General features: G+C 66.0%; 108 protein-coding genes and 5 pseudogenes (1 of these 113 only partly in view). 50 read left to right on the top strand and 63 right to left on the bottom strand.

The window, feature by feature from the left end:
• The 6 genes from AC50YA_RS14340 to AC50YA_RS14315 form a co-directional block, all read right to left on the bottom strand.
• Positions 1-222, bottom strand: the beginning of a protein-coding gene (locus tag AC50YA_RS14340; RefSeq protein WP_494982931.1) for a DsbA family protein. Its footprint begins 447 nt before the window's first position; 222 of the gene's 669 nt are visible here — the first part of the coding sequence; it begins with the start codon at positions 220-222; its stop codon lies beyond the left edge, outside the window.
• Between the two features lie 531 nt (positions 223-753).
• On the bottom strand, positions 754-1,521 hold the full coding sequence (locus AC50YA_RS14335) for an amino acid ABC transporter ATP-binding protein (protein WP_494982942.1): 768 nt from the start codon (positions 1,519-1,521) through the stop codon (positions 754-756).
• 17 nt (positions 1,522-1,538) lie between these two features.
• Entirely contained in the window at positions 1,539-2,477 is a 939-nt protein-coding gene (locus AC50YA_RS14330) for an amino acid ABC transporter permease (protein ID WP_494982941.1), read from the bottom strand.
• A gap of 32 nt (positions 2,478-2,509) precedes the next feature.
• Entirely contained in the window at positions 2,510-3,439 is a 930-nt protein-coding gene (locus AC50YA_RS14325) for an ABC transporter substrate-binding protein (RefSeq protein ID WP_494982930.1), read from the bottom strand.
• A gap of 140 nt (positions 3,440-3,579) precedes the next feature.
• The gene (locus AC50YA_RS14320; RefSeq protein ID WP_494982929.1) at positions 3,580-4,311 is read right to left on the bottom strand and encodes an SDR family NAD(P)-dependent oxidoreductase; all 732 of its coding nucleotides are present in this window, start codon (positions 4,309-4,311) and stop codon (positions 3,580-3,582) included.
• Positions 4,308-5,714, bottom strand: a complete 1,407-nt coding sequence (locus tag AC50YA_RS14315; RefSeq protein WP_494982928.1) for a DUF6421 family protein — start codon at positions 5,712-5,714, stop codon at positions 4,308-4,310. The genes AC50YA_RS14320 and AC50YA_RS14315 overlap by 4 nt, the downstream gene beginning before the upstream one ends.
• Positions 5,715-6,015: 301 nt before the next feature.
• Between AC50YA_RS14315 and AC50YA_RS14310 the strand changes: the two are divergent.
• The 8 genes and pseudogenes from AC50YA_RS14310 to AC50YA_RS14275 all read left to right on the top strand — a co-directional run.
• Positions 6,016-6,126 (top strand): annotated as a pseudogene (locus AC50YA_RS14310) (arsenate reductase/protein-tyrosine-phosphatase family protein); the annotation flags it as partial.
• A gap of 240 nt (positions 6,127-6,366) precedes the next feature.
• Positions 6,367-7,596 (top strand): MFS transporter, encoded by a 1,230-nt coding sequence (locus AC50YA_RS14305; RefSeq protein WP_494982927.1) that lies wholly within the window; start codon positions 6,367-6,369, stop codon positions 7,594-7,596.
• A gap of 4 nt (positions 7,597-7,600) precedes the next feature.
• Positions 7,601-7,960 carry an ArsR/SmtB family transcription factor gene (locus AC50YA_RS14300; protein WP_494982926.1) on the top strand — a complete coding sequence of 120 codons (360 nt, stop codon included), beginning with the start codon at positions 7,601-7,603 and terminating at the stop codon, positions 7,958-7,960.
• A gap of 201 nt (positions 7,961-8,161) precedes the next feature.
• Positions 8,162-8,476 carry a heavy-metal-associated domain-containing protein gene (locus tag AC50YA_RS14295; protein WP_494982925.1) on the top strand — a complete coding sequence of 105 codons (315 nt, stop codon included), beginning with the start codon at positions 8,162-8,164 and terminating at the stop codon, positions 8,474-8,476.
• A gap of 70 nt (positions 8,477-8,546) precedes the next feature.
• Positions 8,547-10,115: pseudogene (locus AC50YA_RS14290) on the top strand (HAD-IC family P-type ATPase).
• A 77-nt stretch (positions 10,116-10,192) separates the two neighbouring features.
• On the top strand, positions 10,193-10,654 hold the full coding sequence (locus AC50YA_RS14285; protein ID WP_494982924.1) for a hypothetical protein: 462 nt from the start codon (positions 10,193-10,195) through the stop codon (positions 10,652-10,654).
• Between the two features lie 166 nt (positions 10,655-10,820).
• Entirely contained in the window at positions 10,821-11,441 is a 621-nt protein-coding gene (locus tag AC50YA_RS14280) for a DUF305 domain-containing protein (protein ID WP_494982923.1), read from the top strand.
• A gap of 79 nt (positions 11,442-11,520) precedes the next feature.
• The gene (locus tag AC50YA_RS14275) at positions 11,521-12,405 is read left to right on the top strand and encodes a F510_1955 family glycosylhydrolase (RefSeq protein ID WP_494982922.1); all 885 of its coding nucleotides are present in this window, start codon (positions 11,521-11,523) and stop codon (positions 12,403-12,405) included.
• Between the two features lie 141 nt (positions 12,406-12,546).
• Here AC50YA_RS14275 and AC50YA_RS14270 read toward each other — a convergent pair whose 3' ends face one another.
• Positions 12,547-13,245, bottom strand: a complete 699-nt coding sequence (locus AC50YA_RS14270) for a hypothetical protein (protein ID WP_494982921.1) — start codon at positions 13,243-13,245, stop codon at positions 12,547-12,549.
• A 199-nt stretch (positions 13,246-13,444) separates the two neighbouring features.
• Between AC50YA_RS14270 and AC50YA_RS14265 the strand changes: the two genes are divergently transcribed.
• The 3 genes from AC50YA_RS14265 (at position 13,445) to AC50YA_RS14255 (ending at position 16,903) form a co-directional block, all read left to right on the top strand.
• Complete coding sequence (locus tag AC50YA_RS14265) at positions 13,445-14,086, top strand: arsenate reductase/protein-tyrosine-phosphatase family protein (protein ID WP_494982920.1); 642 nt, start codon at positions 13,445-13,447, stop codon at positions 14,084-14,086.
• A gap of 91 nt (positions 14,087-14,177) precedes the next feature.
• On the top strand, positions 14,178-15,278 hold the full coding sequence (locus tag AC50YA_RS14260; RefSeq protein ID WP_494982919.1) for an LCP family protein: 1,101 nt from the start codon (positions 14,178-14,180) through the stop codon (positions 15,276-15,278).
• A 494-nt stretch (positions 15,279-15,772) separates the two neighbouring features.
• Positions 15,773-16,903: an LCP family protein gene (locus AC50YA_RS14255; RefSeq protein ID WP_494982918.1), complete on the top strand. Its 1,131-nt coding sequence runs from the start codon at positions 15,773-15,775 to the stop codon at positions 16,901-16,903.
• Between the two features lie 67 nt (positions 16,904-16,970).
• Here the strand turns inward: AC50YA_RS14255 and AC50YA_RS14250 are convergent, their stop codons facing one another.
• Entirely contained in the window at positions 16,971-17,387 is a 417-nt protein-coding gene (locus AC50YA_RS14250; protein WP_494982917.1) for a hypothetical protein, read from the bottom strand.
• 169 nt (positions 17,388-17,556) lie between these two features.
• Here AC50YA_RS14250 and AC50YA_RS14245 point away from each other — a divergent pair, with 169 nt between their 5' ends.
• Together AC50YA_RS14245 and AC50YA_RS14240 are read left to right on the top strand one after the other, a co-directional pair.
• Positions 17,557-19,221, top strand: coding sequence for an alkaline phosphatase D family protein (locus AC50YA_RS14245; protein ID WP_494982916.1), 1,665 nt, complete (start codon positions 17,557-17,559; stop codon positions 19,219-19,221).
• Between the two features lie 362 nt (positions 19,222-19,583).
• On the top strand, positions 19,584-21,842 hold the full coding sequence (locus AC50YA_RS14240; RefSeq protein WP_494982915.1) for a S9 family peptidase: 2,259 nt from the start codon (positions 19,584-19,586) through the stop codon (positions 21,840-21,842).
• Positions 21,843-21,854: 12 nt separating this feature from the next.
• Here AC50YA_RS14240 and AC50YA_RS14235 read toward each other — a convergent pair whose 3' ends face one another.
• From AC50YA_RS14235 to AC50YA_RS14220, 4 genes and pseudogenes are all read right to left on the bottom strand, one after another.
• Complete coding sequence (locus AC50YA_RS14235) at positions 21,855-22,322, bottom strand: SRPBCC family protein (RefSeq protein ID WP_494982914.1); 468 nt, start codon at positions 22,320-22,322, stop codon at positions 21,855-21,857.
• 138 nt (positions 22,323-22,460) lie between these two features.
• Positions 22,461-22,652, bottom strand: coding sequence for a RidA family protein (locus AC50YA_RS14230; protein ID WP_494982940.1), 192 nt, complete (start codon positions 22,650-22,652; stop codon positions 22,461-22,463).
• A gap of 11 nt (positions 22,653-22,663) precedes the next feature.
• Positions 22,664-22,852, bottom strand: a complete 189-nt coding sequence (locus AC50YA_RS14225) for a Rid family hydrolase (RefSeq protein WP_494982913.1) — start codon at positions 22,850-22,852, stop codon at positions 22,664-22,666.
• 51 nt (positions 22,853-22,903) lie between these two features.
• Positions 22,904-23,118 (bottom strand): annotated as a pseudogene (locus AC50YA_RS14220) (ectoine/hydroxyectoine ABC transporter ATP-binding protein EhuA); the annotation flags it as partial.
• 2 nt (positions 23,119-23,120) lie between these two features.
• Between AC50YA_RS14220 and AC50YA_RS14215 the strand changes: the two are divergent.
• Positions 23,121-23,774: a PucR family transcriptional regulator gene (locus tag AC50YA_RS14215; protein WP_494982939.1), complete on the top strand. Its 654-nt coding sequence runs from the start codon at positions 23,121-23,123 to the stop codon at positions 23,772-23,774.
• A gap of 26 nt (positions 23,775-23,800) precedes the next feature.
• On the opposite strand, the gene AC50YA_RS14210 is transcribed toward AC50YA_RS14215, so the two are convergent.
• From AC50YA_RS14210 to AC50YA_RS14195, 4 genes are all read right to left on the bottom strand, one after another.
• Entirely contained in the window at positions 23,801-24,382 is a 582-nt protein-coding gene (locus AC50YA_RS14210) for a GNAT family N-acetyltransferase (RefSeq protein WP_494982912.1), read from the bottom strand.
• Positions 24,383-24,502: 120 nt separating this feature from the next.
• Positions 24,503-25,669: an acetate kinase gene (locus AC50YA_RS14205; protein WP_494982911.1), complete on the bottom strand. Its 1,167-nt coding sequence runs from the start codon at positions 25,667-25,669 to the stop codon at positions 24,503-24,505.
• Between the two features lie 62 nt (positions 25,670-25,731).
• Positions 25,732-26,037: a winged helix-turn-helix domain-containing protein gene (locus AC50YA_RS14200; RefSeq protein ID WP_494982910.1), complete on the bottom strand. Its 306-nt coding sequence runs from the start codon at positions 26,035-26,037 to the stop codon at positions 25,732-25,734.
• Positions 26,034-26,477, bottom strand: coding sequence for a hypothetical protein (locus tag AC50YA_RS14195; protein ID WP_494982909.1), 444 nt, complete (start codon positions 26,475-26,477; stop codon positions 26,034-26,036). The genes AC50YA_RS14200 and AC50YA_RS14195 overlap by 4 nt, the downstream gene beginning before the upstream one ends.
• A 153-nt stretch (positions 26,478-26,630) precedes the next feature.
• Here AC50YA_RS14195 and AC50YA_RS14190 point away from each other — a divergent pair, with 153 nt between their 5' ends.
• The 3 genes from AC50YA_RS14190 (at position 26,631) to AC50YA_RS14180 (ending at position 28,317) form a co-directional block, all read left to right on the top strand.
• The gene (locus AC50YA_RS14190) at positions 26,631-27,746 is read left to right on the top strand and encodes a GTP-binding protein (protein ID WP_494982908.1); all 1,116 of its coding nucleotides are present in this window, start codon (positions 26,631-26,633) and stop codon (positions 27,744-27,746) included.
• 67 nt (positions 27,747-27,813) lie between these two features.
• Complete coding sequence (gene ykgO, locus AC50YA_RS14185; protein ID WP_058931424.1) at positions 27,814-27,936, top strand: type B 50S ribosomal protein L36; 123 nt, start codon at positions 27,814-27,816, stop codon at positions 27,934-27,936.
• A gap of 96 nt (positions 27,937-28,032) precedes the next feature.
• Positions 28,033-28,317, top strand: coding sequence for a hypothetical protein (locus AC50YA_RS14180; protein WP_494982907.1), 285 nt, complete (start codon positions 28,033-28,035; stop codon positions 28,315-28,317).
• A gap of 79 nt (positions 28,318-28,396) precedes the next feature.
• Here the strand turns inward: AC50YA_RS14180 and AC50YA_RS14175 are convergent, their stop codons facing one another.
• The 4 genes from AC50YA_RS14175 to pta all read right to left on the bottom strand — a co-directional run bounded on the left by AC50YA_RS14175 (position 28,397) and on the right by pta (position 34,540).
• Entirely contained in the window at positions 28,397-28,648 is a 252-nt protein-coding gene (locus AC50YA_RS14175; protein WP_494982906.1) for a DUF8691 family protein, read from the bottom strand.
• 99 nt (positions 28,649-28,747) lie between these two features.
• Positions 28,748-29,437 (bottom strand): hypothetical protein, encoded by a 690-nt coding sequence (locus tag AC50YA_RS14170; protein WP_494982905.1) that lies wholly within the window; start codon positions 29,435-29,437, stop codon positions 28,748-28,750.
• A 124-nt stretch (positions 29,438-29,561) separates the two neighbouring features.
• Positions 29,562-32,327: a winged helix-turn-helix domain-containing protein gene (locus AC50YA_RS14165; RefSeq protein ID WP_494982904.1), complete on the bottom strand. Its 2,766-nt coding sequence runs from the start codon at positions 32,325-32,327 to the stop codon at positions 29,562-29,564.
• A 134-nt stretch (positions 32,328-32,461) separates the two neighbouring features.
• A complete protein-coding gene (gene pta / locus AC50YA_RS14160; protein WP_494982903.1) occupies positions 32,462-34,540 on the bottom strand; it encodes a phosphate acetyltransferase in 2,079 nt (692 codons plus the stop codon).
• A gap of 237 nt (positions 34,541-34,777) precedes the next feature.
• Here pta and AC50YA_RS14155 point away from each other — a divergent pair, with 237 nt between their 5' ends.
• The 4 genes from AC50YA_RS14155 to AC50YA_RS14140 all read left to right on the top strand — a co-directional run bounded on the left by AC50YA_RS14155 (position 34,778) and on the right by AC50YA_RS14140 (position 39,061).
• Entirely contained in the window at positions 34,778-35,251 is a 474-nt protein-coding gene (locus AC50YA_RS14155; RefSeq protein WP_494982902.1) for a hotdog fold thioesterase, read from the top strand.
• Positions 35,252-35,257: 6 nt separating this feature from the next.
• The gene (paaK, locus tag AC50YA_RS14150) at positions 35,258-36,631 is read left to right on the top strand and encodes a phenylacetate--CoA ligase PaaK (protein WP_494982901.1); all 1,374 of its coding nucleotides are present in this window, start codon (positions 35,258-35,260) and stop codon (positions 36,629-36,631) included.
• A gap of 299 nt (positions 36,632-36,930) precedes the next feature.
• Positions 36,931-38,283: an MFS transporter gene (locus AC50YA_RS14145; RefSeq protein WP_494982900.1), complete on the top strand. Its 1,353-nt coding sequence runs from the start codon at positions 36,931-36,933 to the stop codon at positions 38,281-38,283.
• 172 nt (positions 38,284-38,455) lie between these two features.
• Positions 38,456-39,061 carry a TetR/AcrR family transcriptional regulator gene (locus AC50YA_RS14140; protein WP_160673990.1) on the top strand — a complete coding sequence of 202 codons (606 nt, stop codon included), beginning with the start codon at positions 38,456-38,458 and terminating at the stop codon, positions 39,059-39,061.
• 32 nt (positions 39,062-39,093) lie between these two features.
• Here AC50YA_RS14140 and AC50YA_RS14135 read toward each other — a convergent pair whose 3' ends face one another.
• Both AC50YA_RS14135 and paaZ read right to left on the bottom strand, forming a co-directional pair.
• The gene (locus tag AC50YA_RS14135) at positions 39,094-39,489 is read right to left on the bottom strand and encodes a VOC family protein (RefSeq protein ID WP_494982899.1); all 396 of its coding nucleotides are present in this window, start codon (positions 39,487-39,489) and stop codon (positions 39,094-39,096) included.
• A gap of 164 nt (positions 39,490-39,653) precedes the next feature.
• Complete coding sequence (gene paaZ / locus AC50YA_RS14130) at positions 39,654-41,756, bottom strand: phenylacetic acid degradation bifunctional protein PaaZ (protein WP_494982898.1); 2,103 nt, start codon at positions 41,754-41,756, stop codon at positions 39,654-39,656.
• 270 nt (positions 41,757-42,026) lie between these two features.
• Between paaZ and AC50YA_RS14125 the strand changes: the two genes are divergently transcribed.
• Positions 42,027-42,380, top strand: a complete 354-nt coding sequence (locus AC50YA_RS14125) for a PaaI family thioesterase (RefSeq protein WP_494982938.1) — start codon at positions 42,027-42,029, stop codon at positions 42,378-42,380.
• Between the two features lie 71 nt (positions 42,381-42,451).
• Here the strand turns inward: AC50YA_RS14125 and AC50YA_RS14120 are convergent, their stop codons facing one another.
• Genes AC50YA_RS14120 through AC50YA_RS14110 form a run of 3 tightly spaced genes read right to left on the bottom strand, consistent with a single transcriptional unit; the run spans position 42,452 to position 45,451 of the window.
• Positions 42,452-44,467 (bottom strand): S1 family peptidase, encoded by a 2,016-nt coding sequence (locus AC50YA_RS14120; protein WP_494982897.1) that lies wholly within the window; start codon positions 44,465-44,467, stop codon positions 42,452-42,454.
• Between the two features lie 22 nt (positions 44,468-44,489).
• Positions 44,490-44,738, bottom strand: coding sequence for a hypothetical protein (locus AC50YA_RS14115; RefSeq protein WP_494982896.1), 249 nt, complete (start codon positions 44,736-44,738; stop codon positions 44,490-44,492).
• Positions 44,735-45,451, bottom strand: a complete 717-nt coding sequence (locus AC50YA_RS14110; RefSeq protein WP_494982895.1) for a tyrosine-protein phosphatase — start codon at positions 45,449-45,451, stop codon at positions 44,735-44,737. The genes AC50YA_RS14115 and AC50YA_RS14110 overlap by 4 nt, the downstream gene beginning before the upstream one ends.
• Positions 45,452-45,689: 238 nt before the next feature.
• Between AC50YA_RS14110 and AC50YA_RS14105 the strand changes: the two genes are divergently transcribed.
• Positions 45,690-46,451 carry an SGNH/GDSL hydrolase family protein gene (locus AC50YA_RS14105; RefSeq protein ID WP_494982894.1) on the top strand — a complete coding sequence of 254 codons (762 nt, stop codon included), beginning with the start codon at positions 45,690-45,692 and terminating at the stop codon, positions 46,449-46,451.
• Between the two features lie 89 nt (positions 46,452-46,540).
• Here the strand turns inward: AC50YA_RS14105 and AC50YA_RS14100 are convergent, their stop codons facing one another.
• The 6 genes from AC50YA_RS14100 to AC50YA_RS14075 all read right to left on the bottom strand — a co-directional run bounded on the left by AC50YA_RS14100 (position 46,541) and on the right by AC50YA_RS14075 (position 51,246).
• Complete coding sequence (locus tag AC50YA_RS14100) at positions 46,541-47,149, bottom strand: GNAT family N-acetyltransferase (RefSeq protein WP_494982893.1); 609 nt, start codon at positions 47,147-47,149, stop codon at positions 46,541-46,543.
• A gap of 9 nt (positions 47,150-47,158) precedes the next feature.
• Positions 47,159-48,019, bottom strand: coding sequence for a 3-hydroxyacyl-CoA dehydrogenase family protein (locus AC50YA_RS14095; protein ID WP_494982892.1), 861 nt, complete (start codon positions 48,017-48,019; stop codon positions 47,159-47,161).
• Positions 48,016-48,822: an enoyl-CoA hydratase/isomerase family protein gene (locus tag AC50YA_RS14090; protein WP_494982891.1), complete on the bottom strand. Its 807-nt coding sequence runs from the start codon at positions 48,820-48,822 to the stop codon at positions 48,016-48,018. Before AC50YA_RS14090 ends, AC50YA_RS14095 begins: the two co-directional genes overlap by 4 nt.
• Positions 48,822-50,033 (bottom strand): thiolase family protein, encoded by a 1,212-nt coding sequence (locus AC50YA_RS14085; protein ID WP_494982890.1) that lies wholly within the window; start codon positions 50,031-50,033, stop codon positions 48,822-48,824. The genes AC50YA_RS14090 and AC50YA_RS14085 overlap by 1 nt, the downstream gene beginning before the upstream one ends.
• A 92-nt stretch (positions 50,034-50,125) precedes the next feature.
• Positions 50,126-50,788, bottom strand: a complete 663-nt coding sequence (locus AC50YA_RS14080) for a pentapeptide repeat-containing protein (protein WP_494982889.1) — start codon at positions 50,786-50,788, stop codon at positions 50,126-50,128.
• Positions 50,788-51,246, bottom strand: coding sequence for an SRPBCC family protein (locus AC50YA_RS14075; protein ID WP_494982888.1), 459 nt, complete (start codon positions 51,244-51,246; stop codon positions 50,788-50,790). The genes AC50YA_RS14080 and AC50YA_RS14075 overlap by 1 nt, the downstream gene beginning before the upstream one ends.
• Positions 51,247-51,379: 133 nt before the next feature.
• Here AC50YA_RS14075 and AC50YA_RS14070 point away from each other — a divergent pair, with 133 nt between their 5' ends.
• Together AC50YA_RS14070 and AC50YA_RS14065 are read left to right on the top strand one after the other, a co-directional pair.
• On the top strand, positions 51,380-51,556 hold the full coding sequence (locus AC50YA_RS14070; RefSeq protein WP_494982887.1) for a CsbD family protein: 177 nt from the start codon (positions 51,380-51,382) through the stop codon (positions 51,554-51,556).
• A gap of 110 nt (positions 51,557-51,666) precedes the next feature.
• Positions 51,667-52,410 carry a dienelactone hydrolase family protein gene (locus AC50YA_RS14065; protein WP_494982886.1) on the top strand — a complete coding sequence of 248 codons (744 nt, stop codon included), beginning with the start codon at positions 51,667-51,669 and terminating at the stop codon, positions 52,408-52,410.
• Positions 52,411-52,643: 233 nt separating this feature from the next.
• Here AC50YA_RS14065 and AC50YA_RS14060 read toward each other — a convergent pair whose 3' ends face one another.
• The 5 genes from AC50YA_RS14060 to AC50YA_RS14040 all read right to left on the bottom strand — a co-directional run bounded on the left by AC50YA_RS14060 (position 52,644) and on the right by AC50YA_RS14040 (position 59,388).
• Positions 52,644-54,104 carry an amino acid permease gene (locus tag AC50YA_RS14060; protein WP_494982885.1) on the bottom strand — a complete coding sequence of 487 codons (1,461 nt, stop codon included), beginning with the start codon at positions 54,102-54,104 and terminating at the stop codon, positions 52,644-52,646.
• Between the two features lie 189 nt (positions 54,105-54,293).
• Positions 54,294-54,647 (bottom strand): Rieske (2Fe-2S) protein, encoded by a 354-nt coding sequence (locus tag AC50YA_RS14055; protein ID WP_494982884.1) that lies wholly within the window; start codon positions 54,645-54,647, stop codon positions 54,294-54,296.
• The gene (nirB, locus tag AC50YA_RS14050; RefSeq protein ID WP_494982883.1) at positions 54,644-57,160 is read right to left on the bottom strand and encodes a nitrite reductase large subunit NirB; all 2,517 of its coding nucleotides are present in this window, start codon (positions 57,158-57,160) and stop codon (positions 54,644-54,646) included. The genes AC50YA_RS14055 and nirB overlap by 4 nt, the downstream gene beginning before the upstream one ends.
• The gene (locus AC50YA_RS14045; RefSeq protein ID WP_494982882.1) at positions 57,160-57,507 is read right to left on the bottom strand and encodes a molybdopterin oxidoreductase; all 348 of its coding nucleotides are present in this window, start codon (positions 57,505-57,507) and stop codon (positions 57,160-57,162) included. Before AC50YA_RS14045 ends, nirB begins: the two co-directional genes overlap by 1 nt.
• A gap of 180 nt (positions 57,508-57,687) precedes the next feature.
• On the bottom strand, positions 57,688-59,388 hold the full coding sequence (locus tag AC50YA_RS14040; RefSeq protein WP_494982881.1) for an ABC-F family ATP-binding cassette domain-containing protein: 1,701 nt from the start codon (positions 59,386-59,388) through the stop codon (positions 57,688-57,690).
• Positions 59,389-59,608: 220 nt separating this feature from the next.
• Here AC50YA_RS14040 and AC50YA_RS14035 point away from each other — a divergent pair, with 220 nt between their 5' ends.
• The 10 genes from AC50YA_RS14035 to AC50YA_RS13990 all read left to right on the top strand — a co-directional run bounded on the left by AC50YA_RS14035 (position 59,609) and on the right by AC50YA_RS13990 (position 68,770).
• A complete protein-coding gene (locus AC50YA_RS14035) occupies positions 59,609-60,124 on the top strand; it encodes a histidine kinase (protein WP_494982880.1) in 516 nt (171 codons plus the stop codon).
• On the top strand, positions 60,124-60,987 hold the full coding sequence (locus AC50YA_RS14030) for a DUF4097 family beta strand repeat-containing protein (RefSeq protein WP_494982879.1): 864 nt from the start codon (positions 60,124-60,126) through the stop codon (positions 60,985-60,987). The genes AC50YA_RS14035 and AC50YA_RS14030 overlap by 1 nt, the downstream gene beginning before the upstream one ends.
• A gap of 125 nt (positions 60,988-61,112) precedes the next feature.
• Complete coding sequence (locus AC50YA_RS14025; protein ID WP_494982878.1) at positions 61,113-61,952, top strand: ATP-binding cassette domain-containing protein; 840 nt, start codon at positions 61,113-61,115, stop codon at positions 61,950-61,952.
• Positions 61,949-62,794 (top strand): ABC transporter permease, encoded by an 846-nt coding sequence (locus tag AC50YA_RS14020; protein ID WP_494982877.1) that lies wholly within the window; start codon positions 61,949-61,951, stop codon positions 62,792-62,794. The genes AC50YA_RS14025 and AC50YA_RS14020 overlap by 4 nt, the downstream gene beginning before the upstream one ends.
• Positions 62,795-62,900: 106 nt before the next feature.
• Positions 62,901-64,151, top strand: coding sequence for an Nramp family divalent metal transporter (locus AC50YA_RS14015; protein WP_494982876.1), 1,251 nt, complete (start codon positions 62,901-62,903; stop codon positions 64,149-64,151).
• 132 nt (positions 64,152-64,283) lie between these two features.
• Complete coding sequence (locus AC50YA_RS14010; RefSeq protein WP_494982875.1) at positions 64,284-65,045, top strand: CPBP family intramembrane glutamic endopeptidase; 762 nt, start codon at positions 64,284-64,286, stop codon at positions 65,043-65,045.
• A 66-nt stretch (positions 65,046-65,111) separates the two neighbouring features.
• Positions 65,112-65,564, top strand: coding sequence for a VOC family protein (locus AC50YA_RS14005; RefSeq protein ID WP_494982874.1), 453 nt, complete (start codon positions 65,112-65,114; stop codon positions 65,562-65,564).
• 9 nt (positions 65,565-65,573) lie between these two features.
• Positions 65,574-66,545, top strand: a complete 972-nt coding sequence (locus AC50YA_RS14000) for a 1,4-dihydroxy-2-naphthoyl-CoA synthase (protein WP_494982873.1) — start codon at positions 65,574-65,576, stop codon at positions 66,543-66,545.
• Between the two features lie 60 nt (positions 66,546-66,605).
• Positions 66,606-67,808, top strand: coding sequence for an AMP-binding protein (locus AC50YA_RS13995; RefSeq protein ID WP_494982872.1), 1,203 nt, complete (start codon positions 66,606-66,608; stop codon positions 67,806-67,808).
• Between the two features lie 80 nt (positions 67,809-67,888).
• Positions 67,889-68,770: a 1,4-dihydroxy-2-naphthoate polyprenyltransferase gene (locus AC50YA_RS13990; protein ID WP_494982871.1), complete on the top strand. Its 882-nt coding sequence runs from the start codon at positions 67,889-67,891 to the stop codon at positions 68,768-68,770.
• A gap of 18 nt (positions 68,771-68,788) precedes the next feature.
• On the opposite strand, the gene AC50YA_RS13985 is transcribed toward AC50YA_RS13990, so the two are convergent.
• Complete coding sequence (locus tag AC50YA_RS13985) at positions 68,789-69,160, bottom strand: DUF4229 domain-containing protein (protein WP_494982870.1); 372 nt, start codon at positions 69,158-69,160, stop codon at positions 68,789-68,791.
• Between the two features lie 60 nt (positions 69,161-69,220).
• Here AC50YA_RS13985 and AC50YA_RS13980 point away from each other — a divergent pair, with 60 nt between their 5' ends.
• Positions 69,221-69,703 (top strand): PLD nuclease N-terminal domain-containing protein, encoded by a 483-nt coding sequence (locus AC50YA_RS13980; RefSeq protein WP_494982869.1) that lies wholly within the window; start codon positions 69,221-69,223, stop codon positions 69,701-69,703.
• A 7-nt stretch (positions 69,704-69,710) separates the two neighbouring features.
• Positions 69,711-70,337: a hypothetical protein gene (locus AC50YA_RS13975; RefSeq protein ID WP_494982868.1), complete on the top strand. Its 627-nt coding sequence runs from the start codon at positions 69,711-69,713 to the stop codon at positions 70,335-70,337.
• Between the two features lie 9 nt (positions 70,338-70,346).
• Here AC50YA_RS13975 and AC50YA_RS13970 read toward each other — a convergent pair whose 3' ends face one another.
• The 10 genes from AC50YA_RS13970 to AC50YA_RS13925 form a co-directional block, all read right to left on the bottom strand.
• Positions 70,347-71,840: a dynamin family protein gene (locus AC50YA_RS13970; protein WP_494982867.1), complete on the bottom strand. Its 1,494-nt coding sequence runs from the start codon at positions 71,838-71,840 to the stop codon at positions 70,347-70,349.
• On the bottom strand, positions 71,837-73,777 hold the full coding sequence (locus AC50YA_RS13965) for a dynamin family protein (RefSeq protein WP_494982937.1): 1,941 nt from the start codon (positions 73,775-73,777) through the stop codon (positions 71,837-71,839). Before AC50YA_RS13965 ends, AC50YA_RS13970 begins: the two co-directional genes overlap by 4 nt.
• A 159-nt stretch (positions 73,778-73,936) precedes the next feature.
• Positions 73,937-75,118, bottom strand: coding sequence for an IniB N-terminal domain-containing protein (locus tag AC50YA_RS13960; protein WP_494982866.1), 1,182 nt, complete (start codon positions 75,116-75,118; stop codon positions 73,937-73,939).
• Between the two features lie 164 nt (positions 75,119-75,282).
• Positions 75,283-77,337, bottom strand: a complete 2,055-nt coding sequence (locus tag AC50YA_RS13955) for a LuxR C-terminal-related transcriptional regulator (RefSeq protein ID WP_494982865.1) — start codon at positions 77,335-77,337, stop codon at positions 75,283-75,285.
• A 3-nt stretch (positions 77,338-77,340) separates the two neighbouring features.
• A complete protein-coding gene (locus AC50YA_RS13950; protein ID WP_494982864.1) occupies positions 77,341-79,398 on the bottom strand; it encodes an Hsp70 family protein in 2,058 nt (685 codons plus the stop codon).
• Between the two features lie 154 nt (positions 79,399-79,552).
• Positions 79,553-80,665 (bottom strand): c-type cytochrome biogenesis protein CcsB, encoded by a 1,113-nt coding sequence (ccsB, locus tag AC50YA_RS13945; protein WP_494982863.1) that lies wholly within the window; start codon positions 80,663-80,665, stop codon positions 79,553-79,555.
• Entirely contained in the window at positions 80,665-82,395 is a 1,731-nt protein-coding gene (resB, locus tag AC50YA_RS13940; RefSeq protein ID WP_494982862.1) for a cytochrome c biogenesis protein ResB, read from the bottom strand. Before resB ends, ccsB begins: the two co-directional genes overlap by 1 nt.
• Positions 82,395-83,150 carry a cytochrome c biogenesis CcdA family protein gene (locus AC50YA_RS13935; RefSeq protein WP_494982861.1) on the bottom strand — a complete coding sequence of 252 codons (756 nt, stop codon included), beginning with the start codon at positions 83,148-83,150 and terminating at the stop codon, positions 82,395-82,397. The genes resB and AC50YA_RS13935 overlap by 1 nt, the downstream gene beginning before the upstream one ends.
• 15 nt (positions 83,151-83,165) lie before the next feature.
• Positions 83,166-83,801 (bottom strand): TlpA family protein disulfide reductase, encoded by a 636-nt coding sequence (locus AC50YA_RS13930; RefSeq protein ID WP_494982860.1) that lies wholly within the window; start codon positions 83,799-83,801, stop codon positions 83,166-83,168.
• A 1-nt stretch (position 83,802) separates the two neighbouring features.
• Positions 83,803-84,483, bottom strand: coding sequence for a histidine phosphatase family protein (locus AC50YA_RS13925; protein ID WP_494982859.1), 681 nt, complete (start codon positions 84,481-84,483; stop codon positions 83,803-83,805).
• Between the two features lie 202 nt (positions 84,484-84,685).
• Between AC50YA_RS13925 and AC50YA_RS13920 the strand changes: the two genes are divergently transcribed.
• The 3 genes from AC50YA_RS13920 (at position 84,686) to AC50YA_RS13910 (ending at position 87,096) form a co-directional block, all read left to right on the top strand.
• Positions 84,686-85,234 carry a YceI family protein gene (locus AC50YA_RS13920; RefSeq protein WP_494982858.1) on the top strand — a complete coding sequence of 183 codons (549 nt, stop codon included), beginning with the start codon at positions 84,686-84,688 and terminating at the stop codon, positions 85,232-85,234.
• A 107-nt stretch (positions 85,235-85,341) separates the two neighbouring features.
• Complete coding sequence (locus AC50YA_RS13915) at positions 85,342-86,052, top strand: hypothetical protein (RefSeq protein WP_494982857.1); 711 nt, start codon at positions 85,342-85,344, stop codon at positions 86,050-86,052.
• Between the two features lie 246 nt (positions 86,053-86,298).
• A complete protein-coding gene (locus AC50YA_RS13910; protein WP_494982856.1) occupies positions 86,299-87,096 on the top strand; it encodes a hypothetical protein in 798 nt (265 codons plus the stop codon).
• 58 nt (positions 87,097-87,154) lie between these two features.
• On the opposite strand, the gene AC50YA_RS13905 is transcribed toward AC50YA_RS13910, so the two are convergent.
• Both AC50YA_RS13905 and AC50YA_RS13900 read right to left on the bottom strand, forming a co-directional pair.
• Positions 87,155-87,880, bottom strand: coding sequence for a redox-sensing transcriptional repressor Rex (locus AC50YA_RS13905; protein ID WP_494982855.1), 726 nt, complete (start codon positions 87,878-87,880; stop codon positions 87,155-87,157).
• 90 nt (positions 87,881-87,970) lie between these two features.
• Positions 87,971-88,225 carry a glutaredoxin family protein gene (locus tag AC50YA_RS13900; protein ID WP_494982854.1) on the bottom strand — a complete coding sequence of 85 codons (255 nt, stop codon included), beginning with the start codon at positions 88,223-88,225 and terminating at the stop codon, positions 87,971-87,973.
• 114 nt (positions 88,226-88,339) lie between these two features.
• Between AC50YA_RS13900 and AC50YA_RS13895 the strand changes: the two genes are divergently transcribed.
• Positions 88,340-89,161, top strand: a complete 822-nt coding sequence (locus AC50YA_RS13895; RefSeq protein ID WP_494982853.1) for an HAD family hydrolase — start codon at positions 88,340-88,342, stop codon at positions 89,159-89,161.
• A 131-nt stretch (positions 89,162-89,292) separates the two neighbouring features.
• On the opposite strand, the gene AC50YA_RS13890 is transcribed toward AC50YA_RS13895, so the two are convergent.
• The 8 genes from AC50YA_RS13890 to AC50YA_RS13855 all read right to left on the bottom strand — a co-directional run bounded on the left by AC50YA_RS13890 (position 89,293) and on the right by AC50YA_RS13855 (position 97,651).
• Positions 89,293-89,391 carry a 30S ribosomal protein bS22 gene (locus AC50YA_RS13890; RefSeq protein WP_003792170.1) on the bottom strand — a complete coding sequence of 33 codons (99 nt, stop codon included), beginning with the start codon at positions 89,389-89,391 and terminating at the stop codon, positions 89,293-89,295.
• Positions 89,392-89,548: 157 nt separating this feature from the next.
• Positions 89,549-89,761: a helix-turn-helix domain-containing protein gene (locus AC50YA_RS13885; protein WP_494982852.1), complete on the bottom strand. Its 213-nt coding sequence runs from the start codon at positions 89,759-89,761 to the stop codon at positions 89,549-89,551.
• A gap of 143 nt (positions 89,762-89,904) precedes the next feature.
• Positions 89,905-91,011 (bottom strand): 3-deoxy-7-phosphoheptulonate synthase, encoded by a 1,107-nt coding sequence (locus tag AC50YA_RS13880; protein ID WP_494982851.1) that lies wholly within the window; start codon positions 91,009-91,011, stop codon positions 89,905-89,907.
• A 330-nt stretch (positions 91,012-91,341) separates the two neighbouring features.
• On the bottom strand, positions 91,342-92,343 hold the full coding sequence (locus tag AC50YA_RS13875) for an acetylxylan esterase (protein ID WP_494982850.1): 1,002 nt from the start codon (positions 92,341-92,343) through the stop codon (positions 91,342-91,344).
• 176 nt (positions 92,344-92,519) lie between these two features.
• Positions 92,520-94,013 carry a rhamnulokinase gene (locus AC50YA_RS13870; RefSeq protein ID WP_494982849.1) on the bottom strand — a complete coding sequence of 498 codons (1,494 nt, stop codon included), beginning with the start codon at positions 94,011-94,013 and terminating at the stop codon, positions 92,520-92,522.
• Positions 94,010-96,046, bottom strand: a complete 2,037-nt coding sequence (locus tag AC50YA_RS13865; protein WP_494982848.1) for a bifunctional aldolase/short-chain dehydrogenase — start codon at positions 96,044-96,046, stop codon at positions 94,010-94,012. Before AC50YA_RS13865 ends, AC50YA_RS13870 begins: the two co-directional genes overlap by 4 nt.
• Positions 96,047-96,049: 3 nt before the next feature.
• Positions 96,050-97,216: an L-rhamnose isomerase gene (gene rhaI, locus AC50YA_RS13860; protein WP_494982847.1), complete on the bottom strand. Its 1,167-nt coding sequence runs from the start codon at positions 97,214-97,216 to the stop codon at positions 96,050-96,052.
• 78 nt (positions 97,217-97,294) lie between these two features.
• Positions 97,295-97,651: an L-rhamnose mutarotase gene (locus tag AC50YA_RS13855; RefSeq protein WP_494982846.1), complete on the bottom strand. Its 357-nt coding sequence runs from the start codon at positions 97,649-97,651 to the stop codon at positions 97,295-97,297.
• Positions 97,652-97,801: 150 nt separating this feature from the next.
• Between AC50YA_RS13855 and AC50YA_RS13850 the strand changes: the two genes are divergently transcribed.
• From AC50YA_RS13850 to AC50YA_RS13830, 5 genes are all read left to right on the top strand, one after another.
• Complete coding sequence (locus AC50YA_RS13850) at positions 97,802-98,827, top strand: LacI family DNA-binding transcriptional regulator (RefSeq protein WP_494982845.1); 1,026 nt, start codon at positions 97,802-97,804, stop codon at positions 98,825-98,827.
• A gap of 122 nt (positions 98,828-98,949) precedes the next feature.
• Complete coding sequence (locus AC50YA_RS13845; RefSeq protein ID WP_494982844.1) at positions 98,950-99,414, top strand: iron chaperone; 465 nt, start codon at positions 98,950-98,952, stop codon at positions 99,412-99,414.
• 106 nt (positions 99,415-99,520) lie between these two features.
• Positions 99,521-100,915 (top strand): FAD-binding oxidoreductase, encoded by a 1,395-nt coding sequence (locus AC50YA_RS13840; protein WP_494982843.1) that lies wholly within the window; start codon positions 99,521-99,523, stop codon positions 100,913-100,915.
• Positions 100,916-100,943: 28 nt separating this feature from the next.
• Complete coding sequence (locus AC50YA_RS13835) at positions 100,944-101,108, top strand: hypothetical protein (RefSeq protein ID WP_494982842.1); 165 nt, start codon at positions 100,944-100,946, stop codon at positions 101,106-101,108.
• Positions 101,109-101,243: 135 nt separating this feature from the next.
• Complete coding sequence (locus AC50YA_RS13830; RefSeq protein ID WP_494982841.1) at positions 101,244-102,440, top strand: Gfo/Idh/MocA family protein; 1,197 nt, start codon at positions 101,244-101,246, stop codon at positions 102,438-102,440.
• Between the two features lie 96 nt (positions 102,441-102,536).
• On the opposite strand, the gene AC50YA_RS13825 is transcribed toward AC50YA_RS13830, so the two are convergent.
• From AC50YA_RS13825 to AC50YA_RS13805, 5 genes are read right to left on the bottom strand one after another with little or no spacing between them, the layout of a single operon-like run.
• On the bottom strand, positions 102,537-103,838 hold the full coding sequence (locus AC50YA_RS13825) for an MFS transporter (protein ID WP_494982840.1): 1,302 nt from the start codon (positions 103,836-103,838) through the stop codon (positions 102,537-102,539).
• 42 nt (positions 103,839-103,880) lie between these two features.
• Entirely contained in the window at positions 103,881-104,510 is a 630-nt protein-coding gene (locus tag AC50YA_RS13820; protein ID WP_494982839.1) for a Poxvirus protein I5, read from the bottom strand.
• 11 nt (positions 104,511-104,521) lie between these two features.
• The gene (locus tag AC50YA_RS13815) at positions 104,522-105,439 is read right to left on the bottom strand and encodes a carbohydrate ABC transporter permease (protein WP_494982838.1); all 918 of its coding nucleotides are present in this window, start codon (positions 105,437-105,439) and stop codon (positions 104,522-104,524) included.
• Positions 105,436-106,404, bottom strand: coding sequence for a carbohydrate ABC transporter permease (locus AC50YA_RS13810; RefSeq protein WP_494982837.1), 969 nt, complete (start codon positions 106,402-106,404; stop codon positions 105,436-105,438). The genes AC50YA_RS13815 and AC50YA_RS13810 overlap by 4 nt, the downstream gene beginning before the upstream one ends.
• Positions 106,405-106,432: 28 nt before the next feature.
• Positions 106,433-107,716: an ABC transporter substrate-binding protein gene (locus AC50YA_RS13805; protein ID WP_494982836.1), complete on the bottom strand. Its 1,284-nt coding sequence runs from the start codon at positions 107,714-107,716 to the stop codon at positions 106,433-106,435.
• A 173-nt stretch (positions 107,717-107,889) separates the two neighbouring features.
• On the opposite strand from AC50YA_RS13805, the gene AC50YA_RS13800 reads away from it, so the two are divergent.
• From AC50YA_RS13800 to AC50YA_RS13785, 4 genes and pseudogenes are all read left to right on the top strand, one after another.
• On the top strand, positions 107,890-109,965 hold the full coding sequence (locus AC50YA_RS13800; protein WP_494982835.1) for a beta-galactosidase: 2,076 nt from the start codon (positions 107,890-107,892) through the stop codon (positions 109,963-109,965).
• 86 nt (positions 109,966-110,051) lie between these two features.
• Positions 110,052-111,122, top strand: a pseudogene (locus tag AC50YA_RS13795) (DUF222 domain-containing protein); the annotation flags it as partial.
• 160 nt (positions 111,123-111,282) lie between these two features.
• Positions 111,283-111,594: pseudogene (locus AC50YA_RS13790) on the top strand (HNH endonuclease signature motif containing protein); the annotation flags it as partial.
• 87 nt (positions 111,595-111,681) lie between these two features.
• A complete protein-coding gene (locus AC50YA_RS13785) occupies positions 111,682-111,924 on the top strand; it encodes an HNH endonuclease (protein ID WP_494982834.1) in 243 nt (80 codons plus the stop codon).
• Positions 111,925-112,170: 246 nt separating this feature from the next.
• On the opposite strand, the gene AC50YA_RS13780 is transcribed toward AC50YA_RS13785, so the two are convergent.
• The gene (locus AC50YA_RS13780; RefSeq protein WP_494982833.1) at positions 112,171-112,335 is read right to left on the bottom strand and encodes a hypothetical protein; all 165 of its coding nucleotides are present in this window, start codon (positions 112,333-112,335) and stop codon (positions 112,171-112,173) included.
• Positions 112,336-112,470 lie beyond the last annotated feature (135 nt).

The raw sequence follows: 112,470 nt of genomic DNA, 5'->3' as shown, positions 1-112,470 counted from the left end.
AAAGTCCAGGAACTCAACGAGCTGGGCTTTCTCGGCCGCCGGGGTGGTGAGCCGGTGGCTGTCTTCCCTCACAACCGCGGGATCAGCGGACGCCGGTGGCACGGGCGTAGCGGGTTTGTTCGCGGTAAACACGGCGAACCAGATCAGGCCCCCAGCGACAAGGACCCCCAAAATAGTCCAGATAGCGACGCGGACGTTGCGCGCGACAGTGACGGCACTCATCGGCCAGTGTTCCCCCTCAGATTAGAACCCAGTAGCTCGATCATAGCCAGAGCGCCGCCGCGCCGGCGTCTCTGACCTGCGGCTACTCCGATTCGCTCGACGCATCGCCGGGGCGCTCCACCAGCCGGCGCGCAACCGCAAAGCCTCGCGTCTCAGGCTTCCCCGTGTCCGGGCTGTCGGCACCGGCGTCCGCGCCGTCGTCGGCCATCACCAGCCGTCTTTGTTCCGCGGGTGGACGCGGGTTGCTGCCCAGCCTGCCTCGCGGACCGCGCGGCCGTGATCGACGACCGGCGTTGACATCCCCGACCGAATTCGAACGGTGAACGCGAGATCGGTGACTCCCCGTCGCAGACGACGATGTTCCAGAGGTTCAGGCTAATCCGATCGTTGCCTTCGCACCGTGGAACACGTCACGGGCGACGCCATCCCATACTGTCGAGGCGTGGCTCAAGTGACCCGTCCGTAGACACCAATGCCGGTCCGGGCATGAACCGCTTCGCACATCACGCCCGGACCGCCTGGGTTCAGCCGTCAGAGAACTTTGGAGAGGAACTCCTGGGTGCGGGCCTGCTGCGGGTTGGCGATGACGTCGCGCGGCTTGCCGCTTTCGACGACGATGCCGCCGTCCATGAAGGTCAGGGTGTCTCCGACCTCGCGCGCGAAGCCGATCTCGTGGGTCACCACGATCATAGTCATGCCGGACTTGGCCAGGTCTTTCATCACGTTGAGCACTTCGCCCACGAGTTCCGGGTCCAGGGCCGAGGTCGGCTCGTCGAAGAGCATCAGTTCAGGCTCCATCGCCAATGCACGGGCGATGGCCACGCGCTGCTGCTGGCCGCCGGAGAGCTGCGCGGGATAGTGATTGGCGTGGTTTCCGAGACCCACACGGTCCAGAAGTTCCATTGCGCGTGATCTGGCCTTCACCTTGGATTGCCGCTTGACTTGGGTGGGCGCCTCGATAATGTTCTGTAGCGCCGTACGGTGCGGGAAGAGGTTGAAGCGCTGGAAGACCATGCCGATCTCCCGACGCTGGGCGGCGATCTCTTTGATGGTCAGGTCATGCAGGCGGCCGCGGGTCTCGCGGTAGCCGATCAGTTCTTCGCGGACGTGGATCCGGCCGGCGCTGATGGTTTCCAGCATGTTGATGCAGCGCAGCAACGTGGACTTCCCGGACCCGGACGGGCCGATGAGGACGGCGACCTCGCCCTGCCGGACCGTCATGTCGATCCCGCGGAGCACATGGTGCTCTCCGAAGTACTTGTGGACCCCGTCCATACGGACGAGGGTCTCCTTCGTCATGACGTCGTTGGTGATGGTCACGGTAGCTCATCCTCTTCTTTGGGTGCTTTGGCTGCTTTGGCTGCGGCGACCGCCGGGATCGGCTTGACCGGGGCAGGGACGAGGTTGTCCACGCCCTTTCCGAAGTGGCGCTCAACGTAGTACTGGCCCACCATCAGGATGCTGGTGATCACCAGGTACCAGAGGGCGGCCACGATCAGCAACGGAATGGGCAGGTAGCTGCGGTTGGCGATCCCGTTGGTTGCGAATGTCAGGTCCAGGGTGAATGGCACCGCGAGCACCAGCGAGGTGGTCTTGAGCATCCCGATGGTCTCATTGCCGGTGGGTGGCACGATGACGCGCATGGCTTGGGGCAGAATGATCCGCCACATGATTTTGGATTTGCGCATCCCCAAGGCTTCGGCGGCTTCCATCTGGCCGGAGTCGACGGAATTCAGGCCGGCGCGGAAAATTTCGGCCAGATAGGCCGACTCGTTCAGCCCCAGTCCCAGGATTGCTGCCATGAAGGCGGTGATCACGTCCTGGGTGCTGAAGCTGAACAGTTCCGGTCCGAACGGAATCCCCAGGGCGATCTTGGGATAAAGAACGGAAATGAGGCCCCAGAACACCAGCTGGGTGTAGACCGGCGTGCCGCGGAAGAACCAGACCCAGGTCCAGCTCACGCCGCGGAACAGGGGATTGTCCGACTGGCGCATGAAGGCCAGGAGAATGGCCAGCACGATGGCGATCACCATCGAGAGGACTGTCAGCAGCAGCGTCCAGCCGATGCCCTGGATGACGAGCACGTCCATGAAGTAGGTGCCGACGATGTCCCAGCGGAAATTGGTATTGGTGACCAGGCTTTGGCCCAGCAGCGCGGCGAACAGCAGGATGAGGACGGCGCCGGCCCAGCGGCCGGGATGGCGGACCGGAACGGCGTTGATCAGTTCCGGTTTCCGGTGCGCGGCACCGGTCATGCGGTCGCGGGTATCGGTGGGTGCGAGCGTGCTCAATTGTCTACCGCCGGGTTCAATTCAGACTTCGTGACGGCGCCCGTGGTGTTGCTCCAGGTGTCCAGGATTTTCCCGTAGGTCCCGTCGCTGATGAGTTTGTTCATGACGTTTTTCATGAGCTCGGACAGGGCGGTGTCGCTCTTAGCGACCGCGATACCTTGCGGTGCCGCAGCGTAAACATCGCCCAGGGCCTCCAGCTTGCCGCCGGTCTGGGAGAGGGCATAGCCGATGATGGGGGAATCAGCGGCCATGGCGTCGATGCTGCCGTTCACCAGACGGGTGGTTACATCTGACTGCGTCTTCAAAGTGACGACGTTGACGCTGGGTCTTCCGGCATCCGTGCATGCCTTGGAGCGGGCGGAGACGTCGGGGGCCTCTTGCGTGGTGCCGGTCTGCACCCCCACCGTTTTGCCGCAGATGTCATCGACGCTGAAATTCTTCGGGTTGCCCTTCTGGACGGCCCACAACGTGCCGGCATTGAAGTAGCTGACCATGTTGACGGCCTTCAGACGCTCCGCGTTGATGGTGAAGGAGGAGATTCCCAGATCGTACTTGGCACCGAGAGCGGGCAGGATTCCGGTGAATTCCGACGTCTGGACCCGGACCTTCAGGCCGAGGGTCGCCCCGATGGCCTTGGCGAAATCCACGTTGTAGCCCACCGGGGTCTGGCCATCGGCGCCGCCCAGGGATTCGGCAGGTGCGTAGGATGTGTCGGCACCCACCGTGAGGGTTCCCTTGCTCCTGATGGCCTCAGGGACGCTCGCGGCGAGGGCATCGTCCCTGGCCACAGAGGCGGGATCGAAGCCAGTGGAACCCGGGGCAGCTCCCCCCGAGGTCTGTGATGCATTGGTGCAACCGGTCAGAGAAAGAAGGCCGATGGCGAGACCCGCCAGTGCCTTTGTCCTCTTGGACGGAGAAAACGACATTGTTTACCTCTTGGTTGGTGTGGCCCATGAATGGGATTGTTTTCTATCTGTCGCCTGCACGCAGGTCGGCGTGCGGGCGCGCCTGTACTGGCGCTTGGTCGATCGCCCTGTCTGGTTCCCGGCAGGGATAGGTAGAAAGATCAGACCAGGGGTAGGCGGGAACCGTTGAGTTCGGCAGCGGACCCGCTGAACAGGGCGGCCGAAGCGGCTCCGAGATCCTTCACATGGGTGAATCCCGGGAATTTCCGGTCTGGCTGGGAAGCCTTCATCTTGTCGTCGACGAGGGCCTTGACCACGAACACGACGGCAGCTGACCGCTGCGGTTGCCGGTGGTTCGTGCCGCCGGATTGTGAGCTGCGGAAGCCGTCGGCCACCGCCAGCGTCCAGGCCTCGGAAGCGGCCTTGATCGCTGCGTAGGCGGCACCACCTGCGGACGGATTGGCAGCTGCCTGGGCAGACACGATGGCCAGTCGGCCGGCCGGGGACTTTTCAAGGTCGTCGTAGAAGGCGCGGCTGGTGTTTCGCAGTGTCGTCAGGACGCTGGTGTGCAGAAAGTCCCAGTCGGAGTCCTGCTGCCCCGGTATTCCGTCGCCGCCGCGCCAGCCGCCCACCAGGTGGATCAGGCCATCGAGGGGTCCAAGGTCCCGGCGGACCGAGGACGCCAGTTCCCGGACGGCCGCGGGTTCTGCGAGGTTGCAGGTGTAGCCGGTGACGTTGGGGCAGGACCGCGCGAGGTTTTGCACGCGTTCAGTGTCCAGGTCCACGGCGGCGACGCGGAATCCGGCGGCGCTGAGGGCCGATACGACGGCGGTCCCGGCCTCGCTGGTGGAGCCGGCCACCATGACGGTCCTGGGTCCGTCGGGAGCCATCATGCCGCAGCCTTGCGGCTGTTGCCGCCGTTGGGCTCACCTGTGATTCCGGCCGTGGATTCGATGACGTTTCTCATCTTTTTCTCCAGTGCTTCGTAGAACATTGAAAGTGGGAACTCGTCATCAAGCACCTGGTCGGTCAGGCCCCGAGGTGGGCCGTCAAGGGCCAGCGCCTCGGGCCCCTTGGCCCAGAGGGATGCGGGGTTCGGGGTGACTGTCGCGCTGATGAATTCATAGGCCGCAAGCCAGTGAGCGGTTTTCGGGCGGTCAATTGAACGCCAATACAGCTCCTCGATCCGCTTGCCAAGTTCGATAACTACTTCGGGCGCTTCCGACCAGTCGATAGACAGTTTCGAGTCCGTCCAATGAAGCACCTTGTGCTGGTGCATCCAGGCGAAAAGGAGCTGACCGCCAAGGCCGTCGTAATTACGGACCCGGTTGCCTGTTATCGCGAACCGGAAAATCCGGTCGAAGATGACGGCATACTGGACGAGTTTCGCGTGGTTTCGCACCTCCGACGGCGCGTTCTCATCCCTCTCGATACGGACGGATTCACGGAATGCCGTCAGATCGCACCGCAGTTCTTCCAAGGTGTAGAGAAAGAACGGCATCCTCTGCTTGATCATGAACGGATCAAACGGCAGATCCCCGCGCATGTGCGTCCTGTCATGGATCAGATCCCACATCACGAAGGTTTCCATGGCCAGCTGCGGGTCATCAAGCAGCCGCCGCGCCCCGTCAGGGAGAGTGAGGGACGTGATGTCGCCGGCTGCGGCCACCACCCTCCGGAACCGCTCAGCCTCGCGATCCGCGAAAATACCACCCCAGGTGAACTGCGGGGTTTCACGGACGGCTACGCTCTCGGGAAACAGCACGGCCGAGTTCGTGTCATAGCCCGGTGTGAAGTCGATGAAGCGGATGGGTACGAACAGCTGGTTCGAATACTCTGCACCTTCGAGTTCAGCGATGAACTCCGGCCACACTACTTCGAACAGCACGGCCTCCACGAAACGGTTCGGGCTGCCGTTCTGCGTATACATAGGGAAGACTACGAGATGCGGCAGTCCGTCGATTCGGTGCTGCTGCGGCTGGAATGCTAGCAGAGAGTCCAGGAAGTCCGGGACCTCGAACGAGGAAGCAGCCCATCGCTCGAAGTCAACTTCGAGCCTGGCCAGATACTCCGCATCGTGCGGGAATGAGGGGGCCAAATCCCTGATTGAAGCCGTGATCGTGGCGACCTCGTACAGGGCGCGGTCATGGTCCCCCGGATCAGGTATCGAGCCGTCCTTCACCTGGATCTGCTGCAGTTCTCCGGCGGCCCGTTTCAGCTCGGTCCAGGACGAGCTTGAGGCAAGCAGGGCCCCTATTGAGGACCGGGATACGTTTTGTGCTTTTGTTGCAGTCATTGCTACGGCGTCCTTCCTTCTCTGTGACCCGCGTAACACTAATGAACAGAAAGACACCTTTATCTAAAAACAGGAGGACGGTAAGCAAGTCTTAGTCTAGGTTCGGGAAATAGAGCTGGTGACCAAGCATTTCCTGTGCACCCGTTCGAGGTTGGCCCTGCAGGGCACTGGGGTTTAGCTTTGCTGGGGCCCGAAGGGTGGGGAGGTGCGCGCTCAGCGCAGGACGCCGCAGGCGGCATCGTCAGCAGCCGGGAGGTTCGGGCCAAGTTCCGTGGAATACCCCGCATCTGCCCCGGCACCCGTGAGGACCCTGACGGCCTGCACCGGCAACATTTGCCGCTCCCCCATGGTCGAACGGCTGCTTCAGGCAGGGCTGGACCAGGTGGTGCCCGGCGGGCTTGCGGTGACCACCTTCACCGCGAGTTCGTCCGGATGCTCGACATCCTGGACGACCGAGCGGACGGTCCCGCGAACGTTTCGTTAACGGGCCGACGCCGGCGATCCCCTCAGCGCCACGCCCGCCTGAACGCCCCGTGAACCCAGCGCGCCGTCGTCGCACGTTAACGACGGCGGCTCCTAGACGTCACTCCCCGGCGTTGCGTCTATAATAGGTGCATAGGTACGCACGTATTGTTTCAATTGAAGGGTTGTCGTGATCGAAGTTCTGGCCGTCCGCGCCTACCGGAAGCTCTTCTCAGCCCAGATTGTTGCGTTGCTGGGGACCGGCTTGCTGACCGTGGCCCTCGGACTGCTGGCGTTCGACCTTGCGGGAGGGCAGGCCGGGGCCGTGCTTGGGACGGCACTGACGATCAAGATGCTGGCCTACGTCTTCGTCGCGCCAGTCATGGCGGCACTGGTGGAAAGGCTGCCAAAAAAGCCGGTCCTGGTGGCCGCGGACCTGATCCGTGGAGGAATCGCCCTGCTGCTGCCCACGGTGGATCAGGCCTGGCAAATCTATGTGCTTGTCTTTGTCCTTCAGAGCGCCTCGGCCACGTTCACGCCCGCCTTCCAGTCCCTGATCCCGGTGGTGCTTCCCGACGAACGGCAGTACACGCGGGCCTTGTCACTCTCCCGTCTCGCATATGACCTGGAATCCCTGATCAGCCCGGCCCTGGCCGCAGCACTGCTGGCCGTGCTGTCCTTCCACGAACTTTTCCTCGGCACCGTGGCAGGCTTTGTGTTCTCTGCGGTGTTGGTGGTGACCACGCAGCTGCCCACGGCCACCGCCGTGAAGCAGGAAGGATCACTCTGGCGCCGCACCACCCTCGGTGCTCGGATCTTTGCGAAGACGCCGGAACTACGCGGCCTCCTCGCATTGAATCTGGCCGTGGCGGCCGCTACAGCCCTCGTGCTGGTCAACACCGTGGTCTATGCCCGGGACCTTTTCGCAGGATCCAACGCCGACGTCGCCATCGCCCTGGCCTGTTTCGGCGCCGGTTCGATGGCCGTCGCGCTCAGCGCACCCTGGGCGCTGGACCGGTTGGCCGACCGTTCGTTGATGATGACCGGTGCTGCGCTTCTTGGTCTTGGCCTCGCCGGCACGTTTGTGCTGCTGGCCGCCGCCGGGCCATGGCACATCCTGCTGGGGCTCTGGGTTGTCCTGGGGGCCGGGACCTCGATGATCAGCACCCCTTCGGCCCGGCTGCTGCGCCGCTCCGCAACGGAAAGCACGCGGGCCTACATCTTCACCGCCCAGTTCTCCCTCTCCCATGCGTGCTTCATCATCACGTACCCGGTAGCCGGCTGGATCGGCGCGTCCGCCGGCCAGCCCGCGGCCGCCGCTGTCCTGGCTGCGGTGGCTATGATCAGTACAGTAGCGGCCCTGAAATTCTGGCCGGCTGCCTCCAGGACCGGCGCAGAACCGGCCAGCAGGAAAGGGTGATCCGGTGGAAGAGGCCCAAGGCATCAACACACCGAGCCTTCACCACCCCAGGCTTCCCGATGCCCGCCGGCTGGATGCCGCGACGGCCACGTTCCGGATGCTCTCCGATCCCACCCGCCTACACGTGCTCTGGCTCCTGACACAGGAACCGGCCGACGTCACCACCCTGGTGGAACGCACCGGAGCCTCCCGGACCTCAGTCAGCCAGCACCTGGCCAAGCTCCGCTTCAGCGGCCTCGTCAGCACACAAAAAGTCAGCCGCAGGGTGGTCTACAGCATCGCGGACGGCCACCTTGCCCGGCTTGTCCTGGAAGGCCTGAACCACGCCGACCACACCGTCACCGGGGAGCCCAGCCACAACTGACTGTCCTGGCGGTAAGGGGAGCGCGCGGCCGCCCGCTCCCCCGAAGCTGTGGGCATCGACACATTGCAAAATATACCCCATGGGGGTATTCTTTGGGTGTTGCCAGTGAAGTGGTTTGTCCAGGCCCGTGCAATTCCGGCCCTTACAGCCGTTCATCCCCAGCACCTCATCACACCTCTCTTGCAAAAGAGCAGAACTGATATGAGTGCACCCCAGGTCCGGACCGAACTGCCAATCGTTGCAGCTGAAACTGCAGGGTGCAGTTGCTGCTCCACCCCTTCAGCGAAGCAACTGTCACCCCAGGCAGAAGGTACGGAGTACTCCGTCACCGGCCTGACGTGCGGTCACTGTGTCCAGACCGTTGAAAAGGCAGTCTCCGCGCTCGACGGCGTGACGTCGGCCGCCGTCGCACTCGTCGCCGGCGGGACCTCACGCCTGAGCGTCTCCGGGCCGCACACGGAAACCTCCGTCCGGGACGCCGTCACCGCTGCCGGGTACAGCCTCACCAGCAGGTAGTCCACCTCCCGCCCTGAGGGCAGCCCTGGCGGCTTCCTCAGGGAAGACTTCCCCACACAGGACGGCAACAATGGAAAACCACCACAATCACGACGGCGGCATGGACCACGCCGCGCACCAGGCCCCGCAGCCCGTACCGGGCCAGGCGACGGCGGTGGCAAGTCCGACCGCAGATCACGCAGGTCACGCCCACCAGCAGCATGGTGCTCACGACGACGACCACGCGGTCCACAGCCACGGGCAGCACGCCGGGCACAGTACCGCCATGTTCAAGAACAGGTTCTGGCTCACCCTGGTCCTGTCCGTGCCCGTGGTCTACTTCAGCCCAATGGTCGGCCACCTCCTGGGCTACATGCCGCCGATGTTCCCCGGCTCAACCTGGATCCCGGCCGTGCTGGGAACGGTGATTTTCCTCTACGGGGGCCAGCCGTTCCTCAAGGGCGGCCTGCAGGAACTGAAGACCCGGAGCCCCGGGATGATGCTGCTGATCGCGATGGCCATCACCGTTGCGTTCGCAGCGTCCTGGGTCACCAGCCTTGGCCTGGGTGGATTCGATCTGGACTTCTGGTGGGAACTGGCGCTTCTGGTCGCGATCATGCTGCTGGGCCACTGGATTGAAATGCGGGCCCTCGGTTCCGCGCAGGGCGCCCTGGACGCCCTCGCGGCCCTGCTCCCGGATGAAGCAGACCGCATCACCGACGCTGGCACGGAGACCGTACCCGTCTCCGAACTTCGTGAAGGCGACATCGTCCTGGTCCGCTCCGGCGCCCGTATGCCCGCCGACGGCACCGTCGTCGAAGGCCAGGCCGAGTTCGACGAGTCCATGATCACCGGCGAATCCAAAACCGTGCCCCGCGCTCCAGGAGACAAAGTGGTGGCCGGGACCGTCGCCACGGACAACACCGTGGACGGACGGACGGTCCACGTCGGCGGGCCCGCGCTCCTGCGCGAGCTCGGCGCCGTCGAGCCTGAACCCCTGGCCCGCGCCACCCGGGCCTGGATGGACCGTGGAGCGGCCGTGCTGCACGTGATCGACGGGAACAGTGTCCTGGGCGCCGTCAGCCTCGAAGACGCCGTCCGCCCGGAATCCCGGCAGGCTGTTGCCGCCCTGCAGAACCGGGGCATCAAGGTGGCCATGATCACCGGCGACGCCCGGCAGGTGGCCCAGGCCGTGGCCGAAGAGCTGCACATTGACGAGGTCTTCGCCGAAGTCCTTCCGGCGGACAAGGACAAGTAAGTCGCCGAGCTCCAGGGCCGCGGGCTGAAGGTGGCAATGGTGGGCGACGGCGTCAACGACTCCCCGGCCCTGGCCAGGGCTGAAGTCGGTATCGCGATCGGCGCCGGCACGGACGTGGCGATGGAATCGGCCGGCGTGGTCCTGGCCGGCAATGACCCCCGCGCGGTGCTGTCCATGGTGGACCTGTCCCGTGCCAGTTACCGGAAGATGTGGCAGAACCTCATCTGGGCCACCGGCTACAACGTGTTGTCCGTCCCGTTGGCCGCGGGCGTGCTTGCCTTCGCAGGGGTGGTCCTGTCTCCCGCGGCCGGCGCCGTGCTGATGTCCGTGTCCACCATCGTGGTGGCGCTTAATGCCCAGCTCCTGCGCCGCGTGAAACTCAATCCCGCCCAGGTGCGTTGAACCTGAGAACCACCCGACGCACGCCAACCCGGTACTGTCGGACCAAGAGACCCGCCCACGCGAGCAGGAGGAACGCCGTGGCTGCATCCAGCCCCATCGTGGCCCTCCTCCACCGTGCAGTGCTGCTGACCGGGCTGCTGGCTGTCATCGCCGGGATTTTCGGGATGCACATCATGTCCGGCGCCCACACCATGCCCGCGGCTGTCCCGGCCGGAACGGACATGACCCTGACGCAGATCCAGGCCTCCCATACCGGCCACGGAGGCCACCGGGCAGCCCAATCCCCCGCTTCCGACACTCCGGCGGCAGCGGTCTCCGGGACGGCGTCGACCTGCATGGCCCACGGCGGCTGCCCGACGATGGCCGCCGGGGACGCGGCCTGCGTCCTGTCCCCGGCGAACACTTCCCTATCGGCGCCGCTGCCCGGCAGCACGCCGTTCCCGGCCCCCAACGTGACCGGCGCCGGCCTGGTGGCCACCAGCTATTCCTATCTACCGGGCAGTCCTTCCCCCGGCGACCTCTGTATCAGCCGGACGTAAAACTGCCCTGCGCCGGGTCCTGTCCGGCGCACCCGGCGCACCCTGCGCAGCCACTGACGCTGCCCAGCCACCCCGCATACGCCGGGGCCGGCCACCCGGCCCCACCACCGCACGCATCCGCAACGGCGCCTGACGCCGGCTGATACTTCGAAGGACCCTGATTTTGATGAAAAAGACCCTGACCATTTCCGCCCTCACCATCACTGCGGCGACTGCCCTGGCCGGCTGCTCCACCGGTTCCGCCGGTTCCGACGGAGGCAGCGTGCCGGGCATGAACCACGGCAGCTCCGGAATGTCCTCCAGCTCTGTCCCGGCAGCAGCCGACTTCAACGCAGCCGACGCCATGTTCGCCCAGATGATGATCCCGCACCACGCCCAGGCCGTGGAAATGTCGGACCTGATGCTGAAGAAGGAAGGCATCCCGGTTGCGGTGACCGCCCTGGCCACCAGAATCAAAGCCGCCCAAGGGCCCGAAATCGAGAAAATGACGAGCTGGCTCAAGACCTGGAATCAACCCATCGAAATGCCCTCCGGCATGGCTGGCGGGCACAGCATGTCCGGCATGATGGGCGAGGAGGACATGACCGCCCTCGGTGCGGCCCAGGGCACCGAGGCGTCCAGGCTGTTCCTGACCCAGATGATCGCCCACCACGAAGGCGCCGTCCTGATGGCCAAGACCGAAAGCGCCGACGGAAAGAACCCCGAAGCGGTCCAGCTGGCCAAAGACATCGTGACGGCCCAGGAAACCGAAATCCAGGAAATGAAGGACCTGCTGGCCACCCTGTAGCCAGCACCCCAGGCACCGGCCCGGCCACGGGCCGGTGCCTGACCACCCATACTTTTCGTTCCGCCACCTGGAGATTCCCATGCCCGCGCGCACATTCAACCGTTACCGTCCCGCTTCGGCCGCCGCCGCGGCGACCGCATTTCTGCTCACTGTTGCCGCCTGCACACCCGCTTCGTCGCCGGCCGCGAGCACCGCTGCCCCGACCAACTCCGCGTCCGGCCTGCCCAGCAGCCACATCCACGGCCTCACCGTGAACCGCGAAACGGACCAGGTTCTCCTGGCCACCCACGATGGTCTGTACGACGTCACCGCACAGCCCGCCGCCAAAATCGGCGGCACCACCGACCTGATGGGCTTCACCGCAGGCCCTGGCCAAGGCCTGTTTTACGCCTCGGGCCACCCTGGGCCGGGCTCAGACCTGCCTAACCCACTGGGCCTGATCCAATCCACCGACGGCGGCAAGACCTGGGAGCAGCTCTCCCGCCAGGGCGAATCGGACTTCCACGCACTCACCTCGGCCAAGTCCGGCATCGTGGCCTTTGACGGGACCCTGCGCACGAGCCCTGACGGGAAGACCTGGTCCGTTCAGGCCGCCGGCTTCAGCCCGGCGGCCCTGGCCGCCGACCCGTTCAGTGACACGGTCCTTGCGACCACCCGCGACGGGGTGCAGCGCTCCACCGACGGCGGCAAGACCTGGGCCCTCACCCCGGCCGCCCCGGTGATCCAGTTCGTGACCTTCGCCAGCCCCACCGAAGCCATTGGCGTGGAACCGGACGGTTCCGTACATTATTCGGCTGACGGCGGGGCCACCTGGTCCCGGACGGGGCGGATCGAAGGGGAGGTCCAGGCGATAGCGGCGGTGGAGGGTTCAGGCGCGAATCCTTGGGTCTGGGCCGCCACCTCTGCCGGACTGGTCGTATCCACGGACGGCGGGGCCACCTTCCGCGCCTCGGACGCAGTCTGACCCGGTCACGGGAAGGCAGCAGGAAGGGCCCGTCCGCGGAGTGCGGGCAGGCCCTTCTTCTTGCCGTTCATTGCCATCTTCAAGCCGAGCACGGCACTGGGGTAAGCCTTGCTGGGGCCCGAAGAGCGGGCAAATGCGCGTTCAGTGCAGGACGCCGCAGACGGCGGGGTCAGTGGCCTCTGCCGGGAGGCTCGGGTTAAGCTCACTGGCACCCTCAGGGTCGCTGAAGTTGTAGGTTCCGTTGCCGTCGTAGTCCTGCCCGTGAATCACCAGCACTCCCTCGCCGTCGCGGATGGCGTCAGCGATCTGCTTGGCGGTACCGAGCCCGCCGGCTCCGGGGTAGCCGGTCCCGGCCACATCCGTGAATTCGATGTTGTCCCGACTGTAGTCATAGCTGCCGTCCTGGGAGACGGGGAACCGGGAAACGTCCAGGAAACTGGCGGGCGTGGTGTCACCGGTGGTGTTCAGCGACACCACAACGGGGCCGTAGGCCGGAACACCCTCGACAGTATTCAGCCGTCCGTCACCGTTGCTGTCCAGCGCCAGCGTGGGGCACTCGTTCAGGGCCTGGTTGCCGTAATGGATGTGCTGGGCGTGCGGGGCATCGGGCGTCAACCCGGTGGCGTGGACCTCGATGTGCTGGATCTTCTGGTTGCGGACAACAGCGGTGGCGGTGCCCGAAGCCCCGGAACCATTAAGCTCCGTGAGGGTCGCTCTCAGCGTGACTGTTTTCTCCGCCGACTTTGGGCTCTGAGCCATCACCGGCATGGCACCCAGCGACACAGCAGCCAGCAGTGCGACACCGGCACCACCAAAAACCAACTTTGTATTCCGTTTCACGATTCACTCCTTGGTCAGCGACCACAGGGGAATCCCTGTGGTCAAGTGTGATTCGCACCACAAGGCATTAAGGATGGGTCGTCACACGAAAAGTACGACGGCGCCATCCGGTGCTGGAGCGGCAGAGTACTGCACGTGTTAAGTTGAAAGACACGACGGGCCGCACCGGTCCTGCGCATCGGCTGGAAAGAGAAGTTCCGTGGAATCCCCCGCATCTGCCCCCGCACCCGTGAGGATCCTGACGGTCTGCACCGGCAACATCTGCCGTTCCCCCGTGGCCGAACGGCTGCTGCAGGCCGGGCTGGACCAGGTGATGTCGGGCGGATTCGAGGTCACCAGCGCGGGGACCCGGGCCATGGTGGGCGACCCCATGCAGCCGCTGTCCGGGGACATAGTGCGCACCTTTGGCGGGAACCCTGACGGTTTCGTCTCGCGGCAGCTGACCAGCAAGATCCTGCGCGGCGTGGACCTGGTACTCACCATGACCTCGGGCCACCGCGGCGAAGTGCTCCAGCTGGACGCTTCCCTGCTCAAACGCACTTTCACCATCCGCGAGTTCGCCCGCATGCTCGACGTCCTGGACGAGCGCTCGGGCAGTGCCGCAAACGTTTCGGTGAGGGCCGACGGCGGCAGTCCCCTCAGTGCCAACACCACCTTCTGGCGGGGGCTGCCCGCGCGGGCCGCGTCCGTCCGGCACCTATCGCTGCCGGCGGATTCCTCCGAAAACGACATCATCGACCCCTACCGGCGCAGCCCCGAGATCTACCACCAGATGGAAGACGAACTGGCCCCCGCCATCGTTTCCGTCTTACGGCACGCCCGCCTGAACGTTCCCGCCTAAACCGGCGCGCCGCCGTCGTAGGTTACAGCACGGAAACGACACGCTCCGCGTTGTAGCCGGAACCGGGTCCGAGGGCGGACACTAAATCATGGTGAGCACCCCAAGCGGTCCTGATCCAACCGGCCCGGCCCCTTCCGGCCCCGAGCCTGCTGCGCCTGCCGCGCTGAAACGCCGCCGTGTGATGGCGGCGGTGCTGTCGCTGGTACTGGTGGCCGTCGTCGCCGTGTCCGCCCTGCTGTTCACCCGGCCTGCCGCGGAAGTTGCAGCCCCGGCGCCCATCATCACTGACACCGTCACCCCCACTCCTTCGGAAACGACGCCGCCACCGGCACCGGCCCCTCCCCCGCCGCCCGAACCCATCGCGGAACTCCCGGCGGCTCCCATGAACATCCTGGTGATCGGCAGCGACAGCCGCGCCAACGCCCGGGAGCAGGCGGCCATCACCGCGGCCACGGGCGAATCCCAGGACCACCGTGCCGACACCCTCATGCTGGTCCACATCCCGGCCGATCGCCGCAGCGTGCACGTGGTCTCCCTCATGCGGGACCTGTACGTCAACATCCCCGACTACGGCTACGCCAAGATCAACACCAGCCTGCAGGTGGGCGGCATCCCGCTGGCCACCCGGACGGTGGAGTCCCTGATGGAGACCCACATCGACCACACCGTCATGCTGGACTTCAACGGTTTCAAGACGCTCACTGACGGGCTGGGCGGAATCGACGTGAACGTCACCGTGCCGTTCCAGTCCACCCACGAAACGCAGCACGTCTTCCCGGCGGGGGTGAACCACCTCGACGGCCAGGCGGCGCTGGAATTCGTCCGCGAGCGCTACGCCTTCGTTGACGGCGACTTTCAGCGGGTCCGGAACCAGCAGACGTTCCTGCGCGCCATCCTCGCCCGGCTGACCAGTGGCGGCGCCCTGAACGACGTGACTGCCGTGCGGGCCCTGGTGAATTTCGCGGGAGGTTACCTCACCGTGGACCAGGGGTTCGATCCTGTGGGTGTCGCCATCCTGGCCTACGGCATGCGCGGCATCGACCCCAACGCCGTGGTGTCCCTCACCCTGCCGACGGCCGGCGCGGGCATGGCGCCCGGCGGAGCGTCAGTACTGTTTCCGGACTACGGCGGGATCGCCCAGATGGCGGCTGCCATGCGCGAAGGGCGGCTGCCCGAGTACGCGGGCGGGTAGGTAGTACGGCGCGGGGTAGTACGCCTGGCTCTGAACTCCGGCGTTCGAACTCCTGGCACCAGCGGGCGGGCACTAAGTGAAACGGCCCACGGCTGTGCCGTGGGCCGTTTCACTTGGTGACTTAGCTCCGGGTGGGGTCCGGGCGCAGCGGCGCCGGCCCCGGATCCGGGACGGGCAGCGGGCCGGGAGGTTCCGGCGTCGGGATGGGGCTGGGCCTTTCCGGTCCCGGGTGGCCGGGATGCGTTGGGTCCGGGCTAAAGGGGTCCGGGCCTGGTTCCGGCGGGAACGGCTCCGGTTCGTGTACTGGCGGGATGGTCATGGAACTTCCCCTCTCACGCTGGGCGGGTGCGCCTTTGCCTGATCAGGATACGCCTGCCCCGGCTCCAACGCCTTTGCCGACGGGCCTCCGTTGTGCTTAAACGTGCGGACTATGGTGCGGCTTTTCTGCGGATTCCCCCGATGTGGTGCCGCGACGCCGGTGCTAATTTTCGGAAATGGGCATTACGTCCGCGCATCCGGGCCTTACTTACCAGGGCAATCCAGCACACAGGCGCCACCCGATTCGGGCCGTTCTGCTGGTGCTGCTGGCCTTGGTCCTGCTCATTCCCACGGCGGCGGGCGTCTACTTGTACAACCTGGGCAGGATCTTCGATTCCGAAACCACCACGATCGAAAACGTCTTCCCCGCCGAATCCACCCGCCCGCAGCCGTCCGTGGCCAACGGGGCCGCCGGCGCGGGCGGCACTGTCGGCGGCGTTCCCGGTGCTGGTCCGGCACCGGCCGGTGGAACGCCGTCCGATACGGGACGCTCCTTGAACATCCTGGTGATGGGCAGCGACAGCCGCGGCGCCACCACCGAGGACGCCACTTCCGGCACCGGGTCGAACCAGCGCGCGGACACCCTGATGCTGGTCCACATCCCCGCCGACCGGAGCAAAATCTACTCCATCTCACTGATGCGGGACCTCTGGGTACCCATCCCGGGCCGCGGCCATGCCAAAATCAACGCCGCCCTGGCATTCGGCGGCGTCCCGCTGATGGTGCAGACAGTGGAATCCCTTTTTGGGCAGCGCATCGACCATGTCGCCATGATCGATTTCGAAGGATTTGTGGGGATGACCGACGCCCTCGGCGGGGTGGAAGTCAACATCCCGGCGCCGTTTGTGTCCTACCACGACCAGATCGCCTTCCCCGCGGGCACGAACACCCTCGACGGCGGGCACGCCCTTGAGTTCGTCCGCGAGCGGTACGCGTTCGCCGATGGCGACTACCAGCGCGTGCGCAACCAGCAGGCGTTCATCCGGGCGCTGCTGGCCAAGAACCTCAGCGCCGACACCCTCCTGAATCCGCTCAAAGTGCACAACGTGGTCAGCGCGATAGCCCCGTTCATCAGTGTGGATGCCGGGCTGGACGCCGGAACCCTGGCGGGGCTGGCCGTGGAACTCAAAGACGTCCGGCCCAACGACATGGTGATGTTCACTCTCCCCACCAGTGGTATCGGGACCTCGGCCGACGGGCAGTCGATTGTGCTGACCGATCCGGGAGCCATCGGCGCCATCTCGGCCGCCATGGCCGGGGACACCCTGGGCAACTATGCGGCAGCCAACGGCCTGGCGGGTCCCTAGGCAGGACTTTCTAGGCAGGACTTCCTGGGCAGGGCCTTCTAGACGGGACTTTGTAGGCAGGGACTTTCTATGCGGGGCGGCGCAGGCGGACTGGGCGGGAAGTGGGCGCTGCGGCAGTTTCGTCGGCTTCCCGCATCCGGGGGACGGCAAAGGCCACCACCAGGCGCGCGCCGGCGTCGTCGGTGGACCTGATGGTCAGGCTCCTGGTGCCGGGCGGCACGGACGGGGTGAACACCTGCAGGTTCCGGGAGCCCAGGCGGGCGGAGTCCCGGAAGGTGTAAAGCGTGCCCCAATGGTCTTCGATGGCAATTTCGGGGACCGCTCTGCCCGCAGCGGATTCAACGTGGATGTTGACCACCAGGCACGTGCTCCAGACTTCGACGGAGAGCACCGTGAACTCAGCGCCCCGCGCCAGGTGCAACCCGTACGTGGGCGGCAGGAGCATCTTCCGGAGGGTACCTTTCGGAATCAGGTTTTTCATCATCGCCCCCAAATTACTAAGAGTGCTTACAATTACCCCGCGATTATGACGCCCTGTCAAGATCCCTCTCAGCGTTATGTGGCAACCCACACCAGCACGAGTTAACCCGCGCCACGCCGGGTGTTCATCCGGGGGAAACGGGCCGTGCCTTCGCCTCCTGCAGGGTGGGGTCATGACTGATATCTCACGCCGCACCATCGTCAAGGGTTCCGTCCTCGCAGCAGCGCTGGCGGCCGCGCCCGCCGCCGCGAACGCCAGCAGTTTCCCGGCCGGCCGGACCGGGATCCCACTGGTCCGGAACCGCCTCACCCTGCCCAGCGGCATCGCCACCGGTGACGTCACTTCCGATTCCGCCGTGCTCTGGTCCCGCTCCTCCGCCGCGGGCCGGATGACCGCCACCCTCCGCGCGGTGGAAGCCGGCGGCGAAATCCTGCGCGGCCGCGGAGCCTTCGAACGCACCCTCCGCGGACCCCGGGCCACCCAGGCCTCCGACTTCACGGCCAAAATCCACGCCGGCAACCTGCCATCCAACACCCGCTTCGCACTGGAGATCAGTTTCGAGGACGACGGCGGCGCGGCCGGCGAGACCGTCCGCGGAACCTTCCGCACGGCACCCGACGCCGGGACCTTCAACGGGGAGGGACGCACCGGCGGCGACACCACGCCGTCGTACGCCCAAAGCTTTGTCTGGACCGGCGACACCGCCGGCCAGGGCTGGGGCATCAACGAGGAGATCGGAGGCATGCGCGGCTACCAAGCCATGCACAACACCCGGCCCGACTTCTTCATCCACTCCGGCGACACCGTCTACGCCGACGGCCCCATTGCCGAAATTGTGGTGGAGAAGGACGGGCAGGTGTGGCGCAACCTTGTCACGGAGGAGATCTCCAAGGTGGCCGAAACGCTCACCGAGTTCCGCGGCCGGCACCGCTACAACTCCCTGGACGCCAACATGCGCGCCATGTTCGCCGACGTCCCCGTGATCGCCAACTGGGACGACCACGAAACCACCAACAACTGGTACCCGGGCGAGATCATCGACGACCCCCGCTACACCGTCCGCGACGTCAACACCCTCGCAGCGCGTGGCCGGCAGGCATGGCAGGAGAACATGCCCATCGCTGACAGTTCCGCGCTGTGGCGCCCCGGAACGTTCGACGACGGCGGGCACTACCAGCCGGCCCGCATCTACCGGAAGATCCCCCGCGGTCCGCAGCTGGACGTGTTTTGCCTGGACATGCGCACTTTCAAGTCGCCCAACACGGACGGCAAGGAGGCCCACGCCACCCCCATCCTTGGCCAGGAGCAGGTGGACTGGCTGATCCGCGAGGTTTCCAAGTCCAAGGCGACCTGGAAGGTGATCGCCGCGGACCTGCCCTTGGGCATCATCGTCCCGGACGGTGCCGTGAACCAGGAAAGCCTGGCCAACCGCGACCCCGGTGCGCCGCTGGGCCGCGAGCTCGAAATCGCCGGGGTGCTGAGCGCGTTCAAGCGGAACCGCGTGAAGAACGTGGTGTGGCTGACGGCCGACGTGCACTACTGCGCCGCCCACCACTACTCCCCCGGGCGCGCGGCCTTCACGGACTTCGATCCGTTCTGGGAGTTCGTGGCCGGCCCCATCGCAGCCGGATCCTTCGGGCCCAACCCGATGGACGGGACGTTCGGACCCGAGGTGGTATTCGCCAAGGCCGGACGGTTCCCTGGCGAATCACCGCGCGACGGCGAGAACCAGTTCTTCGGCCACGTCCAGCTGGGCGAGGATGACAGCTTCACCGCCAGCCTGCGGAACGCCAACGGCGCCGTAGTGTTTTCCAGAGTTCTCACCCCCGAACGGTGAGGGATGGCCCCCGGCGATGCCGGGGGCCACCGTATCGGGAGGGTCACCCGCAGACTGCCGATGCGCTATCTGGCGCTGTGGCGTGCCCAAACGGCTAATCGCCCTCTAGAGGCAGATGAAAAAGAGACGCGTCCGGATCCTCCCGGTAATGCTGTTCTAGCACCGGGCGGAGGACGGTTCAAGGGGTTCCCGCGGGTAACTTAGCTGCTTGTCGCCGCCCGCCCCGTTGATCTATCACTTAGAGTCGCTTTGCCGCGGGTTTAGGGACCATAAGTGATAGATCAACGGGGGCGGGAAGGGGCCGCGCTACCCCGGTAGCGAACGGCCACCCCGTTGTCCGCCCGGCTCTATATATTGAAGGCATGACCCAGACTCCGCTGCAGGATTCCGCCAACCCTTCCGCCGCCGCCTCCCCCGCGCCGCCCGCGCCTGCTGCGCCCCCGGTGGCCAAGAAGGTCCCGCACGAGCGGACGCACCACGGCGACACGTTCGTGGATAACTACGAGTGGCTGCGCGAGAAGGAATCCGCCGAGGTGGTTGAGCACCTGAAGGCCGAGAACGCGTATCAGGAGGCGGTCACCGCGCACCAGGAGCCGCTGCGCGGGGCCATCTTCCAGGAAATCAAGGGCCGCACCCAGGAGACAGACTTGTCTGTCCCCAACCGGAAGGACGGCTGGTGGTACTTCAGCCGCTCGGTTGAGGGCAAGGAGTACGGCATCCAGTGCCGCGTCCGCGCCCAGGACACCGGCAACCCCGTGGCCGACTGGACTCCCCCCGCAGTGGAGGCCGGCGTCGAAATCCCCGGCGAGGAAGTTCTGCTGGACGGCAACATTGAAGCCGTAGGCAAGCCGTTCTTCTCGGTGGGCGGCTCGGCCGTCACGGTGGACGGGAACCTTTACGCCTACGCCGTGGACAACGCCGGCGACGAACGTTTCACCCTCCGCATCAAGGACCTCCGCACGGGCGAACTCCTGCCGGACGTCATCGAGAACATCTTCTACGGCGTCAGCTTCTCCCCGGACGGCACCCGCATTTTCTACACCGTGGTGGACGATTCGTGGCGCCCGTACCAGGTCAAGTCCCATGTCCTGGGCACCCCCGTCACCGACGATGAGGTGATTTACCAGGAGGACGACGTCGCCATGTGGCTGGGCTTTGAGCTCTCCTCTGACAGGCGTCACCTCGTGCTGGGCATCGGCTGCTCCGAGTACAGCGAGACCCGCCTGCTGCGTTTCGATGACCCGACGGCGGCGCTCACCACCGTGATTTCGCGGGACGAGCGCGTCCTCTATGAGGCCGAACCGTTCCTGCTCACCGGGCCGGACGGCGAAAAGTCAGAACGCCTCATCATCACGCACAACCGGAACGCCGTGAACTCCATGGTCTCCCTGATCGACCCTGCCGAGCTCACCAGGCCGCTGGCCGGGCAGCACTGGAGCACCGTCGTCGAGCATTCCGACGACGTCCGCGTCAACGGAGCCGGCGTCACCTCCACGCACCTGATCGTTTCAATCCGCAAGGACACCATCGAGCGCGTCCAGGTCATGGGGCTGGCCGGCCTCGGCACCCCCGCGCAGGAAGCCCCGGTGGAGCCCGCGTTCGACGAGGAGCTGTACACGGCCGGCGTCGGCGGTTCGGACTACGAGGCGCCCGTGATCCGGCTGGGCTACACGTCCTACTTCACGCCGTCGCGCGTGTACGACTTTGTGCTGCCCACCCCCGCTTTGCCGCTTGGTGAGCTGCTGCTCCGCAAGGAAAGCCCGGTGCTGGGCGGCTACTCCGCCGGCGACTACGTGGCCACCCGCGAATGGGCCGACGCCGCCGACGGCACGCGGATCCCACTGTCCGTGCTGCGGCACAAGGACGTCCAGCAGGATTCGACGGCGGCGGGCCTGGTCTACGGGTACGGCTCCTACGAGCTGAGCATGGATCCGGGCTTTGGCATCGCGCGGTTGTCGCTGCTGGACCGCGGCGTGGTGTTTGTGATCGCGCACATCCGCGGCGGCGGCGAGCTGGGCCGGCACTGGTACGAGGACGGCAAGAAGCTCACCAAGAAGAACACCTTCACCGACTTCGTGGACGCCACCGACTGGCTGGCCAACTCCGGGTGGGTGGATCCATCCCGGATTGCGGCCCTGGGCGGCTCGGCGGGCGGTCTGCTGATGGGTGCCGTGGCCAACCTGGCTCCGGAAAAATACGCCGCGGTGGTGGCACAGGTGCCGTTTGTGGACGCCCTCACCACCATCCTGGACCCGGAGCTTCCGCTGTCCGCACTGGAATGGGAAGAGTGGGGAAACCCCATCACGGACCCAGAGGTGTACGCCTACATGAAGTCTTATTCGCCGTACGAGAATGTGCATTCAGTTGCGTACCCCAAGGTGGCTGCGGTGACCTCGTTCAACGACACGCGGGTGCTCTACGTGGAGCCGGCCAAGTGGGTCCAGGAGCTGCGGAACAAGACCACCGGCACGGAGCCTGTGGTGATGAAGATCGAGATGGACGGCGGCCACGGCGGCGCGTCCGGCCGGTACGTCCAGTGGCGCGAGCGGGCGTGGGACTACGCGTTCATCGCCGATTCCCTCGGCGCCACGCAGCTCCTTCCGGGGGCCGGGCTGAAGTAGGCACGCCGCGGCTCAGCCGTCATCCCTGCCGTATTCGGGGTGCTCGGCCAGCAGTTCGGCCAGTGTCTCGAGGTTGGCACGGACGGTCCGGGCCTGGGCCTTTTCCACGAACCGGTCGGCGAGTTTGCCGAACACCCCTCCCAGTCCGGACCCGGCGTCGATCCGGTAGTTCAGGCGGGTGCCGTCGCCTTCGGGTGCGAAGGCAGTGGATACCGTGAAGTCCATCTTTCCTTCCACCGACTTGGAAACGAAGCGGCTTGGCGGCTGGAATTCCGTCACTTCCGTGGTCCAGTCGAATTTCCGCCCAACAATCTTGCTGGTTCCTTTGGCCCGCGTGCCCAGCCCAACGGGCCCGGTCCCGATTGTTTCCGCATGCACCACCGAGGAGTCCCAGACCGAAATGTTTTCGCTGTTCGACAAGAAGTTGAACACTTCCTGTGGCGGGCGGGCAATGTAGACAGTTTCTTCCACGACAGGCATCGGGTTCTCCTCAGACACGCCTGTTGCCAGCGCGGCGTGGCCGGCAGCTAAGCACAACGCCAGTGTGGCCCTTGGCCCTCAGGCAGTCAATGGCCTCCGCGGCTGCGCGCCGAACAAATCTGGATGTTTCCCGGGAGGCTAGGGAATGGCTGCGACGACGTCGATCTCGACCAGGAAATCGCCCAGGAAAGAGCCCAGGAAAGAGCCCACGGTTGTTCGTGCCGGGTAGGGGGCCTGAACGAGTTTTTCGTACGTGGCGTTGAAGCCTGCGAAGTCCCGGCCTGGGTGGTGGAGATGAACTGTGGCCTTAACGACGTGGGAGAAGTCCAGTCCGTGGGCGTTCAGGACGGGGACAGGTTTTTCATCGCCTGGACGGTCTGCTCCTCGATGGTGGCGCCGACGGTTTCGTCGGTGACGGGATCGTGGGGTGTCTGGCCAGCGGTGAAGAGGAAACCATTGGCGGCGATGGCTTGGGAATACGGGCCGGCCGGTGCGGGCGCGAGGTCTGTGCTTACTTGCTGTCGGGGCATGGCGTTGTACCTTTCTTGGTGGCCGGTGGTAGCCGGCCTGGGCTTATGGGTCTAGAGGACCTTGGAGAGAAAGGCCTGTGTGCGTTCGTGCTGCGGGGAGCCGAGGACCTGTTCAGGGGCGCCGCTTTCGACGACAACTCCCTGGTCCATAAAGACCACCTGGTCGCTGACCTGCCGGGCGAAGCCGAGCTCGTGTGTGACGACAACCATGGTCATCCGGCCTCGGCCAGGGACTTCATAACATCGAGGACTTGAATCAGTGCGGGAGATCCAACGGCTCCTGCACCTTGTCACAACGGTCTGCAACATCCAGTTCAACACAAGCCACAGTGCCCTCATCGACTCGGTGGTCTACGCCCTCCTGCCTTGCGAAGGAACCGCGCCCAGGGCCGTGCACCGGCGTGTGGTCCAGGAAATCGGCGCCTATGCCCGCACCATCAGCTCCTACCCGCTCATCGCCGCCGTGGGCGGCATCGCGCCCCGGGTGGAGGACCTGCCGGGCTCCAGGTCCGAAGCGCTGCAAACGCTGCAGTACCTGCTCCGCCAGCAAGCGGCAGCACCGCGTTCGGGCGGTGCTCAAACCGCCACCGCCGGGCTGTTCGAGGATTACCGGGTTCCGCTGAATCTCTTGAAGATCGGGGCGTTCATCGCCGAAACCGGACTGTCCGACGTGGACGACATCACCAAGATCCAGGCCCACGACGCCGACCAGCAAACTGACTATCTGGACACCCTGCGGGCCTACCTGGCATCGAACGGAAACATCTCCGCCATGGCCGAGCGCCTCCACGTGCACAACAACACCGTCCGCTACCGGGTTTCACGCCTGGCCAAGGACTTCAGCCTCGATCTGGACGACCCCCAAAAGCGGCTCTGGCTCTGGCTGCGCCTCACCACCATGGACCTCGCACCGCAGGCATGACCAAGGCGCCGTCGAAACGCCAGGGCTCAAATCCGGTGGTTGAGCTTGTCGAAACCAGGCCGGGAGCGCCATTCGTCTTCGAGGATCGCGTAGACCAGCTCGGTGGCCCACTGTCCTTTGTAATGCCATTTGTCCACCAGCCGGGCTTCCAACCGCATGCCCAGCCGTTCGCAGAGAGCGGCGGAGGCGGTGTTCAGGGCGTCGAGCCGGGCCTCGATCCGGTGCATTCCCAGTTCCTCGAACCCCAGCTTCAGGACCGCATCCGCGGCCTCGGCCCCGTAGCCCTTGCCCCGCGCGGCCGGCGCCAGGGTCCATCCGACTTCGCCCTGCCCGCGCCCCGGAAGCCACTTCAGCACCACTTCGCCCAGCAGCCCCGGCGATCCCTTCGGTTCGATGGCAAGGCCCACCCAGTCGCCCTCCTTCTCGAAAACGAAGTTGGCGTACTTGCCCACGGACTCCATGGCCTTGGTGTAGCTCTTGGCCTCCCCCGGCAGGAAGCGGGCGGTGCCGGGCAGCGAATGGTAGGCATGGAAGGCGTCCAGGTCCGTACCTTCGAACCGGCGCAGGATCAGCCGCTCGGTGCGGAGGGGCAAAGTGATCTCAGGCATGATCTGAGGCTACCCCGCAGCCGTCCATTGCTCCCCACCGGCCCCCTAGCCTCGCAAGCTCGGCCATGGCACCCTGCCGGCGTGGGCCCAGCGCCGTTTTTGGAGCGCCCAAAAGGGCCGCTACGGAGCAATCGATGAGTGGACGACGGCGGCAGTCGCCTCTGCGATGGCGCGCTCCTCGTCGGTGGGCACCACCAACACCGGGATGACGGAGGCAGCCGTGGAAATCACCCGCGGTTCCTTGGACCGCTGACTGTTCAGGCCGGCGTCGAGCTCTATCCCCAGCGCACGCAGCCTGTCAGTCACCAACGCGCGGAACTGGTGCGAGTTCTCGCCGATCCCCGCCGTGAACACAAGTGCCTTGGCGCCCCCAACGGCCACATGGTAGCCGCCGATGTACTTGGCCAGCCGGTAGGACGTGACCGCCAGCGCCATCGAAGCCTTGGCGTCGCCGGCCTCTGACGCCTCCACCACCGAGCGCATGTCGTTATTCCCGGCGAGCCCCTTCAGCCCCGATTCACGGTTGAGCATGGTGTCGATGTCCTCCGGCGTCCACCCGTTCCGGCCGAGGAATACCAGGATGGAGGGATCGAGGTCGCCGGAGCGGGTGCCCATCACCAGGCCCTCCAGCGGGGTGAAGCCCATGGACGTGTCCACCGAATGTCCGTGGCTGATGGCCGTGACGGAGGCGCCGTTCCCCAGGTGGGCGATCACGCCGTCGAACTCGTCCACAGGCAGATCCAGCAGCGCGGCGGCACGGTGCGTGACGTACTCGTTCGAGGTGCCGTGGAAGCCATAGCGGCGGATGCCGTGGTTCGTGTAGAGCTCGTCCGGGACGGCGTAGCGCCAGGCGTGCTCAGGCAGGGTGCGGTGGAAAGCGGTGTCGAACACGGCCACCTGCGGCAGGTCCGGCCACTTCTTGCTGATGGCGCGGATTCCGAGGACGTTGGCGGGGTTGTGCAGCGGCGCCAGGGGGTTGAGTCGCTCGATGGCGCGGGTGATCTCATTGTCGATCAGCACCGGCTCGGCGAACCGCTCGCCGCCGTGCACCACACGATGACCCACTGCCGCCAACTCGAGATCCCCGAGCTCGGCATGGATCGCGGCGTCTACCTGCTCCAGTGCCTCCGCATGGTCCCGGGGGCCCTCGATTTCGCCGTCGCCATCGCCGCCGTTGCCCATGCCGATCTTCTCGATCAGCCCTTCGGTCAGCACAATGCCGGCGGCCACGTCACGGACCTGGTACTTGAGTGAGGACGAACCGGAATTGATGACGAGCACAAGCATGGGGCCTCCTGAAGCGTTGGTACCGCGGGCATCTAGGACCCACTATAAGTTGCCTTCCGACGTCAGCCGCCGGCGATGTCCCGCAGGGTCTGCACGTGCCCGTCCCAGGTCTTCCGTCCTGCAGCGGTCACGCTCGCCGAAGTCCGCGGCATCTTCCCCGCGAAGCCCTTCCGGATCTTTACGTACCCGGCCTTCTCCAGCACGGCCAGCTGCTTGCTGAGCACGGAATCGCTGACCTGGATGGCGTCCCGCAGGTCCTTGAAGTCCAACGACTCCGCACCTGCCAGTGCCGCCATGATGGAGAAGCGGACGGGCTGATGGATAAGGTCATCGAGCCGGAGGCGGGGATGTTCCGCTGCGGTACTCATGCGCGCAGCTCACGGAAGGCGGCGGCCAGGCCAACTCCGGCAAGTACGACGGCGGCGCTCACGTAGAACCAGATGTTCCCGTCGCGGAAGAGGCTGGCTCCTACGCCCAACGCGATGCCGTACAGAACGAAGTAGGCGATCAGTGACGTCAGGAACCGCCTGGTGTACCCGGCTTTGGTGGACGTCTGGAACATCGGCCAGATGCAGGCTGTTGCCGCTCCCCAGATTCCGACGGCGGTCGCCAGCAGCGGGGCGCCGTACCCGGTGTGGGACACGATCTGCATGCCGATCATCAGCATCGATCCCAGAATGGCCAGGCTGGTGAAAACCATGGCGACAGGCCACGCCGCGGCATTGATGGAGGTGGCGCCGATCGATTGCGCCTTCGCCAGGAGCTCCTGCGCCTCGGCAGGAGTGGGACTTGCCGTTGTCTCGTCCATGACGTTGTTGCCCTTTCGCCGCTGCCGAGTAGTGCATCCATCATAGGAAAGTACTTTCCATTGCGTCAAGTACTTTCCTATATGAAGAAAGGCATTGCGGGCCCTCGGATCAGTGACTTGTTTTTGCGAGTCATTCTCATTAGAGTGATCGACATGCATCTCACTGTGATCAGCTCCCTGGACGCCCTGTGCCGCCAGCAAGCCTGCCAAGACGTGGCCGCGGCCAATCCCGGCGCCGCGGTGGTCCTGCACGACCTGCTGGAAAACGGCGTCGTCATCCGCAGGATCTCCAGCCAGTCCGGGCTCGTTGAGCGCGCCGAGACGCAGCTGGAACACGGATGCCTGAGCTGCACCGTCCGGCTGGACCTGGTGCCCACCATCGAGCGGCTGCTGGAACGCGGGGAGACGCAGGCCATCATCGGGCTCCCGCCGGCGGTATCCGCGGAGGCCGCGATCGGGGCTCTGCGGCGTGGTCTTTCCCGCCCGGTGACGATTGATTCCGCTGTCCTTGCCTGCGCCCCTGACACGCTGGAGGACCACATTTGGGACCACCACACCCTGTTTGAATCCGGGTTCACGCCGGTCCCGGAAGACCAGCGCACCGCGGGCGAATTCCTTATAGGCGAGCTGTCGTTCAATGACACCGTCCTGCTGGCGGAGGTGGACCTGTTTCCAGCCGACCCCGCCCTGCGGGTTCGCGGCGTGCAACTGGTGCGGGAACTGGCTCCGCACGCTGACGTGGTGGAAAACGCCGGCCTCATCCGCCCCGGCCGCCACGACTACCAGGACGCCCTGAGCCGGACGGTCCCCGGTTCGGTGCGGATCCCGGCGTCGTCCTCAATCTCACCGTTCACCACTGTCACGCACCGGGCCCAACGTCCGCTGCACCCTGAGCGGTTCCGGCACGCGCTGGCGTCCCTCGCGGAGGGGTGCTGCTGGTTGCGGGGCCGCCTGTGGATCGCCGCCGCACCGCAGTGCCGGATCGCCATCCAGGGCATCGGCCCGCGTGTCTGGCTGGAAAATACCGGACCGTGGCTGGCAGACCAGGACGCCGGTGCGGCGCCCGATCCCCTCACCCATGTGGACGCCCACCTGGACTGGCATCCGGAACACGGGGACCGCGGAAGCGTGCTGGCCGCGACCGGAGAAGGCATGGACCCGGGGGAAATTGCGCAACTGCTCTCCGCCTGCGAACTCACCGATGCAGAAATGGAGGCCGGGTTCGCCGGGCTGACCGATCCGTTCCAGCTCGACCCCGCCCCGAACTGACCGGCCCCCGGCCTCACACGGCGCCATCCGTCAATCGCCAACCACCACTAAAACAAGGAGCAAGCCCATGAAAGTCAGAAATTCCCTCCGCGCCCTGAAGAAGGTTCCCGGCGCCCAGATCGTCCGACGCCGGGGCCGCACCTTTGTGATCAACAAAAAGAACCCGCGGATGAAGGCCCGCCAGGGCTGAGGCTGCTGACCGGTCCACCCCGCGCCTGCCGTTGCGCCAGCCGCGGCAGGCGCTTAGAGTCGGCGGACACGTTGCACCACGCAGAGAGGGACTTCCATGCCGAACGACACCACTCAGTCCGACAACACCGAACCCGAGACCGCAGAACCCGCCCCCGGCACCGAGCCCAGCGCCGCAGGCTCCGGCACCAAGGATCCCACCGCCGTCGAGGGTTCCAACCCGGCCCTGGACGACACTGGAAGCCCCAAAGCCGACGAGGTGGGTGACGCCCCTGAGCAGCCCGAGGATCCGCAAAACCTGGACCTCACGCCCGAAGGACTCTCCGATGAGCCGGCCAAGCAGGAGGACCCGGACAGCGTGGCGAAGCCGGAAAACAGCTAGGGCCACCTTCAACCTCCGCGAGATGGCACTTCGCGGCAGTGTTTTCGAGAAACATTGCCGCGAAGTGCAATCTCGCTGCTTACCGTCCGGGGCCCTCAACCGCCGGGTCCACTGCCTCCACGGAGATAAGAACGATCCCGAGGTCCCGGACCTTCATCAGCACCCCATGCAGCGCTGCCTGGTCAGCGACGAATCCGCAGAGACTGGTGGCGCCGTCGCTTTCGCGGGTCAGCGTGAGGTCATCGAACCAGGCGGACCAGTGCTGGTCCAGGTGCCCACCGATACGAATCCGGTATTGGGTGGGCACCTGGTGTTCTGGGGACGCAGTCATGAGGTTCTCACCCGGCAATCGCGGGGACCAGGACGAGGGCCGGCTGTGCGAACGGCACCCACCCGGTAGGCCGGGCCGGCCGGGTGGCTGCCCGGATTGTCACTGGGCTCCTTCCGGATGGACCGGCGAACCGACGATGCCGTGCACGGTCCGGTCAGCCGGGGTGCGCAGCCCGCTCCACAGTGAGTACCCCAGGCCGATCAGGGCCACACCGATGGGCACGGCGAACAGCCTGTCGTTGATCTGCGGCAGCAGCGGGAGGGCCAGAGTTGCCACGGACCCGGCGGCGAGCAGTGCCGCGGCCCAACGGGCGAGCACCTTGGCGCGGAAGAGTGCGATGCCGAAGAGGAGGCCGCCACCCAGGAAAGTGATCGCGGAGGCCAGGTTCAGGCCCACCATGAGGCCGATGTCGCCGCTCACAGGGTCCCCCATGACCGTGGCAAAAACGTCGTTGACGTAGCCGGGCGCACTGCGGGCAAGGGTTGGCAGGACAACCGCCCCGATGACTTCCATGCTGATCATGATGAGGTAGCCGGCACCAAACACGAGGTAGCCCACCAGCCCCAGCACTCCGGCCTTTGTCACCTGGCGCAGATACATGCCGGTGATGCCGATGAGTGACAGGCCGGCCATAAACACCTTCAGGGTTTGGCGGACCGTGTACTCGGTAGTGGTGGCGAACTCTGCATCCAACTGGGGGTGGTTGATCTGGACGCCGATGAACAGCAGGCCTGCTGCGGCCGCGGACAGGCCCGCCCAGCGGGTGAGTTTGGTGGTGGTGATGGACATGTCTGGCTCCCTGAGTTTGAGTTGCGGCGGCGTGGCGCTGCCGGATAACTCCAAGGTAGGGACCAGCGGGGTGAGCCGGCGTCACCCGATGATGTGACTGACGGGGTGAAACCTGGTGGGCCGGTTACATCAGGCCGCGGTCGCGCGCACGGCGCACTGCCGCCCGGCGGCTGGTGACGCCGAGCTTGGTGAAGATGTGTTTGGTGTGCGTGCGCAGCGTGTTGTGCGAGATGAACAGCGCGCGGGCGATCTCCGGCCCGCTCAGTTCGCTGTCGAGGAGCCTGAGGACCTGCAGCTCCCGCTCACTCAGCGGGTCAACGTCCGACGGCGGCCGCTCCCCCGGGTGGGAAGGTTTCGGTTGCGGAGCCTCACCCAGGCTGAGCAGGCGGCGGGCGCGGTCCCGGACGCGGGCGGCAGCGCCGCCGTCGTGCATTGCCTCACGCGCTGCTTCAGACATAGCCTCACGCAGCAACTCAACCATGGGCGGCCCTTCGTCCAGGAACAGCCGCACGTACTCATCAGGTTCGGGCGGGTCAGCCAACGCCGAGCCGAGCGACTCCAGCGCCTGGCGGCGCTCGCCCAGCACGTCCTGCGCCAGAGCCTGCAGCATGCGGATCTCCACCACGCTGCCCGCACGTCCGGATGCTAAGGCCAGGGCGAGAAGCCGGTCCAGCAGGTCAACTGCGCCTCCAGCTGCGCCGTCCGGGTGGGCCCGCTGCTGTGCAATCAGCAGCCGCGCCAACGTGAGGTGGCTGTATTCGTTCATGTAGCTTGCCTCATCGGTGATAGAGATCCCGTGTGCACTCGCCCAGCCGGCGGCCTCGGACAAGTTGCCCTGGCGTACCCAGACCCTGGCTTTGATTGCCGGGATGGGGCGCACCTCCGGGAAGAACCCCGGCCGGAAAAGCTGCTCCGCCTGGTCCAGGTAGCTGATGGCACGGTCAGGGTCTCCCTCATCCTGGGCCACCAGCCCCATCGCCGCGAACCACCGGTAACGGCTTTCGGTCATGGGCCCGCGTTCTACGAACATCGCGGCGGTTTCGAGGTGCCTCTTGGCGTCGGCGAGGTCTCCGGCCTGCCGCGAGATTTCGCTCAGCCCCACGTGCAGCTCGGCGCTTGCCCGCACCATGGAGTCACCCCGGGCATCGGCCAACCGCAGCGCGTTCTCGCAAATCCGGCGCGCCTCGCCGGGCCGGCCTGCCGCAAGCCACATGTCGGCGAGCACCACAGTGCTGCTGAGCTCGTCCAGCAGGTTTCCGGCCGCGTGCAGATTTGCAACAGCCTCCGTAAACGTCTGCAGCGCGCCCGGCACATCGCCGTCCGCCCAGGCCGCAAGCCCCAGGAAGCCGGCCGCCGCTCCGCGTGCAAGATGGTCGTCCGGGCCGGCAAGGTCAAATGCGTACCGGGCGTAGGCCGCCGTGCCTGCCACATCGCCCCTTGCTTGCACGAGCGAAGCGCGGTAGACGGCGATGGTCGCCGGCACTGTCTGGACTTCTTCGGTATCTGCCCAGGGCGGAGCCGGGCCGTCCGGCGCCGCCACGAGCGCGCGTTCCGCTTCCGCCAGCGCGCGTTCCGCGTCCTCGAGCCGCGTCGCCGCCCCGGGGAGGTCTCCGGACACCAGAAGAAGACCGCCGTAGAAGACGCTGAGCACCGGGCTGCGCCGGATGGCGGCGTCGGGAAGCTCCTTCAGCCAGCCGAACAGCACGGCGTCCTGGCGGCTGCGCCGGAGCATCGGCACCGCCAGCTCCACCAGGTGCGCGGCGCGGTCAAAGTCGTGGCCGGCCAACGCGTGCCGGACGGCGTCCTCGGTGTGGTCATGGGACTCATGCCAGCGGCTGGCGCGCTGATGCAGCAGCGGAATCTGTCCGGGCTGCTCGCTGAGCAGGCGCCCCCGCAGGACGTCAGCGAAGAGGTGGTGGTAGCGGTACCACTCGCGCTGGTCATCCAGCGGGATGACGAAGAGATTGGCGCGCTCCAGGGTCACGAGCATGCTGCTCCCGCCCTCCCTGCCGGTGACGGCATCACAGAGCGGCCCGGTGAGCCTGTCGAGCACGGCGGTCTGCAGCAGGAAACTGCGGACGGCTTCCGGCTGGTGCTGCAACACCTCCTCCACCAGGTAGTCCACGATGTAGCGGTCGTTCCCGGCGAAGCGCTCGATGAATCCGGCCGCGTCGTCACGCCCCTTGAGCGAGAGCGCGGCGAGCTGAAGCGCCGCGATCCAGCCCTCCGTCCGCTGGTCCAACGTCGACACGTGCCCGGCGGCCAGATCCAGTCCTGCCACGTCGTTGAGGTAGGCAGCGGTCTCGTCAGGGGTAAACCGCAGATCCGCGGCGCGGATCTCCACCAACTCGCCCCTCACCCGCCAGCGGGACAGTGGCAGCTCGGGGTCGGACCGGGTGCTCACCACCACATGCACCTGCGGCGGAAGGTGCTCCAGGAAGTAGGCCATGCCGGTGCCGACGGCGTGGCTGTCCACCGTGTGGTAGTCGTCCAGCACCAGCCATACGTCCTTTGGCACGGCCGCGAGGTCGTTCACGAGGGCGGTGAGTACAAGCTCGGTTGCCAAGGGCGGGGACGCGATCAGCTCCAACACCGAGGAGCCGACGCCGGGCACCGCGCTCTGGAGCGACGTGACAACGCAGGTCCAGAATGAGGCCGGCTCGCTGTCCGCCGGATCCAGGGAGAGCCAGGCCACGCACCGGTCCTGGCCGGCTGCTTCACCAAACCAGTCGGCCAGGAGCGCGGTCTTCCCGAATCCGGCCGGTGCGGACAGCAGCGTCAGCCCGGAATCCGCTCCGAGGCGCAGCTTCTCCCTCAGCCGTGGGCGCACCACAAAACCCCGTCGCGGCGCGGGGACATAAAGCTTGGTGGCCATCATCGAACGTGTCATGGGATCCCGTTCCAGCCTAGGCGACGGCGGCACCCCACCCGGGTGCCGCCGTCGGACGTTAATTTCAACCTCCGCGAGATGGCATTTCGCGGCAGTGTTTTCGAAAGACATTGCCGCGAAGTGCCATCTCGTTGCTAAGGAACCGGCACCTGCGCCTGGATGGCCGTGATGGCCACCGTGTTGACGATGTCCTCCACGGTGCAGCCGCGCGAGAGGTCGTTGACCGGCTTGCGCAGGCCCTGCAGGACGGGCCCGACGGCGACCGCGCCCGAGCTCTGCTGCACCGCCTTGTACGTGTTGTTGCCGGTGTTCAGGTCCGGGAAGATGAATACGGTCGCCTGCCCGGCCACGGATGAGCCGGGCATTTTCGAGGCCGCGATGGAGGCGTCCACGGCGGCGTCGTACTGGATGGGGCCTTCGACGGCGAGATCCGGGCGGCGCGCACGCACCAGTTCGGTGGCCTGCCGGACTTCGTCCACGGCCTCGCCGGAGCCCGAGCCGCCGGTGGAGTAGGACAGCATGGCCACGCGCGGCTCCACCCCGAACTGCACCGCGGTTTCGGCCGAGGCGAGCGCGATGTCCGCGAGTTGCTCCACGTTGGGGTCCGGATTCACGGCGCAGTCGCCATAGACCAGCACCCGGTCCGGCATGAGCATCAGGAACACGGAGGACACGATCTTCACGCCGTCGCGCGTTTTGACGAATTCCAGCGCGGGGCGGATGGTGTGCGCCGTGGTGTGCGCGGCGCCGGACACCATTCCGTCCACCACGCCCAGCTGGACCATCATGGTGCCGAAGTAGCTGCCGTCCTGCATGATTTCCAGCGCTTTGGGCAGGTCCACGCCCTTGTGCGCCCGCAGCTCCGCGTACTTCTCCGCGAACCCCTGCCGCAGCTCCGAGGTGGAAGGGTCCACGATATTGATCCCGGCGAGGTCGATGCCGTTGGCCGCCGCCAGCTCCCGGACCTGCGAATCGGGCCCCAGCAGGGTGAGGTCGCAGACGTCGCGGCGGTGCAGGATTTCGGCGGCCTGCAGGATCCGGACGTCCGTTCCCTCCGGCAGTACCACGTGCCGGCGCTGCCCCCTAGCCCGTTCGATCAGGTCATGCAGGAACCGCAGCGGGGTCATCCGTTCCAGGCGCGGCAGGTGGAGGCGCTCCACCAGCTCAGCCTCATCCACCCGCCTGGACCACAGGCCCAGCGCGGAGGCCACCTTGCGGCGGTGCCCGGACCAGATCTCACTGCGGACCTCGGAGACCCGCTTGGCGGTGGTGTACGTGTCCTCGCTGGCCGCAAACACGGGGAAGGGAGCCTGCGCCAGGAGCGGGTAAATGTTGGCGTCCGGGGACAGTCCGCCGGTCAGGATCAGCGCCGACGGCACCGGGAATTCCGGCGAGAACGACGACGCCAGGCACGCAACCATCACGTCCGCGCGGTCGCCGGGAACGATCACGAGGGCGCCCTCGTCCAGCACGTTCAGGAAATTGCCCACGTTCATGGCCGCCACCTTGATGTCCCGCACGTCGCGTTCCATGTCCGCAAGACCGGCGATCTGCCGCACGCCCAGGGCCGTAGCTACCTCGCCCGTGGTGGGCCGGGCGATCTCCTCAAGCTCCGGCAGGACGTACACCGGCCGGTTGGATGCGCCGGGCTTGATGGCGGCCGCGATTTCCTCGACCAAGTCCGGGTCCGCCCGGTTCACCATGATGGCCAGCAGCGTGCACTTCTCCGCCACCAGCTCCTTGCGGGCAACCTCGACGGCGGCCGCAGCCTCGGCAACACTGAGCCCCCTGGCGCCCACCACGGCAACCACCGGCGCGGCCAGGTTGTTGGCCAGCCGGGCGTTGAGGTCAAATTCGACGGCGGCGTCCTGGCCGGTGAGGTCCGTCCCCTCCACGATCACCACGTCACAATGCTTGGCGATCTCGGCGAAGATCTCCACGCAGCGGGCATCGATGTCCTCGCGTTTTCCGTCTGCCAAGAGGGCCCGCACTTCGGCGGACGTCAGGCCGCCGCGGCACCGGTCGTCGTCGAGCGCGAAGCGTGATTTCATCAGCGCCACCATGGGGTCATCGGCGGCATCCGGGCCGTGGACCACCGGTTTGAAGAACCCGATCCGGTCCGCATGCCGGTGGAGCGTGTCCGCGAGGCCCAGGGCCACGAGCGATTTGCCCGATCCCGGGGTGGTCGCGCTGACGTAGATGCCTTTGGCCATGGTCCGCCCTTTGCTGTGCGTGGTGCCGGTCCCTCCATCCTTGCACTTCCCTGGCGGGCTGAGGCGGCCAGGGCTCTGCGCCGGGCGCCAGGCCCCACGAGATGGCACTTGGTGGCAATGCCCGAGGTCGCGACGGCCGCCAATGTCATCTCGCGGAGTGGCCCAGGCCTTGACACCGGACCCGCATCTGGGATTACCTAATGAACATTCGGTAAATAAAGCTGGAGGCAATGACGCATGGCTGAAGCAGCACTCTCCGGGGCCACCCACCCCATCCTGGAAAACGACTACGCCTCCGAATGGATGGGCATCGAAGTCCTTGCCGTCAGCGACGGGCACGCCACTATCCGCATGACTCTCCGGCAGGAAATGCTCAACGGCTTCGGCATGGCCCACGGCGGAATGATCTTCGCCTTCGCCGACTCCGCCTTTGCCCTGGCCTGTAATCCGGTGAATCCGACGCCGGAAGAGGCCAACAACATCACGGTTGCCGCCGGCGTCGACATCAACTTCCTGAAGCCGGCCTACCGCGGCCAGGTGATCACCGCCGTCGCGGACCGCCGGTCCGGCTCGGGCCGCAGCGGCCTGTATGACATCCAGATTTTCGCGGCCGACGCCGGTGCGCAGCCCGATTCGCTACCCAGTTCCGGCACGCCCGGTGAACTCATCGCCGAGTTCCGCGGACGCAGCCGCACCATTCCCAAGAAGTAGGAAACCATGACCCTCCACGCCCCCGAAACCCCCACTCCGCAGGCCAACCACCAGGCCAACGCAGCCGCCGATCCCATCCTGGACCGCGAGGAAACCATCTCCCGCGACGAACTCGAAGCCCTCCAACTCACCCGCCTGCAGCACACGGTGGCCTACGCCTACGACCGCGTGCCGCTGTACAAGCGCAAGTTCGACGACGCCGGCATCCACCCCACGGACCTGCGCGAGCTCAGCGATCTGGGCAACTTCCCGTTCACCACCAAGGAAGACCTGCGCGCCGAGTACCCCTTCGGCATGTTCGCCGTGCCGCAGCGCGAAGTAGCCCGCGTGCACGCAAGCTCGGGCACCACGGGCCGGCCCACCGTCGTCGGGTACACCAAGCAGGACCTGGCCGACTGGGCCAAACTCGTAGCCCGCTGCCTCCGCGCGTCAGGCGTCCGGCCCGGCATGAAGGTCCATAACGCCTACGGTTACGGCCTGTTCACCGGCGGCCTGGGCGCGCACGCCGGCGCCGAGGCACTGGGCTGCACTGTCATCCCGATGTCCGGCGGGCAGACTGAACGTCAGATCCAGCTCATCCAGGACTTCGCGCCGGACGCCATCCTGGCCACACCGACCTACCTGCTCACCATCGCCGATGCCATGGCGCACATGGGCATCGACCCGACGTCGACCTCCCTTAAGTACGCCGTCCTGGGCGCCGAGCCGTGGACGCAGGAGATGCGGCACGAACTCGAAGTCACCATGAACATCAAGGCCTGCGACATCTACGGCCTCTCCGAAGTGATGGGCCCTGGCGTCGCCGGCGAGGCCGTGGAAACCCAGGACGGCAGCCACATCTGGGAGGACCACTTCCGCCCCGAAATCATCGACGCGTTCAATCCCGTAGTGGGCAAGGAAAACGTGCTGCGCGACGGCGAACACGGCGAGCTGGTGTTCACCTCGCTCACCAAGGAAGCCCTGCCGATCATCCGCTACCGCACCAAGGACCTCACCCGCCTCCTGCCCGGCACCGCCCGCCCCGCCCACCGCCGGATGGGCCGCATCACCGGCCGCAGCGACGACATGATAATCCTGCGCGGCGTGAACCTGTTCCCGTCCCAGATCGAGGAGATCGCGCTGCGCATCCCCGAACTCAGCCCGCACTTCCAGCTCGAACTCACCCGCCCCGAGGGCCAGCGGATGGACCAACTGACGGTCAGGATCGAACGCCGGGACGCCGTGACAACGGAGCAGAGCACGACGGCGGGGCGCACCTTGCAGGAGCAGATCAAGATCCACGTGGGTTCTTCGTGCGCCGTTGACGTGGTGGAACCGGGCTCGCTGGAGCGGTCGAACGGCAAGCTGCGGCGGATCTACGACCTGCGGCCCAAGGCATAGCCCGCACCATCTTCCTGCGCGAGCGGACACTTTGCCCCACACCCCTTGAAGCGCGAACTGGCAGCTAATGCCCTCAAATCCGGGGATTTGAGGGCATCTGCTGCCAGTTCGCGCTGCGTATGTGGTGCGCGGGTTCACAGGCGTCTCAAGGGCCTCAAATGTCCGTTCGCGCCGACCGCTGGCATACCGTTGGCAACTAGTTGCCTATTGCTGCAACCGGTTGCCTGATCTTGCTTTTCTGGCTAGGGTAGGGACCGCGCCGACGGAGCCGTGGGCGCTGTCTCAGAACAGGAAAAGCAATGATGCATAGCCCCTTGCCTACGGGTACTCAGACACACGGTGCACTCCACCCGCCTGCCGTCACCAAGACCGAGCTGCGGCGGGCCCGCTGGGCCGGGTTCATCGGCACAGTCCTGGAAAACTACGACATGGTTGTCTACGGTGTGGGCACTGCCATCATCTTCAACACCCTGTTCTTCCCCAATGTCTCCCCTGCGGTGGGCTTCATCGCCAGCTTCGGTGCTTACGCCGTCGGCTTCATTGCCCGGCCCCTGGGCGGCCTGTTCTTCTCCCGCTACGGTGACAGGATCGGCCGCAAGTTCGTCCTTGTGGCCACTCTGGCCCTGATGGGCACCGCAACCTTTGCCATGGGCCTGCTCCCCACGTACGAATCCGTGGGCATCCTGGCTCCGATCCTCCTGACCGTCCTGCGGTTCATCCAGGGCTTCGGCGGTGGCGCGGAAATGGCCAGCGCTGTGGTGCTGCTGGCTGAATATGCACCCAAGGGCAAGCGTGGAGCCATGACCTCGCTGGTATGGGCCGGCGCGGCAGTTGGCTCCGTTTTCGGTTCCGGCGCATGGATCCTGGTCCAGCTCCTGCCGCGCGAAGACCTGGAGTCCTGGGGCTGGCGCCTGGTGTTCCTTTCCAGCGCCCTGGTGACTGTCGCCGCCTACCTGATCCGCCGCAACATGAAGGAGTCCCCGGTCTTCACCGAGCTCAAGAAGGAACACGTCGAGGCCGCTTCCCCGGTCTCGGAGGTGCTGAAGAAGGGCCGCCGGCCGCTGCGCCAGGTGTTCCTCATCAACATGGGCACGCACGCGCACTCGTACATTTACCAGGCGTTCCTGGGCACGTTCCTGATCTCCGTGGTCAACATCGACAAGGCCCTCATCCCCCAGATGCTGGCCATGGGCGGACTCTTCGCCATCCCCGCCGCGCTGATCGCAGGCCGCGCCACCGACCGCTGGGGCCGCAAGCCGGTGAACGTGTTCATCCTCAGCTTCCTCTTCCTGTTCTCCTTCCCGGCGTTCTGGCTCAGCAGCACGGGCAACGTCTGGCTGATCGCCCTGGTCTATGCCGTGGGCTTCACCTTCGCTGTTGAGGGCGGCATTGCGGCCCAGTCGGCCATGTACGCCGAACTTTTCGGCTCGAAGTACCGCTACGCCGGCGTAGCCATTGCCCGTGAGTTCTCGGCGATCCTTGGGGGCGGCATCGCGCCCATCATCTGCTCGGCACTGCTGGCCTGGGCCACCAATTCCTACTGGCCCATCGCCGTCTACATGATGATCATTGTGGGCATCTCGCTGTTCCAGGCCATCAAGACCCCGGAGACCAAGGACCGCGACCTCACGCTGGAAGAAAACGCCAGCTAAGCGCGAACGGACACTTGGGGCCCTGGCCTCCCGTCCACCCCTGCTCCAGACAGTTCACCTCTTCTCCAGACAGGCGGCGGCCCACCACGGTGGGCCGCCGCTTTTGTATGTCGCATGTGGTCGGGCTGCGCCGCTGCAGGAATTACCGAACGTTCATGGGAAAATAGCCGGTATGCCCACTACAGCAGCCCCCAACAAGCGCGGCCGTCCCGGTTACGACCAGCAGTCGGTGCTGCTCATCGCCGTCGACGTCTTCAACCGGCATGGCTATGATGCCACTTCCATGGGCATCCTCGCCGAGAACCTGGGCATCTCGAAATCGGCCATCTACCACCACGTGCCGTCCAAGGGAGACCTCCTGAAGCTCGCGCTCGACCATGCGCTGGGCGGCCTGGAATCGATCCTGGAACAGCCCGGAGCGCAAAGCGGCGCGGCGGATGCGCGGCTGGAATTTGTCCTGCGGCAGACCGTGGCGGTACTGGTGGAGCGGCTGCCGTTTGTCACGCTGCTCCTGCGGTTGCGGGGCAATACTGACATTGAGCGCGACGCCCTGGAACGCCGTCGCGCGTTTGATCACGAGGTGGCCGCCCTCATTTCCGCGGCCCGCGACGAAGGCTCGCTGCGCCAGGACATCGATCCCCGCACCGTCACGCGCCTGCTGTTCGGCACCATCAACTCAATCGTGGAATGGTACAAACCGGGCGGCTCCCTCACACCGGAAAAACTGGCCGACGACGTCATCACCATCGCGTTCGACGGGCTCCACGCGCAGCACTAATCAGCTGCTGTGCGTCAGAGCTGGTGAGACGGTCAGAGCTGGTATTCGGCTTGCATACCCAACGTCTCGTGAACGCAGAGGATGTTGTGCTCCGTGTCCATAAACCAGGCGCACTTCTCGGAGTCCGTAGTGCAGATGTGGTTCTCGGTCTTCAGGTTGGGCAGGTCATAGTCCTGGAACCGGACGCCCCTGGCCTCCATGTCCTGCACGATCCGCTCAATGTCACGCACCTCGAAACTGAGGGCTGTGTGCTCGGAGTGTTTCCCATCCGAGACCGGCAACAACTGCAGCATCGGGCCGCCGTTGCTACCGAGTAATTCGCTTCCATCGTCTGTCATTCCGCGGTGCGGGAGGCCCAGTTTTTCGGTGTAGAAACTGCGGGCGCGCGCTGCATCATCGACGGGCAGGATGGTTCTGGCTGTGTTCATGGCTAGGTTCATTTGGCCACCTCCTACGGTGGAAATTTTACGCCGGGGCAACCCGGAAAGATCCAAACGCTCTCTCACTTCCTGCGGGAAAAACCCCAACGCTCTCTCACCAGGTGCGAGAGCGTTGAGGAAAAACGTGTAGGAAGTGAGAGAGCGTCCGGGGGTTACTTTTCGACGAGGGTGAGGACGTCGTAGGTAGCCACGATCTCGTCGTTCTGGTTGGTCAGCAGCGCGTCCCAGGCCACCTCGCCGTACTCGTCGGTTTCGCGCGGCGTGATCTTCTTGGCCGTGAGAGTGACCCGGATGGAATCCCCGGCAGCCACAGGCGTGATGAAGCGGAGGTTCTCCAGGCCGTAGTTGGCCAGGACCGGACCCGGCGCAGGGTCCACAAACAGTCCGGCGGCCCAGCTCAGCAGCAGATACCCGTGCGCCACAATCCCCGGGAAGAACGGGTTGGCTTCCGCCGCTTCCTGGTTGGTGTGCGCGTAGAACGTATCGCCGGTGGAGTTGGCGAACGCCGTGATGTCCTCGAGCCTGACCTGGCGCAGCCCGGACCGGACGGCGTCGCCGATCCGCAAGGTCGCCAGGGACTTCCGGAACGGGTGCGTCCCCTCGGTCTCCACCGTGAAGTTCCGGTCCGCCCCGGTGTGCCAGAGGCCGGTGACGGCGGTGAGCATGTTGGGCGAACCCTGGATGGCGGTGCGCTGCATGTGGTGCATGACCGAGCGGATGCCGCCCAGCTCCTCGCCGCCGCCGGCCCGGCCGGGGCCGCCGTGGACCAGATGCGGCACGGGGGAACCGTGGCCGGTGGAGCTGCGGGCGTCCTCGCGGTTGAGCATCAGGACGCGGCCGTGGTGGGCGGCGATCCCGGTGACGAGTTCGCGGGCTACGGCAGGATCGTTCGTGCACACCGATGCCACGAGGGAGCCGGCACCCCGGGCGGCGAGGCGGACGGCGTCGGGCAGGTCCTTGTATCCGATCACCGAGGCCACCGGGCCGAACGCCTCCAGCGAGTGGATCGCGTCAGCCTCTGCGTCAGCCCAGCTCAGCACCACCGGCGACATAAAGGCGCCAGCATCCACCACGCCCGTGGCACCGCCGGCAGAGGTGACCGACGGCGAATCGAGCGTTCCGTACGCAAGCTCACCGCCGGCGTCGAGCATTGACTGCACCGCGGCACGAACGTCGGCGAGCTGCTCAAGCGACGCCAAAGCGCCCATGGTGACGCCGTCGGCGCGGGGATCCCCCAGCACCACACGCTCGTCCACGCGCTTTCCGACGGCGGCGATCACCGCCTGCACCAAGGCCTGCGGGACGATGGCGCGGCGGATGGATGTGCATTTCTGGCCCGCCTTGACCGTCATTTCGGTGACCACTGACTTGATGAAGGCGTCGAATTCCGGGGTGCCCTCCACCGCGTCCGGACCCAGGATGGCGGCATTGAGGGAGTCCGTTTCGGACGTGAACCGGACGCCGCCCTGCACCACGTTGGGATGCGATTTCAGGGACAGTGCGGTGGACGCGGAGCCGGTGAAAGCCACCAGGTCGCGGTAGTCCAGCACGTCCAGGAGGCCGCGGACGGAGCCGGAAATCAGCTGCAGCGAGCCCTTCGGCAGGATGTTGGATTCGATGATCGCCTTCACCACGGCCGCGGCCACGTACCCGGTGGGGGTGGCCGGCTTGACGATGGTTGGGACCCCGGCGATGAAGGCGGGCGCGAGTTTCTCCAGCATGCCCCAGACCGGGAAGTTGAACGCGTTGATCTGCACCGCGACGCCCGGGATACGCGTATAGATGTGCTCGGCCACGAACGAACCGTCCTTGGACAACACCTCCATAGGGCCGTCCACCACCACCTGCGAATTGGGCAGCTCGCGCCGGCCCTTGGAGCCGAACGTGAAGAGGACGCCGATGCCGCCGTCGATGTCGACCATCGAGTCGATCTTGGTGGCACCGGTCTGGGCCGAAAACGTGTAGAAATGCTCGCGCCGGGCGTTCAGGTACTGCGCCAGCTCCTTGAGTTTCAGCGCGCGCTGGTGGAAGGTCAGCTTTCCCAGTTCCGCCTGTCCCGTGGTGCGGCCGTAATCCACGACGGCGGAAAGGTCCAGGCCGTCGGTGCTCACCTTGGCCAGGATTTCCCCGGTGCTCGCATCCCGCACGGGGACGGCGGAAGCTGCCGAACCGTCGTCGGGAGTCCACCAGGAATCCTGGATGAAACTGGGAACGGTCTGGACGGTGTCGACTGTAGCTTCGGCAGTGGTGGTCATCGTTGACGGGTCCTTCCAACACGGGGACAAAACGGGGCCAAGGCTTTACTGACCGTCCGTTCGGTAATATGTCTACAGTACATGACTGTGCTGTACTGCACACTGGAAGTTCCGCCTCGCCAAAGGAGACCCATGACCGCCCTATCCCCGGAATCCGCTGCGCCGGACGCCACTACGCCGGATGCCACTGCCCATGGGGGCACTGTTCACGGCACCACTGTTCACGGCACCACCCCGTGGAAGATCGTCCTCGGTGAGCTCGACGAGAAGATGGGCGTGAAAATCCTCGAGGAATCGGTGGAGCGCGTGGTGGCGACGATGCCTGTGGAGGGCAACAGGCAGTCGTTCGGGTTGCTGCACGGCGGCGCGTCCCTGGCAGTGGGCGAGGCGGTGGGCTCCTGGGCGGCCGTGATCCACGCCAGCACGTTGGGGAAAACTGCCGTGGGAGTGGACGTTTCCGCGACGCACCACCGCTCCGCGCGCGCGGGCCAGATCACCATCACCGCCACACCCATCCACCTCGGCGGCACCCTGACCACGCACGAGGTCCTGATCACCAACGACGCCGGCCAGCGCCTCTGCACGCTGCGCATCACCAACCTGCTGATGAAGCCGAAGAAGTAGAGCGTCCGCCCTCCGGTTGCCCTATCACTTAACGTCGCCATTCCACGCTGATGACGACGATAAGTGATAGATCAACTTGGGGTGAGGTGCTGCCGCTTCCGCCGCTTCGCCAACACCAGGAACACACCGCCGACGGCGAGCGCACCAGCAGCCAGTCCGGCGAACAGAATCAACCCGGACGCGCCGGTATTGGCCAGGCTTGGCGCCCTGCTGTCACCAAGCGGACGTACGACGGCGGCGCTGTCACCTGCCGGAGTCACTGCACCGTTCGCGGCTGGTACCTCAGCCGGAGGCACGGACTGCGGGGTCTGCTGGGTGGGCTGACTGACCGGGGCGAACTCGAAGGCCGCGGCACCGGATGTGCTGAAGCCATTGACCGTTTCGGCCGTGAAACGCAGCGGACCGGCCACAGCGGGGGCAGCAAAGGACCACGCACCGCCGTCATCCACAGGAACCTCAAGGGGAGCCTGTCCACTCACGGTGATCCTGACCTTCGAACCCGCCGCGACGGCCGACGCCGGAGCTGCGGCAACCGTGCCGGTGACAGTCTGTCCGGCGTCGAATGTTGCCCCCGGAGCGGGCGACATCACCGTCGGTTTGTTGAGGAAGAGTTCCAGCTGGTAGCCGGGCAACACCGCCAATGAGTCTTCCAAAGTGGCGGCGATGGCGAAGTTCTTGACGAAGTTGCCATTCTCATCCGGAGTGTCCCCGGCCGAGTGCGTGCCCACCGCGTAGTTCCCGCTGACCCAGGGCCCGCCGGAATCTCCGCCGCTGGACTGGACGTCGAAGGACAGGAAACCGTTGAACGCCCTCAAATCGGTCGGTGCCGCGGTGATGCCCTGGACCACGTAGATTCCCACCTCGTCGATGGTTCCGCAGGACCATGCTGATGTGCGGCCGGAGCGGCAGACCGGCATTCCTATGACCGGAGCGGCCGCCCCGATGACCTTGACGTCCGGACCCGGCTCAGACGCATTCCCCCACGTACTGGCGGCCGGCAGTGGGTCGAGGTCTGCACGAAGTTCCTCAATAACGGCGATGTCCGTTCCGACGTTGCCGGGGTTGGTCAGATCCAGCGGACTCGGGACGGCGCTGTTCCCAGGTCCGCCGAACTGGTTGAAACCGAACCTTCCGAGCAGCCCGGCAGGCACTCCCTGGAATTGAAGCGTGGCCGATTTTGCGGCGCCGTCGTGGGCGCAGTGTCCGGCTGTGAGGACTGCGGGCAGCCCCGCGGGGTCAAACGCCGAGAAACCTGTGGAGCAGATGATGCCGTTGTCAGCGGCGTAACCCAAACCTCCGGGGACGTCCGCCTCGGGCACGATTGCAGCCCCGGCGTCGAGTTCCACGTTGGCGTAGCGGGCCACAAACTCGGCGGGCGAGATCTTGCCGTCCGTGTTGGGGCTGGTGAGGCTCGGGCTGACGGAGCCCGGGCCGGCGTTTCCGGCGTTGGCCGGATCAGGCACCGTGGCCTCGGACCCGTTGATTCCGCCCGTGCGGACAACGAACCTGCTACCGGTGTAGGCCACGGCCTGCAACCCGGACGCGCCCACGTCGCGGAGGTACGCCTGGTACAACTCCTGGGTGCTCTGGGCCAGTTCGGTGCCGGCCGGCGTGTCGGTTCCCTCCGCAGGAGCGTTCGACGGCGGCACGGCGGGTGGGGCTTCAAGGGTGACGGCGGGGATGGTCACGCTGAGCCGGGCCACCTCCGCTTCCAGCGCGGCCCCGGAGCCGGCAACCAGAATACTGCCGTCGTGGAGCCGGGTTCCGAGGTAGCCCGGAATGTCCTTCAGGGCCGCCGCCGCGTCCGCGGCCTGCTTGCCCAACTGGCCCGCGGCGGCGAAGTCCTCGGGGGTGAGGCCAAGATCGCGCAGGGCAGCTTCACGAAGTCCGGCGTCGCTGGGTTTCGCGTCGCTAGTCTGCACGTCACCGGGCTGCACGTCACTGACTCCGGAACCACCCGCCGTCGGGCTTTCCGAAACCGGCGGCGGCTCAACAGCCGGCTGTTCAACAGCCCATGCGGGCACTGCCCCGAGCACCACGGAAAGTGCCACTCCGGCAGCCGCTGCTGCTGCAAATACGCGTTTCAAACTGTGTGCCGTCGCTTTCGTTCTATTCATCTGTGCCGCTCCGCCGTGCCATGTACGCGGCGACCACCGCAGCCAGGCACGTAACTGCCCCGCCCACCATCAGGAAGATCTGGCCCGGGAGCCACTCGCCGTCGACGGTCCCGTCGCCGAGCCCGAAGTTCTCGTCCGTAGTTCCGAAATCTGACGCGAGGACGGCCCAGAACGGCCCGGCGATAAGCATCAACACTCCTGCCACCGCGAGCGACGCCGCCACATACTTCATGGCATTCATGGCGCCACCCGGCTGCCGAGCAAGCTCAGGACGGCGCCCAGTTCGGCCTCGGACAGGCCGTTGCGCAGCAGGAAGGTGCGTGTGTCCAGCTCCCGGACAAACTCCACCACCGTCCGGCCTCGCCGCTCAAGCAGGGGTGTCAGTTCAGCGCCGTCGATGTAGCGTTCGCCCGCGTGGGGCGGGCCGTGCGTCCGGAAGCGTTCGTTGATGCCGCGGGCGGCTTTGGCGTAGCCGTCCGCAATGAGCTGGTCAGGGTCGCCGGCAAGGTCCTGCAGCATGGCCGCGACCATTCCGCTGCGGTCCCGGCCCGCTGCGCAGTGAACGACGACGGCGCCGGCCTCGGCTGCCGCGACAGCGCGGAACACCGCCACGAACTTCGCCGGGTAGAGCCGGACATTGTGCAGATAGTGGGCGGGATCGTTGAGGTACGGTCCGCAGACGGCAGTAAACCTCGGATCATCAGGTTCTTCTGTGGGCGCCGAGACGATCCCGACGCCGGACCACGCCGATTCAGCCACGGCAGGGTCGGTGTCCCGGCGCTGCGCTTCACGGGGGTTACGGAGATCAATCACGGTGCGGACGCCGTCGTCGTACGCCTGCCGCCAGCCTGCCTCGGTGAGCCATTCGCGGCGCCCCATCCGATAGACGCGGCCGGCAACGTGCCAGGCATTCACGGCGCCGTCCCAGCCCACGGCTCCCCCTGTCGTCTCCACCCGGACAGCTAACCACAAAGCCGCCTCTGCCTGCACGCTCGGGGCAGGTACCGGGGCAGGTAGCCGCGCGGAAAATCGAGTACTCCGGTCCGATGACGGGCCTTGTTTGGGGCGTACGTTGACTGTTACATGCCTGTGCTATTTGTTCAATTGATAGTCAAAAAGGGGAAATTCGATGGCTGCTTCAAGAGTACGACGTCGGCGCTCGGCTTTTGCGGCAGGCCTCGCCACCATGGCAATGGCATTGGGCTTCGCGGCCATCCCGGCCGCAGCGGCGCCGCCGCCGAAGGTTGACTATGTGGGGTTGGGTGACTCCTACGCCGCCGGGCAAGGCGCGGCACCTTACACGGCCCGGACCTGTTTTGTGAGCCGTAAGGGATACCCGGTCATTGCAGCCAACCTCCGGGGACTGGAGCTAACGGCGAATGCAGCCTGCTCGGGGTACACGATTGGAGCAGTTGCCGGCAACCTCCCGGCCAGCCTTGCCGGCGCCAAAGTCATCACGATCACCGTCGGCGGTAATGACCTCGACACTACGGGTTTGTTGGCCACCTGCTTCGCAGCTCCGGATGCATGTCTGGGGGCCGCTGCAGTTCGTGCTGCAATGCTTCAGGACGCACGCGACAATCCCAGCACAAACGCACTCGTGCAATGCTTGGCTGGCCTTAGCCTAGCGGTCGACGCGCAGGCCCCTGGCGCACAAATCGTGTTTACCGGCTATCCGATGCTGTTTGATCCGACCTATCCGGATCCCCGGGCGGGCGTGGTCAATCAACTGACTGCTGGGCTGAACGATGTTATCCGCTCGACCGCACTTGGAACTGGTGCTGAGTTCGTCGACGTCGCACCGGCCTTCGCAGGCCATGGCATTGGCTCAGCCGAGCCCTGGATCAACTTCAATGCCGCCACCATTCTGGACCCCGCCAATTTCCATCCCACCGGGGAGGGCTACCGCCACGGCTACCATGCATCGCTGGTCACCCAAGGCGCCTTCCGTTAGAACTAGCCCCTCCCGAGTTTTTGTCCAGATAACGCCACTTCACCGACGGTTTGAGGCGTTCATCTGGACAAAACTCGGAGATACTGCCGTTACGCGTGCTTGGCGAGTCTGTGCTCCAGCCCATTCCGCACCATGGGCCACTCGTGCTCCAGGATTGAAAACACCACGGTGTCGCGCAGGACGCCGTCGCTGGTCCGGCGGTGGCTGCGCAGCACGCCGTCCTGCTTTGCACCCAGCCTGGCGATCGCTTCCCTGGACTGGTGGTTCAGCCAGTGCGTACAGAACTCCACGGCCACGCAGCCCAGGGTTTCGAACGCGTGCCGCAACAGCAGCAGCTTGGAGTCAGGGTTGGTGCCGGTGCCGTGCACTGACGCGGCGTTCCACGTGTAGCCGACCTCCACGCGGGGCGTACCGGCGTCGATATGGCAGTACGTAGTCATCCCGATGATCCGTCCCGGGCCGCCCGTGGCAGGATCGATCAGCCGCGTGGTGAACGGCAGCATGGACCCCTGCTCCTGCAGGGCCAGCCTGCGGTCGATCTCCGCGGCCATCCCGTCCGGCGCAGGCACGGATGTGTACCAGAGCTTCCACATCTCGCCATCCTGCGCGGCCGCCACAAGTCCGTCATGGTGATCGCGCCTCAGCGGCTCGAGAATCACGTGCCGGCCGGTCAGGGTTATGGGTTCAAAGAGGGTCACCCGGAAATCCTACTCAGCCCAGTCGAAGAATCCCTTGCCGGTCTTCCGTCCCAGCTCGCCGCGGGCCACTTTGTCCTTGAGGATCTGCGGCGGTGCGAAGCGTTCCCCCAGAGTGGAATGCAGGTACTCGGCGATGCCCAGCCGCACGTCCAGGCCCACAATGTCCGTGGTTCTCAGCGGGCCCGTGGGATGTTTGTAGCCCAGCACCATGGCGGCGTCGATGTCCGCCGCGGACGCCACCCCTTCCTCCACCATGCGCATGGCCTCCAGCGCGATGGCCACGCCCAGCCGCGACGACGCAAAGCCCGGTGCGTCATTGACGACGACGGCGGTCTTGCCGAGTGCCTCGACCCACCTTTTCGCCGCATCCGCCAGGTCCGGGGACGTCTTCTCGCCGAGCACCACTTCGATGAGGGTGGAGGCGGGGACGGGGTTGAAAAAGTGCAGGCCGAGGAAGTTCTGCGGGCGCTTGAGTTCGCGGGCCAGGCCGTTGACGGACAGGGACGACGTGTTGGAGGCGAGGTACGCGTCCGCGGCCAGGCGCTCCTCAATGCCGCGGAGCGAGGTGACCTTCAGGTCCCACTCTTCGGGAACGGCCTCGACCACCAGCCGGCGGTCCTTGAAGTCGTCGTAGTCCACCGTGACCTCGAGCCGCGACACCATCTCATCCAGGTTGCCGTCGACGGCTCCGCGTTCGATGCTCTTCGCGGCGGCGGATTCCACGCGTTCGCGGGCGGCTTCGGCGGATGCTTCATCGCGCTCCACCACCAGCACGTTGGCCCCGTTGATGAGGAACGCATGGGCGATCCCCGCGCCCATGCGGCCGCCGCCCAGGACGCCGACTGTGGAGGGAAGGTTCGGGTTCGTCATGGTTTCTTCTTCTCAGTTTTCTTGTCGCCGGTTTTCTTGTCGAGAAACGCCTGCATACGGTCAAATTTGGCCTGGGATTCAAAAAGGATCCCCTGCGCCAGCTGGTCAATCAGCGGGTGGGCCTCCGCGGGGGCGTGGAACACAGACTTAGTGATCCGCACGGCCAGCGGGTCCTGGCGGCCGATCCTGTCCGCCAGGTTGTGCGCGGCATCCATCAGGTCCGGTGCCTCGTGGATCTCCGTGATCAGGCTGGCAGCGAGGGCCTCTTCCGCCCGGAGCACCAGGCCCGCGAGCAGGATCTGCTTGGCCAACGGCTCCCCCACCAGCTCTCTTAATCGCCAGCTGGCCCCGGCCGCGGCCAGGATCCCCAGCCCTGTTTCGGGGTTGCCGATCCGGACGCTGGGCGTTCCGATCCGGAAATCCGCCGCGTAGGCGAGCTCGGCGCCGCCACCGAGGCAGTACCCGTCCAGCGCGGCAATGACCGGCATGGGCAGCTTGGCGATCCGGACAAAAATCGTGGAGTTGATGCCCTGCAGCGCGTCGTCCCGCCGGCGCTCGCGCAGCTGGGCGATGTCCGCACCCGAGGCGAAGACGCCGTCGACCCCTGAGATGATCAGGACTTTGGGATTCTGCTCCAGTGCGGCGCAGACGACGTGGAGTTCGTCCACCATCTGCTGATCAATGGCGTTCCGGACCTCGGGGCGATTGAGGAGGACCACCACACGGTCATCCCGCTCCTCGACCAGGAGGGTGCCGAAGTCAAGGGCGCTCAAGTGTCCGTTCGCGCTGTCCGGGGCGGGCATCAGACACGCTCCAGCAGCATCGCGGTGCCCTGGCCCACGCCGATGCACATCGTTGCCAAGCCGATTTTGGCGTCCTCGCGCTCCATCCGGCCCAGCAGCGTGATGGCGATCCGTGACCCGCTGGAACCGAGCGGATGCCCCAGACTGATGGCTCCGCCGTCGTTATTTACGGTGTCCGGGTCCAGGCCAAGCCGGCGCATACTCGCGAGCGACTGCGTGGCGAACGCTTCGTTAAGCTCGACGGCGCCCAGGTCACCAACGCCGAGGCCGCTACGCTTGAGCACTTTCTGCGTCGCCGGGACCGGGCCGATGCCCATGATTTCGGGTTCGCAGCCGGCGGAGGCGCCGTCGATGATCCGGGCGCGCGGTGTCAGGCCGAGCCTTTGGATGGCGGCCTCGGACGCGACAATGATGGCCGAAGCGCCGTCGTTCAGCGTGGACGAGTTCCCGGCCGTGACCACGGAACCGCCCGGGACTACGGGGCGCAGCCCTGCGAGGACCTCCAGGGTGGTGCCGGCGCGCGGGCCTTCATCGGTGTCCACCACGGTTTGTGCCTTGCGGGACTTGACCGTCACCGGGACGATCTCGTCCTTGAACCGGCCCGCGGCGATGGCGGCGAGGGAACGCTTATGGGAGCGGACCGCGAAGGCGTCGGCGTCCTCGCGGCTGATGCCGTCCACGCGGGCCACTTCTTCGGCGGTTTCCGGCATGGAGTAGGTCATCTTGCCGTCCCGCGCCAGCGCGCCCTTCTGGAAGAGCGGGTTGACGAAGCGCCAGCCGATGGACGTATCAAAGATCTGTCCCGGCTTCGCGAACGCTGCGGCCGGCTTCTCCTGGGCCCACGGCGCCCGGCTCATGGACTCTACGCCGCCGGCGATTACCACGTCCGCGGCGCCGGACTTGATCATCTGGCTGGCCTGGATGATGGCGCTCAGCCCCGACGCGCACAGCCGGTTGACCGTGATGCCCGGGATGTGGAGGGGAAGTCCGGCCAGCAGGGTGGCCATCCGGGCGACGTTCCGGTTTTCCTCACCCGCACCGTTGGCGTTGCCGACGATGACTTCCTCGATGCTGTTCGGGTCAAGGCCCGCACGGGACACCGACTCGCGGATCACCAATGCGGCCAGGTCATCGGGCCGGACCGACGACAACGCACCGCCGTACCTGCCCACAGGAGTGCGGACGCCGCCAACAAGAAAAGCCTCGACCATAAGAACAAATCCTTTACGCCAGGGGGCCGGAATCTTCCGGGCCGTCCAGTGACCGCCCTATTTACCGACCGTTCGTTCTATAAAGACTACACTCACAGGACCACGACGCCGAGGTGCCCTGCAAGGAGTGGCGCCAGCAGGCTCAGCTGATAGTCATCGATCACCACGCCGGCCAGGCTCCCGAGGCCGCTGACGGTCCGGAAATCCGTGCCGCGAAGGTCAAAATCCTTCAGCCGCGCACCAGTCAGATCAAGGGTTCCGATGGTGCAGTTCTTCAGCGCCACGCGCGTCCCGGAGGCGGAACCGAGGTCCAGTTCGTTGATGATGCAGTCGCTGATGACGACGTCGGTCAGTTTGGACCCGCGCAGATTGAGGAAGTCCAGTTTGCCGCCGTCGATCCGGACCGACTGCCAGCCGGTCTCATACAGCTCAGCGGAACCCAGCCGCGGATTGTTCAGCTGCACGTCCCGCCACGTGGAGCGGGCGGCCCGGAACACCGGCGCGTACAGCTCGGACAGGATGCAGTCCCGGAAGGTGGCCCCGCGGAGCTGGGTGTCATTGAAGGAGACGCCCTGGAACTCACACTCGGCAAAATCCGTGCCGCTCAGCTCCAGGCCGTCGGCCGCCGCGCTGCTGTACCGGACGCCGTCGTACCTTTCACCACGCTGGAAGTCCGGGGCGGGATCATCCGTGATGTCCTCCAGGCTGACCGGCGAGAGCCGCGGAGCCGTAACCTTCGGTGCCTTCGAGGCCACTAGAGCGATTCCGCTTTGGCCGCAATTTCCGCCAGGTCTTTGGTGAGCGCCTTGCGCGTCATGCTCATGCCCATCTTGCCGAAGAGGGCCATGGTGACCTTGCTGAAGAGTGTGGGCTTGACGACGTCGGCGCCGAAAGTCAGCGTCAGGTCCGTCCCGCCGTCGCGCTCGGCCAGGTTGAAGCGCGACGTGTAATCGGCGCCGCCCTGGAGGGCCTTGACCGTGGTGCTGCGGGGAGGATCAGCCTGCGCCACCCACATCTCCACAGTTTCCGAGCGGCCCATCATGGTCCGCGTTTCCTTCCAGCGCGTCCCCTCGCCGTAGGACCCGTCGCTGAGCATCTGCACGGCGTCGATGCCGGACAGGGTGGCCGCGGAACCCGGGATGTCCGAGATGACCGCCCAGACCTTTTCCGGCGCGGCATTGATGTGCTGGGTCAGGCTTGTACTGTGTTCCATGCATCGAGCCTAGTCCGGGGCACTGACATTCGACAGCAACTGATATCGGGAGCCCCTTGAAATGGTAAGCATGCTTTGTGATATTCTGAAGCGGCATTGTTTGATCCCCTGGAAACGAAAGGCGGCCAGAATCATGGGCCTCGGAGACAAGATCAGTAACGAAGCGGAGCACCTGGGCGGCAAGGCCAAGGAAGCGACCGGCAACGCCACGGACAACGACAAGCTCAAAGCCGAAGGCCAGGCGGATCAGGTCAAGGCTGACACCAAGAAGGTCGGCGAAAACGTCAAGGACACCTTCAAGAAGGACTAGTCCTTCCCAAAGCCGGACGGCGGTGGATTCCCATGGGGGGTCCGCCGCCGTTCTTGTGTCTGCCCACCCCGTCGATGGAGGGGATTGACGGCGCCGGTTACCCTTGGCCCATGACGAATGTGGACCTGAGTGCCCAGAGTGCCGCTTCCGGCGGTTCGCCTTCGCTGGGCGGATATCTCGCCACGCCTTCCGGACCAGGCCCGTTCCCCGCGGTACTGATGATCCACGAAGCCTTCGGCCTGAACGGCCTGGTGCGCGGGCATGCAGACCGGATGGCCCGCGCCGGGTACCTGACGCTGGCGGTGGACCTGTTCAGCGACGGCGGCCCGCGCCGCTGCCTGGTCAGCACCATGCGGAGCATGGTCAGGGGAAGCGGCCGGGCATTCACCGACCTCGCCACCGCCCGGACCTGGCTGGCCACTTCACCGCTGTCCACCGGCAAAACCGGGGTGATCGGCTTCTGCATGGGCGGCGGATTCGCGCTGCTGGTGGCCCGCGACGGCTTCGACGCCGCCTCGGTCAACTATGGCCGCCTGCCCGGCAATCTCGAGGTAGCCCTCCGGGGCGCCTGCCCCATCGTGGCCAACTTCGGCGGGCGGGACCTCACCCTCAAGGGTGCGGCGGACAAGCTCGAGACCGCCCTAGACAAGCTCGGCATCGAAAACAGCGTCAAGGAATTCCCCACCGCAGGCCACGCGTTCCTCAACGAAACCGACCTCGGCCCGGCAGTTTTCCGGCCGCTGATGCGCGTTATGGGCATCGGCCCGGACCCGGAATCTTCCCCCGAAGCCTGGCAGCGGATCGAAGACCACTTCGCCCGGCACCTCAAGAGCGTGGACGCCAACCGGACTTAACCCATCGGTTGCTCCGCAACGGCCCTTTTGAGCGCTCTAAAGGGCGTCTGGGCCCACGCCGGCAGGGTTCCCTGGCCGAGCTTGCGAGGCGAGGGGGCCGGTGGGGAGCAATCGATGGGGTTTCGGCAGGCTCAACCGACGACGACGGCGGGCCGCCCCCGAAAGGGTGACCCGCCGTCGTCGTACTTCTTAGTGTCCGGCCGCAGAGACTCCGGCTGCTGAGGCGAAAAGCCCTAGCAGAAAAGCTCGCTCTTTGGCTCGTTGCGCTTGACCTTCTGCCAGCCCAGCCACAGGACCAGGGCGAAGAACGGGATGGTGGCCAGGGTCCAGAGGCCCAGCATAAACACCTCGCCGGTCTTGCTGGTCATGGTGTCGAAGCCGATCAGCACCGTGATGGCCAGGAGGGCAACCAGGCCGGCCCAGCTGCTCCAGGTTCCGCCGGGCGCGGGCAGGGAGGAGACCTTGCCCTTCTTCTTGCGCAGCGCGATCTGGCTTGCGAAGATGGCGCCCCAGGTGAAGATCACTCCGATCGATGCGGAGTTGAGCGCGAGGTCGAAGGCGTGTGAGCCGCCCAGCCAGATGTTCAGCAGGATGCCCACGAGGTAGACGGCGCCGATGGCCAGGATGGCGGCGTACGGCACGTGGCTCTTGGACATCCGGGTCAGCCACTCCGGAGCATGTCCGTTGTTGGCCATGGTCCGGAAGATCCGGCCGATCGAGTACAGGCCCGAGTTGCAGGAGGACAGCGCGGCGGTGATGACGATCATGTTCATAACATCGCCCATCCAGCCGAGGCCCATCTGCCCGAACACCGTGACGAACGGCGAGGTGCCGGCCACGTACTGGTCCGAGGGCAACAGCATCGCGAGGAGGGTCACGGAACCGACATAGAACACCACAATGCGGAAGACCACGGCGCGGATCGCCTTCGGAACTTCCTTCGCCGGATCCTGCATTTCACCGGCCGTGATGCCGACGAGCTCAATGCCGTTGTAGGCGAATATCACGGCGTTCAGGACCAGGATCATCACCAGCGCACCCTTGGGGAACATTCCGCCTTCGGCCGCGAACAGGTTGTTCACCGAGGCGTTGCCGTCGCCCACATGGGCGTTGGTGACCACCATGAAGGTGCCCACGGCCAGGAAGATCACGATGGCGCCGACTTTGAGGCAGGAGGCCCAGAACTCGAATTCGCCGAACACCTTGACGCTCAGGAGGTTGACGCCCACGAGCAGCAGCAGCGCTGCGATGGCGGACAGTTCAACAGGAACGTTGGGGAAGAAGAACTGGAAGTACAGTCCGATCGCGATGAGTTCGGCGATGCCGGTCATGGCCCAGTTGATGAAATACATCCAGCCGGACAGGTATGCGCCCTTTTTGCCGAACATCTCACCGGCGTAGCTGACGAAGGAACCCGACGTCTGGCGGTACATGATCAGCTCGCCCAGGGCCCGCATCAGCAGGTAGGCGATGACGCCGGCAATGGCGTACGAAAAGATGAGGGCGGGGCCCGTGGAGGCCAGGCGTCCGCCGGCACCCATAAAGAGGCCGACGCCGATGGCGCCGCCCATGGCAATCATGGTGACCTGGCGGCCGCTCAGGGATTTTTTGTAGCCCTCGGCGCTGAGGGTGGAGTCGACAACGACGGATTGCGCCGTCGGGCTCACGAGTTCTGTGGGAGTACTTTGAGGCACAACAATTCCTTGTGGGTAGGGGATTGGCCGGCACCGGAAACTCCGAGTTTTTGTCCAGATAATTCGGGATGATCCCGCATTTGGGGTAATTACGTGGACAAAAACTCTCAGGCGTCGAAGGTTCGCGCGGCCTGTCCATCCTACAAGATGCGAACCGCAGCAAGTGACGCGGGCTACACTCGGGCCCGGTTAAGCCAAACTATTGCCACGTAAGTGGGGATTGTTCAGAACAATGTTCTGTTCAGCATCCTCCTGGACGCTGTACGTGCGCAGAGGTTCGGCGCCCGTGCTGGAGCAGCCCGTTTCCAGGCTGAACGCGTGCTGGTGCAGCGGGCACATCACCACCTGCCGGTCGATGGTGCCGTCCGCGATGGGACCGCCCCGGTGGGGACAGACGGCGGACAGTGCGCGCAGGGTTCCGTCCCTCAGCCGGAAGACCGCCACCTGTTCGCCGTCGACTCCGAAGGCACGCCCCTCGCCAAACGGGATCTGGTCCACGGGGCCCAGGATGTGGCTGATGTTGTTCGAGGCACCGTCGCTCATCGGACCGGCACCTGGGGCAGGACGGTGAGGGGCAGGGAGGTGCGGAACTGGCCCGGGGTGAGCGGATCGTCGCGTTCGCTCCACGGGTCCACGTAGCTGTCCACGGACGCCTGCATCGCTGCGTCCAGTTGCGCGGCGATGCCTTCGGAATCCTCCAGAATTACCGCGCGGAGATGCTCGATGCCCACCCGCGGCACAAAGGCGTAGGTCCGTTCCAGCCAGTTGGCCTGCTCCCGGTAGTACTGCATAAAGCGGCCGGTGAGGAGCTTGACCTCCTCCGGATCGTCCACGGTGGCCAGCAGGTCGCCCTTGCGGATGTGGGCACCGGCCGCTCCCCCGACATAGAGTTCCCAGCGGCCGCCCTCCACAGCCACCACACCCACGTCCTTAACCAGCGATTCCGCGCAGTTCCGCGGGCAACCGGACACAGCCAGCTTCAGCTTGGCCGGCGACTCGATCCCCTGGAACCGGGACTCGATCTCAATGCCCAGCTTCGTGGAATCGCCGGTGCCGTACCGGCAGAAGTCCTTGCCCACACAGGTCTTCACCGTGCGGAAACTCTTGCCGTAGGCGTAGCCCGAGGGCATGTCCAGGTCCGCCCACACCTGCGGCAGGTCCTCCTTGGGGATGCCCAGCAGGTCGATCCGCTGCCCGCCGGTCAGCTTGATCAGGGGCACGTTGTGCTTTTCGGCGACGTCGGCAATCCGGCGCAGCTGCTGCACGGAGGTGACCCCGCCTTTCATCTGCGGGACCACGGAGAACGTGCCGTCGCGCTGGATGTTGGCGTGCACGCGGTCGTTGATGAAACGGGCGTCGCGTTCGTCGAGATACCGGTCCGCGAGCATCATTTTCAGCAGCGAGGCCAGGCCCATTTTGGATTTCGCGTCCTCCGCGCTGCCGGGGGCCAACGCCGTGAACACCTGGGACACGGAGCGCAGGCCCAGCTTCCGGATGGCGGCCATCAGGGCCGGCTTGTCCAGCGGAATCCCGGGCACGTAGTAGCTGGCCGCCGCGTCCTCCTCCACGGCGCCGTCCGCGGCCCACTCCACCACCTGCATGACCAGGAGTTTGCAGGAACCGCAGCCCTTGCCCGCCCGGGTGGCGTCCATCGCGCCGGAAACCGAGGTGCAGCCGCCCTTCACGGCGTCCACCAGATCCTTCTTGCTGACGCCGTTGCAGTTGCAGACCTGGGCGCCGTCGTCGAGCTCGGCCACACCCACGTCCCCACCCGGCCCGCCGACGTCGAACATCAGCGCGATCCGCTCCTCCGGCAGCGGCAGCCCGCGGTCGTAGGCCTGCGTCAGGTAGGCCACCTTGCGGCTGTCGCCCAGGAGGGTGGCGCCCACCATCTTGTTGTCGCGGACCACGATGGACTTGAACACGCCGCGGCTGGGCTCCGAGAAGACGATGTGCTCGTCCGTGTCGAGCTCGGGCCCGTGCAGTCCCATGGATGCCACGTCGACGCCGGCAACCTTCAGCTTGGTGGCGGTCCGTGAGCCGAGGTAGGCCGCGGACGTATCGGCGCCGGTCACGTGGTTGGCAAGCACCACGGCCTGTTCCCACAGCGGCGCCACCAGCCCGTAGACCTCGCCGCGGTGCTGGACGCACTCCCCCACGGCGTAGATATCGTCTTCGTCCTGGACCCGGAGCCTGTCATCCACCACGATGGCCCGCTCCACCGGCAGCCCGCTCAGCACAGCCACGTCCACGTTCGGCCGGATCCCCGCGGCCACCACCACCATGTCGCAGGCGATGTCCTCGCGGTCCCGGAGACTGACGCCGCTGACCTTGTCCATCCCGAGGACTGCTGTGGTGCGGCTGGACGTGTGCACGCGGATGCCCAGGGCCTCCACGCTCCTGCGCAGCACCGCGCCGCCGTCGGGCCCCATCTGCGCGTTCATGAGATGCCCGCCCGAGTGGACCACCTCCACCTCGATACCGTGGCTTTTCAGTCCGTAGGCCGCCTCCAGGCCCAGCAGGCCGCCGCCGATCACCACGGCGCGGCGGTGGTGCTCCTGCTGCAAGTGCTGGACCATTCTGCGGGTGTCGTCGATGGTGCGGAACCCGAAGACGCCGGGTTTCACGGACCCGCCCGGAGTGTACAGACCGTCCATCGGCGGCATGTGGGAGCGGCTCCCGGTGGCGATAATGAGGGTGTCGTAGGGCGTCACGCGGCCGTCGTTGGAAAAGACGTGCTTGCTGAACTTGTCGATCCGGTCAACACGGACCCCGGAGTGGAGGGTGATGCTGTTCTCGCGGTACCAGGGCAGGGCGTTCAGAAAGATGTCGGCGTCGCTTTCCTCGCCGGAGAGGACGTGGCTGAGCATGATCCGGTTGTAGTTGCCGTACGGCTCGTCGCCGAACATGGTGATGGAGAACTGATCAGCGCCGCCGCGGGCCAGGATCTCCTCCACCGCCCGGGCGCCCGCCATCCCGTTGCCCACCACCACCAGACGACGGCGGGGCGCTGCGTCCAGGTGCCTCCCCTGCGGCTGGTCCAGCACGCTGGTCATCAGTGCTCCACCATGCCCAGATCGACCACCACGGATCCCCCAACACCATCCGGGGCGGCGAGATAGAGCTCCACTACCGAGCCGCCGTCGATGTCCTCCACCACCCGCAGCGGCACATGGACCTCGCTCTTCGCGCCGATGGGGAAGTAACGCATGGGCACCCCGTTCCGCATCAGCACCACCGTGATGAGTTCACCGCTGGAATTGCCGCCCCGGAAGTAGAGCGTCTGGTTGATGACACCGCCCGGAACGTAGTGCGACAGTTCACTGTGGATGGGGACGGGTTTTTCCAGCCCGGTGCCCACAAACGGGAAGATGCCCTGCAGGAAAAGGTTCTTGGTGATCACGGACAGATCCTTTCGGCCGGCGGGAAGACTGGCATAGGCCTATCTTCCGCCGCCGATGTTTCCGCCTGCCGGTCGGTGCGTAACGATCCTTTTACGCAAAACTCACCGTTGCCCGGGTCCCGCTGGGCTGCGGAACCGTCGAAACGGGCACGGGCAGTCGGGGCACCGGGAGGCGTTGCATCAGGCCGGGGCCAGCACGCCCTTGTCCATCGAGTACCGGATCCAGCGGCCGGATTCGTCCGTGCGCGAGTTCTCGCTCTTCTTCGCACACCGTGCAAACCAGTCCCGGAGGGCGCGGTCGTGGCTGACCATAACCAGGGTCCCGGTGAAGCCGGCGAGCGCCTCCTCCAGCTGCTCCACCAGGACCGGAGCCAGGTGGTTGGTGGGCTCATCCACAATCAGGGTGCCATAGCCGCCCAGCAGCAGCCGGGCCAGGGCAAGCCTGCGCTGCTGGCCCGCGGACAGGCTGCCCACCGGGACGTGGAACTCGCTGGTGCGGAACAGCCCCAGGCGCAGGAGTGCCTCGGCGTGCTCATCAATGTTGCCGCCGAGGCCGGCCGCGAAGGCCGGGAGCAGGCGGAGGGTGGGCCGTTGCGGCAGTTCGAGTTCCTGCTGTAGGTAGCCGATCCGCGCCGGCCGCTGCACTAATCCTTCGGCGGGCTCCAACGTTCCTGCCAGCACGGAGAGCAGAGTGGATTTGCCGGCGCCGTTGGGGCCGGTGATGAGGATCTTCTCGCCCGTGCGTGCCGCGAAATCCGTGACGCCGAGCCGACCAGGAACACTGACGCCGCGGCCAACGAGGACAGCAGACGCCGCTAAACGGGAGTCCCCGGTTGCCGCAGGCGCCGCAGACAGAGCCTCAGGATCCACGGCGAGCTCCGCCGCAAGCCGCAGCGGCACCGGCGGGCGGTCAATGGGGCTCGCTTCCAGCCGCCGGAGCCGTTCCTGCGCATTGCGGACCTTGCTGCTCGCCGCTTTCTGCCAGGTGCCGGCCTTGAAGTCGAAGCCCACCTTGTCATTGTCGCGCTGGCGGGCGTAGCCCATTTTTCCGGCCACGGTGTCCGCCTGCCGCTGCTCGGCGTCCATCGCATCGATCCACTCGTGGTACTGCTGGACCCAGCGCTGGCGTTCGGCGGCCTTCTCGCGGAGGTAGCCATCGTAACCGTTGCCGTAGCGGGTCACGGCCCGGCGCTCGGCATCAACCTCAATCACGGTGCTGGCCACTTTGCGCAGCAGCACACGGTCGTGGGACACCACCACCACCGTCCCGCGATGGGCAGCCAGCCGGTCCTCCAACCAGGCGGTTCCCCGGGCATCGAGGTGGTTGGTGGGCTCATCCAGCAGCAGGATGTCCGCCGGATCGGCCAGGACGCAGGCCAGCGCCACGCGTTCCTGCTCGCCGCCGGAGAGCGATCCCAGCGTCCGCTTCCGGTCCAGGCCACCCAGGCCCAGCCGGTCCAGGGCCGCCTCCACCCGGGATTCCGCGGCGTAGCCCTCGCGCAGCTGGTACTCGGTCTGCAGCCGGCCATAGGTTTCCAGCTCGTCGTCCTCGGCATCGGCGAGGCCGGCCTCCAGCCGGTCAAGCTCGGCTTCGAGGCCGCGGAGTGAGGCGAGTGAAGCGTCGACGGCGGCCCCCACGGTGAAGGAATCGGGCAGGCCGTGCGTTTGGGCAAGGTAGCCAACGCGACCGTGGCTGGCCGCAGTTCCTTCGTCGGGCGCTTCCAGCCCGGCCAGGATCCGGAGCAGCGTGGATTTGCCGGCCCCGTTTTCGCCGACGATGGCAACATGCTCGCCGGCCGTGATGACCAGGCCGATTCCGTCCAGCAGCTGCCGGTCGCCGTAGCCGTGGGAGACGCCGGAAAGGTTCAGGTGTTCAGTCAAGACAAGTCCTCGCAAGATTCCGCAGTGTGGCCGCCGGAACTGGTGCTCGACGGCGGCCCTGGATTCGGGAGACAGTCCGGCATTGACGGGCTGCTGCTCAGGACTTCATCGCTCCAGCCTGCCCGCCGGAAGTCCCAGCGTCAAGCCGGGACACCACAAGTGACACCATAAGTCGCCATAAGGTATTGACGTGACACCATCATGACGTCAGACTGGTGTCATGCAGCTCAACCAGTACGTATCAGCCGTCCAGCATCAGCTGGGCGTCGCCGCCGAAGCCGGTGGCCCTGAGGCCCGGAAGCTCAGCGAACGCCTCACGGCCGCGCTTGAGTCCACCGTCCGGCTCGTCCTCCTCGAAGCCCTCTCCGACGCCGCCAGCGAGATCACCCTCGAACTGGCCCCGGCGTCGGTGGAAGTTCGGCTCCGGGGCCGCGATCCGGAGTTTGTGGTCACCAGCCCGCCCGCCGCCAGCGACTTCGAAGCAGTGACAGAACGGTCCATCCAGCCTGCCCGGCAGGCCCCGGAAGAGTTCGACGGCGCCAGCACCTCCCGCACGACGCTCCGCCTTCCGGATCACCTCAAGCAGCAGGTTGAAGAGGCCGCCGGCCTTGAAGGCCTGTCCGTAAACTCCTGGCTGATCCGGGCAGTCGCGGACGCCCTCAACGGCAGCCAATCCACTCAGCGGACCATTCGCCGCGATCCGGGCGAGCAGAACTTCACAGGATGGGCACGCTGATGACAACCTTCGAGACCCCCCAACCAATCGCCGTCGCGGTGGACGTGTCCGTCCGTGCCGACATTCTGATTGTCGCCGGCAACCGCACCGACACCGTGGTGAACGTCCGGCCCCGCGATGCAACCCGGGCCCTGGACATCAAGGTGGCCGAGCAGACCACCGTGGACTATACGGATGGACGCCTGCAGGTACGGCTGCGTCCCCAGCGCCGCCACAGCTGGTTCGGCGACGGCGGCGCCGTGGACATCACCGTTGACGCGCCCATCGGCTGCAGCCTGGAGTTGAAGTCCGGCATGGGCGACCTCCGCTGCGAGGGCGAATTCAGCTCCGCCGAACTGAAGACGGACATGGGCCACGTCCACCTCGATCACTGCACCGAGCTCCGGGTCCACACGGGCATGGGCGATGTGACGGTGGAACGCGTCGCGGGGCGGGCCGAGATCAAGACCGGCTCGGGCAAGATCCGGATCCGGGAAATCGACGGGACCGCCAGCGTTAAGAACGGCAACGGCAGCACGTACATCGTGGATGCCGCCGGTGAACTCAAGGTCAGTGCCGCCAACGGGGACGTCTCCGTTGAACGGGCCGGCGACACCACCACCATCAGGGCCTCCAACGGCGACATCACGGTCGGCGAGGTGGCCCGCGGAACCCTCACCCTCCAGACCGCCGCAGGTTCATTGGCCATCGGCGTCCGCGAAGGCAGCGCCGCGTGGCTGGACCTCAGCACCAAGTACGGGCGCGTCCGCAACGGACTCGACGCCACCACCGGGCCAGGCGAGACGGACGCCAAAGTGGAGATCCGCGCCCGCAGCGCCTACGGCGACATCACCGTGCGGCGCTCCCCCGTTCCCACCAGGTAAGAAACGACACCAGGAAAAACCAAGCAAAGGAAAAGTCATGGCAAGCACCCAAGCGGCCATCACCGTGGCCGGGCTGCGCAAGGCATACGGCAGCAAACAAGTCCTCGACGGCGTCGACACTCACCGTGCCGACCGGAACCGTCTTTGCCCTTCTGGGCCCCAACGGAGCCGGCAAGACCACCATCGTCCATATCCTCTCCACCCTGATCCGCGCCGACGGCGGGGAGACTGCGGTCGTCCGCCAGGCCGATGAGGTGCGCGGCAAGATCGGCCTGACCGGTCAGTTCTCGGCCGTGGACGGCCTGCTCACCGGCGAGGAGAACCTGGCGTTGATGGGCAGGCTACGGCACCACCCTGCGGCCGAGGTCAAGCGCCGCACCGCAGAACTCCTCGAAAAGTTCGACCTCGTGGAGGCGGCCAACAAGCCCCTGGCCACCTATTCGGGCGGTATGCAACGCCGCCTGGACCTGGCCATGACCCTCATGGGCGATCCCGAGATCATCTTCCTGGACGAGCCCACCACCGGCCTGGATCCGCGCAGCCGCCGCACCATGTGGGAGATCATCCGGAGCCTGGTTGCCCGTGGCGTCACCATTTTCCTCACCACCCAGTACCTGGACGAAGCCGACCAGCTGGCGGACAGGATCGCGGTGCTGGATCAAGGCAGGATCGTCGCCGAAGGCACTCCGGCCGAACTGAAGCGGCTGGTCCCCGGCGGGCACATCCGCCTCACCTTCGGCGACCTGGACGCCTTGGAGCGGGCCGCCGTCGTACTCGACGTAGAAGGCCGCGACGACGATTCCCTCACCCTGGACGTTGCCGGCGACGACGGCATCCGGTCCTTGAAGGACGTGCTGGACCGCCTGGCGCGCGCCTCGATCGAAGTGGCCGACCTGTCCGCCCAAACACCCAACCTTGACGATGTCTTCCTCGCCCTCACCAGCCAGAAAGAGAACGTACGATGAGCACCCTCAGCTATGCAGCGGCCGACGCGACCACCATGCTGCGCCGGAACCTCAAGCACGTGCAGCGCTATCCCTCGATCCCGCTGTTCGTCGCCGGGACACCCATCATCTTCCTGCCGCTCTTCGTCTACGTCCTGGGCGGGACCCTGGGCTCAGGTTTGGGCGGCACGCGGGATGACTACCTGGCCTACATCGTCCCGGGCGTCCTGATGCTGACCCTCACCGGCGGGGCGACGGGCACCGCAATCTCGGTGTCCACGGACATGACGGAGGGCATCGTTGCACGCTTCCGGACCATGGCGATCTCCAAGGGCGCAGTGCTCACAGGCCACGTCCTAGGCAGCCTCATCCAAACGATGGCCGCCATGCTGCTGGTGGGCGCCGTGGCTGTGCTGATCGGCTTCCGGCCGACTGGTCCGCCGGCGGGCTGGCTCGGGGCCCTGGGTGTCCTCACGCTCATCGCGTTCTCCGTGACGTGGCTGTCCGTGGCCATGGGCATCAACGCCAAGCGTGGAAACGGCCAGCAACCAGCCCATGATCCTGTTGCTGATGCCGTTCCTTGGCAGCGGTTTCGTGCCCACGGATTCCATGCCGGGCGTCCTGCGCTGGTTCGCCGATGTGCAGCCGTTCACCCCCTTCATCGAAACTCTGCGCGGACTCCTGATGGGCACGCCCGTGGAGGCTGGCACGATGCTCGCGACGTTCATCTGGTGCGCAGTCATCAGCGTAGGCGGGTACGTGTGGGCGCTGTGGCTGTACAACCCCAAGTCCGTCCGGGCCTAGCAAAAGCAACGCGGGGTCACTCACGGCCTATGTTTCCTCTGGGAATGGGCCGTGAGTGACCCCGCGTTGGTGCACGTTCCATGGGAGTCCGAAACAAATGTTTTCGGTATGCCTAAATTAAGCTATCTTGGTGATATCAGTTTGCCCCCGATGATGAGGACCATGATGGCTATTCCCACACTTCAGGCGCGGCCAGCAACGGGGCGGCGGTGGTCACGTCTACTGCTGATGGGGCCCGCGTTTGTTGCCGCCATTGCCTACGTGGATCCCGGAAACGTTGCCGCTAACCTGACGGCCGGTGCCAGCTACGGGTACTTGCTGGTCTGGGTTCTGGTGGCCGCGAACGCCATGGCCGTTCTGGTGCAGTATCAGTCTGCGAAGCTAGGTTTGGCAACGGGTCTGAGCCTTCCCGAGATTATGGGCAAGCGCCTGGGCAACGGGCGCCGGCGCTTGTATTGGGCCCAGGCTGAAGTTGTGGCAGGGGCAACGGACATGGCCGAAGTTATCGGCGGTGCGGTGGCGCTGAACCTGCTGTTCGGGCTGCCGTTGTTGGCCGGTGGCATCATTATCGGCCTTGCGTCGATGCTGCTGCTGGCGCTGCAGTCCGCTCGCGGCCAAAAGTCTTTCGAGTACGCGATACTCATCCTTCTGGGCGTGATCGCCGTGGGCTTTGTGTCGGGGCTTTTCGTGAACCCACCGGATGCCGGAAGTGCCATAAATGGCCTGATTCCCCGGTTTGAGGGTACGGACACGGTCCTCTTGGCGGCCAGCATGCTCGGGGCAACAGTGATGCCGCACGCCATCTACCTGCATTCAGCGCTGGCCAGGGACAGGCATGGCTTCTCGGAGGATCCTGCCGTCCGGACACGACTCATAAGGGCTACCCGATTTGACGTTGCTGGGGCCCTGATGCTCGCCGGCGTAGTCAATATCGCGATGCTCCTGCTGGCCGCGTCCAGCCTTCGGGGCATCGAAGGAACGGATACCATTGCCGGTGCCCACGCCGCTGTCAGTTCTGCCCTCGGTCCGGTGATTGGTGTGGTGTTCGCAATCGGGCTGCTGGCTTCCGGCCTTGCCTCAACCTCTGTCGGCTGCTACGCAGGTGCCACAATCATGGGCGGGCTACTGAAGGTCCGGGTGCCGCTGTTGACCCGCCGTGTAATCACCCTGATCCCGGCCCTGGTGGTTCTCGGCGCCGGGATCGAGCCGACGCTGGCCCTGGTTCTGAGCCAGGTCCTGCTCAGCTTCGGTATCCCCTTCGCCCTGATCCCGCTGATCCGACTCACCGGTAAGCGCGACGTAATGGGCATCCACGCGGACTCAATGCCGCTGAAGATCGCAGGCTGGACCAGCGCGGCGCTGATCGTTGTCCTGAACTGCGTCCTGATCGCCCTCACCATCACGGGCCAAACCTGACGGAACCCGCACACAGGGACCTACCGCCCGCCCGCCGCCCCCGTTGCTCTATCACTTTTGGTCGCTTTGCCCCCGGTTTGGGGACCAAAAGTGATAGGGCAACGGCGGGAAGTGGGGAGCTAGGCTGAACGGATGGCCACCACACACCGGAAACCACCCGCACCGCAGCCCGAGCTGTACCGGTTTTCCACCCTTGATTTCACCGCCGTCGGCTTTTATGTGGCCGTGGCCGGGCTCTTTGCCGTGGCCGGGGAACTGCTGGCACCGTTTATCCGCCAGCTTGCCCCCAGCCCGGCCGCGGCGTCGTACGCACTGAACCTCATCTTCTATGGCTCGATCGGGATACTGGCGCTGGCCGCCGCCCGCCGGGTGGTGGCCCGGGACCTGCGCGTACTGGCCACACGCCCGTGGTTCACCCTGCTGGTGGTGCCCGCGGCGGTGGTGGCCATGATGATCCTCACGGCCGTTGTGGTGGCGGCCGGCGGCGGGGTAGAGACCTCCGCGAACCAGGCCGGACTACAGGCTCTGATGCAACAGGTCCCCGCCTGGCTAATTGTCCCGGTCCTGGTGGTGGTGGGCCCGTTTGTGGAGGAGTACATCTTCCGGCACCTGCTGATCGGCAAGCTCAGCCGCCGGCTCAACATCTGGCTGTGCTGCGCCCTGTCCGTGGTCCTCTTTGCCGGCATCCACATCGCGGGCCAGGAAGCCATCACGCTCAGTGCGCTGCTCCCCTACCTGGCCATGGGCGCCACGCTGGTCTTTGTCTACGTGTGGACCGGGAAGAACCTGATGTTCTCCTATTTGGTGCACGCGGCGAAGAACCTGCTGGCGGTCATCTTCATCTACGCCATCCCGCCCGAGCTCTTCGAGCAGCTGCAGCAGGTCCAGCCCTGACAGGTGGTCAACCCAATCAACGCGGGGGGACTATCGCCCAGCCACCCGCCGTCGTATTTTGGTGTGATGGGACTGAACATCCAGATCGTCGTGGACAGCAAGAACCCGCATGAGCTCGCCGACTGGTGGGCGGAAACCTTGGACTGGGCCGTTGAGCCACAGGACGAGAGCTTCATCCGTTCCATGGTCAGCCAGGGCTACGCCACGGACGCCGAGACGTTGGTCCATAAGGGCAAACTCGTGTGGAGGACAGGACAGGCAATCCGCCCGGTCGAAGAACTCGAGGCCAAGGCACCTGCCCGCCGCATCCTGTTCCAGACGGTGCCGGAGGGAAAGGCCGTCAAGAACCGCGTCCACTGGGACGTGCGCCTGGATGGCCGGGACAAGGATGACGTCCGGAAGGAACTCGAAGCCCGCGGCGCCAGCTTCCTGTGGACGGCTGGCCAGGGCCCGCTCGAATGGCACACCATGGCCGATCCGGAGGGCAACGAGTTCTGCATCAGCAGAGCCGATTACTAGACTTGTCCGGTGAGCAACCAAATTCCCGCCAAGGTGTCCGACGTCTTTGACCCCACCCGCTGGCGCACCGTGTCCGGTTTTGACGACTTCCAGGACATGACGTACCACCGGCAGGTTGAGCGCGTCTCCACAACCGGACCAACCGGCACAGAAAACGTCACCCGGGACCTGCCCACCGTCCGCATCGCCTTCAACCGCCCGGAAGTCCGCAACGCCTTCCGCCCCGGCACCGTGGACGAGCTCTACCGCGCGATGGACCACGCCCGCATGACCCCGGACGTCGCCACTGTCCTGCTCACCGGCAACGGCCCCTCCCCCAAGGACGGCGGACACAGCTTCTGCTCCGGCGGGGACCAGCGCATCCGCGGCCGGGACGGGTACCGCTATGCCGATGGCGAGACCCAGGAAACTATCGATCCCGCCCGCGCCGGACGGCTCCACATCCTTGAGGTCCAGCGGCTCATGCGGACCATGCCCAAGGTGGTCATCGCGGTGGTGAACGGCTGGGCTGCCGGCGGCGGGCACTCCCTGCACGTGGTCTCGGACCTCACCATCGCCTCCCGCCAGCACGGCAAGTTCAAGCAGACGGACGCCACGGTGGGAAGCTTCGACGCCGGTTACGGCTCGGCGCTACTGGCCCGCCAGATCGGCCAGAAGTCCGCCCGGGAAATCTTCTTCCTGGCCCGCGAGTACTCCGCGGAGGACATGGTCCGCCTGGGCGCCGTCAATGAGGCCGTGGACCACGAGCTCCTCGAAGATGTGGCCCTGGAATACGCCGCGGACATCGCCCGGCAGTCGCCGCAGGCCATCCGCATGCTGAAATTCGCGTTCAACCTTGCCGACGACGGCCTGGCCGGCCAGCAGGTCTTCGCCGGCGAAGCCACACGCCTGGCCTACATGACGGACGAGGCGGTGGAAGGAAAGGAAGCGTTCCTGGAGAAACGGGACCCGGACTGGTCCCGCTTCCCGCACTACTTCTAGGCACCACTTTCAAGCCGGCCGGCCTCCAGGCTCCGGCTGACTTCAAAGGCAGGACGGCACATGAATCTCGGAACGCAGACCATCGGTCCCACGGACATCGACCCGGTGCTCAAAGCCCTGGCCGCCGCCCTCCACGGCGAGGGACCCGCCGTGGAACTTTCCGTGGGCCCGGACGGCGAACTGATGGTAGGTCACACCGAGACGCCCGGCTGCGATGACGCGGTGGCGGTGGTCCGCACGTCCGGCTCGACGGGCGCGCCGAAGGCCACCATCCTGACCGTCGAGGCGCTGGCGGCCTCATCCATGGCCACAGCCCTGGCGCTCAAGGGCGAGGGCCAGTGGCTCCTGGCGCTGCCCGTGCAGTACGTGGCCGGCGTTCAGGTCCTGGTGCGGTCGCTGTTCGCCGGCACCCGGCCGTGGGTCATGGACCTTTCCGGCGGCTTCACCCCTGAGGCCTTCACGGCCGGCGCCCTGGAACTGACCGACAAGTTCCGTTTCACCTCGCTGGTGCCCACACAGCTCCAACGCCTCCTGGAGGCGCCGTCGCCGGAGACCCTGGCCGTCCTGCGTCGGTTCAACGGCATCCTGCTGGGCGGCGCACCGGCGTCGGCCGGGCTGCTGGACGCTGCCCGCGAGGCCGGCGTCCGGGTCATCACCACGTACGGGTCCGCCGAAACCTGCGGCGGCTGCGTGTACGACGGCGTGCCGCTGGAAGGTGTCCAGGTCCGGGTGGCGGAGGACGGCCGTATCCTGCTGGGCGGCGATACCGTGGCCGCCGGGTACCTGGATACGCCTGAAGCTACAGACACGTTCTACGAGGAAGACGGCGTCCGCTGGTACCGCACCAACGACCTCGGCACGCTGGACGCGGACGGCCGCCTCACCGTGCTGGGCCGCGCCGACGACGTCATCATCACCGGCGGTATCAAGGTCTCCGCCGCGCATGTGCAGGAAGAGCTGGAAAAATCCGACGGCGTCGCGGCGGCTTTTGTGGCGGGCGTCCCGTCCACGGAATGGGGCCAGGCCGTGGCCGCCTATGTTGCCCTCGACGGCGCTGCAACGGGCTCAGCAGCGGAATCAGGTGCCGCCGGCACCCCCACCGGGGATCACGCCGTCGTACTTGAAGAGGAATGGCACCGGCGGCTGGGCCTCCTGGCGCCGAAAACCGTACTGGCCGCCCCGGAACTCCTGATGCTTCCCAACGGCAAGCCGGACCGCCTGGCGATGATCGAGCGGCTCAACGCGCTGCATCAGGGAAAGTAGAGTAGACCTGCACCGGCGGCCCGTTCGCGGCCGCCACCACCGTTTGACCGTTCTCCCGACCCCAACACGAGGTACTGACCGTGGCCACAGCCGCACAATGGATCCAAGGCGCCCGCCTCCGCACTTTGCCGGCCGCCATCGCCCCGGTATTGATCGGCACCGCCGCGGCCTACGAGCTGGATTCGTTCCGCCCCGTAAATGCCGTGCTGGCCGCCCTGGTGGCGCTGCTGCTGCAGATCGGCGTGAACTACGCCAATGACTACTCCGACGGCGTCCGCGGCACCGACGAAGACCGGGTAGGGCCGCTGCGGCTGGTGGGCTCCGGCGCCGCCCAGCCGGAACACGTCAAATATGCTGCGTTCGGCGCCTTCGCCGCGGCCATGCTGTTCGGCCTGGCGCTGGTGGTGATGACCCAGAGCTGGTGGCTGATCCTGGTGGGAATCGGCTGTGTGATGGCCGCCTGGGGCTACACCGGCGGCAAGAACCCCTACGGCTACATGGGCCTGGGTGACGTCTTTGTGTTTGTCTTCTTCGGCCTGGTGGCAACGCTCGGCACAACCTACACCCAGGCCGGCCAGGTCAACCTGCCGGCCGTGATCGGTGCGATCGGCACCGGCCTCATTGCCTGCGCCCTGCTGATGGCCAACAATGTCCGCGACATCCCCACAGACATCCAGGCCGGCAAAAAGACCCTGGCCGTTCGCCTGGGCGACAAGCACGCCCGCGAAAGCTACGTGCTGATGCTCGCCGTGGCCATCCTGCTGGTAGTTATCCTGGCTCCCGGGCGGCCGTGGATGCTGATCGTGCTGCTGCTTATCCCGGCCTGCCTGATGCCCGCCTGGCTGATGATCAATGGCCGCAAGCGCAAGAGCCTCATCCCCGTGCTCAAGCAGACCGGCCTGATCAACCTCGGCTACAGCCTGCTGTTCTCACTGGGACTGGTGCTCAGCCACGGATTCTAGGCCGAATCCGGGCGGGTTCTAGGCCTCGGGCGCCTTGGTTTCGGGCGCCTTCGTTTCGGGTGCCTTCGTTTCGGGTGTCTTCGTTTCGGGTGTCTTCGGGCCGCTGTTCCGGATGGTGATGTCCGGGTTGGCGTCCAGGAGGCTGTCCTCGGCGTTGGCGTCGGCCACCTCGCCTTCACTGCGCAGCGGCTTCGCCGTGCCGGAGAGCCGGCCGTGAATGGCGGCCGCGGCGTCGTCGCGCTGTTTCTGGAAGAAAAGGTAGCTGACCGCAAACGCGATCAGCGCTGCGCAGATGACTGACAGCACCGCCCCCAGCTTCAGGAACATAAAAAGCACAAAGAGCGGCGCAAACAGCGCCAGCCGGATCAGGGAGTATTTCAGAAAAGCCACGGTTCAAGTTTAGCCGCCCTGCCTGAACGCCCCCGGCCTGCGGACGATAGAATTAATGGCATGCTCTTCCGTGTGGTTCTCGCCGTCGCAGTTCTCGTCATCTTTGTTTACGGCCTGGTGGACGTGATCCGCACTGACGGCCGCCTCACCCGCGGGATCTCCAAGCCGGCCTGGATCGTGGTGATGATTGTCCTTCCGGTGCTCGGCGCCATCCTGTGGCTGCTGATCGGCCGCCCGCGTGACTCAGCCCCGGTCCGCCAAACACACAGCCACCCCACCGCGCCGGATGATGATCCCGATTTCCTCCGCAACCTGGAAATGCGCCGCCGGAACCAGGCCGAAGCCGCCCGCCTCAAGAAGCTCAAGGACGACCTTGAAGCGAAGGCCAAGGCCGACGGCGGTCCCGCCGGCACCGGACAGGACAGCGCCGGTACCGGACAGGACAGCGCCGGCACGCGGGGCAAGGGTGGGATCGGCCACGACGAAGCCGGCGATGCCAGCACGGGAGACGCGGACACCCACGATACCGGCGACGTAAAGTAGGAGAAACATGGCCCAGCACCCCGACGGAGAATCCCAACAGCCAGTTGCACCCGCCGGGGCTGCCACGCCCCCTCCGCCGCCGCCGCGGCCCGGGCTGTCCTACGCCGCGCCGGCGCCCATCGTTGTCATTCCGCCGACACCGCGGAGCGTCCGCCTGGCGCGGACACTCTGGCTGCTCAGCTTCGTTGCCGGCCTCGCCGTACTCATCGGCTCCTTCCTCACCCGCGACTCACACCTCGAGCGGCTCCGCACTGTGGTGGACCAGATGTCCCCCGGCGGCGGACCTGACGCTGTGACCACATCCGCGACCATTGTTTTCTGGGGTAGCCTGGGCGCCCTGCTGCTGGTGATCCTGCTCGAAGCGGCGGCGCTGGCAATTTTCTCAGCGCGCCGCGGCTGGTCCCGCTGGCTCATGATCCCGCTGCTGGCCGGGCAGGTAATGGTCATGGTGGTGGCCGCAGCTTTCCTCGTCCCCGAGGGCGACGCCGGCAGCTATGTTGTCCTGCTCTGGGGAGCCCAGTTGGGCTTGGCCTTCTTCGGCCTGGTAGCGGTTTTTGTGCCGTCGGCGGGCAGGTGGCTCAAGGCGGCGCGGATCCAGTCGGCGCAGGTCAGGCCGGCGCGGACGCGGCAATAAGGGCTGACCTCAGGCGGACTGCGGGTGCAGCTGCAGGGCCGAGCATTCAGCCACGACGCCCTCACAGCTGCGCATCACCACGCGGCAGGCCTCCACGGCTGAGCGCTCCGTCAGCGGGTTTTCCGATACCGTCCGCCACCGGTTTAGGCAGCGGCGGGCTTCGGCCAGGACTACGTCCGGTCCGGCATCCGGAGCCAGCCCCATCCTCAGGACGGGGGCCGCACCCCAGCCGCCGACCAGCCTTTCAGCCTCCGCCGCCAATTCATCACTGAGGGATACCCCCGTGGTACGGATCGTGGCGAGCAGGCGGAGCTCACGGAACTCATGGGCGTTGGCCTGAAGGCGTTCCAAGGCTGCGGCCAGGCGGCCGGCCCCCTCCCTGGGCGCGGTGCGCAGCAAGCTTTCCACTCCCACCAAGGCAGTGCGGGCTTTGAGTGCATCCCCGCGGGCCTGGAACTGCCGGGCCACAAGGTGCAGCAACGGGTCCAGCCCGCTGCGCCGGGCCAGTTCATGCGCCAGTGGCGTGGGTTCCGTGAAGCCACTCCGAATCAGCACCACGCCCAGCCGTATCCCAAACAGCCCGAACCGCGCAAGGAGGGAGGCCCGGGCTTCGGCGCCCAGGCTTTGCGGTACAGAGGCCCTGATGAACCTGTCCGCCGAGAGCAGCATCCGCTCCCGGGCGGACCGCTCCATGCCGGCCAGGACCTGCAGAGACTCGAAGTCCGACTGGCGCATGCTGCGTGCGCTCTGCGCCAGCAGCCCGGCCACCGGGACCACCCCCAACGCCAGCTTCCGCAGGCTGTCGTCCCGGCGATAACGCTCGGCGATCTCACCGGCTGAGAGAAGTGAATCAATCCGGCCAGCGCCGATCTCATCGGCCCGGGACAGAACGGCAAGGGCGTTCACGGTTCCCGACCTACCCGCCTCGGTATCCCTGAAGGATTCGAGGAACCGCAGGTCCGAGGCGTGCATGTGGCGCATCAGGTAGATGATGGCATCAGCCTCAGAGGGCGCGTCCACGGGGATGAGGAAATCGGTGGACCGGGCAGAGACGTCTTCGGACAACGAGGCGATTCCCGGGGTGTCTATCAGGGTGAGCTCGCGCAGGGCCGGCGAGGGCCACTCCACCACCAGCCGTTCCACGTCCTCGGCGCGGGCGTTGCCCAGGACAAACACCAGGCGGCCGTCCACGCGCTTCAGCGGCAGGATATGCGGTTCACCGGCAATGGGGTAGGCCGTGATCCGCGGCGTGTGCCCGTAGCGGTACCAGGTCACAATCCTTGTGCATTCCCCGGTGTCGGTCGGGGCGATCTCCTCCCCGATGATGGCGTTCAGCAGCGTGGATTTTCCCGCCTTGACCATGCCTGCCACAGCGAGCCTGAGGGGCTCGGACAGCCGCCGGGCATAGGTCTCCAATGCCGCAGCCGCAGCGGGGTCGTCCGCATACACGAGCAGGGCGTCCTGGATCAGGTCCGCCACTCCCGCGCTGATGGACTCCTTCATCTGGCCGCCGCAACCACCGGCGCCGTGCCCACCGACTGGCCGCCCGTCGTCGGACTTCCCGACGCCGGGTCTCCCATCGCCGTGCCGCGCCCGGCCGGAGACTGCGCGGCCTGCGGCCCCGGGGATTGGGCCACTTCGGCGGCCACCAGGCCGGCGGCATGGTGCAGGGCGTCCACCTTCTTGAGCACGGCCTTGATCTCGCGGATGCGGATGTCCTTTTCCAGCGTGTAGGTGGTGGCTGCCTTCTGGGCCGCCGCCACCGAATCCGCCAGGGAGCGGTGGTGTTCGTCCGCGATTTCCGTGAAGTGGTCCCGGGTGGAGCGCTGCACCAGCCGGAGCCGGTCCTTGAGCTGCTTGCCCACCTGGAAGGTGACATCGTCCAGCTGCCGGCGGACCAGCGCCTTGGCTTCGGCCTGCCGGCGCTTCAGCCGTGCTTCCTTGTCCTCGCGGTACGCCTTGCGGCCCAGCAGCAGGCCCGCGCCCACTGACAGGGGATTGATCAGGGCCATACCGAAGATTCCCGTCAAGAGCCCGAACATCAGCACGCCGCCGTAGGATCCGCGCATGCCGATCAGGACCTTCTGCAGGGGGTTCACGTGCCCGTCGTCGAGCCTTGGCATGTTGTCCACCGGGTCCAACGCGTCGCCGGTGTCCGAGACGACCGGCAGGGCCACTTCGTCCTCTGAAAAATGCTCCGCCACCTGTGCGGCCAGCCACTGCGCGCGTTCGCTGGTCCACACAAACGTGTCCGAGATCGCGGCGGCGGCGCACTCCTCGAGCCACGCGGAAAACTGGGTCCAGGTGGGGCCGGGATCGCCCTGGTCAATAGCGGCCTCGGCTTCGCGCTGGATGCGCCGCAGGCGGTCTCGGAGGTCGTACTCCATGTCCGCGATCAGGTCGCCGATGCCGTCGTTGAGCGTAATCTGCCACCGGGCGGAACGTTTGCGCAGCTCATCGGCCTGTGTCTTCGCCTCCTCCAGCCCCGCAATCATCCGGGGCGTCCCCTCAGGATCCTCAAGCGCTCCCAGCTCGGACCGCAAGGACAGGCGCAGGTTCTCAGTCACGGAGAGCAGGTCCTGGCTGGCGGAGCGCCGTTGCAGCCGTTCCGCCTTGCCCACAATTTCATTCCGGAGGTGGCCGATCAGCACGGGGAAACCTGACTCGGCGTTGAGTTCGCTGTCCTGCAGGCGTGCAGCCTCCAGCCGGAGATCTGAGGAAACCGCGAACAGTGGGATGTCCGGCGCCACCTGCGCGAGCTGGGCACGGTCCATGGCCTCCACACGCCGCCAGTCCGGATACAGGTCCGTTTTGGACAGGATGCCCGCAACGCTCGGGGTGATCCGCATGGCCTGGCGCAGGAACCGCATTTCGGGCTCAGTGTATTCCTGCGAGGCATCTGAAACCAGCAGCATGGCGTCCGCTGTGGGCAAGGCTGTGAGGGTTGTCAAGGTGTGCGAGGAGCCCAGTCCCCCCACACCCGGGGAATCGATGACCGTCAGCCCGCCGGCCAGGACCTTGCGGGGCAGGAACACTTCGGCCGCTACCAGCTTCTTGACGTTTCCGGGGTTGCCCCGCTCGGAAACGTAAGCCGCCAGGTCGGCTATGTTGATGGGCTGCCGCTCCAGTGCGGCTTCGTCGCCGGGCTCTGTGCCGGCTTTGGGCAGCAGGATGGCGGCGGACGCGGGGTCCCCGTGGCGGACTACCGTGGGCACCGAGGTGGCGATGTCGTCGTCGACAGGGCACACCGGGGCGTTCACCAGTGCGTTGATAAGTTTGCTTTTGCCTTGCTTGAATTCCCCCACCACGATCACGCGGATACTGGGATCCTTCAGCCGGCGCAGGGTCTGGTCCAGGCGTTTGCGCAGGTCCGCGCGGTCTCCTGTCCCCACCAGTTCGATGCCCTGCTCCACCAGCGACGCCAATTGGCCGGCGTTCATCGGAACCGGCGTCCGTCCAGGGCCTCCCGGTCGTTGCGATTCAGCCATAATCTGTCCTTTGCAGCTGGGGTGCGGGTGGGACGGGGGGATAATCCGCGAAGAGCCCGGCAGGAGGTTGATGGCCTCCTGCCGGGCGCTCCCGGTACCCGGAACTGATGCCTAGAGCACGATTGTCGAATCCTCGACTGCGATGTCGTTGGTCACGTCCAGATCGGTGTTGGTGGAGTTGTCCACGGTGGAGTTGTCCTGGAAGGAATCCTCGACCTCGACCTCAACCGGGTTGAAGGAATCAACAACCTCCACCTCGGTGGTCTCGGTCTGCGAGTTGTCGTTGAAGGAGTCCGCCACGTCAACCGCAATATCGGTGTTGGTCGAGCTGTCCACGGAGGAGTTGTCCTGGAAGGAATCCTCGATCGCCACGTCGGTGTTGGTGGAGCTGTCCACGGAGGAGTTGTCCTGGAAGGAATCCTCGATCTCCACGGCAACATCGGTGTTCGTCGAGTTGTCCGAATTGTCGGAGTTGTCCGAGTTGTCCGAGTTGTCCTGGAAGGAGTCCTCGATCTCCACCGAGTTGTCCACGGAGTTGTCGGAATTGTCGGAGTTGTCGGAGTTATCCGAGTTGTCGGAGTTGTCGTTGAACGAATCAGCGACGTCAACGTCAACGTCGGTGTTGAACGAATCGTCCACATCCAGCTGGCTGTTGCCGATGTTGACGTTGCCGCCGGCGGTGATCGAGTTGTCCGTGGAGTTGTCCGTGGTGTTGTCCGTGTTGTAGGAGTCGGTGGTGTTGTAGGAGTCCCGGACGTTGTTGTCGTCGCCGGCAGCCAGGGCCTGGTCGCCGGATGCGATGACAGCCTCGTTGTCGAACCACTGGTTCACGTCGCCGTCGGCCCAGATGTTCTGGTTGACCGACTGGTCCGTGATCGTGTCGCGGTCGTCCACCGTTGAGGTGTAGGAGTAGTTGTTCACCACGTGGTGAAGCTGCTGGATGGCGTGGGCGTGGTCGTCATGGTGGTCGTGCCCCGCCGGTGGCGGGGTGTGGCCTGCGCCGCCGCCTGCAGGAGGCGGGGTGTGGCCGGCGCCGCCGTTGCCGCCGTTGCCGCCGGTCCACGAGGTGTTCCCGCCGGTGTTGTACTCCCGGTCGAAGGAAGAAGCGTTGACAGTGATGGGTGCGTAGTCCAGGACAACCGGCATAGCGGCGTCAACATCGGCGGAGCAGACTTCGCGCAGGCCGGCATCCTCGAGTGATTGCTCCGGATCGTTCAGGAACTCCTGGGCAGCGGCGGGGTTGTTGAACAGGCCCATCAGGAACTGGACGAGCTGGTTTGCGAGTGTAGGCATTGGATGGTCCTCAAATCTTCTCTGAGTTGTGGATCGCCAGGCCTCGGTGCCGGGCTTAAATCAAACCTAAGGTCCTTCGTAGGGGCCGGGCATCGGGTTGTGTCCCCGTACCCGGAGCCCCGCATTAGGGGTTTGCCTGTTTCGTGGCTAGGGGCAGTAGGGGCTCAGTCCGGGCCCGGATGATCTGCACCTAGCGCCAGCCTCAGACGCACCAGCAGATCGGAGCGGTTTTCGGCCCCAAGCCTCCGCCGCATCCTGGCAATGTGATGTTCAGCGGTCCGGGGGGAAATGTAGATGGCTTTGCCGATTTCCCGGTAGGTCTTCCCTTCCAGGACCAACCGCGCCACTTCCTTTTCGCGTTCGCTGAGCCCCGAGGCGTCGGGATGCGCGCCATGGTTGTTCTCGGCGGCGCTGCGGCGTACTTCCGGTGACAGCCCGGCGGGTGGCCCGGTGGTTCCGCCCTGCGGGTGGAGGTCCCTGGCGCAGGCAAGGAGCCGCACCATGTCCCTGCGCTCGTCTGCCTGCGCGGCCGCATGTCCTGCCAGCCGGGCCCCTTCCCACGGCATGCCCACCACTTTCAGTCCCCGGGCAGCGTTCTCCACATCCGTCGCCTGGAACCGGCCGGCCAGGACGCTGACCCAGGCCTTGCCGGCGGCGGCGAGCACAGCGGCCATGTGACTGTGGTCCGCGGCCCGCACCAGCGCTGCTGCATGCGGGGCAAGGTCGGCCGGGCTTTTGTTCAGCAGGGCAGCCTGGACCGCCGCCCAGTGAAGCGGAACGGCCCACAGGGGCGGCTCCCCCAGCTTGGTCAGCAGAGCCCACGCTTCATCCAGATAATGCGCGACGCGCCGTGTCTCCCGCAACCGGGCGGCAGCAATCATCAGTTCGCCCCACGGCAGCAGGCTGTAAAGGTCGACGGCGGTGTGCAGCATCGCTTCGCGGGCGCGCTCCCAGGCCATCACCAGGTCATGGACGTCGCCGCTGCGCCGCGCAAGGCCCACTTCCAGGGCCGCGCACAGGAACTCGTCCCTGGGCACCAGCGGCCAGTGGTTGGCTTTGGAGGCTTCGTTGATGGCCAGCCGTGCTTCGTCAGCATCGTCCTGCTGCATGGCCGACCACGCCTGCAAGAGGTGGAGCCGTGGCCTAGCGGCGTCACCGCCCTGCCTGGCGGCGACGGCGGAGCGGATGATGGTGTCCGCTACGTGGGGTTCACCGCTGTGGAGGGCCAGCAACGCGGCCAACGCTCCAGGGGTGTCCGGAAGGGGCAGCGCCGAACCGGACGCGTTGAGCATGTCCGAAGCATGGATCAGCAGGGGAAGGCCCTTGTGTGGATCCCGCTCCATCGACTCCATCAGGCCTTTGCCCGTTTGCGAAAGCGCCACCGCCAGTAGGGTGGGCGACACCGGTGCCGACCCGGCTGGAAAGGCCTCTTCCGCGCCCATCCGGTTGCCGCTGCCGATCATGGCCACCGCGGCAAGCGGTGCGGACCGGCCCATGTTCGCCGGACCAAGCCAGGCATAGAGGTCGGCGCTGCGGACCAACAGCCCGCGCTGGGCCCAGACGGAAGCGGCAACATCCACGCCCAGCCGGACATCCGGCGGATCGGAGCTCACCAGGAGACCGTCAATAATTCGGCCGGCGGCGTCGAGGTCGCCCGCTGCGGCTGCGGCCTGGGCGCGGCGGGCAGCGGTGCGCAGTTCGTCCGCCCCTGCCAGCAGCGCTTCGCTGTATAACTGGGCGGCCAGACCGGGGTCGTGCTGCAGCGCTTTGTCCGCGGCGGCTTCGAGTTCGGCGGCGACCCTCGGGTCGGCCAGCCCGCCCCTTGCCAGTTCACGCGCAAGGTCGCCGAGGGGCCGGCCCTCGGCCGACACAAAACCGACGAGTTGCCGCTGCAATGCATGCACCCGGGCCGTGGGTGTGCCGTTCAGGAGCGCGTGCTGCGCCGGGCCGGCGACTGTCCCATCGGCAAGCAGCAGGCCCGAGGACTCGGCACGCTGGACCACCGCGTCCAGGCCCGGACTGCCAGGACTTTCCAGCTTGTGGTCGAGCTCAGCTGGCAGCGGGCCGGGCAAGGTGAACCCCACGGACAGTGCCAGCAGGAGTTCCCGGACTGCCGCATTCTCGCCCCGCAGCTGCTGTGCCATGTGGCTGGTTCCGCCCGGCGCCGACGTATCTGCCTCGGGCAGGTTCCCTTCGGGCTGCGTGTGTTCGGCCGCCATGACTCAGACCGCTGGCTCGGTGGTTGGCACGGGATCCATGGTGGGTGCCGGTTCCGCGACCGGGTCGGGCACCGGCGCAGGATCCGTCGTCGGCTCGGGGGCCGGCGCAGGATCCGTCGTCGGCTCGGGGGCCGGCGCTGGGTACGTCGTCGGGTCCGGCGCAGGATCCGTCGTCGGATCCGGGGCCGGGTCAGTGGTCGGGTCCGGCGCAGGATCGGTCGTGGGATCAGGAGCCGGGTCGGTGGTTGGGTCCGGTGTAGGAGCCGTCGGATCGGGAGCCGGGTCAGTGGTCGGAGCGGGTACAGGATCGACGGGCAACGTGCCCGGGCCCGGCGCCGGGTCCGTCGTCGGGTTGGTCACCGGACCCGGGGCGGAGCCTCCGGAACCCTGTGCAGGCTCACCGGAGATGCCCGTCCCGGCAGCGGCCTCGCCGGCGGCTGGTTGGCCTGCTTCGGTAGGTGGCCTGCTGGTGGGCGAGGCAGCAATGTCCAGTCCCGCGGAACTGGCCGCCGCACCGCTGTCCTTCGGTTTGGCGCTGGCTTCAATCCCCCGTACCGGGACCTGCGCTGCGCCGGCTCCTGCCGCGGGGCCACCGGCGCCGGGTCCACCCGCTGCGGGTCCGCCTTGGACAGCGGCTGCGTCGGTACCGCGTGCGGTGTCCTTCGCCGCATCTGCGTCCTGCGGGACGAACATCGCCGTGAGGCTGCCGAGTCCGTCCGGGCTCTGGGCTGCCGTCGCTGTGAGCCCGGTGAAGAGCGCCGCCACCGCTGCCACCGCGGTGAGCCGCACGGACGGACGGGGGGCATGCGCTCCGCCCTTACGCCCGGCGGCGTGTGCACCGGCGGCATGGGCACCGGCGTCGGCATGCCGGGACCAGCTGGCTCGTCGGCCGGCAGCTCCAGGATGCCCGTCAGCCTGCGTGAGGACGACGGCGGAGGGTGGCTGTGCGGTCAAGGCGGCGGGCTGCGCGGTCACCTCCGGCTGCGCGCGGAGGGCGGCAACGGCGGCGCCGAGGCAGATGGATGACTTGGGATCGGCGTCCACGGCGATGGGCCGGTCCAGCTGCTCCGAAATCAGCTGCGCCACGAGGGGAATCCGCGACGAGCCGCCGATGAGAAGCACCGCGGACAGGTCAGCCGGGGTGAGCCCAAGGTCCTGCAGCGAACGCTCCAGGGCGTCCACTGTCTCCCGGATGGGCTCGCTGATCATCGCCTCGAATTCGGACCGGACCAGCCGCACCTGCTGCTGGATCCCCGGCAGCAGCACCGAAATGCTGGCCTCGCTGTCCGCGGACAGCGCCTCCTTGGCTTCCACACACTCCCGCCGCAGGCGCGCCAAGGCTGCCAGCGCGCCGGGCGCCGACGGGTCAAGATTGGCCAGGCGCTGCCCGGCGTGGTCGGCAACGTACCGCAGGACGGCCGCGTCGAAGTCGGCGCCGCCCAGCCCCTCGATCCCTTCGGGACGGCCCAGTAATTCAAAGTGGCCGGCGTCCGCTTTCTTCAGGACTGCGGTGTCGAAGGTCCCGCCACCGAGGTCGTAGACGGCGATGGTACTGCCATCCTCCACCCGCACCTGTGCGGCGTAGTGCAGCGCCGCCGCTTCCGGCTCGCTGATCAGGGTGACGTTGGCGAGGCCCTTGGCCGCGAGGGCCGCGAGGATAAGCTCCGTCCGGTGCGCGCCCCAGGAGGCCGGGTAGGAAAGGATGATGTCCGACGGCGGCGCGCCCTCGCGCTCTTCAGCCCGGTCTGCGACCCAGCGCGCCATGGTGGCGAAGATTTCCTCAGCGGGGAGGGACAGCGTGCCTACCGCAATGGGGACGTCGTCTCCGACCCGCCTTTTGAACTCCCGCACCACCCGCTCCGGAGAGTCAAGGCCGCGGCGTTCGGCCGCCTCACCCACCAGGATGGGTCCTTCCTCCGGGTAGTAGACCACAGAGGGCACCGCCGTTCCGCGGAGACCCAGAGGGAGGCTCTCCGGAACGCGCGAGGCATTGTGATCAATTCGGACTATGGCGGCGGCGGTGAAACTGGTCCCGACATCAACGGCGAGAACATAGCTCATGGGCACCTCGGCAAAACGCAGCTAGTTGTCTGCGAGCTTCATCACGGACAACTCCCACCAAGGTAGCATCCCCGTCTGCGGGGCAACACCCTGATTCATACATCGATTGGTGTATTAGGTGCGGGCTGAGGCGGTTCGCCGGAGAAACCCCTGCTCAGAGGCCCGAGTAGGAATGCAGGCCATTAAAGAATTGGTTCACGATGGTGAAGTTGAAGACAACGCACAGGTAGCCCACGATCGACAGCCAGGCGGCGCGGGTGCCGGTCCAGCCACGCGTGGCGCGGGCGTGAAGATAGCCCGCGTAAACCACCCAGATCACGAATGTCCAGACTTCCTTGGTGTCCCAGCCCCAGAACCGTCCCCAGGCTTTTTCGGCCCAGATGGCACCGAACATCAGGGTGAACGTCCAGCCGATGAAGGCGATGGCGTTGATCCGGTAGGACAGGTTTTCCAGGCTCAGCGCCGAGGGAACCAGGCGCATAAAGCCAAGCTTGTCGGCACCGCCAGCAGCCACCGTCTTTTGCCGGTGGGACTGGACCAGCTGCAGGGCGGACATGGCGAACGTGAGGGTGAAGAGGGCGGAGGACATCACGGCGATGGACACGTGGATGATCAACCAGTAGCTCTGCAGCGCCGGAACCAGGTGGCCCACCGGAGTCCAGTAGGCCACGGAGGCGGCCACCAGCATGATGATGGCCAGGCCCACCACAAACGTGCCGAGGAACCGCAGGTCACGCCGGATCAGCACCACCAGGAACACGGCCACGGCCACAAAAGCGCCGGTGGTCAGGAACTCGTACATGTTGCCCCACGGCACCCGTCCTGAACCCACGGCGCGCGTGATGACGCCGGCGGCGTGGATCAGCACGCCGAGAACAGTGAGGGCGACAGCAACGCGCGCCGGAACGCGGCGTTCCGCGGCGTAGCGCATATCGGCGTCGGCGGTCTGCCCGGCCCCGGAAGCGTCGCCGCCCCGCTTGGCAACGGACGACGACGGCCGCTCGGCCCGCCCTACCGGTCCGGCCAGGTGCGAGTCCACCCGGTCCGCTGCCACACTGTCCGCTGCCGCGGCTGAGCCAGCGCCGGCCATTGCGGGCACCTTGGTCCCGGCAGCCTCGGCCGCCTTCAGGTCAATTGCGCGCAGCGCCTTGCTGCTCTTGGCGAGGTCCCAGGCAAAGGCGATGAACGCCACGGTGTACGTGCCGGCGGCGAGCAGCATAAACAGCTCGCTGTACTGGCCCATGGTTTCGTTGATGGCGAACGGCATTACTGGTCCTTTTTCGGCCCGGTGGGGCCAGCTGGGGAGGTGAGCGATACTGCGCCATTATCGCCCTGGCGGCTGGGAGTTTGCTGGGTGCCGGTGGAATCGGAATCCTCAAGCTGCCACTCTTCGGAGAGCAGCTTCCTGATGACCGCCGCCTCCGCGGCTAGCCGGTGGTCCTCACCGCGGGCAAGCAGGCCATACTCCACCATGGTCCGGCCGTCCTCGTGGGTCCCGGTCCGCACCCAGACGCGACGCCGGTTCACATACAGCGAGACGATCAGGCCACCCACGGCCAGGAGCGCGAAAATGAGTGCGTAGACCTGGCCCGGATTGTGGTGGATGTCCACGCCCACGTACCGCTTTACGCTGTCAAAGCTGATGCTGCCTTTGCCGTCCGGCAAGGTGTAGGTGCTGCCCGGAGCCAGGGTGATGCCGCCGGCGTCCAGGTTGCGGGCGTTCAGCGGCGTGAGGTCACTGACGTCCAGTTCAAAGACGTTCTGCGGCGAGCCGGCGTCCAGGCCAAGGTCCCCGAAGTAGGAGTTCAGGGTCAGCCGCGGGTTGAACAGGTCCGGATCGCCGCTGAAGGACACACCCTCGTCGGTGACAAACGCCGTGGGCAGGAAGAACCCCACGAAGCCCAGCTGTTCGGGCCGCGCGTCCGGGACCTTGATCACCAGGGACGAGTAGTAGTTGTCACCCTGGAGCTTGGCCACCACGGGACCCTGCATGGCCACGTTGCCGGCGCCGTCGCGGATGGTCACCACGGGCGCGTAGCCGTTGCCGGTGAGGTAGATGCTGGTGCCGCCCAGGGTCACGGGATCGTTGACCTTCAGGACTTCCTGCTTGGCGGGCGATTCAGGGGTTTCCCGGGTGGTGACTTCGGCGTTGAAGTCGATGGGCTGACCGATTTTGCCCGGTGATTCGCGGTCAAACAAGACGTCGAATTTGTCCAGCTGGATGGAGTACGGCTGCAGCTGGCTGGACTGGAAGTTGGTGCCGGGGGTGAACTGGTCGTAGCCCACCAGCGTGTTCACGAAGGTGTCGCCCTCCACCAGGATGCGCTGGCCGCTGTAGCCGAACAGGCCGCCCACGGCCACGGACACCAGGACCCCGATCAGCGAGGTGTGGAACACCAGGTTCCCTACCTCCTTGGCAAAGCCGCGCTCGGCGCCCAAAGACGGCCGCGCGCCGTCGTCGTCCCTCACCTCAACGCGGTAGCCGCGCTTCTTCAGCACCCCGGCGGCACTGCGGATGGCGTCCGACGCCGGGAGGCCGGCGTCGGCGGGAACCACCAGAGTGCCGTACTCGGGGAGGCGGGATAGACGTTTGGGGGTCCGCGGCGGCTGGGAGCGCATGGCCTTGTAATGGGCGATGGCGCGCGGGACCACGCAGCCGATCAGCGAGATAAACAGCAGGATGTAGATGGCCGAGAACCACGCCGAGGAATAGACATCGTAGAGCTGCAGGGTGTCCAGCAGCTTCCCGTAGTCCGGGTTGTCCTTGATGTACTGCGTCACGATGGACGGGTTGGCCGGACGCTGCGGGAACAGCGAACCGGGCACCGCGGCAACGGCCAGGAGCAGCAGCAGGAACAGCGCCGTGCGCATGCTGGTCAGCTGGGTCCAGGCCCAACGCAGCATCTCCACCGGCCCCAGGACAGGCAGCGCCGCCTCAGTTTTGGCGGCGGCACCGGGTGCCGGGGACTTTTTGTTTGCTTTCACGCGCTCGCTCATCAGATCGGCAACTTCACATCGGTTTGGAACCAGTACTGCAACTCGGTGACCCAGGTGCCCCAGACGCCGCTGGCCATCAGGAGGCCAAGGACCACCAGGATCCCGCCGCCGGTCCGCTGGATGGCCAGGCGGTGCGTGCGGAAGAAGGACATCACGCCCATGCCGCGGCGCACCGCCAGGGCAATCAGCAGGAACGGGATGCCCAGGCCTAGGCTGTAGACAAATGCCAGGAAGGCACCCTTGGCGGCGGAGGAACCGCCGGACAGGCTCAGGAGCTGGACGGCGGAGTAGGTGGGGCCGATGCACGGCGCCCAGCCCAGGCCGAACGTGAGGCCCAGCAACGGCGCGCCCCACAGGCCGGCCGGTGGCTTGGCGTGGATCTTCGCATCACGCTGCAGCCAGCCGAAACCGCCCATAAACACCACACCCATGAGGATGACCAGGACCCCCAGCAGCTGGGTGATCCAGGCGTTCTGCGAGCCGGTGATCAAGGTGCCCAGTTGGCCGAACGCTCCGCCCAGCAGGACAAAAATCACGGAGAAGCCCAGCACAAAAAGCCCGATGCCCGCGAGCATCCGGCCGCGCTTTTGCTTCTGCAGGTCCACGCCGCTCAGGCCGGTGACGTAGCCCAGGTAGCCCGGCACCAGGGGCAGCACGCACGGCGACAGGAAGGACACCAGGCCGGCGAGCAGCGCCACCGGGATGGCAAGCAGGAGCGAGCCGTTCAGGATGGTTTCGGCGAAGGGGCTGTTCACGGTCCGGGGCCGCCGCTACTCTGCCACGGCGGCGGTGATGAGGGATTTGAGGGTGCCCTTCTGGATTTCGCCCAGCACGCGCGAGGCCACGCGGCCCTGCTTGTCCAGGACCAGTGTTGTGGGGACTGCCCCCGGCGGGACCAGGCCGGAGACGGCCAGGAGCACGCCGCCGTTCTTGTCGTCGAAGCTGGGGTAGGTCAGGTTGAAGGTCTTGTCGAAGGCCTCTGCTGTGCCTTTTTCGTCGCGGAGGTTGACGCCGAAGAACTGCACGCCCTGGTCCTTGAAGTCCTGGTGCAGCTCTTCCAGGATGGGTGCTTCCACCCGGCAGGGTGCGCAGGCGGCGAACCAGAAGTTCAGGACCGTCACTTTGCCCTGGAAGTCCGCGGAGGCTACGGGGGTGCCGTTGAACAGCGTGCCGTTAATGGCGACGGCGGCCTTTCGGTCCGCCGCGGTGAACTCGGTCACCGAGCCGTCCCCGGCTACGTAGTTCTTGTTGTCGCCGGCTTTTGCCTGCTTGGCGAGGGCGTCTTCCTGGGCGCAGGCGGACAGTCCCAGTGTCAGGGCGGTCAGGGCTGCGCCGCCGGCGGCGAGTACGGCACGGCGGGATGCGGTGCTTGATGTTTTGCTGGATGTTGTGCGTGCGCCAGTCATGTCAGGCTCCGGGGGTGCTGGCGGCACCGGGAAGGAGTACGGCAGCGGGCTCGCTGTAGTCAACGCGCAGGAGCGAGCCGTCGTCGTCGAACACCAGGGAGGTGATGGACGTCAGCGTGCACTCGCGTTTGCGCGGGTCATGCCACAGCGGCTTGTTCTCGGCACTGAGGCGGGTGGCCCAGATGGGGAGCTGGTGGCTGACCATGATGGCTTCCGGGCCGTCGGTTCCGTAGTCCCCGGCGGCCAGGTCGATAGCTCGGAGCCGGGCGTCCTCAACAGCTGACCTGACGCGTGCGGCCTGCGCCTTGTACGGTTCGCCCCAGGACGGCCGGAACGGGTTGACCAGGTGGGGCCAGTGCTTGGGCTTCCGGAGCTCGGCCTTGGTGACCTTCATGCCCTGGAAGTAGTTTTCCGCTTCGATAATGCGGCCGTCTGTGTGGATTTCCAGACCAAGCGCCTCAGCCGTGGGAGCCGCCGTTTCCTGCGCCCTGACCAGCGGCGACGCCGCGAGGTAGACGATCCTGGCCCCGCGCGCGGCACGCTCGGCGAAGTGGTCGGCGAGCATCTGCGCCATCTCCCGGCCCAGCTCGGAGAGGTGGAATTCGGGCAGCCTGCCGTACAGAACGCGGTCAGGATTGTGGACCTCGCCATGGCGGAGCAGATGGACAGTGGATTGGGGCATGTTTACTAGTTTCTCAAAGATGGCGGGCTATCCGAAATCTTCTACATCCAGTAGAACTCAAACTTTTGGAAAAATGTTCCGGAACAGGGAACAAAACATGCAAATGCATGTTTATACTGGATGCAGCGGATAGTTGATGATTCAACAGATGAAGCGTCAAGCTATCCGGAAGTACCACCCGACAAACCCAAGGAGAAACACCATGACTCTTCCCGCAGACGTCACCACCGGCACCTGGATCCTCGACAACTCCCACAGCGAGATCGCCTTCACCGTCCGGCACGCCGGCATCAGCAAGGTCCGCGGCCAGTTCAAGGACGCCGTGGCAACCCTGGACCTCGCCGACAACGTGGCCGATTCCAAGATCAGTGCCACCATCCAGACCGCCAGCTTCGACTCCGGCGATGTCAACCGTGACGGCCACGTCCGCGGTGAAGACTTCTTCGACGTCGAGGCCTTCCCGGAAATCTCCTTCGTCTCCAACGGCCTCGTGGCCAAGGGCAACAGCTACGAGCTGACCGGAGACCTCACCATCAAGGGCGTCACCCGCCCCGTTGCCCTCGAGACCGAGTTCAACGGCGTGGCCGTGGACCCGTTCGGCATGACCCGCGCCGGCGTCTCCGCTGAAACCACCATCAGCCGCAAGGACTTCGGCCTGACCTGGAACGCCGTACTGGAAGCCGGCGGCGTGCTGGTCAGCGACAAGGTTGCCATCAACCTGGAGCTCGCGTTCATCGCACCCGCAGCCTAGCTTTTCTTCCCGAAGCACCCCGGCCGCCATTTCCCCGGAATCTGGCGGCCGGGGTGCTTTGTTTTATCCCCTAGATACAGGCGGACACGCGGTCTACAGTGAGACCCATGAGCAACAGTGAAGTACCACAGCCCCAGCAGCCCCAGCAGCCCGGCGCCGAGCAGCCCGGCGCCCAGCCGCCTGCCACTCAGCCGCCTGCCAGCAACGTTCCGCCCGCCGGCTACCAGCCGCCACAGGGTTACCCGCAGACTGGCCAGGCCTACTCGCAGCCAGGACAGCCCTACGGCCAGCCCGGGCAATCAAACAACCAGCCGGGCCAGCCGGGCGGCTTCCAATTTGCAATGCCCACCGACGGCCCCCACAACTTCAACGACGTCATGCCCAAGGGCGGTTTCTCCGGCATGTTCAGCGTGACCGGGCTGCCCACCGAGCTCAAGGTCTCGTACTGGATCTGGCTCATCGGCGGCATGCTGGGTGTACTGGGCGGCCTCTTCGGCATGCTTGCCACCCTGGCATTGTTTACCGTGGCGCCCGCATTGGCTGCGGTGGTCCTCCTTCTCGTCCTGGTGGCACTCGTCCTGGGCGCGGCTCAGATTGTCCTGGTCCTGAAGATGAAGGAAGGCAAGGAATGGGCCCGCCTTGCCCTCACAATCGTCGCCGGCGTTTCGCTGGTGCTCGCCGTGCTCGGCGGCAGTGTTGGCGGCGGCAGCGGGATCGGTAACAACTGGCTCGGCTTCCTCATCAGCGCCGCGGCAACCGTTCTGATGTGGCTGCCGAACTCACAGGCCTGGTTCAACTCCGTCAAGGGCCGCGCGTAGACGCATCCCACCCAGCTGGCCAGGCCATTACGGGCGCTTCTGGCCCTGAATAGACAGCCGCGCGTGCACGAATATCCCTGGAAACAGGGTCTTGAACGATCCGGGCTGAGTTAAGCCGGAATACCTCTCTGGAATGATCCCCCGCAGCACGCGCCGGGGGTACGGTGGAACCAAGCCGTACTGGGGGCAGGCCAGTTGGACTGCACCCAGCAGCCGAACTGACATCCGACCTGCAAAGGACCGCTCATGAGCACGCCTGTCCCGCCTCCCGTCCCGAACGAGCCCGAGCCCGGCAACCAGCCGCCGGCACCCCGATACGGCGAGAACAGCCCGCAGTTCGGGCAGCCCACTCCCCCGGCGCCGCAGTACGGACAGAACGCCCCGCAGTACGGCCAGCAGACTCCCCCGGCGCCGCAGTACGGACAGAACGCCCCGCAGTACGGGCAGAACACCCCGCCGCAGTTCGGCCAGCCCACACCTCCGCCCTATGGCCAGCAGCCGTACGGACAGTCTCCCTACGCGCAGTACCCCTCCGAACAGCCGCAGGCCACGGGATCCAACGGGATTCCCCAGCTGGTCAACATCTCGTTCTGGCTGCTGATTGCCGCGGGCGTTGTGTATGTCATCAGCCTGCTGATGGGCATTGGCATGCTCGATGACCCTGCGATGCGCAATGCCTTCGAAGACGCCATGCGCAGCGGCGGCGCCACCGGCACGGAGTTCGCCTACGAGGACCTCAAGGGCGTCCTCGCCGGATCGCTCGTGGTCTTCGCCATCATCGGCGCCGGGCTGTACGCGCTGGTGGCATTCTTCGTCCGCAAGGGCAAGAACTGGGCCCGCATCCTCGGCACCGTTTTCGCGGCGCTGTCGATTTTCGGCCTCTTCGGCGTACCGAGCCTCGGAACCGTGGGGACTCTCGCCGGGATCGCAGCCATCGTGCTGCTCTACCTGCCGGCGGCGGCTCCGTACTTCCGCAAGCAGCAGCCGTTCGGTAGCCCGTACGGCGCCCCGGGCACCACGCCTGGCAACCCCTACGGCCAGTAGTACCAACCAGTCGAAATCCACACCCTAACGGGCGTGGACCCCGCCAGCCGCCGAAGAACTAGGCGGTCCGGTCAGGGGTCTGCGCCCGTTGTGCGTGATAGGCGAGGATCTGCAGTTCGGTGGCCATGTCCACCTTGCGGAGGTTGACGCCCGCGGGGACCTGCAGCATGACGGGGGCGAAGCTCAGGATGCTGTGGACACCGGCCGCCACTACGCGGTCGCACACGGCCTGCGCCACGGTGGCCGGAAGTGCCAGGACCACCATGTTGGCGCCGGTCCGTTGCAGGACGGCCTCCATATCCGCGGCGTCGCTGACCCGCAGCCAGCCCACCTCATTGCCCACCACCATCTGGTCGGCGTCGAAAATTGCCACCACGTCAAAACCGCGGGACTCGAAGCCGCCGTAGCGGGCCAGGGCTTTGCCCAGGTTACCCGCGCCCACGATGGCGACCTTCCAGTCATGGGTCAGTCCCAGGGCCGCGGAGATATGGCGGCTCAGATACTGCACTTCGTAGCCCACGCCGCGCGTGCCGTACGAACCCACATAGGAAAGGTCCTTGCGCAGTGTTGACGAGCTCACGCCCGAAGCTTCTGCCAGGGATTCCGAAGACACCCGCTCGACGCCGTCGGACAGCAGCGTATTAAGGGCGCGCAGGTAGATGGTCAACCGTGCCACTGCTGCGGGCGGTATCTGCTTGGCCGCCTCTGTACCGTGGACAGGCTGCGGACCCTGGGCATTCTCTGCACCTTGGACAGCCTGGGGAGATGAATCCAGCGAAGTCACTATCCCCTCCATCCCATCGCGTCGTGACTCCACTCTAGAGCCCCGCCGCTGGTGCCAACAAAGCCGGTGTCATTCTGCGAGGCCGCTTTCCTATTGGGCCATGGCGCGTTGGAGGACGCGCTCCAGCCGGGCTTCGTCGATCTTCCAGAAATCGCGCTGGATTCCATCCACCAGGACCACCGGGATTTCCTCCGCGTACCGCTCACGCAGTTCCGGCAGCTCGTCCACCAGCTGTTCCGTCCACCCAAGTCCCAGCAAGGCAGTAACGCGTCCGACGGCGTCGCGCGCCTCTGCGCACAGGTGACAGTCTGCTTTGGTGATGAGGACTACCTCGGGTTTTGCCATGCATTAACCGTAACGCCCTTCGGGGCAGAAGGCAGGGGCCGACGGCGGGGCACGAGGAGGCACTGGCACTGGCACTAAAATCTTGGCCACCGAGTATTGACTAGACTCGTGGACATGCCCGAGGAGAAGTACGTCGCTGTGGTGACCCAGCCGGATGCAGTGATGCAGACCGGCGAAGCCGCCTTCTTCGACGTCGACAACACCCTCATGAAGGGCGCCAGCCTTTTCCACGTCGCCCGCAAGATGCACCAACGCGGAGCCTTTACCCTGACGCAGGCTGCGGGCTTCGCGTGGAAGCAGTTCAAGTTTGTGGCGCGCGGCGAGAACATGGACGACGTCCACGCTGTCCGCGATTCCGCCCTCACCCTCGCCGCGGGCATCACGGTGGAAGACGTCAAGGCCTTGGGCGAAGAGGTCTACGACGAAATGATCGCGTCCAGGATCTGGCCCGGCGCCAAGGCACTGGCGCAGCAGCACCTCCGCGTGGGCCGGCGGGTCTGGCTGGTCACCGCAACCCCCATTGAGGTCGCCGCGGTCATTTCCACCAGGCTGGGCCTGACCGGAGCCTTGGGCACGGTAGGCGAGGTTGCCGACGGTATGTACACCGGCCGCCTGGTGGGTGACATCCTGCACGGTGCAGCGAAGGCTGTGGCCGTCCGGGAACTTGCAGACGCCGAAGGCCTGGACCTCAAGCGGTGCTGGGCCTACAGCGATTCCTACAATGACATCCCGCTGCTGACAGTGGTGGGGCACCCGGTGGCCATCAATCCCGATGCCAGGCTCCGCCGCCACGCGCGGGACAACAACTGGCCGGTCTACGATTTCCGTTCCGGCCGCCGCGCAGCCACCCTGGGGCTCAAGGCAGCAACGGCCGGCGGCGCCGTGTACGGGCTCTGGCGCGGATACTCCCGGATGCGCGGCCCCGCATCTAAGTAGCGCTAACTGTCGCTTTGAGGCCTCATAGCGACAGATAGCGCTACTTCAGTTGGGCGGGTGTGACCACTTAGACGCAAAAAAATGCCCGCTGCCGGGAAGGCAACGGGCATTTCACGCTTGTCGAAGTATCTCTACTTCTTATTGCGGCGCTGGTGACGGGTCTTACGAAGCAACTTGCGGTGCTTCTTCTTGGCCATACGCTTGCGACGCTTCTTAATAACTGAACCCACGAAAGTTCCTCACAAACTAGATGCAGTACCTGTCTGATGGAAAAGGTCCGTGGACAGAGCTACAGAACTGAAACAACTGACAGATTCTTACAATGACGTAAAACGTTCCTTAACAGGGTACCGCTTCTTGGCGATGCCCACTGACCGCAGGTAATGCTCAGGCGGTTTCGGTGTGCCCGTCCACCACAGCACCCTTGAGGTACTGGTCGACGGCGTTTTCCGGGACCCGGTACGACCGGCCGAAACGCACCGCGGGCATTTCGCCTGAGTGGACCAACCGATAGACGGTCATCTTGGAGACGCGCATGACCTCGGCCACTTCGGCCACGGTCAGGAACTTCGCGTTCGAGAAGTTCTGTTCTGCGGACATTTCCCTATTCCTTTGCTGATGGATGACGACAGTAACCCCAGCTGTGTTTCATTTTCGGTGTGCCGATGCTGAGCCATCCACCAACCATGTGTTAGATACTCTAGAGGTTCATGGGGCTGTAGTGAAAGTCATCCGGGCAATCATTAAGCGGTCCGGCGCTTCCGGGCGGACGCCGCGAGCTGATCGAGGACCGAAACGGATACGTCCCAATCCATGCACGCGTCCGTGACGCTCTGGCCGTAGACCAGCTCCGCCCGGCCCGCCGCGTGCTCGGTGACATCCAGGTTCTGGGCACCGCCCACCAGGAAGCTCTCCAACATGACGCCCGCGACGGCCTGCGTCGCCTTGCCGCCGCGCTCCAACTGTGCGCCGATTTCCAGTGCCACCTCCGCCTGCCGGTGGTGGCTCTTGCCGCTGTTGGCGTGGCTGGCGTCCACGATCAGCCGGGGGTTGAGCCCCTTGCCGGCGAGCCTGGCGGAAGCACTTTCGACGTCGGCAGCTGAGTAGTTGGGCCCCTTACGTCCACCCCGAAGGATGACGTGGGTGTCCGGGTTCCCGGCGGTGGCCACCAGCGCGGCCCGGCCGTCGCCGTCGATCCCCAGGAAAGCCTGCGCGGCAGCGGCGGCGCCGCACGCGTCGAGCGCGACCTGGAGGTCGCCGTCGGTCCCGTTCTTGAATCCGATGGGCATGGAGAGCCCGGAGGCAAGCTGGCGGTGGATCTGGCTTTCGGTGGTGCGGGCCCCGATGGCTCCCCACGAGATCAGGTCCGCCATGTACTGGGGGCTGATGGGTTCCAGGAATTCGGTGGCGGTGGGCAGCCCCAGCGCGGTGAGCTGCTGCAGGAACTCCCTGGCGGTCCGGAGCCCGGTGACCATGTCGTGGCTGCCGTCCAGGCGCGGATCGTTGATCAGGCCCTTCCAGCCCACGGTCGTGCGGGGCTTTTCGAAGTAGGTGCGCATCACGATCAGGAGGTCGTCACGGTGCTTTTCTGCCTGGCTGACCAGCCGGCGGGCGTATTCCAGCCCTGCCTTGGGATCGTGGATGGAGCAGGGGCCCACGATGACCAGCAGCCTGTCGTCCACGCCGTCCATGATGGCGCGCACTTCGTCGCGGCCACGCTCGACGACGTCCGTCACCCGGGCGTCCAGGGGCAGCTCGGCGATGAGCTCCTGGGGCGTGGGCAGCGGCGTGAATTCGCTGACGCGCAGATTGGACGTGGATTTTGCGGGAGTGGCTGTCGCGGCGCTCATGTTCGGGTCCTTTTCCAGATAGGAAAGCGGGCCCAGATCAGAACCCGCCGGAGAAATGGCGAAGGGCAGAGAATGATCTCTGCCCTGTTGGCTCTGAAGGAAGATGGATGCGTGTCAGTTAGACGCGGGCTCCTCCAGAGCCAACGAAAAATACGCATACCAACGGTTTGTCATAGGCACACCATAACCGCGGGCTGCGACGGCCGCAAAATCACGGCCGTCACACGTGGAAATCCGGGCCCCAGTCAGCCGCCCGCCCAACTAGGTAGCGCTATCTGTCGTTTTGAGCCTCCAAAACGACTGATGGCACCACCTACTTGGTCAGGGGGATCAGCCCAGGAGCTCGCGGAGGTACCGCAGCTGCCTGATCCAGTGGTGCTCCTGGCCGCCCTCGTGGTTGTTGAACCGGTAGACCTCGATCTCCTTTTGTGCCGCGGAGTCGCCGCCGTAGGCGTTGAAGCTGGCGAACACCGTGGACGGCGGGCAGACATCGTCCATCTGCGCCACCGAGTACAAGGCAGGCGCGGTGGCCGCCCGGGCCAGGTTGACGCCGTCGAAATAGTTCAGGACCGCGAGCATCGGCTCATACCGGTACCGGTGCCGGCCCAGAAAAGCCGCGATTTCCGGATAGGGGCCGCGGGCCGCGATGTCGATCGACCTAGGGAAGTCCTGAAGGAAGGGGACGTCGGGCAGCGCGGCGATGACGCCGTCGAGCCTTCCCGCCGCCAGTCCGGCAACCGCCACCACAATGCCGCCGCCCTGGCTGATTCCCGCCAGGACCACGCGCGACGGGTCCACCTCCGGGTGGGACTGCGCCGCTCCCACCGCACGGAACGCGTCCACGTACACCCGGCGGTAGTAGTAGTCCTCGCGGCTGCCGGCGCCCCTAGTCATGAGCCCCGCGTAGGCCACCTCGCCCGCCGACGGGTGGGGATCCGCCGTTTCGCCGAGGATCCCGCCATAGCCCTGGCCGCGGGTGTCCATGATGAAGTGCGCGTAGCCGGCCTGCGCCCACTTGGTGTCCTGGTTGACCAAGCCGCGCCCGCCCGAGTAGCCGATGTACTGCACAACGACGGGCAGCCGGGTTCCAGCGCGCCGGTTCGCCGGGAGGTGCAGCCAGCCCTTGATCGGCGCACCGCCGTAACCGGCGAACGTGACGTCGAAAGTGTCGATGACCGACAAATGGTTCTCCACGGGCTCGAACGTTGCGTTGAGCGGGAACGTCCGGGCCTCGTTGAAAGTGGCGTCCCAGAAATCCTTGAGGTCGGCGGGCGGCGTGACGCTCGAGGAGTAGCCGCGGAGCTGGTCAAGGGGAAGGTCGAAGAGGGGCATGCTGCTGTCCGGTCCTGTCTCGTTGGGTTGCTATCGGAGATCCTACGTCACACAATCTGCCCGGGGCACCACTCTTGACGCGAAAGGACACTTGGGCCCCGCCTCCGGGCGCGAGCGGACACTTGAGGCCCGCCGCCGGGGCCTCCAGTGTCCTTTCGCGCTGGGATGCTGGGTGGTTACAGGCGGGAGAGCTGCGGCGTGAATGTTTGCAGCTCGTGCGATGACACCACCAGGCGGCGCAGTTCCGTGAGCCCTCCGCTGACGTGCCCGGCGGCTCGGGCCTGGACCAGGACATTCCCGACGGCGGTCGCTTCCATCGGCCCGGCCACCAATTTTTTACCGGTGGTGTCGGCCGTGAGTTGGCAGAGGAGCCTGTTCTGGGAGCCGCCGCCCACCACATGGACCACGTCCACGGTGCGGTCTGCCAGGCGTTCGGCGTCCGCGATGGCCCGTGCGTAGCCGGTGGCGAGGCTGTCCATGATGCAACGGGTGATGGCCGCGGGGTCATCCGGCAGGATGTCCCCGGTGTGGCGGACCGTGGCGCGGATGCGGTGGGGCATGTTGTCCGGGGCGATGAAGGCGGAATCGTCCGGATTGATCTGCGGGCCGCCCGGGGGCAGTGCCGCCGCGGCGGCCAGCAGATCAGTCAGTTCCGGAGTGTAGCCTTCAGCGGCCCAGGTCCGCTGGCACTCGCTCAGGAGCCAGAGCCCGCCCATGTTTCGCAGGTAGCGGATGGTGCCGTCCACGCCGCGCTCGTTGGTGAAGTTCGCTTCCCGGCTGGCCTCGGTCAGGACCGGATGATTCAGTTCCAGCCCCACCAGGGACCAAGTGCCAGAGGAGATGTAGGCGAAGTCGTCCTCCTGGGCGGGGACGGCGGCGACGGCGGAGGCAGTGTCGTGCGAGCCGACGGCCACCACCTTGGTGCCGGCCGGCAGTCCCACCCTGGACGCGATCGCCGGCAGCAGGGTGCCCACGGTTTCACCGGGCTCGATCAGCGGCGGGAACAGCTTTTTGGGCAGGCCCAGGGCGGTGAGGAACTCGGTGGCCCACTCCCCCGCGACAGCATCAAAGAGACCCGTGGTGGAGGCGTTGGTGGATTCCGTGCGGCGCTGTCCCGTGAGAAGGAAGGCGATGAGGTCCGGGATTAGCAGCGCCTGCAGACCGTCCAGGTTCCGTTCGGTGGCCAGCTGGTACAGGGTGTTGAACTGCAGGAACTGCAGCCCGGTGGTGCCGTAGAGCCGGGCAGGGTCCAGTTTCTGATGCACGGGCGCGACGGCGGCCCGGCTGCGGTCATCGCGGTAGCTGTACGGCTGGGCCGTGAGCTCCCCGGCGGCGTTGACCAGGCCGTAGTCCACAGCCCAGGTGTCGATCCCGATGCTGATGATGGTTTCGTCCTGCAGCGCCGCCACCGTGGCGGCGGCAGTCAGGCCCGCCAGCACCTCGGCGAACAGGGCGTCGAAATCCCAGTGGAGGCCGCCGTCGAGCTCCACCACACCGTTGGGAAAACGGTGCACGGTCTCCAGCTCCACGCTCGCGTCGTCAGTAGCGGACGAACCGTTCTTGATCCGGCCGAGGATGACCCGGCCGGAGGAGGCACCGATGTCGACGGCGGCGAACACCGCCCCGGCCGGGGCGGGGCCGGTGTTCGCGGCTGATTCGGTTGCGGTCATCGGAGGAAGGCTGCGGCCACACCGGCGTCCACGGGGATGTGGAGGCCGGTGGTGTGGGACAGTTCGTTGCTCGTGAGGACCGCGGCGGCGTTGGCCACGTGCTCGGGCAGGACTTCGCGCTTGAGCAGGGTGCGCTGGGCGTAGTACTTGCCCAGTTCCTGCTCGTCCACGCCGTAGACCGCGGCGCGCTTGGCGCCCCAGCCGCCGGCAAAGATGCCGGAGCCGCGGACCACGCCGTCGGGGTTGATGCCGTTGACCCGGATGCCGTGTTCGCCCAGTTCGGCCGCGAGGAGCCGGACCTGGTGCGCCTGGTCGGCTTTCGTGGCGGAGTACGCGATGTTGTTCGGACCCGCGAACACGGAGTTCTTGGAGGAGATGTAAATGATGTCTCCACCCATGTCCTGCGCGATCATGACCTTCGCAGCGGCCTTGGAGACCAGGAAGGAGCCCTTGGCCATGACGTTGTGCTGCAGGTCCCAGTCCTTTTCGGTGGTTTCCAGCAGCGGCTTGGATATGGACAGGCCCGCGTTGTTGACCACCAGGTCCAGCCCGCCGAACGCCAGCACCGCTTCCTGGATGGCGGCCGCGATCTGCGCCTCGTCGGTTACGTCCGCCTGGACGCCGATGGCGACGTCCACGCCGCCGAGTTCCGCGGCGACGGCCTGGGCGTTCTCAAGGTTCAGGTCGGCAATGACGACGCACGCGCCGTCGGACGCCAACCGGGTGGCAATCGCCTTGCCGATGCCCGACGCCGCACCCGTCACCAGCGCGATGCGGGAGGCGTGGGACTTGGGCTTGGGCAGGCGGGCCAGCTTGGCTTCTTCCAGGGCCCAGTATTCGATCCGGAACTTCTCGGACTCCTCGATGGGGGCGTAGGTGGAGATCGCCTCGGCACCGCGCATCACGTTGATCGCGTTGAGATAGAACTCACCGGCGACCCGCGCGGTCTGCTTGTTCGCGCCGTACGAGAACATGCCCACGCCCGGGACCAGCACGATGGCCGGGTCCGCGCCGCGCAGCGCCGGTGAGTCGGCAATGGCGTGCCGGTCGTAGTACGCCTGGTAGTCCTCCCTGTAATCCGCGTGGAGTTCCCGCAGCCGGGCGATGGAGTCCTCGACGGACGCGTCTGCGGGCAGGTCCAGGATCAGCGGCTTGACCTTGGTGCGCAGGAAATGGTCCGGGCACGACGTGCCCAGCGCGCCCAGGCGCGGGTGCCCGGCGGCTGCCAGGAAGTCAAGCACGACGGCGTCATCACTGAAGTGCCCCAGCTGCGGTTTGTCCGTGGAGGCCAGGCCGCGGATCACCGGGGCCAACGCGGCGGCCTTCGCGCGCCGCTCCGCCTCCGGCAGCGGACTGTAACCGGTCAGCTTGGCACCGAAGGGTTCGGCTCTACCGTTGTCCTGGATGTACTTTTCGGCCTGCTCGATGATCCACAGCGAGTTCTGTTCCGCTTCTTCGCTGGTGGCGCCCCAGGCGGTGATGCCGTGGCCGCCCAGGATGGTGCCGATGGCCTGCGGGTTGGCGTCCTTGATCGCGGCGATGTCCAGGCCCAGCTGGAAACCTGGACGGCGCCACGGAACCCAGAGGACCTTGTCGCCGAAGATCTTGGTGGTCAGGGCCTCTCCATCCACGGCGGTGGCAATCGCGATCCCGGAGTCCGGGTGCAGGTGGTCCACGTGCGCGGCGTCAACCAGGCCATGCATGGCGGTATCGATCGACGGCGCGGCGCCGCCCTTGCCGTGCAGGCAGTAATCAAAAGCGGCCACCATCTCGTCTTCGCGCTCAACGCCCGGATACACATTCTTCAAGGCATTCAGCCGGTCCAGGCGCAGTACCGCGAGGTTCCCGGCCGTCAGCGTGCCCAGGTCCCCGCCGGAGCCCTTGACCCAGAGCAGCTGGACATCCTCGCCCGTCACCGGGTCCTTCCCGGTGCCCTTGGCCGAGGTGTTGCCGCCGGCGAAGTTGGTGTTCCGCTTGTCCGCACCGAGGCGGTTGGAACGGTTGATCAGGTCTTCAACAGTCTTGTTCGTCATGCTCTATGCGCCCCATCCGGCTTGCTGGCCGCCGACGCGGTCCTCGTTGATCTGTTTCTGGTAACCGCTGGCCTTGAACGCGGCCATCGGGTCCGCGGGCAGGCCGCGGGATTCACGCCAGTCGGCCAGGATGGGCCGGACGTCGGTGTAGAAGGCATCATTGAAGACGCCGTTGGCGGCGAGGACGTCGCCGGTGCGCTGGGCCTCGCCCAAGGCGGCGGTGTCCACGAGCATGGCACGGGCCGTCATTTCCTGGACATTCAGGACCGAGCGGATCTGGCCCGGGATCTTCTCCTCCAGGTTGTGGCACTGGTCCAGCATGAGGGCCACGCCCGAGTCCTTGCCGAAGCCGCCGCCGCGGATGACCTCGTACATGATCCGGAACAGCTGGAACGGGTCCGCGGCCCCCACGATCAGGTCATCGTCCGCGTAGAAGCGGGAGTTGAAGTCAAAGGAACCGAGCTTGCCCAGGCGCAGCAGCTGCATCACGATGAACTCGATGTTGGTGCCCGGCGCGTGGTGTCCGGTGTCTAGGCAGACCAACGCCTTCTCCCCCAAAGCCAGGGTCTGCGCGTAGGACGTACCCCAGTCCGGAACATCGGTGTGGTAGAAAGCCGGCTCGAAAAACTTGTACTCCAGCACCAGGCGCTGGTTCTCGCCCAGGCCCGCGTAGATCTCCTGCAGCGACTCGGCCAGCCGATCCTGGCGTCCGCGGAGGTCGTCCTGGCCCGGGTAGTTGGTGCCGTCCGCGAGCCAGATCTTCAGGTCCTGCGAGCCCGTGGCGTGCATGATCTCGATGCACTCAAGGTGATGGGCGATGGCCCGGCGCCGCACTGACTCGTTCGACGACGTCAGGGAACCGAACTTGTACTCGTCATCCTGGAACGTGTTGGAGTTGATGGTGCCCAGACCCACGCCGAGACCAGCCGCGTACTCCTTGAGCGCGGCGTAGTCATCCACCTTGTCCCAGGGAATGTGCAGGGCCACCGTGGGGGCAAGGCCGGTCAGCTCGTGCACCTTGGCGGCGTCCGCGATCTTCTCCTGCACGGTGCGCGGGGTACCCGGCGTGCCGAACACCTTAAAGCGCGTGCCTGAATTGCCATAAGCCCACGAAGGGACCTCGATGGCAAGCTCTCCGAGCCTGCCCAGCGCCGTTGCTACGTCATTCATGTTGGTTCTTCCCGGTCTTTAGTGATGTGGTCTGTTGTGCTGTGGTCTGATATTTGCGCCCGCAAGTGGGCCTGCGCGTCAGCTGCTGGTGGACTCCGCCGCCGCGAGCTGGTGGTCAAGGTTGAAGACTTCCTCGAGGACCTGGAACCCTTCGTCGGGCGCCTGGTCCGGATTGTCTGGATTGTCGAATAACGTGGCCATCTCGGCCTGCCAGCGGGTGTTGACCTCGGTCAGGGCCATCCGGGCCCGGACGGCGTCGAAGTCGTCGCATTCGAGATACCCGATCAGGAGCCCGTCCGCGCCCAGGAACAGCGAGTAGTTGTGCCACCCCGCGTCCTGGAGCGCGCGGAGCATCTCCGGCCACACGGCAGCATGCCGGCGCCGGTATTCGTCGATCAGCCCCGGCTGGACCGAGGAGCGGAAACACACCCTCATCTGCAACTCTCCTGAACTTCCCAAGCTTTGAATCGTTTCATTGTTACGATTCAAAGTACTCTTGAAGTCAAGTAGGTGTCAAGCAATTTCCAGACCACAATCCGGGACTACGGGAAAAGTGCTGCACACGGCATATAAGCACGGAGAATCATGAATCGCTCAGCCAGCATCAAGGACGTCGCCAACCATGCCAGTGTTGCCGTGGGCACGGTCTCCAACGTCCTGAACTACCCGGACAGGGTTTCCCAGCGGACCAAGGAGCGGGTCCTGCGTGCCATCGACGAGCTGGGCTTCGTCCGGAACGATGCCGCCCGCCAGCTGCGCGCCGGCCACAGCAGGACCATCGGGCTGATCGTGCTCGACGTCGGCAACCCCTTTTTCACGTCCGTGGTGCGGGCCGCCGAAGATGCCGCGGCACTCCAGGGCAGCGCCGTGCTCTTGGGCGACAGCGGCCACAACGCCAGCCGCGAGTCCAACTACATCGACTTGTTCCAAGAGCAGCGGGTGCAGGGGCTGCTGATCTCGCCCGTCGGAGACGTCACCGACCGCCTCGACCAGCTGCGTGAGCGCGGCGTGCCCACCGTCCTGGTGGACCGCTTGGCCGACGAGAGCAAGTACAGCTCCGTTTCGGTGGACGACGACGCCGGCGGGTATCTGGCTGCGCGGCACCTGCTGGACACGGGCCGCCGTCGGCTCGCCTTTGTGGGTGGCCCCACCTCGATCCGCCAGGTGGCGGACCGCCTGCAGGGCGCGCAGCGCGCCGTGAAGGAGGAACCGGACGCCACGCTGGAGGTCCTGGATTCCGACGGCCAGACTGTGCTGGCCGGTCGGAGCGTGGGCAACATGCTCGTGGAGCGTGGGGACCTGCCGGACGGCATCTTCTGCGCCAACGACCTCCTGGCACTGGGCGTGATGCAGTCCCTCACCATGACCCACACCCTGCGAATCCCGGAGGACATTGCGCTGATCGGGTACGACGACATCGACTTCGCAGTCTCCGCGGTGGTACCCCTCTCCTCCATCCGGCAGCCCACCGAAGCACTGGGGCGCACAGCCATCGAGCTATTGGCCGAGGAACTCGATTCCGACACTCCAAAGCACCGGGCCGTCATCTTCACCCCCGAACTGGTAATCCGGCAGAGCACTGCCCCGGCGAAGGTATCCTCCGCCGGCTAGGGATCTCCGCTCGAGCAGTTCTGGATTCGAGCAGTTCTGGATTCGAGCAGTTCTGGAGAAGCCTCCTTGACGCCCGGACACTAGCGTGGACCCCAAGAGACCCGCCAAGGAAGGAACCCGCAATGACGGACACGAACAAGACCGGCACGAGCGCCAAGTCGTACGACGGCTTCGATGCGGACGAACGCGCCGCAATGAAGGAACGGGCCCAGGAGCTCAAGTCCGCATCGCGAAAGGGTGCCCGCGCCGCTAAGCCGGATGGGGAAAGCGATGTGCTTGCGAAGATCGCCGAGATGCCGGAACCTGACCGCGTCATGGCGGAGCGGATTCATGCCATCATCAAGGCCAGCGCCCCGGAACTCACACCAAAGACCTGGTACGGAATGCCCGGGTATGCCAAGGACGGCAAGGTTGTCTGCTTCTTCCAAAGCTCGCACAAGTTCAAGACCCGGTATTCAACCCTCGGCTTTAACGACGTGGCCGGCCTCGACGACGGCACCATGTGGCCCACCTCCTACGCCCTGACGAAAATCACTGCCGCCGATGAGGCGAAGATTGTCGAGCTCGTGAAGAAGGCGGTCAGCTAGCGGCTCGACTTGCCTCGGATGGAGCGCGCGAGCTCCGGCAATTTCCTCTTGCCAGTTCGTGCCAACGGTGGGACTCTGCTGGAAGAGCGAGAGGTCCGTGAGTCCCATGGCACAAAGCACAGAGATCGACGGCGTTGCTGTCGATGAATTACAGACATCGTTTCGGGGCGAACTCGTCCGCCCCGACGATGCTGGATACGACGAGCACCGCAAGGTGTGGAACGGATCGATTGACCGCCGTCCCGCACTCATAGCCCGCTGCACCGGCGTCGCAGATGTACGCGCTGCCATCCGTCTGGCTAGATCGCAGGACCTGCTGGCCGCCGTGCGCGGAGGCGGTCACAGCTTCCCCGGGCTGTCCGTCTGCGACGGCGGGATGCTCATCGATCTGGGCCCAATGAAAGGCATCCGGGTGGACCCCGAGGCGCGCACGGTCCGTGTCCAGGCCGGCGTGCTGCTCGGCGAACTCGATCGCGAGACGCAGGAGTTCGGCCTCGCCGTCCCGTCAGGAATCGTCACCCATACCGGAGTTGCGGGCCTCACGCTGGGCGGCGGCATCGGCTGGGTCATGCGGAAGCACGGGCTCACGATCGATCAGCTGCTGTCCGTGGACGTGGTCACCGCCGACGGCGAGCTGGTCAGGGCCAGCGAAGAACAGAACACCGATCTCTTCTGGGGAGTGCGGGGCGGCGGCGGGAACTTCGGCATCGTCACCGACTTCGAGTTCCGGCTGAACTCCGTGGGTCCGTACGTTATGGCCGGTCCGGTCTTCTGGCCGATGGAAGATGCCCCCGAAGTGCTCCGATTTTACCGGGAATGGATCGCGGACTGCCCCGACGAGCTCATGACCATCGCCGTGCAGCGGAGGGCCCCGGCACTCCCGATCGTCCCGCCAGACCTGGTGGGCAAGCGCGTCCTTGCGGTCACGGCCTGCTACGCGGGACCGGTCGAGGAGGGCGAACGGGTCCTGCGCCCGCTCAAGGAATTCGGTTCGCCCGTGCTCGACTTTTGCCGGCCCAAGCCATTCCTGGAGCATCAAAGGACGTTTGATCCGTCGTTCCCGCACGGCTGGCATTACTACGTCAGGTCCTGTGATGTCGCGGCCCTCAGCGACGACGTCATCGACGTAATGGTGGAGTACGGCACCCGCATCACCTCGCCGGTCACCAGCGTCGCCCTGTGGCAGATGGGCGGTGCGGTGGGAAGGATCGACGACGGTGCTACCGCCTTCAACGGCCGCCAGGCCGGGTTCACGTTCAACATCAACGGCAATAGCAAGACCGCCGAGGGCTTTGCCGCCGAGCGCCAGTGGGCCCGGGACTATTGGTCTGCCCTGGCGCCCCACCACACCAGCGTCTACGTGAACTTCCTCATGGAAGAGGGCGAGGAACGCGTCAGGCATGCATACGGCGCCGTCAAGTACGACCGGCTCAAGGCACTCAAGCGTACATACGATCCCACGAACTTCTTCAGGCTCAACCAGAACATCAGGCCTGACTGATGACCTTGCTATCGGATCGGAGAACGTCATGCTCAAAACCCTGCTGTGCAAAATGAATCTGCGCCACGATTGGCACATGCAGAGCACGGAAGACGGCGGCCGCTACCGGCGCTGCGCACGTTGCCGTAAGTACCAGGAAGGCGGCAGTGGCGGCCGGGATGGCAACTGGGCAGCGCCGCTGGGCATGGGATAGGCCCGGCCTGCCCGCCGCCGGCTTACTGGAACTTGCCCCGCAAGACACACTGGACTATCACCATGGTTATGCCGCACACTGGATCTGGGAAAGCGCTTACCCAGCTAGTGTCCTCCGGGGCAGGAACGGAGCCCCATGGCAACACCACCTTTCGCCGCTTCACATTCCGGCCAGTCCGCTACAGCGGCCTCAGCGGCCCGCGTGGCGCTGGTAGGCGTCCACGGCTTCGGCACGCACCACCTGCGCAACCTCGAACACCTCCAGGCTGCCGGCGTCGTCGAACTCGTTGCCGTGGCCGATCCCCAGCCGCCGGCCCCGGGATCCGTGCCCGATACAGCCGCCGTTTTCCCGGGACTCACCGACCTGCTGGCTGCCACCCCGGAGCTGGACGTGATTATCGTGGCCACGCCCATCCAGACGCACGCCCCGCTGGGGCTTACCGCCCTAACCACGCAGGCTGACCTGTACCTGGAGAAGCCTCCTGTGGCGTCCCTGGCCGACTTCACCACCCTGTGTGACGCCGCCCAGGCGTCCGGGCGCAGCGTGCAGATTGGCTTCCAGAGCCTGGGGTCACACGCACTGGCGGCCATCGAAGACCTCGTCGCCAGCGGAGCCATCGGCACGCTGCAGGGCATCTCGGCCACCGGCCGCTGGGTCCGCGACAGGGCCTACTACAAACGCTCCCGCTGGGCCGGGAAGCGGAGGATAGACGGCGTCGACGTGGTTGACGGCGTCGCCACCAATCCCCTGGCTCACGCCGTGGCCACCGCGCTGCGCGTCGCCGGCGCCCGCACTATCGAAGATGTCGCCTCGGTGGAAACCGATCTCTACCGGGCCAATGACATCGAATCCGACGACACCTCCGTCATCCGGATCCGCACCGCCACGGGACTTCCCGTCACCTGCGCGCTCACCATCTGCGCCGCCGAATCAGTGGAACCCTATGTCACGCTGCAGGGCTCCCGGGGCCAGGTCGTGTTCCACTACACCGAAGACCGCCTCACCGTGACCACCCCTGCCGGGCAGACCGAGCAGGTCTTCGGCCGGGACGACCTCACGGAGAACCTGCTTGCCCACCGCCGCGAAGGCAGGGAACTCATCAGCCCGCTCCTGGACAGCGGAGCCTTCATGTTGGTGCTCGAAGCCATCCGTACCGCACCGCTGCCGGCCCTGATCGACGGCGCCTACGTCCATTGGGAAGGTGACGGCGACGCTGCGCACGCCGTCGTCGCCGGGATCGAGGAAGCCCTGGAGCGTGCAACGCAAGAGCACACGACCTTCAGGGAGCTCGGACTGCCCTGGGCCCTGGCAGCACGCGGAACTGCTTCCTGATGGGCGTCTTCCCCGCCCAGGAAGCAACCGCCACGCTGACCCGGCAAGGCCAGCTGCAGGCTCCCGGCCTGCTGACCGACAGCCTCTCACCCTGCCTCACCGCCTCGCTGCGCCCGGTGTTCGGGTGGATACTGAGCCGGGGTTCCGCACCCGCCGCGAATTCAGCCACAACAAAACTCCGACGACGGCCGCGGACAGCATGGCCAGCGCACCGGTGACTACCAGGCCCGTCCGCACGCCAAACTCCTCCGTCAGCCAGCCCGCCAGCAGGCCACCCAAAGCATGCCCGCCCAGCAGGAATGGCAGGTAAAGCGCCATCACCCTCCCCCGGACTTCGGGCCCCGCCTCCACCTGCACAGCTGTCGCGGCGCTCGTCAGGAACACCAGGGTCATCAGGCCCACCACGGCAAGCATCACGGTGAAAGCGACCAGGTTGGGCATCAGCGCGGCAACCAGCTGCGAAAGCCCAAAGAGTCCGGCTGCGGCCACGATTCCCTTGCGGCCCATGCCCCTCAGTCGCGCGGCGAGCAGCGCACCCGCCAGGGCGCCGACGGCACCCACGGTGTTGAACAGGCCGAACCCCGCCGCACCGTTGTGCCACACGCGCTCGGCGAAGGCCGTCAGCACCACCGGACCGTTCATGCCAAAGGCCCCCAGCAGGCCGGCCAGGACAATGAGCAGCAGCAGCGATGGCCGTTCCCGGACATAGCCGAACCCGGCCAGCAGCTGGCCGGGTCCCCTGGATGCAGGGGCTGTGAGGTGCAGGAGCGCCGGCCGGACGGCGGCGATCATGACCAGCACGAGCACGGAAAGCAGGGCGTTCGCGGCGAAGGCGGCGGCGGATCCGGCGTGGGCGATCACCACCCCACCAAGGGCTGGTCCCACCATGGCGCCAAACTGGCCGATCGCGTTGTTGACTCCGATGGCGGGCCTCAGCCCGGCGTCGCCCACCACTTCGTTGATGAAAACCTGGCGCGCCGGACCGTCGACGGCGGAGGTCACTCCCAGCGCAATGCAGCTTCCGTACACCGCCCACACGGTGATATTTCCGCTGGCGTCCCACGCAGCCAGTCCCAGGGCCAGCAGCGCGATCACGGACTGGCACACCATCATGACACTGCGCTTGGGAAACATGTCCACCAGCAGGCCGCTGAGCGGACCAATGACAAGCATCGGCAGGAACTGCAGCGCCACGGCGATCCCGACGGCGGCCGGGCTCCCCGTCAGTTGCAGCACCAGCCAGTCCTGGGCGAGCCTCTGCATCCACACGCCCATGCTTCCGGCGAAGGTCATGCCCATGTACAGGCGGTAGTTGTGCTGCGTCAGCGGCTGGTACCAGCGGACCCGATTTTGGGAGGTGTGAAGGGATTCTGCGGACTGCGGGCTGTCGGAAGACACGGCTGGCTCAACTCGGTAGTAAAGGTCAAATGCAGAGACTTGCTAGGCGCGGTTGGACCGCATCTTGACGGCGGCGGAGGCCAGGATCAGCATGCCGGGCACCACCACAAACAGGGCCACGAGCATCCAGACAAACACCACGGACGCGAACAGCGCCGCGGCAAGGAGGAGCGAGCCTGTCCAGTCGCGCAGCGAGAGGGTTTTGGCGGTGCCAAGGGCCGCGGACCAGGTCCGCGGCGCGGAGGATTCCTCGCCGGTAACGTCACGCCAGGCAGCGGCGGTTCGCAGGAGCAGGACGGCTCCGGCCGCCGCCAGGATCAGCGTGGCCGGCAGGACAACCGAACTGCCCGGCAGCTGCCCCACCGTTGCGAGCAACAGGTTAAGGACAATCACGACGGCGGCTGCCCCCGTCGTGATTCCCAGTTTCCAGCTGCCCCGGAGGGCGGCCCGGAACGTGCCCCAGAGGCCGCGCAGGGAATCGTCGCGGCCGGCAAGATGCCGTTCCAGGTGGGCAATCCCGGCCGCGTACGCGGCGGGGATGGTGACCAGCGGGATGGACAGCACCAGCACCAGCAGCCCGGCCAGCAGGGTCTCGGAAAACAGGGCGAAGCGGTTGACCGGGATGGGTTCGTTGTGGCCGGATGCCGGCGTGGCGCTGTCCATGATGCTCATTCCTGTCGCCGTCAGCCCTTCAGGCCCTGGGTGGAGACGCCCTCAACAATGTAGCGCTGGAACACCAGGAAGAACACCAGCACCGGCAGCAGGGCCAGGACGGACATGGCGATCATGGCGCCGTAGTCCGAGCTCTGGGTCTGGTCTACGAACAGGCGCAGGGCCAGCGGCAGCGGGTACTTTTCCGGGGTGTTCAGGTACAGCAGCGGCCCCAGGAAGTCGTTCCAGCTCCAGATGAAGGAGAAGATCGACGTCGAGATGAGCGCCGGCTTCATCAGCGGCAGCATGATGGAGCAGAAGATCCGCACATGGCCTGCGCCGTCGATGCGGGCTGCCTCGTCGAGTTCGGCCGGGAGGTTGCGCATGAACTGGACCATCAGGAAGACGAAGAATGCATCCGCCGCCAGGAACTTGCCGATCAGCAGCGGAACGTACGTGTCCACCAGGCCCAGCTGCTGGAACACAATGTACTGCGGGATGATCACCACGTGGAACGGCAGCAGCAGCGTGGCGATCATCATGCCGAAGAGCACGCTCCGGCCCGGGAACTTGATCCGGGCGAAAGCATAGGCCGAGACGCTGGCCGAGAGGATGGTGCCCACTACGGCGCCGATTGCCAGGACCAGGGAGTTGGTGAAGAACTGCAGGGTGGACACCCGGCCGATCCCGTCCATCGCCGTGACGAAGTTGTCGAAGCTGAAGTTGTTCGACCATAGCGACGTGTTGGCGCCGCCGATTTCGGCATTGGGCTTGAAGGCCGAGGCCACCATCCACAGTGCCGGGTAGAGAACCACCGCTGTCAGGCCGAGCGTCACCACGTGGAAAACGAGGCTCTTGACCCTCTTGGCCGTCACGGACTCGGACTTCGGGTTGTAGTCCTGAGCCTGGAGCATCGGCGCAGACTGCTTGGGGGTTGCCATAGTTGTCATTTCGAATCACCGCTGTAGTGGACCCAGGACTTGGACGTTTTGAAGAAGATCAGGGTAATGATGCCCACCACGATCACCAGGAGCCAGGCCATCGCCGAGGCGTAGCCCATCCGGAAGTCGCTGAAGCCCCGCAGGTAAAGGTAGAGGGTGTAGAAGAGGGTGGAGCCGGCGGGGCCGCCTTCACCGTTGGAGATGATGTAGGCCGAGGCGAAGATCTGGAACGCGTGGATGGTTTCCATCAGCAGATTGAAGAAGATCACCGGGGAGAGCATGGGCCAGGTGATGTTGACGAACCTCCGCACCGGGCCGGCACCATCCATCGACGCTGCCTCGTAAAGATCGGCCGGGATCTGCTTGAGGCCGGCCAGGAAGATCACCATCGGGGCGCCGAACTGCCAGACGGTCAGCAGGATCATCATGGGCATGGTCATGGAGGGGTTGCCCACCCAGCCGCCCAGGTTGATCCCGAAGAAGGACAGGCCCTGATCCACGGGGCCGGAGTCGCCGAACATCGCCTTCCATACGATCGCGATGGAAACGGACGCGCCGATCAGGGAGGGTGCGTAGAACGCTGACCGGTAAAAGCCCTGGCCGCGGCGCTTGCTGTTGAGCAGCATGGCCACCGCCAGTGCCGCGGCCAGCTTGAGCGGGGTACCGAAGACCACGTAGCTGAGCGTCACGCCCACCGACTGCAGGAACCGTTCGTCCTGGAAGAGGGTGGCGTAGTTGTCCAGCCCGATCCATTTGGGCGGTTCGAAGAGGTTGTAGTTGGTGAAGGACAGGTACAGCGAGGAGATCATCGGGCCTACAGTCAGGGCGATGAATCCCAGCAGCCAGGGCAACAGGAAGGTGTAGCCGGCGCGGGCATCCGCACCGCTCCGCTTTGATTTGAGCTGCCGCGGCTTGCGCTGCTGCTTGGGAGCAGACGACGACGGCCGACGGTTCAGGGTTGGGCTTTGGGTCACGAGATTAGTCCGTCAGTTGGGGCCTGGATCAGGCGTTCTGCTTGATGAGGTCTTCGGCTTCCTTGAACCACGCGTCAGCCGCGCCGTCAATGGTGAGCTTGCCGTAGTTCAGGTCAGAGCTGATGCGCTTGAAGGAGGCTTCGAGCGTGCCGAAACCGACGATGGGCGGTTCCGGAGCGTCCTTGAGGTACTTCTCAATGGACTTCTCGTAATCAACAACCAGCTTGTCCGTGCCTTCAAACGTGGTGCCGTCGCGCTGGGTCTTGGAGGCCGGAACGCCGCGGGAGGTCTTGAAGATCTGGCCTACCTCGGGGTCGTTGACCATAAAGTCGATGAACCGGGCGGCGGCATCCTTGTTTTTGGTCTTGGCGCTGGCCACCATCAGCATGGACGGCTTGAGGAACAGGCCCAGGTTGTCCTTGTCATCGGAGGGAACCGGCACGAGCTTGAGCTCCTTGGCGCCGCTGTCCCCAAGGTAGGCGGCCATGAAGTTGTCCCAGGTGACCTCGGTGGCTGAGACGTTTGAGCCAAACGGCGACTTCGGGGCGAGCTGGGTGACGCGCTCTTCGGCAACGATGGCCGGGGTGCCGCGGAGAGCCGCTGTCTGGTTCCACCACTTCTTGAGGTCGTCCTTGCCGAAGCCGAGCTTGCCGTCCTCGGTGAAGGCTTTGGTGTTGTTCTGGCGCAGCCAGATGTTGAACATCCACCAGACGCCGGTGTAGTCCGTGCCACCGAAGAGAGCGCCGTTGCCCTTGGCTCCGACCTCGGCCAGGAAGTCGTTGTATTCCTTGTAGGTCCAGGTGCCGTCCGGCTCTGCGATTCCAAGTGAGGCGAGCTTCGCGGGGTCGTAGTAAACGGCGAAGGCGTTGGTGCTGGTGGGGATGCCGTAGGTCTTGCCCCGGATCTGGCCGGACGGCAGGAGGGACTTGTCGAAGGCGTCCGTGTTGATCTTGACCGCGCCCAGGTCCAGGAGCTGGTTACGCTGGCCGTAATCCCGCATGTAGGACAGGTCCCACTGCATCACGTCGGGGAGGCCGCCGCCGGCAGCTTCCGTGGCCCGCTTCTGCCAGTAGCCGGCGAAGTCCGTGAAGTTGCCGTTAACCTTGATGTCCTTGTTCTTCGCTTCGAACAGCGCGATCGCCTTGCGGGTCCGCTCTGCGCGGTCATCGTTGCCCCACCAGGTGTAGTTGATGGTGACGGGATTCTCCGCCGAACCCGTCTGGCTGGGGGCCGGTGAGCCGCAGGCGGCCAGTGCTGCCGCAGATGCGGTACCGATGGCTACGGTGGTGAGGAAATTCCTTCGGTTGATCATAAGAGCCTCCTTGCTCGGGTTGTGCAGGCCCCGCTTGTTTACAACGTGAGTTGTGAGCTGGCTTACACCCTTTCTGAAACGATACAATACCGGCATTCCGAGGTTTGGGCAAGCGTTTTCCCAAACCTCGGGATTCAGGTACGTTTAGTCCATCCCGTAGACGAAGGAGTCCCATGAGCGTGCAGCATAATTCCGGCCCGTCCAGCGTCTGGAACAACGTGGAAGGGATCGCGTACGGCGGCGATTACAACCCCGAGCAGTGGCCGGCCGAGGTCCGGCTGGAAGACCTGGCGCTCATGAAGGAAGCCGGCGTCAATTTCCTGAGCGTGGGGATTTTCTCCTGGGCGCTGCTGGAACCGGGCGAGGGCGAATACAACTTCGGCTGGCTGGATGACGTGCTGGACAACCTCGCCGCCAACGGAATCAAGGTGGCCCTGGCCACGGCCACCGCCGCTCCCCCGGCCTGGCTGGTGCGCAGATACCCGGAAATCCTGCCGGTCACGGCTGACGGAACCGTGCTGGGACCGGGCTCCCGGCGGCACTACACACCGTCGTCGGCCGTTTACAGGCGGTATGCCACGGGCATCACCCGCGTGATCGCCGAGCGGTATAAGGGCCACCCCGCGCTGGCGTTATGGCATGTGGACAACGAGCTCGGCTGCCACGTCTCCGAGTTCTACGGCCCGGAGGACGCCGTTGCCTTCCGCGCGTGGCTGGAGCGCCGGTACGGAAGCATCGAGGCGGTGAACGCCGCCTGGGGCACCGCATTCTGGTCCCAGAACTACGGCTCCTTCGAGGAGATCCTGCCGCCCGGCGTTGCGCCTTCCACGCTGAACCCGGGACAGCAACTGGACTTCCAGCGGTTCAATTCGTGGGCGCTGATGGACTACTACCGCGAGCTGGTGGCGGTCCTGCGCGAGGTCACGCCCGACGTCCCCTGCACCACCAACCTGATGGCGTCCAGCGCCACCAAGGCCCTGGACTACTTCGAGTGGGCCAAGGACCTGGACGTCATCGCCAACGACCACTACCTGGTTGCCGCCGATCCCGAGCGTCAGATCGAACTCGCGTTCAGCGCCGATCTGACCCGGGGAATTGCGGGCGGCGACCCGTGGATCCTGATGGAACATTCGACGTCGGCCGTCAACTGGCAGCCGCGCAACCAGCCCAAGATGCCGGGCGAGATGCTGCGCAACTCACTGGCCCACGTGGCCCGCGGGGCGGATGCGGTGATGTTTTTCCAGTGGCGGCAGAGCTTTGCCGGGTCAGAGAAATTCCACTCCGCGATGGTCCCGCACGGCGGCCGTGACACGCGGGTGTGGCGCGAGGTGGTGGGTCTCGGGTCTGCGCTGAAGCAGCTCGCACCGGTGCGCGGCTCGCGGGTGGAATCCCGCGTGGCGATCGTGTTCGACTACGAAGCCTGGTGGGCCAGCGAAATCGATTCCAAACCGAGCGAGGACGTCAAGTATCTGGACGTGCTGCGGGCCTTCCACCGGTCGCTGTTCCTGCGCGGGATCGCGGCGGATCTGGTCCATCCTTCAGCCTCACTGGAGGGCTACGACCTGGTCCTGGTGTGCACGCTCTATTCGGTGACTGACTCAGCCGCTGCCAACATCGCCGCCGCCGTGCGGGCCGGAGCCACGGTGCTGGTGACGTATTTCAGCGGGATTGTGGACGAGCAGGACCACGTCCGCCTGGGCGGCTACCCCGGCGCTTTCCGGGAGCTGCTGGGGATCAGCGTGGAGGAGTTCCACCCACTACTGGCCGGCGGGCAGTTGAAGTTGAGCGACGGCGGGGTCTCGTCCGTGTGGAGTGAGCACGTGCACCTCGCGGGTGCTGAGGCCCTTCAGACTTTCACCGAGTATCCATTGGAGGGCGTGCCGTCCTTGACGCGGCATGCGGTTGGTGCGGGCGCTGGTGTTGGTGCGGGCGCTGGTGCGCGTGCGGGCGCTGGCGTTGGTGCGGGCGCCGGCGCGGCCTGGTACCTGGCGACGTTCCCGGACCGCGACAGCATCGAAGCGATCGTGGACCGGCTGCTGGCCGAATCCGGGGTGGCGCCAGTTGCCACCGCCGACCGCGGAGTGGAACTCGTTCGTCGACGCAATGACGACGGCGGCAGCTTCCTCTTCGCGATCAACCACTCACGCTCGGCTGTAGCGGTTGAGGCAGCCGGTGTTGACCTGCTGACGGGCGCGCCCTTTGCGGGGACTGTTGAGGCCGGCGGGGTTGCAGTGATCGCGGAGGACTGACGCTGTTCTGGTGGTCCCGGATCCTGGTTTTGCCCACGCCCGGAGCACATTCGTTAATTGTCGTACCCCCACGGCAGAGTAATCCTATGGAAGCTCTTGGGGATCAGCTTGCGGGGAACAGCGGCGACGGCGGCACCACCGCGGCCGTTATGACGCGCGCCGGTTCGCCTGTTGGGGGCGCTTCCAACACGGAGCTTTTCGACGGCGGCCAAAATGTCACACCCCCGCGGCAGAGTATTCCTATGGAAGCTTTCGGGGATCAGCTTGCGGACGGCGGCGGCACCACCGCCGTTCTGACGCCCGACGCCGGGGTGGCTGCGGCGATCGCCGCGGTGAACGCTGCCGCCGCGGCTGCTCCCGGGACGCTGGCGATGGCCGGCTACGTCGAAGCCGCCGATTTCGCCGGCCTCGTCGAGGACCTCTCCCGGACCGTGGACTACCTCCAGATCCTCGCCGCCGGCGCCGTGGACCGCACCCGCACCCAGGCCATCACCGCTGCCGCAACACCGCGCAGCACCCGGCCATGGATCACCGGCTGGGACAACGGAACCGAAACCCTCCACGAAACCGACGCCGCCCGGCCCGCCACCGACACCGGCACCGCTGGCACCAGCCGCCCGGTGCCGCGGTCCCCAGCCGATGACGGCTGCAAGAACACCGCCGAATTCCTGCGCCTCCGGCTCCGGATCGGGCGCAGCGAAGCCCACCGCCGCATCCACCTCGCCCACACCATCCTGCCCGCCACCACCCTCACCGGAGACCCCGTACCCCCAATCAGGGAACACCTCGCAGCAGCCCTCACCCCGGCCGCCACCACCAATTCGGCAGAGACCAGCACCGACGACGACGACGTAAGCCCGCAGGCCGTCCCAGGGACCGGGCCCGTGGTCTCATCCCGCGCCGGGACCATCATCAGCGCCACCCTGGACCGCCTCAAACACCACACCACCCCGGAGAACCTGGACCGGATCGAAGACGACCTCACCCACACCGCCGCCACCGCGGACCCCGACTTCCTCGCCCGCGTCGCCCGCCGCTGGGCCGACACCCTCGACGCCGACGGCACCGAACCCACCGAAGAAGCACTCCGCCACACCCAGGGCGCGTTCATCCGCAAACCCCGCCACGGCCTCCACCACCTGGAAATCTTCGCCACCACCGACCAATACGAACACCTCGCCACCGTCATGAACGCCGCCACCAACCCCCGCACCACCACGGGCACAGAAACCGGCACGGGGACCACGACGGGGACCACCGCCACGGGCGCGGAAGCCGGGANAGGGCAACAACGTCTGGCAGGACAACGACCTCGACCTGGACCGGCGCACCCGCTCCCAGAAACAACTCGACGGCATCGTCGGCGCCCTCAAAGCCGCCCTGAGCACCAACCTGCTGCCCACTACCGGCGGGAACCGCCCCCAAATCCTCGCCACCATCAGCTACCAAGACCTCCTCCCCCACCCAGCCACAGCCACCGGCACAGGCAATGCCACAGGCGTGAGCACAGCCACGGGCACCGGCAGCTTCACGTTCACCGGGCCCGTCGCAGCCACCACCCTGCGCAAACTCGCCTGCGACGCCGACATCATCCCCGTCCTACTCGGCACTCACGGCGAAATCCTGGACCTCGGCCGCAAAACCCGGCTCTTCACCACCGCCCAACGCCTCGCCCTCACAGCCCGCGACCAAGGCTGCACCTTCCCCAACTGCACCATGCCCGCCCCCTGGTGTGAAGCCCACCACATCACCTACTGGTCACACCACGGCCCCACCAACGTCAGCAACGGAGCCATGCTCTGCTCCCATCACCACCACCTCATCCACAAAGAACAATGGACCATCCACGCCCGCCACGGCACCCCATGGTTCACACCCCCACGCCACATCGACCCCACCCAAAAACCCCAACAAAACCACTACTTCAAACCACCACCCCCACCACCACAACGCGAATGAAAAGCCACGGACAAGCCTGCGAGGTCTGAACGAAGGTGTATCCCGGGATTGGTCTACAGTCCGCAGCGTTCCCCCGTGATTACGAATGCCGTGCTGCTTTCGGCTCAGCTGTCTCATCTGCGCTCTCGCTCAAGACCGCGAATTGACCGATCACGCTTCCCTGACTTACAACCGGCCGCTAAAGCACAAGCATCACTGCAGCGCGTGGGAACCCAGCGTCAACAGGAATTAGGGGAAGCAGAACTACTACTCGGCCGCGGCCAGGACTGGGCCCGCCCGTTCCCCCAGAGCGCCGTCGGCTGTAAGGCCCAGGACCTCAATCAGGACATCTTCCTCGCGGTGCACCTCTGTAACGTTGACGGAGCGGGCCGATCCGTCAACGACGCCTGCCGGGAAGCCATCGAGGGTCACCCCCCATCTGTAGACTGCGGGGTCATTAGTGTTCCGTGTTAATGGTTTGTTTGCGTTTCATCTTGCCCAGTAGATACTCCGCGGATTTGGTCCAGGTGAACGGCTTGGCGTCCTTGTTGTAGTTTTCGATGTACC

The sequence above is a fragment of the Pseudarthrobacter sp. RHLT3-21 genome, from assembly GCF_059383495.1.
The sequence above is the reverse complement of the archived record's forward strand: the minus strand, read 5'-3'. Positions and strand labels throughout refer to the sequence as shown.

Bases quoted from the DNA above. Each gene is read 5' to 3' on its own strand.
- AC50YA_RS14335 (WP_494982942.1), bottom strand. From the start codon at position 1,521: ATGACGAAGGAGACCCTCGTCCGTATGGACGGGGTCCACAAGTACTTC.
- AC50YA_RS14330 (WP_494982941.1), bottom strand. From the start codon at position 2,477: ATGACCGGTGCCGCGCACCGGAAACCGGAACTGATCAACGCCGTTCCG.
- AC50YA_RS14325 (WP_494982930.1), bottom strand. From the start codon at position 3,439: ATGTCGTTTTCTCCGTCCAAGAGGACAAAGGCACTGGCGGGTCTCGCC.
- AC50YA_RS14320 (WP_494982929.1), bottom strand. From the start codon at position 4,311: ATGATGGCTCCCGACGGACCCAGGACCGTCATGGTGGCCGGCTCCACC.
- AC50YA_RS14315 (WP_494982928.1), bottom strand. From the start codon at position 5,714: ATGACTGCAACAAAAGCACAAAACGTATCCCGGTCCTCAATAGGGGCC.
- AC50YA_RS14295 (WP_494982925.1), top strand. From the start codon at position 8,162: ATGAGTGCACCCCAGGTCCGGACCGAACTGCCAATCGTTGCAGCTGAA.
- AC50YA_RS14280 (WP_494982923.1), top strand. From the start codon at position 10,821: ATGAAAAAGACCCTGACCATTTCCGCCCTCACCATCACTGCGGCGACT.
- AC50YA_RS14275 (WP_494982922.1), top strand. From the start codon at position 11,521: ATGCCCGCGCGCACATTCAACCGTTACCGTCCCGCTTCGGCCGCCGCC.
- AC50YA_RS14255 (WP_494982918.1), top strand. From the start codon at position 15,773: ATGGGCATTACGTCCGCGCATCCGGGCCTTACTTACCAGGGCAATCCA.
- AC50YA_RS14250 (WP_494982917.1), bottom strand. From the start codon at position 17,387: ATGATGAAAAACCTGATTCCGAAAGGTACCCTCCGGAAGATGCTCCTG.
- AC50YA_RS14245 (WP_494982916.1), top strand. From the start codon at position 17,557: ATGACTGATATCTCACGCCGCACCATCGTCAAGGGTTCCGTCCTCGCA.
- AC50YA_RS14240 (WP_494982915.1), top strand. From the start codon at position 19,584: ATGACCCAGACTCCGCTGCAGGATTCCGCCAACCCTTCCGCCGCCGCC.
- AC50YA_RS14235 (WP_494982914.1), bottom strand. From the start codon at position 22,322: ATGCCTGTCGTGGAAGAAACTGTCTACATTGCCCGCCCGCCACAGGAA.
- AC50YA_RS14225 (WP_494982913.1), bottom strand. From the start codon at position 22,852: ATGCCCCGACAGCAAGTAAGCACAGACCTCGCGCCCGCACCGGCCGGC.
- AC50YA_RS14210 (WP_494982912.1), bottom strand. From the start codon at position 24,382: ATGCCTGAGATCACTTTGCCCCTCCGCACCGAGCGGCTGATCCTGCGC.
- AC50YA_RS14205 (WP_494982911.1), bottom strand. From the start codon at position 25,669: ATGCTTGTGCTCGTCATCAATTCCGGTTCGTCCTCACTCAAGTACCAG.
- AC50YA_RS14200 (WP_494982910.1), bottom strand. From the start codon at position 26,037: ATGAGTACCGCAGCGGAACATCCCCGCCTCCGGCTCGATGACCTTATC.
- AC50YA_RS14195 (WP_494982909.1), bottom strand. From the start codon at position 26,477: ATGGACGAGACAACGGCAAGTCCCACTCCTGCCGAGGCGCAGGAGCTC.
- AC50YA_RS14190 (WP_494982908.1), top strand. From the start codon at position 26,631: ATGCATCTCACTGTGATCAGCTCCCTGGACGCCCTGTGCCGCCAGCAA.
- ykgO (WP_058931424.1), top strand. From the start codon at position 27,814: ATGAAAGTCAGAAATTCCCTCCGCGCCCTGAAGAAGGTTCCCGGCGCC.
- AC50YA_RS14180 (WP_494982907.1), top strand. From the start codon at position 28,033: ATGCCGAACGACACCACTCAGTCCGACAACACCGAACCCGAGACCGCA.
- AC50YA_RS14175 (WP_494982906.1), bottom strand. From the start codon at position 28,648: ATGACTGCGTCCCCAGAACACCAGGTGCCCACCCAATACCGGATTCGT.
- AC50YA_RS14170 (WP_494982905.1), bottom strand. From the start codon at position 29,437: ATGTCCATCACCACCACCAAACTCACCCGCTGGGCGGGCCTGTCCGCG.
- AC50YA_RS14165 (WP_494982904.1), bottom strand. From the start codon at position 32,327: ATGACACGTTCGATGATGGCCACCAAGCTTTATGTCCCCGCGCCGCGA.
- pta (WP_494982903.1), bottom strand. From the start codon at position 34,540: ATGGCCAAAGGCATCTACGTCAGCGCGACCACCCCGGGATCGGGCAAA.
- AC50YA_RS14155 (WP_494982902.1), top strand. From the start codon at position 34,778: ATGGCTGAAGCAGCACTCTCCGGGGCCACCCACCCCATCCTGGAAAAC.
- paaK (WP_494982901.1), top strand. From the start codon at position 35,258: ATGACCCTCCACGCCCCCGAAACCCCCACTCCGCAGGCCAACCACCAG.
- AC50YA_RS14145 (WP_494982900.1), top strand. From the start codon at position 36,931: ATGATGCATAGCCCCTTGCCTACGGGTACTCAGACACACGGTGCACTC.
- AC50YA_RS14140 (WP_160673990.1), top strand. From the start codon at position 38,456: ATGCCCACTACAGCAGCCCCCAACAAGCGCGGCCGTCCCGGTTACGAC.
- AC50YA_RS14135 (WP_494982899.1), bottom strand. From the start codon at position 39,489: ATGAACACAGCCAGAACCATCCTGCCCGTCGATGATGCAGCGCGCGCC.
- paaZ (WP_494982898.1), bottom strand. From the start codon at position 41,756: ATGACCACCACTGCCGAAGCTACAGTCGACACCGTCCAGACCGTTCCC.
- AC50YA_RS14125 (WP_494982938.1), top strand. From the start codon at position 42,027: ATGGGCGTGAAAATCCTCGAGGAATCGGTGGAGCGCGTGGTGGCGACG.
- AC50YA_RS14115 (WP_494982896.1), bottom strand. From the start codon at position 44,738: ATGAATGCCATGAAGTATGTGGCGGCGTCGCTCGCGGTGGCAGGAGTG.
- AC50YA_RS14105 (WP_494982894.1), top strand. From the start codon at position 45,690: ATGGCATTGGGCTTCGCGGCCATCCCGGCCGCAGCGGCGCCGCCGCCG.
- AC50YA_RS14095 (WP_494982892.1), bottom strand. From the start codon at position 48,019: ATGACGAACCCGAACCTTCCCTCCACAGTCGGCGTCCTGGGCGGCGGC.
- AC50YA_RS14090 (WP_494982891.1), bottom strand. From the start codon at position 48,822: ATGCCCGCCCCGGACAGCGCGAACGGACACTTGAGCGCCCTTGACTTC.
- AC50YA_RS14085 (WP_494982890.1), bottom strand. From the start codon at position 50,033: ATGGTCGAGGCTTTTCTTGTTGGCGGCGTCCGCACTCCTGTGGGCAGG.
- AC50YA_RS14075 (WP_494982888.1), bottom strand. From the start codon at position 51,246: ATGGAACACAGTACAAGCCTGACCCAGCACATCAATGCCGCGCCGGAA.
- AC50YA_RS14070 (WP_494982887.1), top strand. From the start codon at position 51,380: ATGGGCCTCGGAGACAAGATCAGTAACGAAGCGGAGCACCTGGGCGGC.
- AC50YA_RS14065 (WP_494982886.1), top strand. From the start codon at position 51,667: ATGACGAATGTGGACCTGAGTGCCCAGAGTGCCGCTTCCGGCGGTTCG.
- AC50YA_RS14055 (WP_494982884.1), bottom strand. From the start codon at position 54,647: ATGAGCGACGGTGCCTCGAACAACATCAGCCACATCCTGGGCCCCGTG.
- nirB (WP_494982883.1), bottom strand. From the start codon at position 57,160: ATGACCAGCGTGCTGGACCAGCCGCAGGGGAGGCACCTGGACGCAGCG.
- AC50YA_RS14035 (WP_494982880.1), top strand. From the start codon at position 59,609: ATGCAGCTCAACCAGTACGTATCAGCCGTCCAGCATCAGCTGGGCGTC.
- AC50YA_RS14030 (WP_494982879.1), top strand. From the start codon at position 60,124: ATGACAACCTTCGAGACCCCCCAACCAATCGCCGTCGCGGTGGACGTG.
- AC50YA_RS14020 (WP_494982877.1), top strand. From the start codon at position 61,949: ATGAGCACCCTCAGCTATGCAGCGGCCGACGCGACCACCATGCTGCGC.
- AC50YA_RS14015 (WP_494982876.1), top strand. From the start codon at position 62,901: ATGGCTATTCCCACACTTCAGGCGCGGCCAGCAACGGGGCGGCGGTGG.
- AC50YA_RS14010 (WP_494982875.1), top strand. From the start codon at position 64,284: ATGGCCACCACACACCGGAAACCACCCGCACCGCAGCCCGAGCTGTAC.
- AC50YA_RS14005 (WP_494982874.1), top strand. From the start codon at position 65,112: ATGGGACTGAACATCCAGATCGTCGTGGACAGCAAGAACCCGCATGAG.
- AC50YA_RS13995 (WP_494982872.1), top strand. From the start codon at position 66,606: ATGAATCTCGGAACGCAGACCATCGGTCCCACGGACATCGACCCGGTG.
- AC50YA_RS13980 (WP_494982869.1), top strand. From the start codon at position 69,221: ATGCTCTTCCGTGTGGTTCTCGCCGTCGCAGTTCTCGTCATCTTTGTT.
- AC50YA_RS13975 (WP_494982868.1), top strand. From the start codon at position 69,711: ATGGCCCAGCACCCCGACGGAGAATCCCAACAGCCAGTTGCACCCGCC.
- AC50YA_RS13970 (WP_494982867.1), bottom strand. From the start codon at position 71,840: ATGAAGGAGTCCATCAGCGCGGGAGTGGCGGACCTGATCCAGGACGCC.
- AC50YA_RS13965 (WP_494982937.1), bottom strand. From the start codon at position 73,777: ATGAACGCCGGCCAATTGGCGTCGCTGGTGGAGCAGGGCATCGAACTG.
- AC50YA_RS13960 (WP_494982866.1), bottom strand. From the start codon at position 75,118: ATGCCTACACTCGCAAACCAGCTCGTCCAGTTCCTGATGGGCCTGTTC.
- AC50YA_RS13955 (WP_494982865.1), bottom strand. From the start codon at position 77,337: ATGGCGGCCGAACACACGCAGCCCGAAGGGAACCTGCCCGAGGCAGAT.
- AC50YA_RS13950 (WP_494982864.1), bottom strand. From the start codon at position 79,398: ATGAGCTATGTTCTCGCCGTTGATGTCGGGACCAGTTTCACCGCCGCC.
- ccsB (WP_494982863.1), bottom strand. From the start codon at position 80,665: ATGCCGTTCGCCATCAACGAAACCATGGGCCAGTACAGCGAGCTGTTT.
- resB (WP_494982862.1), bottom strand. From the start codon at position 82,395: ATGAGCGAGCGCGTGAAAGCAAACAAAAAGTCCCCGGCACCCGGTGCC.
- AC50YA_RS13930 (WP_494982860.1), bottom strand. From the start codon at position 83,801: ATGACTGGCGCACGCACAACATCCAGCAAAACATCAAGCACCGCATCC.
- AC50YA_RS13925 (WP_494982859.1), bottom strand. From the start codon at position 84,483: ATGCCCCAATCCACTGTCCATCTGCTCCGCCATGGCGAGGTCCACAAT.
- AC50YA_RS13920 (WP_494982858.1), top strand. From the start codon at position 84,686: ATGACTCTTCCCGCAGACGTCACCACCGGCACCTGGATCCTCGACAAC.
- AC50YA_RS13915 (WP_494982857.1), top strand. From the start codon at position 85,342: ATGAGCAACAGTGAAGTACCACAGCCCCAGCAGCCCCAGCAGCCCGGC.
- AC50YA_RS13910 (WP_494982856.1), top strand. From the start codon at position 86,299: ATGAGCACGCCTGTCCCGCCTCCCGTCCCGAACGAGCCCGAGCCCGGC.
- AC50YA_RS13900 (WP_494982854.1), bottom strand. From the start codon at position 88,225: ATGGCAAAACCCGAGGTAGTCCTCATCACCAAAGCAGACTGTCACCTG.
- AC50YA_RS13895 (WP_494982853.1), top strand. From the start codon at position 88,340: ATGCCCGAGGAGAAGTACGTCGCTGTGGTGACCCAGCCGGATGCAGTG.
- AC50YA_RS13885 (WP_494982852.1), bottom strand. From the start codon at position 89,761: ATGTCCGCAGAACAGAACTTCTCGAACGCGAAGTTCCTGACCGTGGCC.
- AC50YA_RS13880 (WP_494982851.1), bottom strand. From the start codon at position 91,011: ATGAGCGCCGCGACAGCCACTCCCGCAAAATCCACGTCCAATCTGCGC.
- AC50YA_RS13875 (WP_494982850.1), bottom strand. From the start codon at position 92,343: ATGCCCCTCTTCGACCTTCCCCTTGACCAGCTCCGCGGCTACTCCTCG.
- AC50YA_RS13870 (WP_494982849.1), bottom strand. From the start codon at position 94,013: ATGACCGCAACCGAATCAGCCGCGAACACCGGCCCCGCCCCGGCCGGG.
- AC50YA_RS13865 (WP_494982848.1), bottom strand. From the start codon at position 96,046: ATGACGAACAAGACTGTTGAAGACCTGATCAACCGTTCCAACCGCCTC.
- rhaI (WP_494982847.1), bottom strand. From the start codon at position 97,216: ATGAATGACGTAGCAACGGCGCTGGGCAGGCTCGGAGAGCTTGCCATC.
- AC50YA_RS13855 (WP_494982846.1), bottom strand. From the start codon at position 97,651: ATGAGGGTGTGTTTCCGCTCCTCGGTCCAGCCGGGGCTGATCGACGAA.
- AC50YA_RS13850 (WP_494982845.1), top strand. From the start codon at position 97,802: ATGAATCGCTCAGCCAGCATCAAGGACGTCGCCAACCATGCCAGTGTT.
- AC50YA_RS13845 (WP_494982844.1), top strand. From the start codon at position 98,950: ATGACGGACACGAACAAGACCGGCACGAGCGCCAAGTCGTACGACGGC.
- AC50YA_RS13840 (WP_494982843.1), top strand. From the start codon at position 99,521: ATGGCACAAAGCACAGAGATCGACGGCGTTGCTGTCGATGAATTACAG.
- AC50YA_RS13835 (WP_494982842.1), top strand. From the start codon at position 100,944: ATGCTCAAAACCCTGCTGTGCAAAATGAATCTGCGCCACGATTGGCAC.
- AC50YA_RS13830 (WP_494982841.1), top strand. From the start codon at position 101,244: ATGGCAACACCACCTTTCGCCGCTTCACATTCCGGCCAGTCCGCTACA.
- AC50YA_RS13820 (WP_494982839.1), bottom strand. From the start codon at position 104,510: ATGAGCATCATGGACAGCGCCACGCCGGCATCCGGCCACAACGAACCC.
- AC50YA_RS13815 (WP_494982838.1), bottom strand. From the start codon at position 105,439: ATGACAACTATGGCAACCCCCAAGCAGTCTGCGCCGATGCTCCAGGCT.
- AC50YA_RS13805 (WP_494982836.1), bottom strand. From the start codon at position 107,716: ATGATCAACCGAAGGAATTTCCTCACCACCGTAGCCATCGGTACCGCA.
- AC50YA_RS13800 (WP_494982835.1), top strand. From the start codon at position 107,890: ATGAGCGTGCAGCATAATTCCGGCCCGTCCAGCGTCTGGAACAACGTG.
- AC50YA_RS13785 (WP_494982834.1), top strand. From the start codon at position 111,682: ATGCCCGCCCCCTGGTGTGAAGCCCACCACATCACCTACTGGTCACAC.